General features: G+C 39.3%; 95 protein-coding genes, 6 tRNA genes, 10 rRNA genes, 1 other RNA gene, 1 pseudogene and 1 other annotated feature (1 of these 114 running past the window's edge). Of the genes and pseudogenes, 102 read left to right on the top strand and 11 right to left on the bottom strand.

From position 1 onward, the window contains the following. The 21 genes and pseudogenes from dnaA to asnB all read left to right on the top strand — a co-directional run bounded on the left by dnaA (position 1) and on the right by asnB (position 28011). Entirely contained in the window at positions 1–1350 is a 1350-nt protein-coding gene (dnaA, locus tag NYE73_RS00005) for a chromosomal replication initiator protein DnaA (RefSeq protein WP_004233307.1), read from the top strand. Positions 1351–1519: 169 nt separating this feature from the next. After that, complete coding sequence (gene dnaN, locus NYE73_RS00010; RefSeq protein ID WP_004233305.1) at positions 1520–2656, top strand: DNA polymerase III subunit beta; 1137 nt, start codon at positions 1520–1522, stop codon at positions 2654–2656. Between the two features lie 113 nt (positions 2657–2769). After that, a complete protein-coding gene (gene yaaA / locus NYE73_RS00015) occupies positions 2770–2994 on the top strand; it encodes a S4 domain-containing protein YaaA (RefSeq protein ID WP_004233303.1) in 225 nt (74 codons plus the stop codon). Positions 2995–2997: 3 nt separating this feature from the next. After that, the gene (gene recF / locus NYE73_RS00020; RefSeq protein WP_048395200.1) at positions 2998–4113 is read left to right on the top strand and encodes a DNA replication/repair protein RecF; all 1116 of its coding nucleotides are present in this window, start codon (positions 2998–3000) and stop codon (positions 4111–4113) included. A gap of 93 nt (positions 4114–4206) precedes the next feature. Continuing rightward, a complete protein-coding gene (gene gyrB / locus NYE73_RS00025; protein ID WP_048395198.1) occupies positions 4207–6141 on the top strand; it encodes a DNA topoisomerase (ATP-hydrolyzing) subunit B in 1935 nt (644 codons plus the stop codon). A 25-nt stretch (positions 6142–6166) separates the two neighbouring features. Continuing rightward, positions 6167–8632, top strand: coding sequence for a DNA gyrase subunit A (gyrA, locus tag NYE73_RS00030; protein ID WP_048395196.1), 2466 nt, complete (start codon positions 6167–6169; stop codon positions 8630–8632). A 141-nt stretch (positions 8633–8773) separates the two neighbouring features. Then, positions 8774–9856: an HD-GYP domain-containing protein gene (locus NYE73_RS00035; RefSeq protein ID WP_103117219.1), complete on the top strand. Its 1083-nt coding sequence runs from the start codon at positions 8774–8776 to the stop codon at positions 9854–9856. 393 nt (positions 9857–10249) lie between these two features. Continuing rightward, positions 10250–11801: ribosomal RNA gene (locus NYE73_RS00040) — 16S ribosomal RNA — on the top strand. A 94-nt stretch (positions 11802–11895) separates the two neighbouring features. Then, positions 11896–11972: transfer RNA gene (locus NYE73_RS00045), tRNA-Ile, on the top strand. 12 nt (positions 11973–11984) lie between these two features. Further along, positions 11985–12060: transfer RNA gene (locus NYE73_RS00050), tRNA-Ala, on the top strand. Positions 12061–12149: 89 nt separating this feature from the next. Further along, positions 12150–15077: ribosomal RNA gene (locus NYE73_RS00055) — 23S ribosomal RNA — on the top strand. A gap of 70 nt (positions 15078–15147) precedes the next feature. Further along, positions 15148–15263: ribosomal RNA gene (rrf, locus tag NYE73_RS00060) — 5S ribosomal RNA — on the top strand. The 16S, 23S and 5S rRNA genes sit together here with 2 tRNA genes alongside, the layout of an rRNA operon. 167 nt (positions 15264–15430) lie before the next feature. Next, the gene (gene tnpA, locus NYE73_RS00065) at positions 15431–15907 is read left to right on the top strand and encodes an IS200/IS605 family transposase (RefSeq protein WP_115673398.1); all 477 of its coding nucleotides are present in this window, start codon (positions 15431–15433) and stop codon (positions 15905–15907) included. 217 nt (positions 15908–16124) lie between these two features. After that, positions 16125–16223: pseudogene (locus tag NYE73_RS00070) on the top strand (IS200/IS605 family transposase); the annotation flags it as partial. A 598-nt stretch (positions 16224–16821) separates the two neighbouring features. Continuing rightward, positions 16822–17715 carry a patatin-like phospholipase family protein gene (locus NYE73_RS00075; protein ID WP_054548459.1) on the top strand — a complete coding sequence of 298 codons (894 nt, stop codon included), beginning with the start codon at positions 16822–16824 and terminating at the stop codon, positions 17713–17715. A 301-nt stretch (positions 17716–18016) separates the two neighbouring features. Continuing rightward, positions 18017–19568 (top strand): 16S ribosomal RNA (locus NYE73_RS00080). Between the two features lie 182 nt (positions 19569–19750). After that, positions 19751–22678: ribosomal RNA gene (locus tag NYE73_RS00085) — 23S ribosomal RNA — on the top strand. Between the two features lie 70 nt (positions 22679–22748). Further along, positions 22749–22864 (top strand): 5S ribosomal RNA (gene rrf, locus NYE73_RS00090). Positions 22865–23136: 272 nt separating this feature from the next. Then, the gene (gene guaB, locus NYE73_RS00095; protein WP_004233999.1) at positions 23137–24600 is read left to right on the top strand and encodes an IMP dehydrogenase; all 1464 of its coding nucleotides are present in this window, start codon (positions 23137–23139) and stop codon (positions 24598–24600) included. Between the two features lie 141 nt (positions 24601–24741). Continuing rightward, positions 24742–26073: a D-alanyl-D-alanine carboxypeptidase family protein gene (locus NYE73_RS00100; RefSeq protein ID WP_081010913.1), complete on the top strand. Its 1332-nt coding sequence runs from the start codon at positions 24742–24744 to the stop codon at positions 26071–26073. Positions 26074–26172: 99 nt separating this feature from the next. Continuing rightward, the gene (gene asnB, locus NYE73_RS00105) at positions 26173–28011 is read left to right on the top strand and encodes an asparagine synthase (glutamine-hydrolyzing) (RefSeq protein ID WP_259951286.1); all 1839 of its coding nucleotides are present in this window, start codon (positions 26173–26175) and stop codon (positions 28009–28011) included. A gap of 15 nt (positions 28012–28026) precedes the next feature. Here asnB and pdxR read toward each other — a convergent pair whose 3' ends face one another. After that, on the bottom strand, positions 28027–29445 hold the full coding sequence (gene pdxR, locus NYE73_RS00110) for a MocR-like pyridoxine biosynthesis transcription factor PdxR (protein WP_083225388.1): 1419 nt from the start codon (positions 29443–29445) through the stop codon (positions 28027–28029). Between the two features lie 102 nt (positions 29446–29547). Here pdxR and pdxS point away from each other — a divergent pair, with 102 nt between their 5' ends. From pdxS to NYE73_RS00145, 7 genes are all read left to right on the top strand, one after another. Next, the gene (pdxS, locus tag NYE73_RS00115) at positions 29548–30432 is read left to right on the top strand and encodes a pyridoxal 5'-phosphate synthase lyase subunit PdxS (RefSeq protein WP_036075157.1); all 885 of its coding nucleotides are present in this window, start codon (positions 29548–29550) and stop codon (positions 30430–30432) included. 1 nt (position 30433) lies between these two features. Beyond that, positions 30434–30997 carry a pyridoxal 5'-phosphate synthase glutaminase subunit PdxT gene (gene pdxT, locus NYE73_RS00120; RefSeq protein WP_257962306.1) on the top strand — a complete coding sequence of 188 codons (564 nt, stop codon included), beginning with the start codon at positions 30434–30436 and terminating at the stop codon, positions 30995–30997. Between the two features lie 49 nt (positions 30998–31046). After that, positions 31047–31266, top strand: a binding site (T-box leader). 75 nt (positions 31267–31341) lie between these two features. Further along, positions 31342–32622 carry a serine--tRNA ligase gene (gene serS / locus NYE73_RS00125; RefSeq protein WP_103117223.1) on the top strand — a complete coding sequence of 427 codons (1281 nt, stop codon included), beginning with the start codon at positions 31342–31344 and terminating at the stop codon, positions 32620–32622. Between the two features lie 141 nt (positions 32623–32763). After that, complete coding sequence (locus tag NYE73_RS00130) at positions 32764–33963, top strand: sigma 54-interacting transcriptional regulator (RefSeq protein WP_259951285.1); 1200 nt, start codon at positions 32764–32766, stop codon at positions 33961–33963. Further along, positions 33927–34097 carry a helix-turn-helix domain-containing protein gene (locus NYE73_RS00135; protein ID WP_225340580.1) on the top strand — a complete coding sequence of 57 codons (171 nt, stop codon included), beginning with the start codon at positions 33927–33929 and terminating at the stop codon, positions 34095–34097. Before NYE73_RS00130 ends, NYE73_RS00135 begins: the two co-directional genes overlap by 37 nt. A gap of 108 nt (positions 34098–34205) precedes the next feature. After that, positions 34206–35537: a branched-chain amino acid transport system II carrier protein gene (gene brnQ / locus NYE73_RS00140; protein WP_259951284.1), complete on the top strand. Its 1332-nt coding sequence runs from the start codon at positions 34206–34208 to the stop codon at positions 35535–35537. Beyond that, a complete protein-coding gene (locus NYE73_RS00145) occupies positions 35534–37129 on the top strand; it encodes an amidohydrolase (protein ID WP_259951283.1) in 1596 nt (531 codons plus the stop codon). The genes brnQ and NYE73_RS00145 overlap by 4 nt, the downstream gene beginning before the upstream one ends. Before the next feature lie 95 nt (positions 37130–37224). On the opposite strand, the gene tadA is transcribed toward NYE73_RS00145, so the two are convergent. Beyond that, a complete protein-coding gene (tadA, locus tag NYE73_RS00150) occupies positions 37225–37740 on the bottom strand; it encodes a tRNA adenosine(34) deaminase TadA (RefSeq protein ID WP_081010911.1) in 516 nt (171 codons plus the stop codon). Between the two features lie 223 nt (positions 37741–37963). Here tadA and NYE73_RS00155 point away from each other — a divergent pair, with 223 nt between their 5' ends. The 10 genes from NYE73_RS00155 to NYE73_RS00200 all read left to right on the top strand — a co-directional run bounded on the left by NYE73_RS00155 (position 37964) and on the right by NYE73_RS00200 (position 46289). After that, positions 37964–38299 carry an ArsR/SmtB family transcription factor gene (locus tag NYE73_RS00155; protein WP_004233978.1) on the top strand — a complete coding sequence of 112 codons (336 nt, stop codon included), beginning with the start codon at positions 37964–37966 and terminating at the stop codon, positions 38297–38299. A gap of 20 nt (positions 38300–38319) precedes the next feature. Then, complete coding sequence (locus NYE73_RS00160; RefSeq protein ID WP_259951282.1) at positions 38320–39273, top strand: cation diffusion facilitator family transporter; 954 nt, start codon at positions 38320–38322, stop codon at positions 39271–39273. A gap of 66 nt (positions 39274–39339) precedes the next feature. Next, positions 39340–39672 carry a metal-sensing transcriptional repressor gene (locus NYE73_RS00165; protein WP_004233976.1) on the top strand — a complete coding sequence of 111 codons (333 nt, stop codon included), beginning with the start codon at positions 39340–39342 and terminating at the stop codon, positions 39670–39672. Positions 39673–39703: 31 nt separating this feature from the next. Next, positions 39704–39910 carry a copper chaperone CopZ gene (gene copZ / locus NYE73_RS00170; RefSeq protein WP_036121975.1) on the top strand — a complete coding sequence of 69 codons (207 nt, stop codon included), beginning with the start codon at positions 39704–39706 and terminating at the stop codon, positions 39908–39910. Between the two features lie 81 nt (positions 39911–39991). Beyond that, a complete protein-coding gene (locus NYE73_RS00175) occupies positions 39992–42403 on the top strand; it encodes a heavy metal translocating P-type ATPase (protein WP_259951281.1) in 2412 nt (803 codons plus the stop codon). A 198-nt stretch (positions 42404–42601) separates the two neighbouring features. Continuing rightward, complete coding sequence (locus NYE73_RS00180) at positions 42602–43237, top strand: deoxynucleoside kinase (RefSeq protein ID WP_048391001.1); 636 nt, start codon at positions 42602–42604, stop codon at positions 43235–43237. Continuing rightward, positions 43237–43905 (top strand): deoxynucleoside kinase, encoded by a 669-nt coding sequence (locus tag NYE73_RS00185; protein WP_048391003.1) that lies wholly within the window; start codon positions 43237–43239, stop codon positions 43903–43905. Before NYE73_RS00180 ends, NYE73_RS00185 begins: the two co-directional genes overlap by 1 nt. 89 nt (positions 43906–43994) lie before the next feature. Next, the gene (locus tag NYE73_RS00190) at positions 43995–44522 is read left to right on the top strand and encodes an LOG family protein (RefSeq protein ID WP_054548495.1); all 528 of its coding nucleotides are present in this window, start codon (positions 43995–43997) and stop codon (positions 44520–44522) included. 138 nt (positions 44523–44660) lie between these two features. Then, positions 44661–45569 (top strand): methyl-accepting chemotaxis protein, encoded by a 909-nt coding sequence (locus NYE73_RS00195; RefSeq protein WP_016995248.1) that lies wholly within the window; start codon positions 44661–44663, stop codon positions 45567–45569. A 99-nt stretch (positions 45570–45668) separates the two neighbouring features. Beyond that, positions 45669–46289: an RraA family protein gene (locus NYE73_RS00200; protein WP_115674562.1), complete on the top strand. Its 621-nt coding sequence runs from the start codon at positions 45669–45671 to the stop codon at positions 46287–46289. A gap of 45 nt (positions 46290–46334) precedes the next feature. Here the strand turns inward: NYE73_RS00200 and NYE73_RS00205 are convergent, their stop codons facing one another. The 4 genes from NYE73_RS00205 to NYE73_RS00220 form a co-directional block, all read right to left on the bottom strand. Further along, positions 46335–47609 (bottom strand): cation:dicarboxylate symporter family transporter, encoded by a 1275-nt coding sequence (locus tag NYE73_RS00205; RefSeq protein ID WP_016995246.1) that lies wholly within the window; start codon positions 47607–47609, stop codon positions 46335–46337. Positions 47610–47701: 92 nt separating this feature from the next. Further along, positions 47702–48580 carry a response regulator gene (locus NYE73_RS00210; RefSeq protein WP_048391012.1) on the bottom strand — a complete coding sequence of 293 codons (879 nt, stop codon included), beginning with the start codon at positions 48578–48580 and terminating at the stop codon, positions 47702–47704. Beyond that, on the bottom strand, positions 48581–49840 hold the full coding sequence (locus NYE73_RS00215) for a sensor histidine kinase (RefSeq protein WP_053075680.1): 1260 nt from the start codon (positions 49838–49840) through the stop codon (positions 48581–48583). It abuts the gene before it with no gap. A 126-nt stretch (positions 49841–49966) separates the two neighbouring features. After that, a tRNA-Ser gene (locus tag NYE73_RS00220) sits at positions 49967–50059 on the bottom strand. Between the two features lie 168 nt (positions 50060–50227). Between NYE73_RS00220 and ffs the strand changes: the two genes are divergently transcribed. The 20 genes from ffs (at position 50228) to rsmI (ending at position 67388) form a co-directional block, all read left to right on the top strand. Next, positions 50228–50495: signal recognition particle sRNA large type (gene ffs / locus NYE73_RS00225), an RNA gene on the top strand. Between the two features lie 141 nt (positions 50496–50636). Then, a complete protein-coding gene (gene dnaX, locus NYE73_RS00230) occupies positions 50637–52421 on the top strand; it encodes a DNA polymerase III subunit gamma/tau (protein ID WP_259951279.1) in 1785 nt (594 codons plus the stop codon). Positions 52422–52441: 20 nt separating this feature from the next. Continuing rightward, positions 52442–52756: a YbaB/EbfC family nucleoid-associated protein gene (locus NYE73_RS00235; RefSeq protein WP_004233957.1), complete on the top strand. Its 315-nt coding sequence runs from the start codon at positions 52442–52444 to the stop codon at positions 52754–52756. An 11-nt stretch (positions 52757–52767) separates the two neighbouring features. Continuing rightward, positions 52768–53364 (top strand): recombination mediator RecR, encoded by a 597-nt coding sequence (recR, locus tag NYE73_RS00240; RefSeq protein ID WP_048391017.1) that lies wholly within the window; start codon positions 52768–52770, stop codon positions 53362–53364. A 13-nt stretch (positions 53365–53377) separates the two neighbouring features. Next, positions 53378–53593 carry a YaaL family protein gene (locus NYE73_RS00245; protein WP_004233954.1) on the top strand — a complete coding sequence of 72 codons (216 nt, stop codon included), beginning with the start codon at positions 53378–53380 and terminating at the stop codon, positions 53591–53593. A 75-nt stretch (positions 53594–53668) separates the two neighbouring features. Continuing rightward, positions 53669–53941 carry a pro-sigmaK processing inhibitor BofA family protein gene (locus tag NYE73_RS00250; protein WP_048391019.1) on the top strand — a complete coding sequence of 91 codons (273 nt, stop codon included), beginning with the start codon at positions 53669–53671 and terminating at the stop codon, positions 53939–53941. Between the two features lie 278 nt (positions 53942–54219). Further along, a 16S ribosomal RNA gene (locus NYE73_RS00255) occupies positions 54220–55771 on the top strand. A 182-nt stretch (positions 55772–55953) separates the two neighbouring features. Then, positions 55954–58881: ribosomal RNA gene (locus tag NYE73_RS00260) — 23S ribosomal RNA — on the top strand. 70 nt (positions 58882–58951) lie between these two features. Continuing rightward, a 5S ribosomal RNA gene (rrf, locus tag NYE73_RS00265) occupies positions 58952–59067 on the top strand. A 104-nt stretch (positions 59068–59171) separates the two neighbouring features. Next, positions 59172–59609: an SRPBCC domain-containing protein gene (locus NYE73_RS00270; RefSeq protein WP_259951234.1), complete on the top strand. Its 438-nt coding sequence runs from the start codon at positions 59172–59174 to the stop codon at positions 59607–59609. A 278-nt stretch (positions 59610–59887) separates the two neighbouring features. Beyond that, entirely contained in the window at positions 59888–61312 is a 1425-nt protein-coding gene (locus NYE73_RS00275; RefSeq protein ID WP_445668864.1) for an aminotransferase class I/II-fold pyridoxal phosphate-dependent enzyme, read from the top strand. Positions 61313–61329: 17 nt separating this feature from the next. Then, positions 61330–61959, top strand: coding sequence for a dTMP kinase (gene tmk, locus NYE73_RS00280; RefSeq protein WP_048395427.1), 630 nt, complete (start codon positions 61330–61332; stop codon positions 61957–61959). A 277-nt stretch (positions 61960–62236) separates the two neighbouring features. Further along, positions 62237–62566, top strand: a complete 330-nt coding sequence (locus tag NYE73_RS00285; RefSeq protein ID WP_004229230.1) for a cyclic-di-AMP receptor — start codon at positions 62237–62239, stop codon at positions 62564–62566. 109 nt (positions 62567–62675) lie between these two features. Next, entirely contained in the window at positions 62676–63116 is a 441-nt protein-coding gene (locus NYE73_RS00290; protein WP_004229228.1) for a YaaR family protein, read from the top strand. A gap of 143 nt (positions 63117–63259) precedes the next feature. Beyond that, a complete protein-coding gene (gene holB, locus NYE73_RS00295; protein WP_048395429.1) occupies positions 63260–64264 on the top strand; it encodes a DNA polymerase III subunit delta' in 1005 nt (334 codons plus the stop codon). Beyond that, positions 64257–65072, top strand: coding sequence for a PSP1 domain-containing protein (locus NYE73_RS00300; RefSeq protein WP_048395431.1), 816 nt, complete (start codon positions 64257–64259; stop codon positions 65070–65072). Before holB ends, NYE73_RS00300 begins: the two co-directional genes overlap by 8 nt. A gap of 27 nt (positions 65073–65099) precedes the next feature. Further along, the gene (gene yabA / locus NYE73_RS00305; RefSeq protein WP_004229222.1) at positions 65100–65456 is read left to right on the top strand and encodes a DNA replication initiation control protein YabA; all 357 of its coding nucleotides are present in this window, start codon (positions 65100–65102) and stop codon (positions 65454–65456) included. Positions 65457–65519: 63 nt separating this feature from the next. Further along, complete coding sequence (locus NYE73_RS00310) at positions 65520–66269, top strand: tRNA1(Val) (adenine(37)-N6)-methyltransferase (protein ID WP_054548597.1); 750 nt, start codon at positions 65520–65522, stop codon at positions 66267–66269. After that, positions 66253–66516, top strand: coding sequence for a GIY-YIG nuclease family protein (locus NYE73_RS00315; protein WP_004229219.1), 264 nt, complete (start codon positions 66253–66255; stop codon positions 66514–66516). The genes NYE73_RS00310 and NYE73_RS00315 overlap by 17 nt, the downstream gene beginning before the upstream one ends. Further along, positions 66513–67388, top strand: a complete 876-nt coding sequence (gene rsmI, locus NYE73_RS00320; protein ID WP_048395435.1) for a 16S rRNA (cytidine(1402)-2'-O)-methyltransferase — start codon at positions 66513–66515, stop codon at positions 67386–67388. Before NYE73_RS00315 ends, rsmI begins: the two co-directional genes overlap by 4 nt. A gap of 230 nt (positions 67389–67618) precedes the next feature. Here the strand turns inward: rsmI and NYE73_RS00325 are convergent, their stop codons facing one another. Beyond that, complete coding sequence (locus tag NYE73_RS00325) at positions 67619–67897, bottom strand: AbrB/MazE/SpoVT family DNA-binding domain-containing protein (protein WP_004229214.1); 279 nt, start codon at positions 67895–67897, stop codon at positions 67619–67621. Between the two features lie 334 nt (positions 67898–68231). Here NYE73_RS00325 and metG point away from each other — a divergent pair, with 334 nt between their 5' ends. From metG to NYE73_RS00450, 25 genes are all read left to right on the top strand, one after another. Continuing rightward, complete coding sequence (gene metG, locus NYE73_RS00330; protein ID WP_369823948.1) at positions 68232–70223, top strand: methionine--tRNA ligase; 1992 nt, start codon at positions 68232–68234, stop codon at positions 70221–70223. A 253-nt stretch (positions 70224–70476) separates the two neighbouring features. Further along, complete coding sequence (locus tag NYE73_RS00335; RefSeq protein WP_066038156.1) at positions 70477–71247, top strand: TatD family hydrolase; 771 nt, start codon at positions 70477–70479, stop codon at positions 71245–71247. 135 nt (positions 71248–71382) lie between these two features. Further along, complete coding sequence (locus NYE73_RS00340) at positions 71383–72594, top strand: G5 and 3D domain-containing protein (RefSeq protein WP_259951236.1); 1212 nt, start codon at positions 71383–71385, stop codon at positions 72592–72594. Positions 72595–72813: 219 nt separating this feature from the next. Next, positions 72814–73380, top strand: a complete 567-nt coding sequence (rnmV, locus tag NYE73_RS00345; protein WP_257962298.1) for a ribonuclease M5 — start codon at positions 72814–72816, stop codon at positions 73378–73380. Then, entirely contained in the window at positions 73373–74254 is an 882-nt protein-coding gene (gene rsmA / locus NYE73_RS00350) for a 16S rRNA (adenine(1518)-N(6)/adenine(1519)-N(6))-dimethyltransferase RsmA (RefSeq protein WP_048395444.1), read from the top strand. Before rnmV ends, rsmA begins: the two co-directional genes overlap by 8 nt. A 157-nt stretch (positions 74255–74411) precedes the next feature. Next, a complete protein-coding gene (gene veg, locus NYE73_RS00355; protein ID WP_004229199.1) occupies positions 74412–74672 on the top strand; it encodes a biofilm formation stimulator Veg in 261 nt (86 codons plus the stop codon). A 113-nt stretch (positions 74673–74785) separates the two neighbouring features. Beyond that, entirely contained in the window at positions 74786–74965 is a 180-nt protein-coding gene (locus NYE73_RS00360; protein ID WP_004229193.1) for a small, acid-soluble spore protein, alpha/beta type, read from the top strand. A gap of 220 nt (positions 74966–75185) precedes the next feature. Then, positions 75186–76052, top strand: a complete 867-nt coding sequence (ispE, locus tag NYE73_RS00365; protein WP_048395447.1) for a 4-(cytidine 5'-diphospho)-2-C-methyl-D-erythritol kinase — start codon at positions 75186–75188, stop codon at positions 76050–76052. 56 nt (positions 76053–76108) lie between these two features. Next, positions 76109–76942 (top strand): pur operon repressor, encoded by an 834-nt coding sequence (gene purR, locus NYE73_RS00370; protein ID WP_004229190.1) that lies wholly within the window; start codon positions 76109–76111, stop codon positions 76940–76942. After that, on the top strand, positions 76939–77313 hold the full coding sequence (locus tag NYE73_RS00375; RefSeq protein WP_004229189.1) for a RidA family protein: 375 nt from the start codon (positions 76939–76941) through the stop codon (positions 77311–77313). Before purR ends, NYE73_RS00375 begins: the two co-directional genes overlap by 4 nt. Positions 77314–77533: 220 nt before the next feature. Then, the gene (gene spoVG, locus NYE73_RS00380) at positions 77534–77836 is read left to right on the top strand and encodes a septation regulator SpoVG (protein WP_048395448.1); all 303 of its coding nucleotides are present in this window, start codon (positions 77534–77536) and stop codon (positions 77834–77836) included. 261 nt (positions 77837–78097) lie between these two features. Next, on the top strand, positions 78098–79468 hold the full coding sequence (gene glmU / locus NYE73_RS00385) for a bifunctional UDP-N-acetylglucosamine diphosphorylase/glucosamine-1-phosphate N-acetyltransferase GlmU (protein WP_103117249.1): 1371 nt from the start codon (positions 78098–78100) through the stop codon (positions 79466–79468). A 24-nt stretch (positions 79469–79492) separates the two neighbouring features. Further along, positions 79493–80452, top strand: a complete 960-nt coding sequence (locus tag NYE73_RS00390) for a ribose-phosphate diphosphokinase (protein ID WP_004229183.1) — start codon at positions 79493–79495, stop codon at positions 80450–80452. 253 nt (positions 80453–80705) lie between these two features. After that, a complete protein-coding gene (locus NYE73_RS00395) occupies positions 80706–81302 on the top strand; it encodes a 50S ribosomal protein L25/general stress protein Ctc (protein ID WP_054548595.1) in 597 nt (198 codons plus the stop codon). A 146-nt stretch (positions 81303–81448) separates the two neighbouring features. Then, on the top strand, positions 81449–82015 hold the full coding sequence (pth, locus tag NYE73_RS00400; RefSeq protein WP_016993791.1) for an aminoacyl-tRNA hydrolase: 567 nt from the start codon (positions 81449–81451) through the stop codon (positions 82013–82015). A gap of 241 nt (positions 82016–82256) precedes the next feature. Then, positions 82257–82484: an anti-sigma-F factor Fin gene (locus NYE73_RS00405; RefSeq protein WP_016993788.1), complete on the top strand. Its 228-nt coding sequence runs from the start codon at positions 82257–82259 to the stop codon at positions 82482–82484. Between the two features lie 140 nt (positions 82485–82624). After that, positions 82625–86137 carry a transcription-repair coupling factor gene (mfd, locus tag NYE73_RS00410; RefSeq protein ID WP_259951237.1) on the top strand — a complete coding sequence of 1171 codons (3513 nt, stop codon included), beginning with the start codon at positions 82625–82627 and terminating at the stop codon, positions 86135–86137. Between the two features lie 314 nt (positions 86138–86451). After that, the gene (gene spoVT, locus NYE73_RS00415) at positions 86452–86988 is read left to right on the top strand and encodes a stage V sporulation protein T (RefSeq protein WP_004229174.1); all 537 of its coding nucleotides are present in this window, start codon (positions 86452–86454) and stop codon (positions 86986–86988) included. Positions 86989–87146: 158 nt separating this feature from the next. Continuing rightward, complete coding sequence (locus tag NYE73_RS00420; RefSeq protein ID WP_066038163.1) at positions 87147–88769, top strand: putative polysaccharide biosynthesis protein; 1623 nt, start codon at positions 87147–87149, stop codon at positions 88767–88769. Between the two features lie 8 nt (positions 88770–88777). Further along, a complete protein-coding gene (gene mazG / locus NYE73_RS00425; RefSeq protein WP_054548592.1) occupies positions 88778–90238 on the top strand; it encodes a nucleoside triphosphate pyrophosphohydrolase in 1461 nt (486 codons plus the stop codon). Positions 90239–90242: 4 nt separating this feature from the next. Further along, the gene (locus NYE73_RS00430) at positions 90243–90533 is read left to right on the top strand and encodes an RNA-binding S4 domain-containing protein (RefSeq protein WP_259951238.1); all 291 of its coding nucleotides are present in this window, start codon (positions 90243–90245) and stop codon (positions 90531–90533) included. Positions 90534–90680: 147 nt separating this feature from the next. After that, entirely contained in the window at positions 90681–90980 is a 300-nt protein-coding gene (gene yabP, locus NYE73_RS00435; RefSeq protein WP_004229167.1) for a sporulation protein YabP, read from the top strand. Next, complete coding sequence (gene yabQ / locus NYE73_RS00440; RefSeq protein ID WP_048395335.1) at positions 90977–91468, top strand: spore cortex biosynthesis protein YabQ; 492 nt, start codon at positions 90977–90979, stop codon at positions 91466–91468. The genes yabP and yabQ overlap by 4 nt, the downstream gene beginning before the upstream one ends. A gap of 17 nt (positions 91469–91485) precedes the next feature. Next, positions 91486–91890: an FtsB family cell division protein gene (locus NYE73_RS00445; RefSeq protein ID WP_048395333.1), complete on the top strand. Its 405-nt coding sequence runs from the start codon at positions 91486–91488 to the stop codon at positions 91888–91890. Between the two features lie 134 nt (positions 91891–92024). Next, positions 92025–92462 carry a S1 domain-containing RNA-binding protein gene (locus tag NYE73_RS00450; RefSeq protein WP_048395331.1) on the top strand — a complete coding sequence of 146 codons (438 nt, stop codon included), beginning with the start codon at positions 92025–92027 and terminating at the stop codon, positions 92460–92462. A gap of 85 nt (positions 92463–92547) precedes the next feature. Here NYE73_RS00450 and NYE73_RS00455 read toward each other — a convergent pair whose 3' ends face one another. From NYE73_RS00455 to NYE73_RS00470, 4 genes are all read right to left on the bottom strand, one after another. Continuing rightward, positions 92548–92799, bottom strand: a complete 252-nt coding sequence (locus tag NYE73_RS00455; protein WP_048395329.1) for a hypothetical protein — start codon at positions 92797–92799, stop codon at positions 92548–92550. 165 nt (positions 92800–92964) lie between these two features. Continuing rightward, a tRNA-Glu gene (locus NYE73_RS00460) sits at positions 92965–93036 on the bottom strand. A 4-nt stretch (positions 93037–93040) separates the two neighbouring features. Beyond that, positions 93041–93117 (bottom strand) — tRNA-Met (locus NYE73_RS00465). An 11-nt stretch (positions 93118–93128) separates the two neighbouring features. Continuing rightward, positions 93129–93203, bottom strand: a tRNA-Gly gene (locus NYE73_RS00470). Positions 93204–93621: 418 nt separating this feature from the next. On the opposite strand from NYE73_RS00470, the gene NYE73_RS00475 reads away from it, so the two are divergent. The 19 genes from NYE73_RS00475 to NYE73_RS00565 form a co-directional block, all read left to right on the top strand. After that, complete coding sequence (locus NYE73_RS00475; RefSeq protein WP_004229149.1) at positions 93622–96015, top strand: SpoIIE family protein phosphatase; 2394 nt, start codon at positions 93622–93624, stop codon at positions 96013–96015. A 29-nt stretch (positions 96016–96044) separates the two neighbouring features. Beyond that, complete coding sequence (gene tilS, locus NYE73_RS00480; RefSeq protein ID WP_066038166.1) at positions 96045–97451, top strand: tRNA lysidine(34) synthetase TilS; 1407 nt, start codon at positions 96045–96047, stop codon at positions 97449–97451. A gap of 67 nt (positions 97452–97518) precedes the next feature. Further along, positions 97519–98061 (top strand): hypoxanthine phosphoribosyltransferase, encoded by a 543-nt coding sequence (hpt, locus tag NYE73_RS00485; protein ID WP_004229145.1) that lies wholly within the window; start codon positions 97519–97521, stop codon positions 98059–98061. Positions 98062–98342: 281 nt separating this feature from the next. Then, positions 98343–100370, top strand: coding sequence for an ATP-dependent zinc metalloprotease FtsH (gene ftsH, locus NYE73_RS00490; protein WP_048395325.1), 2028 nt, complete (start codon positions 98343–98345; stop codon positions 100368–100370). Positions 100371–100523: 153 nt separating this feature from the next. Beyond that, entirely contained in the window at positions 100524–101357 is an 834-nt protein-coding gene (locus NYE73_RS00495; protein ID WP_311198651.1) for an aldo/keto reductase, read from the top strand. Between the two features lie 251 nt (positions 101358–101608). Continuing rightward, the gene (locus tag NYE73_RS00500; protein WP_048395343.1) at positions 101609–102376 is read left to right on the top strand and encodes a type III pantothenate kinase; all 768 of its coding nucleotides are present in this window, start codon (positions 101609–101611) and stop codon (positions 102374–102376) included. Positions 102377–102397: 21 nt separating this feature from the next. Then, positions 102398–103279, top strand: a complete 882-nt coding sequence (gene hslO, locus NYE73_RS00505; RefSeq protein WP_259951239.1) for an Hsp33 family molecular chaperone HslO — start codon at positions 102398–102400, stop codon at positions 103277–103279. Continuing rightward, positions 103263–104234, top strand: coding sequence for a peptidyl-prolyl cis-trans isomerase (locus NYE73_RS00510; protein WP_048395323.1), 972 nt, complete (start codon positions 103263–103265; stop codon positions 104232–104234). Before hslO ends, NYE73_RS00510 begins: the two co-directional genes overlap by 17 nt. Before the next feature lie 248 nt (positions 104235–104482). Then, complete coding sequence (gene cysK / locus NYE73_RS00515) at positions 104483–105412, top strand: cysteine synthase A (RefSeq protein ID WP_259951240.1); 930 nt, start codon at positions 104483–104485, stop codon at positions 105410–105412. A gap of 149 nt (positions 105413–105561) precedes the next feature. Beyond that, positions 105562–106971 (top strand): aminodeoxychorismate synthase, component I, encoded by a 1410-nt coding sequence (gene pabB / locus NYE73_RS00520; RefSeq protein WP_066038167.1) that lies wholly within the window; start codon positions 105562–105564, stop codon positions 106969–106971. Continuing rightward, positions 106968–107549 carry an aminodeoxychorismate/anthranilate synthase component II gene (pabA, locus tag NYE73_RS00525; protein WP_048395320.1) on the top strand — a complete coding sequence of 194 codons (582 nt, stop codon included), beginning with the start codon at positions 106968–106970 and terminating at the stop codon, positions 107547–107549. Before pabB ends, pabA begins: the two co-directional genes overlap by 4 nt. After that, the gene (gene pabC, locus NYE73_RS00530) at positions 107550–108389 is read left to right on the top strand and encodes an aminodeoxychorismate lyase (RefSeq protein WP_054548587.1); all 840 of its coding nucleotides are present in this window, start codon (positions 107550–107552) and stop codon (positions 108387–108389) included. A 13-nt stretch (positions 108390–108402) separates the two neighbouring features. Next, on the top strand, positions 108403–109257 hold the full coding sequence (folP, locus tag NYE73_RS00535) for a dihydropteroate synthase (RefSeq protein WP_259951241.1): 855 nt from the start codon (positions 108403–108405) through the stop codon (positions 109255–109257). After that, complete coding sequence (folB, locus tag NYE73_RS00540; RefSeq protein WP_004229125.1) at positions 109257–109622, top strand: dihydroneopterin aldolase; 366 nt, start codon at positions 109257–109259, stop codon at positions 109620–109622. The genes folP and folB overlap by 1 nt, the downstream gene beginning before the upstream one ends. After that, positions 109622–110134 carry a 2-amino-4-hydroxy-6-hydroxymethyldihydropteridine diphosphokinase gene (gene folK, locus NYE73_RS00545; protein WP_054548584.1) on the top strand — a complete coding sequence of 171 codons (513 nt, stop codon included), beginning with the start codon at positions 109622–109624 and terminating at the stop codon, positions 110132–110134. The genes folB and folK overlap by 1 nt, the downstream gene beginning before the upstream one ends. 87 nt (positions 110135–110221) lie before the next feature. Then, entirely contained in the window at positions 110222–111262 is a 1041-nt protein-coding gene (gene dusB, locus NYE73_RS00550) for a tRNA dihydrouridine synthase DusB (RefSeq protein WP_259951242.1), read from the top strand. A 179-nt stretch (positions 111263–111441) separates the two neighbouring features. Then, positions 111442–112944, top strand: a complete 1503-nt coding sequence (gene lysS, locus NYE73_RS00555) for a lysine--tRNA ligase (RefSeq protein ID WP_259951243.1) — start codon at positions 111442–111444, stop codon at positions 112942–112944. Positions 112945–113155: 211 nt separating this feature from the next. After that, positions 113156–113437, top strand: coding sequence for a hypothetical protein (locus NYE73_RS00560; RefSeq protein ID WP_048395308.1), 282 nt, complete (start codon positions 113156–113158; stop codon positions 113435–113437). 697 nt (positions 113438–114134) lie between these two features. Continuing rightward, a 16S ribosomal RNA gene (locus tag NYE73_RS00565) occupies positions 114135–115343 on the top strand; it runs 343 nt beyond the window's last position.

The following is a 115343-nucleotide window of genomic DNA, read 5'->3' on the forward strand; positions in this document are numbered from 1 at the left end:
TTGGAACATTTAGAAGAACTATGGAACAATGTCCTGGCTCAAGTTGAACAAAAAATTTCTAAACCAAGCTTCGAAACGTGGCTAAAGTCTACGAAATTACTATCTTACAATGGTAGTGGGTCCACTGTGACAATTGCTGCGCCAAATTCGTTTGCTCGAGACTGGCTTGAAAATCATTATATTCATTTGATTACAGGTATATTAACGGAGCTAACAGGCGAAGACTTGCTTATTAAATTTGTTGTTCAAAAAAACCAGGATTCGGACGATTTTGATTTGCCAGCGCCGATTATCCAAGCAAAAAATAATGAACATCATGATATTTCACCAGGTATGTTAAACCCGAAATATACTTTTGACACGTTTGTTATTGGCTCTGGTAACCGCTTTGCACATGCAGCTTCGCTAGCTGTAGCTGAAGCACCTGCTAAAGCATACAATCCATTCTTTATTTATGGGGGAGTAGGGCTAGGTAAAACGCACTTAATGCACGCTATTGGTCATTATGTATTAGAGCATAATCCAAATGCTAAAGTAGTGTACTTATCATCCGAGAAATTTACAAATGAATTTATTAACTCAATTCGTGATAACAAAGCACTTGATTTTCGCAATAAGTACCGCAACGTGGATGTACTGCTAATTGATGATATTCAATTCCTTGCTGGAAAAGAATCAACTCAAGAAGAATTTTTCCACACTTTTAATACTTTACATGAAGAATCCAAACAAATTGTTATATCAAGTGACCGACCTCCTAAGGAGATCCCAACTTTAGAAGATCGGCTCCGTTCACGTTTCGAGTGGGGGTTAATAACAGATATTGCGCCACCCGATTTGGAAACTCGTATCGCTATTTTGCGTAAAAAAGCAAAAGCAGACGGTCTAGAGGTACCAAATGAAGTAATGCTTTATATTGCGAACCAGATTGACTCCAATATTAGGGAGCTTGAAGGTGCGCTTATTCGCGTCGTTGCCTACTCATCTCTTGTAAACAAAGATATTACAGCGACATTAGCTGCCGAGGCATTGAAGGATATCATTCCAAATTCAAAACCGCGAACAGTGACAATATTAGACATTCAAAATGCAGTAGGGGAACATTTTAGTATACGTTTGGAAGATTTCGCTGCTAAAAAACGTACTAAATTAATTGCTTTTCCACGTCAAATCGCTATGTACTTATCGCGCGAGTTGACAGATTTTTCGCTGCCCAAAATTGGCGAAGAATTTGGTGGCCGCGATCATACGACTGTCATCCATGCGCACGAAAAAATATCTTCTATGTTGAAAAATGACGTTCAACTTCAACAAGATGTTAAACAAATTCGTAGTATGCTAGGCAAGTAATTGCTGTGGACAAACTAACTATTTAAACACAAACTTATACACAGTCTATCTACATGTGGATAGACTGATTTTATTCATAAAAATATACTTATCCACAAATCCACAGGGCCTATTACTATATCTTTTTATTTTATATAAATAAATAATATAAATATGTGAGGGAAAACGAATGAAATTTGATATTTTACGTGACCGTTTATTAGAAGGTTTAAATGATGTCATGAAAGCAGTAAGTTCAAAAACAACTATTCCGATTTTAACTGGTATTAAAATTGACGTAACAGAGGAAGGGATCCGCTTAACTGGTAGTGATGCTGATATAACTATTCAAACATTTATTCCAGTAGAAGAAGATGGACAACAAATTATTCACATTACAGAAACAGGTTCAATTGTTGTACAAGCACGTATGTTTAATGAAATCGTACGTAAATTACCAACAAACGATGTTGAAATTCAAGTAACACCAGGTTTCCAAACGCATATTCGTTCAGGGAAATCGGAATTCCATTTAATTGGCTCAGATGCAGCAGAGTATCCTTTATTACCAGAGCTTACAGAAGATCAAAAATTTACTATTCCTGCTGATCTCTTAAAAACAATTATCCGTGAAACAGTATTCGCTGTTGCCACTTCAGAAAGTAGACCCGTGTTGACAGGTGTAAACTGGCAGATCAAAAATGAAACATTAATCTGTGTTGCAACAGATAGTCATCGTTTGGCAAGACGTAAAGTGCAACTCGAAAATTTACCAGAAGTTGAACATAGTGTAGTAATTCCAGGGAAAAGTTTGAATGAATTAAATAAAGTACTTGAAGATTCTACAAATCTTGTCCAAATCGTTATTACAAGTCAGCAAGTATTATTTAAAACTGGTGATGTATTATTCTTCTCTCGCTTACTGGAAGGAAATTATCCTGACACAACTCGTTTAATTCCTGAAGAGTATCAAACAAATGTAACAATTAATGGTAAATCTTTATTACAAGCTATTGACCGTGCATCACTAGTTGCACGAGGAGATCGTAATAATGTTGTCCGTTTTGAAATTTTAGATAACCAAGCAGTTGAGGTTTCTTCTAATTCTCCTGAAATCGGAAAAGTACAAGAAGAAATTCCTGTGGAAGCATTAGAAGGGGAAGGTTTGAAAATCTCATTCAGTGCAAAATATATGATGGAAGCATTAAAAGCAATAGATGGACAAGACGTAGTTATTCAATTTACTGGGGCAATGAGACCGTTTATTTTACGTTCCGTTCATGATGATGCTATTTTACAATTAATTTTACCTGTACGAACTTACTAAAGAATATAAGATCTGTTAAGATAGTCGCTCATTGTGACTATCTTTTTTTACTTATGGCGTAATTTTAGGTATGATAGAGAGATAGACAGTCTGTATTCGGAGGGGAACACACTATGCAGGACATTAAAATTGATGAGGAGTTCATCACGTTAGGGCAACTTTTAAAAATTACTGATGCCATTAGTTCAGGTGGTATGGCCAAGTGGTTTTTACAAGAACATGCTGTATATGTAAACGGAGAAGTAGACGATCGTCGAGGTCGTAAATTACGTAACGGAGATATTGTAAATATTCCTGGATGTGGTCGTTTTCAAATTATAGGACCAACTGGACAATAAATTATGTATATTGAGCAAATAAAACTTACAAATTACCGTAACTATGATGCCTTAGCTTTAAACTTCTCTCCAAAAATTAATGTTTTCATTGGTGAAAATGCACAAGGAAAAACAAATGTTATGGAGTCCATCTATGTTTTAGCAATGGCTAAGTCCCATCGAACAACGAACGATAAAGAATTGATACGTTGGGATTCAGACTATGGTAAAATAGAAGGGGCCGTTAAAAAAAGGCATGGTATTTTACCGATCGAACTTACGATTACAAAGAAAGGTAAAAAGGGCAAGATAAATCATATAGAGCAAAGTCGCCTTAGTCATTATATTGGTCAAATGAATGTCGTTATGTTTGCGCCAGAGGATTTGAACGTTGTAAAGGGAAGTCCGCAAATACGTCGGCGTTTTATTGATATGGAGATTGGGCAAATTTCGCCTGTCTATTTACATGATTTATTAACCTTTCAAAAAGTTTTAAAACAACGTAACCATTTTTTAAAAATGAACCAAGGCAAGTCCATGCCAAATGATGTGATGTATGAGGTCTACAATGAACAATATATTCACGCTGCTACCCAAATTATTCGTAAAAGATTTCAATTTATGGATTTATTGCAAGAGTGGGCGGAACCCATACACGCAGGTATATCGCAAGGTAAGGAAACACTGGTTATAAAATATCGTACGGTAGCTGGTATTGAAAAAGAACACTCTACTAGTGAAATTGAAAATACTTTACATCAAAAATTAATTGAAGCGAGAGAACGTGAATTTGATAGAGGCGTGACATTAGTTGGTCCACACCGAGATGATTTACAGTTTTTAGTGAATGGCTATGATGTTCAAACTTATGGTTCACAAGGACAGCAGCGTACTACTGCATTGTCTTTAAAGCTTGCTGAAATTGAATTAATTAAACAAGAAACAAATGAAACACCCATACTACTTTTAGATGATGTTTTATCGGAACTCGATGATTATCGCCAATCGCATTTATTAAATACCATTCAGGGTGAAGTCCAAACCTTTGTTACAACCACAAGTGTGGAAGGAATTCATCATGAAACGATGGAACAGGCTCAACTGTTCCACGTGAAACAAGGTGCGATTGAAAGAAGTTAGCCAGGGTAGTTTTTTAGATTACAAAAAGAATGGTAATAGTCAGCTCGGTTGACTGTTCATTCATTTACACACAATGATGTTATGAAGGAGTAGATGAAAGCCGTGGCTATAGAGAACGAAGGTTTACAAAACCAAGCTTATGAGGCCGATCAGATACAGGTATTAGAAGGTTTAGAAGCAGTACGTAAAAGACCAGGGATGTATATCGGTTCAACTAGCTCTAAAGGGCTTCACCATTTAGTATGGGAAATTGTTGATAATAGTATCGATGAAGCACTTGCAGGATTTTGTACAGATATCAAAGTAACAATTGAAAAAGAAAACTGGATTCGTGTAGAAGATAACGGTCGTGGTATTCCAGTTAGTATTCAAGAAAAAATGGGTAAGCCTGCTGTTGAAGTTATTATGACTGTTTTACATGCTGGTGGTAAATTTGGCGGTGGAGGCTATAAAGTTTCTGGTGGTCTTCATGGAGTTGGAGCATCAGTAGTAAATGCACTTTCTGTTGAAACAATTGTTCAAGTACATCGTGAAGGTCATATCCATGAAATAAAATTTGAACGTGGAAAAACAGTTCAAGAGTTAATGGTTATCGGTGACACAGATCATAATGGTACAACAACGCGTTTTAAAGCTGACCCAGAAATATTTAAAGAAACTACTGTTTATGAATATGATATTTTAGCTCATCGTATTAGAGAATTGGCTTATTTAAATCGTGGTATTAAGATTACGATTGCTGATGAACGTGAAGAAGAGATTCGCTCAACAACATACCATTATGAAGGTGGTATTCGTTCTTATGTTGAGCATTTAAATCAATCTAAAGAGCCAATCCATGATCCAATTGATGTTCTTGGAGAGAAGGATGGCATCACAGTAGAAATTGCTATGCAATATAATGCTGGATTCTCTTCTAATATTTTTTCATTTGCTAATAACATTAATACGTATGAGGGCGGTACACATGAGTCAGGGTTTAAAACAGCCCTTACACGCGTTATTAATGACTATGCACGAAAAAGTGGATTACTAAAAGAATCTGACGCTAATCTTACAGGTGAGGATGTACGAGAAGGGTTAACAGCTATAGTTTCTGTGAAACACCCAGATCCGCAATTTGAAGGACAAACAAAAACAAAGTTAGGGAATTCAGAAGTAAGTCAAATTACCAATTCTTTGTTCTCAGATGGCTTTGAGCGTTTTATGTTAGAAAATCCAACGGTTGCACGAAAGATTGTGGAAAAAGGATTAATGGCAGCCCGTGCTCGTGTAGCTGCGAAAAAAGCACGTGAGTTTACTCGTCGTAAAAATGCCCTCGAAGTATCTAGCTTACCGGGTAAATTAGCTGACTGTTCTTCTACTAACCCAGCTGATTGTGAAATTTATATTGTTGAGGGTGATTCTGCCGGCGGTTCGGCTAAATCTGGACGTGATCGACACTTCCAAGCAATTTTACCTTTACGTGGTAAAATCCTTAACGTTGAGAAAGCTCGTTTAGATAAAATCTTATCTAATGCGGAAATCCGTGCGATGATAACAGCATTCGGCACTGGTATTGGTGAGGAGTTTAATTTAGAGAAAGCTCGTTATCATAAAATCATTATCATGACAGATGCCGATGTCGATGGGGCACATATTCGTACATTACTTTTAACATTCTTCTTCCGTTTCCTTCGACCACTTATAGAAGCAGGCTATATTTATATTGCACAGCCACCACTTTATCAAGTGAAACAAGGTAAACATATTGAGTATTGCTATGATGAAGAGACATTAAAAGAAATTTTAGAACGGCTACCAAAAATGCCAAAGCCAAATGTGCAGCGTTATAAAGGTCTTGGAGAAATGAACGCTGAGCAGCTTTGGGAAACAACAATGGATCCTGAGTACCGCACATTATTACAAGTAGAATTAGATGATGCAATTAAAGCAAACCAAGCATTTGAACGTTTAATGGGCGATGAAGTTGAACCTCGTCGTCAATTTATCGAGGAAAATGCCGTATACGCTAATTTAGATATCTAATTTTTCTTGAGAGGAGGTCTACACTTTGTCAGAACAAGAACGCTCCGGTGTTAAAGGAGTTAATATAACAGAAGAAATTGAAACATCCTTTCTTGATTATGCAATGAGTGTAATTGTATCACGTGCATTACCTGATGTACGTGATGGATTAAAACCAGTTCATCGTCGTATTTTATATGGGATGCAGGAATTAGGTAATACAGCAGATAAAGCCTACAAAAAGTCAGCACGTATCGTTGGGGATGTAATGGGTAAGTACCATCCACATGGTGACTCTTCCATCTATGATGCAATGGTACGTATGGCACAGGATTTTAGCTATCGCTACATGCTTGTTGATGGTCACGGAAACTTCGGTTCTGTTGATGGTGATGGCGCAGCAGCCATGCGTTATACAGAATCACGTATGTCTAAAATAGCAATGGAAATGCTCCGTGATATTAATAAAGATACAATTGACTATACAGATAACTATGATGGATCAGAAAAAGAACCAATAGTTTTACCAAGTCGCTATCCAAATCTTTTAGTCAACGGTGCAGCAGGGATTGCTGTAGGTATGGCAACAAATATTCCACCACATCAATTGGGCGAAACAATTGATGCTGTTATAGCACTTTCTGAAAATCCAGCCATTACGACTGAAGAGCTAATGGAAATCATTCCTGGCCCTGATTTTCCTACTGGTGGATTAATTTTAGGACGTAGTGGTATTCGTAGAGCCTATGAAACTGGTCGAGGTTCCATTATCATCCGTGCGAAAGTGGAAATTGAGCAAAAGGCAAATGGTAAGGAAACTATTCTTATTCATGAATTGCCTTACCAAGTGAATAAGGCTAAGCTTATTGAAAAAATTGCAGAGCTTGTACGTGATAAAAAAATAGATGGAATCACAAATTTACGTGATGAATCAGACCGTCGTGGTATGCGTGTAGTGATTGAAGTTCGTAAAGATGCAAATGCTAATGTTGTACTAAATAATTTATATAAACAAACAGCTATGCAATCTAGCTTCGGTATCAATATGCTATCTTTAGTAAACGGTCAGCCTAAAGTATTAGGCTTAAAAGAAATGCTATACCATTATTTAGAACACCAAAAAGTAATTATTCGTCGTCGTACAGAGTTTGATCTTCGAAAAGCTGAAGACCGCGCTCACATTTTAGAGGGCTTACGAATCGCACTCGATCATATTGATGAAATAATCGCTATTATACGTGGTTCACGTAGTGGTGAAGAAGCAAAACCTCAATTAATGGAACGCTTTAACTTATCGGAGCGTCAGGCTCAAGCTATTTTAGATATGCGCCTCGTTCGATTAAGTGGCTTAGAACGTGAAAAAATTGAAGCAGAATATCAAGAGCTTCAAGTTCTTATAGCTGAATTAAAGGCAATCTTAGCAGATGAAGAGAAAATTGTAGATATTATTCGTACTGAAATCTTAGAGTTGAAAGAACGTTTTAATGATACACGCCGTACTGAGATTACATCAGGTGGAATTGAAATGATTGAGGATGAGGATTTAATTCCTGTTGAAAACTCAGTTGTTACTTTAACACATAATGGCTATATCAAGCGTTTAGCTGCGAATACATATCGTAGTCAAAAGCGTGGTGGTCGTGGTGTACAAGGAATGGGTACAAATGAAGACGACTTTGTAGAGCATCTAATGAATACTTCTACCCACGATACAATTTTATTCTTCACGTCTAAAGGTAAAGTATTTAGAGCAAAAGGATATGAAATTCCTGAGTTCGGTCGTACTGCTAAAGGGTTACCAATCGTAAACTTGCTTAATATAGAAAAAGGCGAAAAAGTAACAGCTATGATTCGTGTTGCGTCGTTTGATGAAGATGCTTACTTTATCTTTACCACAAAAACAGGTATTACAAAACGTACCCCTGTATCACAATTTGCTAACATCCGAACAAATGGTTTAATCGCAATCAGCTTGAGAGAAGACGACGATCTTATTTCGGTACGTCTTACAGATGGAGAGAAACAAGTGATTATTGGTACTCGCGATGGTATGCTCGTTCGTTTCCAAGAAGACGACATTCGATCTATGGGCCGTACAGCTGGTGGTGTTCGAGGCATTAAGCTACGTGATGGTGATGAAGTAGTTGGCATGGAGATTGTTGAACCAGGGCAAGAAATATTAGTAGTAACTGAAAAAGGTTACGGTAAACGTACTTCTGAAGAGGACTATCGTTTACAAAGTCGTGGTGGAGTAGGACTGAAAACTATTCAGATTACAGATAAGAATGGTCCAATGGTGGCTGTAAAAACCGTCGATGGTTCTGAGGATTTAATGCTTATAACTATTAATGGTATGCTTATCCGTATGGATGTAAATGATATTTCATTAATTGGGCGCAGTACGCAAGGTGTACGTTTAATTCGACTAGGAGATGACGAATTGGTTGCAACTGTCGCTAAAGTGGAAAAAGCAGAAGAGTCTTTTGAAGACGAAGAGGAAGTCGAAGAATAATATAATCCGATGACGACATTATTGAATGTCGTCATCGGTTTTTTTACGTAAATAATGAAAAATAAGTAATTATTTTGAATTCCATGATAAAATGATAATACCTTATTTTGAAGCAAGAAATAGTGGAGAGGTGTTCATTCTGTGGAAACTATACATGTTCCAATTTCAGAGCTAGGTGTTGGCAAGGTAATTTCTGAAGATATATTTGCTAATACACAGTATCCGATTATTTTCAAAGATACAATGATTTCTTATGTACACTTGCAAGTTTTTCATGCATTTAATATTTTCACCGTCCCCGTTTATAAAAGTGAAAATGATATGCGTGTAGAAAAGAATGAAAGTGATGTCGAAGTTATAATAGAAGAACTTCCGACTTTTAGGAAAATCTATAATCATTCTGTTGAACAGTTTAAAAAAGAATTTAAAAACTGGGAAGCGGGCGCCAAGGTAGATATTGCAAAGGCCAGAACAATTATTTTACCTTTAGTAGAGATGGTACTAGAAGATCGTACTATTATTTTTGATTTAAATGAGTATTCAAATCCAAAAGACTACCTGTATCATCATTGTGTAGCAACTGGTCTGATTGCCTCAGTTATTGCTCAAAAACTTGGTTATGATAGAGGAACCACTATTCAAGTAGCCATCGGTGGTTTATTGGCTGATTGTGGTATGGCTAAAGTACATCCTCGTATCAGGGATAAGAAGACACCATTAACAGAGCAAGAATATGATGAGATATATAAACACCCGATTTATAGCCATAATATGGTGAAAGATTTGACCATTTTAAAAGAAACGATGAAAGAAGCGATCTTCCAACATCATGAACGTTTAAATGGTAGTGGATATCCGAGGAACGAAAAGATCGCCAATATTTCTATATTTGCACAAATCATTGCTGTTGCAGATGTTTTTCATGCTATGACATGTGAACGAGTATATAGAACGAAACAATCTTCATTTAAAGTAATTGAAATGATTAATGAATCTGAGTTTGGTAAATTTGATATTAAAGTAGTACGTGCATTAATTGATATTGTTGCAGATCTTCCGATAGGTACAATTGTAGAGCTTTCTAATTTAGAACGTGGGGAAGTAATGTTTGTAAATAAATTTGCCCCAACAAGACCACTTATTAAATTAATTCATTCAGGGGAAATTTTTGATTTAGGGAAAAATCGCAGTTTTTATATTTCACGTATCATAACTAATTTATAGATAGACGGGCAAACTATATTATGTGGTTTGCCTTTTTTTATTAGGTAAGAGATGTACTCTACGCAAGTGCTAATATAATTTTTTCTTAACAAACACTTCGCAATAATAGTAATCAATTAAATAGTGAGCATTTTAACCATAATTGTTTTTTGAAACATTTATATATTGTATTAAAATATTTTTGGAGAAACTGTTGACTTTGTTTTGGAATCTTGATATTATAAATGAGTCGCCAAGAGGTGACAACGAAATAAACAAAATGAACCTTGAAAACTGAACAAGCAAAACGTAATCAATAAAGTTTTAAGTAGCTAGCTTCGGTTAGTGAACAAAACAAAAATTTTGGACATCAAACATGATGCCAGCAAAACAATTTGAGCTAATCAAATTTCTTTTATGGAGAGTTTGATCCTGGCTCAGGACGAACGCTGGCGGCGTGCCTAATACATGCAAGTCGAGCGAACAGAAAAGGAGCTTGCTCCTTTGACGTTAGCGGCGGACGGGTGAGTAACACGTGGGCAACCTACCCTATAGTTTGGGATAACTCCGGGAAACCGGGGCTAATACCGAATAATCTCTTTTGCTTCATGGTAAAAGACTGAAAGACGGTTTCGGCTGTCGCTATAGGATGGGCCCGCGGCGCATTAGCTAGTTGGTGAGGTAACGGCTCACCAAGGCGACGATGCGTAGCCGACCTGAGAGGGTGATCGGCCACACTGGGACTGAGACACGGCCCAGACTCCTACGGGAGGCAGCAGTAGGGAATCTTCCACAATGGGCGAAAGCCTGATGGAGCAACGCCGCGTGAGTGAAGAAGGTTTTCGGATCGTAAAACTCTGTTGTAAGGGAAGAACAAGTACAGTAGTAACTGGCTGTACCTTGACGGTACCTTATTAGAAAGCCACGGCTAACTACGTGCCAGCAGCCGCGGTAATACGTAGGTGGCAAGCGTTGTCCGGAATTATTGGGCGTAAAGCGCGCGCAGGCGGTCCTTTAAGTCTGATGTGAAAGCCCACGGCTCAACCGTGGAGGGTCATTGGAAACTGGGGGACTTGAGTGCAGAAGAGGAAAGTGGAATTCCAAGTGTAGCGGTGAAATGCGTAGAGATTTGGAGGAACACCAGTGGCGAAGGCGACTTTCTGGTCTGTAACTGACGCTGAGGCGCGAAAGCGTGGGGAGCAAACAGGATTAGATACCCTGGTAGTCCACGCCGTAAACGATGAGTGCTAAGTGTTAGGGGGTTTCCGCCCCTTAGTGCTGCAGCTAACGCATTAAGCACTCCGCCTGGGGAGTACGGTCGCAAGACTGAAACTCAAAGGAATTGACGGGGGCCCGCACAAGCGGTGGAGCATGTGGTTTAATTCGAAGCAACGCGAAGAACCTTACCAGGTCTTGACATCCCGTTGACCACTGTAGAGATATAGTTTCCCCTTCGGGGGCAACGGTGACAGGTGGTGCATGGTTGTCGTCAGCTCGTGTCGTGAGATGTTGGGTTAAGTCCCGCAACGAGCGCAACCCTTGATCTTAGTTGCCATCATTTAGTTGGGCACTCTAAGGTGACTGCCGGTGACAAACCGGAGGAAGGTGGGGATGACGTCAAATCATCATGCCCCTTATGACCTGGGCTACACACGTGCTACAATGGACGATACAAACGGTTGCCAACTCGCGAGAGGGAGCTAATCCGATAAAGTCGTTCTCAGTTCGGATTGTAGGCTGCAACTCGCCTACATGAAGCCGGAATCGCTAGTAATCGCGGATCAGCATGCCGCGGTGAATACGTTCCCGGGCCTTGTACACACCGCCCGTCACACCACGAGAGTTTGTAACACCCGAAGTCGGTGAGGTAACCTTTTGGAGCCAGCCGCCGAAGGTGGGATAGATGATTGGGGTGAAGTCGTAACAAGGTAGCCGTATCGGAAGGTGCGGCTGGATCACCTCCTTTCTAAGGATTATTTCGGAATACAAACCTTGGGTTTGTAAGATTACGTTTTGCGTTCAGTTTTGAAGGTTTATGAAATTTAATAAAACTTCCAAGAGGGCCTATAGCTCAGCTGGTTAGAGCGCACGCCTGATAAGCGTGAGGTCGATGGTTCGAGTCCATTTAGGCCCACCATATATACCTCTTGGGGCCTTAGCTCAGCTGGGAGAGCGCCTGCCTTGCACGCAGGAGGTCAGCGGTTCGATCCCGCTAGGCTCCACCATTTTTTTGTTCTTTGAAAACTGGATAAAACGACATTGAAATTGTAACAAACACATTTATTTTTTAAGTTTTTTATAGGCTTAATAACTTGGTTAAGTTATTAAGGGCGCACGGCGAATGCCTTGGCACTAGGAGCCGAAGAAGGACGGCACTAACACCGATATGCTTCGGGGAGCTGTAAGTGAGCTTTGATCCGGAGATTTCCGAATGGGGGAACCCACTACGTTTAATCGCGTAGTATCTTGACGTGAATACATAGCGTCTTGAAGGCAGACCCAGGGAACTGAAACATCTAAGTACCTGGAGGAAGAGAAAGAAAAATCGATTCCCTGAGTAGCGGCGAGCGAAACGGGAAGAGCCCAAACCAAGAGGCTTGCCTCTTGGGGTTGTAGGACACTCTATACGGAGTTACAAAAGAGCGAGTTAGATGAAGCGACTTGGAAAGGTCCGCCAGAGCAGGTAAAAGCCCTGTAGTCGAAAGTTCGTTCTCTCCTGAGTGGATCCTGAGTACGGCGGAACACGTGAAATTCCGTCGGAATCCGGGAGGACCATCTCCCAAGGCTAAATACTACCTAGTGACCGATAGTGAACCAGTACCGTGAGGGAAAGGTGAAAAGCACCCCGGAAGGGGAGTGAAAGAGATCCTGAAACCGTGTGCCTACAAGTAGTTAGAGCCCGTTAATGGGTGATAGCGTGCCTTTTGTAGAATGAACCGGCGAGTTACGATTACGTGCGAGGTTAAGCTTTAGAAGGCGGAGCCGCAGCGAAAGCGAGTCTGAATAGGGCGAAATAGTACGTGGTCGTAGACCCGAAACCAGGTGATCTACCCATGTCCAGGGTGAAGGTGAGGTAACACTTACTGGAGGCCCGAACCCACGCACGTTGAAAAGTGCGGGGATGAGGTGTGGGTAGCGGAGAAATTCCAATCGAACTTGGAGATAGCTGGTTCTCTCCGAAATAGCTTTAGGGCTAGCCTCGTGATGAGAATACTGGAGGTAGAGCACTGTTTGGACTAGGGGGCCATCCCGGTTTACCGAATTCAGACAAACTCCGAATGCCAGATATTTATACACGGGAGTCAGACTGCGAGTGATAAGATCCGTAGTCAAAAGGGAAACAGCCCAGACCACCAGCTAAGGTCCCAAAGTAATCGTTAAGTGGAAAAGGATGTGGCGTTGCACAGACAACCAGGATGTTGGCTTAGAAGCAGCCATCATTTAAAGAGTGCGTAATAGCTCACTGGTCGAGTGACGCTGCGCCGAAAATGTATCGGGGCTAAACGATTCACCGAAGCTGTGGATTGACATCTACGATGTCAGTGGTAGGAGAGCGTTCTAAGTGCGTTGAAGTCAGATCGGAAGGACTGGTGGAGCGCTTAGAAGTGAGAATGCCGGTATGAGTAGCGAAAGACGGGTGAGAATCCCGTCCACCGTATGACTAAGGTTTCCTGAGGAAGGCTCGTCCGCTCAGGGTTAGTCGGGACCTAAGCCGAGGCCGATAGGCGTAGGCGATGGACAACAGGTTGATATTCCTGTACCACCTCCTCACCGTTTGAGAAATGGGGGGACGCAGTAGGATAGGGTAAGCGCGCCGTTGGTTGTGCGCGTCCAAGCAGTAAGGCGTGTGTGTAGGCAAATCCGCACACTGTAACGTTGAGCTGTGATGGCGAGTCCGTATGGACGAAGTTCCTGATTTCACACTGCCAAGAAAAGCCTCTATCGAGGTGAGAGGTGCCCGTACCGCAAACCGACACAGGTAGTCGAGGAGAGAATCCTAAGGTGTGCGAGAGAACTCTCGTTAAGGAACTCGGCAAAATGACCCCGTAACTTCGGGAGAAGGGGTGCTCTTGAGCGTGCAAGCGCATGAGAGCCGCAGTGAATAGGCCCAGGCGACTGTTTAGCAAAAACACAGGTCTCTGCAAAACCGTAAGGTGACGTATAGGGGCTGACGCCTGCCCGGTGCTGGAAGGTTAAGAGGAGTGGTTAGCGCAAGCGAAGCTGCGAATTGAAGCCCCAGTAAACGGCGGCCGTAACTATAACGGTCCTAAGGTAGCGAAATTCCTTGTCGGGTAAGTTCCGACCCGCACGAAAGGCGTAACGATCTGGGCACTGTCTCAACGAGAGACTCGGTGAAATTATAGTACCTGTGAAGATGCAGGTTACCCGCGACAGGACGGAAAGACCCCGTGGAGCTTTACTGTAGCCTGATATTGAATTTTGGTACAACTTGTACAGGATAGGTAGGAGCCAGAGATCTCGGAGCGCCAGCTTCGAAGGAGGCGTCGGTGGGATACTACCCTGGTTGTATTGAAATTCTAACCCATGCCCCTTAGCGGGGCAGGAGACAGTGTCAGGCGGACAGTTTGACTGGGGCGGTCGCCTCCTAAAAGGTAACGGAGGCGCCCAAAGGTTCCCTCAGAATGGTTGGAAATCATTCGTAGAGTGTAAAGGCACAAGGGAGCTTGACTGCGAGACCTACAAGTCGAGCAGGGTCGAAAGACGGGCTTAGTGATCCGGTGGTTCCGCATGGAAGGGCCATCGCTCAACGGATAAAAGCTACCCCGGGGATAACAGGCTTATCTCCCCCAAGAGTCCACATCGACGGGGAGGTTTGGCACCTCGATGTCGGCTCATCGCATCCTGGGGCTGTAGTCGGTCCCAAGGGTTGGGCTGTTCGCCCATTAAAGCGGTACGCGAGCTGGGTTCAGAACGTCGTGAGACAGTTCGGTCCCTATCCGTCGTGGGCGTAGGAAATTTGAGAGGAGCTGTCCTTAGTACGAGAGGACCGGGATGGACACACCGCTGGTGTACCAGTTGTCTTGCCAAAGGCATCGCTGGGTAGCTATGTGTGGACGGGATAAGTGCTGAAAGCATCTAAGCATGAAGCCCCCCTCAAGATGAGATTTCCCATTACGCAAGTAAGTAAGATCCCTCAAAGACGATGAGGTAGATAGGTTCGAGGTGGAAGTGTGGTGACACATGGAGCTGACGAATACTAATCGATCGAGGACTTAACCAAAAAAGTTTGAAACATTCAATGCGCCGTTTATCCAGTTTTGAAAGAATAAATCTTTCAATTAAATACAAAGTCTAGTGATGATGGCAAAGAGGTCACACCCGTTCCCATACCGAACACGGAAGTTAAGCTCTTTAGCGCCGATGGTAGTTGGGGGCTTCCCCCTGTGAGAGTAGGACGTCGCTAGGCAACAAAACAGTCAGCGCACAGCTGACTGTTTTTTTATTTTGTATCTTTTGAAAACCCCTTGCTATGCGAGGGGTTCCAAAGAGCTTCTAGCTATGGACAAGAAAAAAACCCCAGCCGTACAATGAAATCAGGTCTGGTCAACCGACTTCGTACGAAAGGGGCTCCAAATGGATAATAAAAGTTTAGCACACACGACATGGAATTGTAAGTATCACATCGTCTTTGCGCCAAAATATAGAAGGCAGATTATTTATGGACAAATCAAAGCAGATATAGGTAGAATTCTTCGCCAGTTATGTGAAAGAAAGGGAGTAGAAATCATTGAAGCTACAGCCTGTCCTGATCATATTCATATGTTGGTGAGTATTCCACCAAAAATAAGTGTTTCATCGTTTGTAGGTTATTTGAAAGGGAAGAGTAGTTTAATGATATTCGATCGGCATGCGAACCTGAAATACAAGTATGGAAATAGGAAGTTTTGGTGTCGCGGATATTATGTAGATACAGTAGGACGAAACAGAAAAATCATACAGGAATATATAAAAAATCAATTGCAAGAGGATATTCTTGAGGATCAAATGACCATGAAAGAATTCATTGATCCATTTACAGGAGAAGAAATACAAGCAAAAAAGCGAAAATAATAAAACCACTTTAGTGGTAGCGTGAAAACGGAGTGCGGTTGGCGGACCTTTCAGTGTGTCTTTAGACATGGGCCAGTACCCCAGCGTTTCACGCGTAGAGCAAACCACCAGTTAGACTGGTGGTTCTGATTGTATATTTAAAAAACCCCTTGCTATGTGAGGGGTTCCAAAGAGCTTCTAGCTATGGACAAGAAAAAAAACAGCCGAGCAATCAGGTATGTTGGTGAGTATTCGAGCAAAAATAATTGTTTCATCTTTTGTGGTTTATTTGAAAGGGAAGAGTAGCTTAATGATATTCGATCGGCATGCCAACCTGAATACAAATATGGACCAGAACCCCAGTGTTTCACGCGAGAGCAAACCACCAGTCTAACTGGTGGTTCTGATTCATTGTAATCTTAGCGAGATATAGAAGGGGTTAGTAAGCTATTAACTAAGTCGGCTAAAATTTTCAAGCCTTCAGTGAAAGAATAAAATTAGAAGTTATGAAAACCTCAGCATTTGTGGATAGTTAAACATTCTGTAACTTTTTTTAAAATTAAATAATATCAATCACCATCAGTACGTTCTTATAAGACATAGTTAATATAGATAAGGGCTGTGATTTAAATTAAATATTGTTGGGGGCTTAGGCCCTTTATTTTTGTTGTTAAAAATATGTTCTACACTAAAAATTCCCGGAACTAAAATTATTGTTGAAACTACTTTAGCATTTAAGTAGCTCTTTACATTTCTTAGAATAACGATATTTCGCCGCATATTCTTATATGATACTGTAATCGAATTTTAGCTAGACACTTGGTTAAAGTTTGCTGCTATGTACATAAGTATCGTCAATAAAGTAGAAAATTTAGTTCTATTCGTCATTCTTCATCCTTATACTATAAAGATTACATCAAAAAGGAGAGGAAATTTTGTGGATTGATGGCGTGTTTTCTGGTGGCGGTTTGAAGGGCTTTGCATTAGTAGGGGCATATCAAGTACTAGAAGCTGAACATTTTCGATTTAAACGTGTAGCTGGTACAAGTGCGGGTGCCATTTTAGCCGCCTTTATTGCGGCAGGATATAGTGGAAAAGAGATAGAAATTATGCTAGAAGAGTTAGATGTTCCTTCATTACTTGATCCAAGAAGAACAATTTTACCTTTTCCTTTTATGAAATGGGTAAATGTTTATAATCATTTAGGTCTCTATAAAGGAAAGGCGTTAGAAAAATGGTTTTTCCAAAAGCTAGCTGCAAAAGGAGTATATACTTTTGGTGATCTGCCTAAAGATTCACTTAAATTAGTAGCTTCAGATTTAACGAATGGTAGAATGATTGTTTTACCAGACGATTTGCATAAATATCAAATTGAAGCAAAGAATTTTTCAGTAGCTTGTGCGTTACGCATGAGTTGTGGTATACCTTTTTTCTTTGAACCAGTTACATTAAAGACTGGGAAGGGTGAATCGGTTATAGTGGATGGTGGTGTTTTAAGTAATTTTCCACTATGGATATTCGATGATAAAGAAGGTCGGAAAGTACGTCCGATTTTAGGTCTGAAACTGAGTAGAAGAAGAGAAGAACAATGTCCTCAAGAAATTAAGAATGGTCTAAATTTATTTGAGGCACTATTTTCAACTATGAAAGATGCACATGATGAAAGGTATATATCAAGACGACACGAAAGAGACATTATTTTTATTCCTGTAGAAGATTATAGTGCAACCCAATTTGATTTAAATGAAGAAACAAAAGAAACTCTATTAGATATAGGAAGAAACCGTACAATTCAATTTTTACGAAATTGGCCAAGATTGAGGTTGTAATTTTTTAAAAAAATAATTATAAAACTATTGACCAATGACAAATAGGGTGTTATTATATAAAAGTTGCTGTTGAGATATGCAGCTACTAAAATATAAAATAAAATAACTGTTTGACATTAAATATAAAACATGTTATTATATAAAAGTTAACTCTTACAGAAGAGTAAACAAAATGAACCTTGAAAACTGAACAAGCAAAACGTAATCAATAAAGTTTTAAGTAGCTAGTTTTGCTAGTGAACGAAACACAATTTTGGACATCAAACATGATGCCAGCAAAATTTGAGCTAATCAAATTTCTTTTATGGAGAGTTTGATCCTGGCTCAGGACGAACGCTGGCGGCGTGCCTAATACATGCAAGTCGAGCGAACAGAAAAGGAGCTTGCTCCTTTGACGTTAGCGGCGGACGGGTGAGTAACACGTGGGCAACCTACCCTATAGTTTGGGATAACTCCGGGAAACCGGGGCTAATACCGAATAATCTCTTTTGCTTCATGGTAAAAGACTGAAAGACGGTTTCGGCTGTCGCTATAGGATGGGCCCGCGGCGCATTAGCTAGTTGGTGAGGTAACGGCTCACCAAGGCGACGATGCGTAGCCGACCTGAGAGGGTGATCGGCCACACTGGGACTGAGACACGGCCCAGACTCCTACGGGAGGCAGCAGTAGGGAATCTTCCACAATGGGCGAAAGCCTGATGGAGCAACGCCGCGTGAGTGAAGAAGGTTTTCGGATCGTAAAACTCTGTTGTAAGGGAAGAACAAGTACAGTAGTAACTGGCTGTACCTTGACGGTACCTTATTAGAAAGCCACGGCTAACTACGTGCCAGCAGCCGCGGTAATACGTAGGTGGCAAGCGTTGTCCGGAATTATTGGGCGTAAAGCGCGCGCAGGCGGTCCTTTAAGTCTGATGTGAAAGCCCACGGCTCAACCGTGGAGGGTCATTGGAAACTGGGGGACTTGAGTGCAGAAGAGGAAAGTGGAATTCCAAGTGTAGCGGTGAAATGCGTAGAGATTTGGAGGAACACCAGTGGCGAAGGCGACTTTCTGGTCTGTAACTGACGCTGAGGCGCGAAAGCGTGGGGAGCAAACAGGATTAGATACCCTGGTAGTCCACGCCGTAAACGATGAGTGCTAAGTGTTAGGGGGTTTCCGCCCCTTAGTGCTGCAGCTAACGCATTAAGCACTCCGCCTGGGGAGTACGGTCGCAAGACTGAAACTCAAAGGAATTGACGGGGGCCCGCACAAGCGGTGGAGCATGTGGTTTAATTCGAAGCAACGCGAAGAACCTTACCAGGTCTTGACATCCCGTTGACCACTGTAGAGATATAGTTTCCCCTTCGGGGGCAACGGTGACAGGTGGTGCATGGTTGTCGTCAGCTCGTGTCGTGAGATGTTGGGTTAAGTCCCGCAACGAGCGCAACCCTTGATCTTAGTTGCCATCATTTAGTTGGGCACTCTAAGGTGACTGCCGGTGACAAACCGGAGGAAGGTGGGGATGACGTCAAATCATCATGCCCCTTATGACCTGGGCTACACACGTGCTACAATGGACGATACAAACGGTTGCCAACTCGCGAGAGGGAGCTAATCCGATAAAGTCGTTCTCAGTTCGGATTGTAGGCTGCAACTCGCCTACATGAAGCCGGAATCGCTAGTAATCGCGGATCAGCATGCCGCGGTGAATACGTTCCCGGGCCTTGTACACACCGCCCGTCACACCACGAGAGTTTGTAACACCCGAAGTCGGTGAGGTAACCTTTTGGAGCCAGCCGCCGAAGGTGGGATAGATGATTGGGGTGAAGTCGTAACAAGGTAGCCGTATCGGAAGGTGCGGCTGGATCACCTCCTTTCTAAGGATTATTTCGGAATACAAACCTTGGGTTTGTAAGATTACGTTTTGCGTTCAGTTTTGAAGGTTCATTCTATCTGAATGAAACACTTCAAAACTTGTTCTTTGAAAACTGGATAAAACGACATTGAAATTGTAACAAACACATTTATTTTTTTAAGTTTTTTATAGGCTTAATAACTTGGTTAAGTTATTAAGGGCGCACGGCGAATGCCTTGGCACTAGGAGCCGAAGAAGGACGGCACTAACACCGATATGCTTCGGGGAGCTGTAAGTGAGCTTTGATCCGGAGATTTCCGAATGGGGGAACCCACTACGTTTAATCGCGTAGTATCTTGACGTGAATACATAGCGTCTTGAAGGCAGACCCAGGGAACTGAAACATCTAAGTACCTGGAGGAAGAGAAAGAAAAATCGATTCCCTGAGTAGCGGCGAGCGAAACGGGAAGAGCCCAAACCAAGAGGCTTGCCTCTTGGGGTTGTAGGACACTCTATACGGAGTTACAAAAGAGCGAGTTAGATGAAGCGACTTGGAAAGGTCCGCCAGAGCAGGTAAAAGCCCTGTAGTCGAAAGTTCGTTCTCTCCTGAGTGGATCCTGAGTACGGCGGAACACGTGAAATTCCGTCGGAATCCGGGAGGACCATCTCCCAAGGCTAAATACTACCTAGTGACCGATAGTGAACCAGTACCGTGAGGGAAAGGTGAAAAGCACCCCGGAAGGGGAGTGAAAGAGATCCTGAAACCGTGTGCCTACAAGTAGTTAGAGCCCGTTAATGGGTGATAGCGTGCCTTTTGTAGAATGAACCGGCGAGTTACGATTACGTGCAAGGTTAAGCTTTAGAAGGCGGAGCCGCAGCGAAAGCGAGTCTGAATAGGGCGAAATAGTACGTGGTCGTAGACCCGAAACCAGGTGATCTACCCATGTCCAGGGTGAAGGTGAGGTAACACTTACTGGAGGCCCGAACCCACGCACGTTGAAAAGTGCGGGGATGAGGTGTGGGTAGCGGAGAAATTCCAATCGAACTTGGAGATAGCTGGTTCTCTCCGAAATAGCTTTAGGGCTAGCCTCGTGATGAGAATACTGGAGGTAGAGCACTGTTTGGACTAGGGGGCCATCCCGGTTTACCGAATTCAGACAAACTCCGAATGCCAGATATTTATACACGGGAGTCAGACTGCGAGTGATAAGATCCGTAGTCAAAAGGGAAACAGCCCAGACCACCAGCTAAGGTCCCAAAGTAATCGTTAAGTGGAAAAGGATGTGGCGTTGCACAGACAACCAGGATGTTGGCTTAGAAGCAGCCATCATTTAAAGAGTGCGTAATAGCTCACTGGTCGAGTGACGCTGCGCCGAAAATGTATCGGGGCTAAACGATTCACCGAAGCTGTGGATTGACATCTACGATGTCAGTGGTAGGAGAGCGTTCTAAGTGCGTTGAAGTCAGATCGGAAGGACTGGTGGAGCGCTTAGAAGTGAGAATGCCGGTATGAGTAGCGAAAGACGGGTGAGAATCCCGTCCACCGTATGACTAAGGTTTCCTGAGGAAGGCTCGTCCGCTCAGGGTTAGTCGGGACCTAAGCCGAGGCCGATAGGCGTAGGCGATGGACAACAGGTTGATATTCCTGTACCACCTCCTCACCGTTTGAGAAATGGGGGGACGCAGTAGGATAGGGTAAGCGCGCCGTTGGTTGTGCGCGTCCAAGCAGTAAGGCGTGTGTGTAGGCAAATCCGCACACTGTAACGTTGAGCTGTGATGGCGAGTCCGTATGGACGAAGTTCCTGATTTCACACTGCCAAGAAAAGCCTCTATCGAGGTGAGAGGTGCCCGTACCGCAAACCGACACAGGTAGTCGAGGAGAGAATCCTAAGGTGTGCGAGAGAACTCTCGTTAAGGAACTCGGCAAAATGACCCCGTAACTTCGGGAGAAGGGGTGCTCTTGAGCGTGCAAGCGCATGAGAGCCGCAGTGAATAGGCCCAGGCGACTGTTTAGCAAAAACACAGGTCTCTGCAAAACCGTAAGGTGACGTATAGGGGCTGACGCCTGCCCGGTGCTGGAAGGTTAAGAGGAGTGGTTAGCGCAAGCGAAGCTGCGAATTGAAGCCCCAGTAAACGGCGGCCGTAACTATAACGGTCCTAAGGTAGCGAAATTCCTTGTCGGGTAAGTTCCGACCCGCACGAAAGGCGTAACGATCTGGGCACTGTCTCAACGAGAGACTCGGTGAAATTATAGTACCTGTGAAGATGCAGGTTACCCGCGACAGGACGGAAAGACCCCGTGGAGCTTTACTGTAGCCTGATATTGAATTTTGGTACAACTTGTACAGGATAGGTAGGAGCCAGAGATCTCGGAGCGCCAGCTTCGAAGGAGGCGTCGGTGGGATACTACCCTGGTTGTATTGAAATTCTAACCCATGCCCCTTAGCGGGGCAGGAGACAGTGTCAGGCGGACAGTTTGACTGGGGCGGTCGCCTCCTAAAAGGTAACGGAGGCGCCCAAAGGTTCCCTCAGAATGGTTGGAAATCATTCGTAGAGTGTAAAGGCACAAGGGAGCTTGACTGCGAGACCTACAAGTCGAGCAGGGTCGAAAGACGGGCTTAGTGATCCGGTGGTTCCGCATGGAAGGGCCATCGCTCAACGGATAAAAGCTACCCCGGGGATAACAGGCTTATCTCCCCCAAGAGTCCACATCGACGGGGAGGTTTGGCACCTCGATGTCGGCTCATCGCATCCTGGGGCTGTAGTCGGTCCCAAGGGTTGGGCTGTTCGCCCATTAAAGCGGTACGCGAGCTGGGTTCAGAACGTCGTGAGACAGTTCGGTCCCTATCCGTCGTGGGCGTAGGAAATTTGAGAGGAGCTGTCCTTAGTACGAGAGGACCGGGATGGACACACCGCTGGTGTACCAGTTGTCTTGCCAAAGGCATCGCTGGGTAGCTATGTGTGGACGGGATAAGTGCTGAAAGCATCTAAGCATGAAGCCCCCCTCAAGATGAGATTTCCCATTACGCAAGTAAGTAAGATCCCTCAAAGACGATGAGGTAGATAGGTTCGAGGTGGAAGTGTGGTGACACATGGAGCTGACGAATACTAATCGATCGAGGACTTAACCAAAAAAGTTTGAAACATTCAATGCGCCGTTTATCCAGTTTTGAAAGAGCAAATCTTTCAATTAAATACAAAGTCTAGTGATGATGGCAAAGAGGTCACACCCGTTCCCATACCGAACACGGAAGTTAAGCTCTTTAGCGCCGATGGTAGTTGGGGGCTTCCCCCTGTGAGAGTAGGACGTCGCTAGGCAAACAAAACAGTCAGCTGTATGCTGGCTGTTTTTTTACTTTCTTTTTTGATAACTTTTAACTCTACTAAAGAGATTGTTCAAATGTGTTTTTTGAATTTAAAAAATGCAAATAAATGCCTCGAAAATGTAGTTAATTATTTGTATTGTTTATCTTAATTGTTATTTGTTAAAAATCTGAATTGTCTTTCTTTTATAAGTTCCTTGACAGTAGCAGTCCACGTTGTTAATCTTACAATTAATATTCTTTTAACTATAGGAGGAAGTTACGAAAATGTGGGAGACTAAATTTGCCAAAGAAGGTTTAACTTTTGATGATGTATTATTAGTACCAGCTCATTCCGAAGTACTACCGAAAGATGTTGATTTATCTGTTCAATTAACACCAAAGATTAAATTAAACATCCCAATGGTCAGCGCAGGTATGGATACAGTTACAGAGTCTAAAATGGCGATTGCTATGGCACGTCAAGGCGGTATCGGTATTATCCATAAAAACATGGGGATTGATGAGCAAGCTGAACAAGTAGAAAAAGTAAAACGTTCTGAAAATGGTGTTATTACAAACCCATTCTTCTTAACTCCGACACATCAAGTTTTCGATGCTGAGCATCTAATGGGTAAATACCGAATCTCTGGTGTTCCTATTGTTGATAGTATGGAAAATCAAAAGCTAGTAGGGATTATTACAAACCGTGATTTACGTTTTATCTCTGACTACTCTTTAAAAATTGAAGATGTAATGACGAAAGAAGATTTGATTACAGCACCAGTGGGAACGACTTTAGAGGATGCTGAAAAAATTCTTCAACAATATAAAATCGAAAAACTTCCAATTGTAGATGAAGAAGGTAGATTAACTGGACTAATTACAATTAAGGATATCGAGAAAGTGATTGAATTCCCGAATGCTGCGAAAGATACACATGGCCGTTTATTAGTAGGCGCGGCAGTTGGTGTATCAAAAGATACGATGGTACGTATTGAGAAGCTTGTTGAAGCACAAGTTGACATTGTTGTAATCGATACGGCCCATGGTCATTCAGAAGGCGTATTACAAACAATTCGCTCAATCCGTGAGACTTACCCTGAGCTAGAAATCATCGCTGGTAATGTTGCTACAGGAGAAGGCGCACGTGCATTATTTGAAGCAGGAGCAGATGTTGTTAAAGTAGGTATCGGTCCTGGTTCTATTTGTACTACACGTGTTGTAGCAGGTGTAGGTGTACCACAAATTACAGCAGTATATGATTGTGCTACAGTAGCTCGTGAGCTAGGTAAAACAATAATTGCTGATGGTGGTATTAAATACTCTGGTGATATCGTAAAAGCTCTAGCAGCTGGAGGCAACGTTGTAATGCTTGGTTCTCTTCTAGCAGGTACATCTGAATCTCCTGGAGAAACAGAAATCTTCCAAGGCCGTCGCTTTAAAGTTTATCGTGGTATGGGTTCTATCGGCGCAATGGAAAAAGGTTCTAAAGATCGTTACTTCCAAGAGGATGCAAAAAAATTAGTACCTGAAGGTATTGAAGGCCGTCTTCCTTATAAAGGACCATTAGCTGATACAATCTACCAACTGATTGGTGGTATTCGCGCTGGAATGGGTTATTGTGGAGCTCCACATCTGGAGCACCTACGCGAGAATGCACAATTTGTTAGAATGACAGGTGCTGGTCTTCGTGAATCACATCCACATGATGTACAGATTACAAAAGAATCACCAAACTATTCCATGTAATATATTACTTGCAACTTTTATGCTTTCGCATCGTCTACAAAGATGGCGCGAGAGCATTTTTTTATGGTAGAGAGTCAACACGTTTGTTGTTATCTATGATAAAATGTCGAGGACAAGATTATTTTTTGGAGGGCTTTAAAGGTGAAAAAGAAAATGAACACCGTATTACGCTTACTCCTAATTCCTGTTTTATTATTTAGTATTTTTGCAGGTATTCCTGCAAAGGCAAATGCGGAAACAGATTTAGGATTAACAGTGGATGCTGCGATTTTAATTGATGCAGATTCAGGGAAAATTTTATTTGAACAAAATGCAGATACTTCACTAGGTATTGCAAGTATGACAAAGATGATGACTGAATACCTGTTATTGGACGCGATTGATGCAGGGAAAGTTAAATGGGATCAAGAATATCACGTAACAGATTATACGTATCGTATGTCTCAAAATCGTGCATTAAGTAATGTACCTTTACGTAGAGATGGCTCTTATACGATTCGTGAGTTATATGAGGCAATGGCAATCTATTCAGCAAATGCAGCAACCGTAGCTATTGCTGAAACGATCGCAGGTTCTGAAACTGAATTTTTAAAGTTAATGAATAAAAAAGCAGAAGAACTTGGTTTAGAGGGCTATAAATTTGTCAACTCTACTGGTCTTAATAATGCTGATTTATTTGGTATGCATCCATCAGGCACAGGCCCAGAAGATGAGAATGTGATGCCTGCAAAATCTGTAGCAAAATTAGCATATCATTTATTAAAAGATCACCCAAAGGTATTAGAAACATCTAAAATTGCAAAAAAGACATTCCGTGAAGGAACAGAAGATGCAATTAAAATGTCTAACTGGAACTTTATGTTACCGGGATTAGTGTATGAATATCAAGGTGTAGATGGATTAAAGACAGGTACAACAAACTTTGCAGGTCACTGCTTCACAGGTACTGCAGAGCGCAATGGTACTCGTTTGATTGCAGTTGTAATGAAAGCTGTTGATGCAAATGGACAAGGGTCCTATGAAGCTCGCTTTGATGCCACAGCGAAATTATTTAACTACGGCTTTTCACAATTCTCAAAGCAAGAAATTTTACCAGGGAACTATACATTCAAAGATCAAAAAACAGTTAAAGTGACAAAAGGTAAAGAAGACAAAGTATCGATTGCAGTAAAAGAACCAATTTCATTTATGATTAAGTCTTCTGATAAAGACTTATATAAACCTACATTGGTTTTAGATAAAAAGAGTTTAGAGGCAGACGTTAAAAAAGGCACTGTTGTAGGAAAGGTCGTTATTGAACGCACAGAAGGCACAGATTACGGCTTTATCGATGGCAAGGATATTTCATCCGATGTTGTCACAACAGAGGCTGTAGAGCGTGCTAGCGGTATCTCATTGTTCTTCCAAGGCGTAGGTAACTTCTTCGGTAATTTATGGGGAGGCATTACAGACTTTGTTGGTGGATTGTTTTAATATTTAAATACGAGCACATGAATGCACTTAAGCATTCATGTGCTTTTTCACATTTTTACACGCTATAGCATACGCTAATAGGCGAAAGGATGTGGCTAAATGTGTGGCATTACAGGCTGGGCTAGTTTTCAAAAGGACTTAAGAACAAGTGACACAATATTAAAATCGATGACGCAAACATTAAATAAGAGAGGGCCAGATGATGAAAATATTTGGTGTAGTGAGCATATTGCATTTGGCCATCGACGGTTGGCTGTTATTGATTTAATCGGTGGCAAACAGCCAATGAAAAAAATCCATGATGGTTTGAACTATGTCATTACATATAATGGCGAACTTTATAATACAGAGGAGCTACGTAAGGAACTTCAAAAAAGAGGGCACAGCTTTACAACACAATCGGATACTGAAGTACTATTAACTGCCTATATTGAATGGAAAGAGCAGTGTGTAGAATTTCTAAATGGTATTTTTGCCTTCGGTGTTTGGGATGAGCAAACACAGTCTTTATTTTTGTGTCGAGACCGACTAGGCGTAAAACCCTTGTATTATACAGAGCAACAAGAAGGTGTACTTTTTGCATCTGAGGTGAAGGCTCTGCTAGCACACCCCACGGTTCAAGCATGTGTAAACGTTGAAGGGTTGGCAAGTATGATGGCTGTAGGACCTTCTAGAGCGCCAGGTAAAACCCTTTTTCAAAATATTGAAGAATTACGACCTGGCTATGCTATGCGATTCTCTAGAGAAGAAGGTTTAAGAAAGTGGCCATATTGGCAACTACAAAGTCGTAGACATGAAGAAACATTGGGAGAAACAATTGAACATGTTGGTTTTTTGTTAACGGATGCTATAGAACGTCAGCTAGTTTCGGATGTACCCATTTGTACGTTTCTTTCAGGAGGACTAGATTCCAGTATTATTACAGGCATTGCAGCAAATAGATTCCAACAGCAAAACCATCAATTGCATACGTATTCAATTGATTATGAAGACAATAAGCGCTTCTTTAACCCACATTCTTTCCAGACCTCCACGGATACGTACTGGATTCAAAGAATGTCAGAAACTTTCAAGACAGCTCACCACGCAGAGGAAATCACTCAGCAACAGTTAATTGATTTATTAGTGGAATCGGTCATTGTTCGTGATTCCCCAGGTATGGCAGATGTAGATTCTTCGTTATTATGGTTTTGTCGTGAAATAAAAAGGGAATTTACTGTAGCGCTATCAGGAGAGTGTGCAGATGAAATTTTTGGTGGTTATCCATGGTTTAAAGATAGGACTACTGGTTTCCCTTGGATCCGTTCATTGTCTGAAAGAAGTGCATTACTCCAAGAGAAGTGGAACAAAAAATTAAAAATTGAAGCCTATGCACAACAACTATATTTACAAACAATAGCTGAAGTTCCTTTGCTAGATGGAGAAGGTCTGGCAGAGGCAAAGCATCGTGAAATGTCCTACTTAAATATGCTATGGTTTATGCAAACATTATTAGAGCGGAAGGATCGTATGAGTATGGGGGCAAGTTTAGAGGTACGTGTCCCTTTTGCAGATCATCGGCTTGTAGAATATGCCTGGAATATTCCGTGGGAAATGAAGAATTTAGATGGAATAGAAAAAGGATTACTTCGAAAATCAATGGCACATCTATTGCCGAATGAAGTGTTATATCGTAAAAAAAATCCCTATCCAAAAACATATCATCCTGTCTATACAGCAGGAGTGCAAAAATGGTTGAAGGAAATTCTACATGATAAAAATTCAATTTTGCATGAACTATTTGAACGACAAAAGCTTGCGGAGTTAATTGAATCGGGAGGTAGCTCTTTTAAGGTTCCGTGGTATGGGCAATTAATGGCAGGTCCCCAGCTTTTAGCTTATCTAGGGCAAATTCATACTTGGTTTGAGCATTATCAAATTCAATTAATTGAGACTTAATATAAAACGACCCATCTACGTAGATGGGTCATTTTTTTGTATACTCCAGCAATCCATCAACTGCTCAATGGATGATTCGATTGCTTGTACGGGAATCCCTCCAAAACCTAATAAAAATTGAGCTTGTGAAGATTCATAATGATCTAGTCTATAGGCTGATAATGGATAAATACCGATTTCTGCTTGAGAGGCGAGCTGTTGTAATTGTTTTTCTGAAAATGTGTGTTGAACCTCTAATAAAATATGCATACCCGCTTGTTCACCAGTAATGTTAATGGATGATGAATATTTTTCTAAAATAGAAGTGAGTTTATCATGTTTTTTACGATAAATTTTACGCATACGATTGAGATGCTTTGCAAAATGCCCATCACCCATAAAATTTGCCACAATATGCTGATCAAAACGAGGCACCGTTGATGAGTAATAATTAAAGACATCGTTATAAGTAGCAAGTAGTTTAGGTGGAAGTACAAAATAAGCTACTCGCAAGGATGGCATTAAAGATTTAGTAAAAGTACTCATGTAAATAACTTTATCGTTTCGATCTAATGCGTGTAGGGCAGGAATTGGTTTTCCAGCATAACGAAATTCCGAATCATAATCATCCTCAATAATATAACGAGAGGTGCTTTGTGCCGCCCAATTTAAAGCTTGTGCTCGTCTTGTAGCAGATAATACAGCTCCAGTTGGGAATTGATGTGAGGGTGTAATATACACAACATTAGCATTTGTTTCTTCAAGATCATGAATAATTATGCCCTCTTCATCAACTGCAATTGGATAAACTTTTCGTTTATGCTGCGAAAACATTCGATGGACGGCAGGGTATCCTGGGTTTTCTAATGCAAAGCTGGTGTCCTCACTAAAAAGACGGAGAATCATAGGGAGGAGCTGCTCCGTCCCTGAACCAATAACAATTTGTTCAGGGTGGCATACAACACCACGGGATTGATATAAATAATTAGCAATCTCTGTGCGTAAAGACAGTTCACCTTGTGGTTCCCCTGTTAATAATAGCTCCTTTGAGGTATCGTCAAAAAGCTCTTTTGCATACTTTCTCCATGTTTGAAATGGAAAAGCATCGATATCAATAGATCCTGGATTAAAATCGATTTTGTAAGACTTTTTCTTAGGATGTTCATTAATGGACGCCACAGTATCTTGTTGAATGTAGGGCAGTTCATCTATTTCTTCTACAAAATAGCCAATACGTGATTTGGACATAATATAGCCTTCAGCTAAAAGCTGAGCATAGGCAATTTCAATTGTTGTTTGGGAAATGTTTAAAAAATCAGCTAATTTTCTTTTTGAAGGCAGTTTTTCTCCTACAGTTATTTTTTTAGAAATAATAGCTTCTTTAATACCGTTATAAAGCTGATCATAAAGCGGTTTATCACTATCTCTTTCAAGCTGGAATAAAAGCATATCCATGATCTGGAACCTCCTGACCCTATAAATATTTTAAAAACTGGATATTTTGATATGGTCAATTTCTATTATACTAAACTTCATCATAAAGGTGGAGGTTAGAAAATGAAACAAACAGGTACAGAGCTAGTAAAGCGTGGAATGGCAGAAATGCAAAAAGGCGGCGTCATTATGGATGTCATTAATGCAGAGCAAGCAAAAATTGCAGAAGCTGCAGGTGCTGTAGCAGTTATGGCATTAGAAAGAGTACCGTCAGATATTCGGAAAGCAGGTGGCGTTGCACGCATGGCCGATCCTCGTATTGTTGAGGAAGTGATGGGGGCTGTAACTATTCCTGTGATGGCCAAAGCACGTATTGGTCATATTGTTGAAGCACGTGTCTTAGAAGCAATGGGTGTTGATTATATTGATGAAAGTGAAGTTTTAACACCAGCTGATGAAGAATACCATTTATTAAAAAGTGAATACACAGTACCGTTTGTGTGTGGCTGTCGTGATTTAGGAGAGGCAGCCCGTCGTATCGGGGAAGGTGCCTCGATGTTACGAACTAAAGGTGAACCAGGTACAGGGAATATTGTGGAGGCCGTTCGCCATATTCGTAAAGTAAATGCACAGGTTCGTAAAGTCGTAGGAATGACAGAGGATGAATTAATGACAGAGGCGAAATTACTAGGAGCTCCTTTCGAGTTATTAAGAGAAATTAAACGTCTTGGTCGTTTACCAGTAGTAAACTTCGCAGCAGGAGGAGTGGCAACGCCTGCTGATGCAGCCTTAATGATGGAACTTGGAGCTGATGGCGTTTTCGTTGGTTCAGGTATTTTTAAATCTGAGAACCCTGAAAAATTTGCACGTGCCATTGTAGAGGCGACTACTCATTATAAAGACTATAAGCTTATTGCGGAAATATCAAAAGAGCTCGGAGTGCCTATGAAGGGGATTGATATTGCACAGCTTGGACACAACGAGCGTATGCAAGAGCGAGGTTGGTAGCATGAAGCGAATTGGTGTATTAGCATTACAAGGAGCAGTTCGTGAGCATATACAAATGTTAGAAGCTCTTGATTGTGAAGCAATTCAAGTAAAACAAAGAAAGGATTTAGGAAACCTAGATGGACTTGTGTTACCAGGTGGAGAAAGCACAACAATGAGAAAATTGCTGGATCGATTTGATCTGCTAGAGTCAATTCGTGGACTTGCACAGCAAGGATTACCGATGCTTGGTACATGTGCGGGATTAATTTTATTAGCCAAGGATCTAATTGAAGATGAACCACATTTGGCTGTGATGGACGTGACTGTAGCAAGAAACTCATATGGACGTCAGGTGGATAGCTTCGAAGTACAACTAGATATTCCTAAAGTAGGTGTAGGGATTCCAGCAGTATTTATTCGTGCACCTCATATTGAAGCGGTAGGTAAAGGTGTTGAAATTCTTGCACAACATGAAGGGAAAATAATCTTGGCACAAGATGGCCATTTATTGGGTTGTTCGTTTCATCCCGAATTAACAGAGGATACACGAATTCTTGAATATTTTGTAACCTCTATGGTATGACTTGCAAAATTTGTTTTCATATAGTACAGTATGTTTAAATTTTAAATAACTGAACACGATGATGGGAAGTAGTAGCAAGCACGTTTTTTTTAGAGAGTCAGCGGTTGGTGGAAGCTGATAAAAGCACTTGTGAATCCGTCCTGGAGTTGCACAGTCGAAGTGAATGAAGTAGGCTGTAGCCGGCTGAAATGCCGTTATGAAATAAGTGGATTAGGCAGAAATATGTCTAGTCAATTAGGGTGGCAACGCGGGTAGCTCTCGTCCCTTTTTAGGGATGAGGGCTTTTTTGTGTTCATTTCGCTGCAACGATTTTCCATCATGAAGAAACTATTGGAGGTATGAAGATGTTAGATATTAAACGCGTCCGTGAGAATTTCACGGAAATTAAAGAGATGTTATTAACACGTAATGAAGACTTGGGAAACTTAGATGACTTTGAAGACTTAGATGCAAAACGTCGTGAATTGATTGCCAAAACAGAAGAATTAAAAGCAGAACGCAATAAAGTATCTGAACAAATCTCAGTTATGAAACGCAACAAAGAAAATGCTGATGAAGTCATTGCTCGTATGCGTCAGGTTGGCGATGAAATTAAAGAATTAGATGTACAATTAAATAATGTTGAAGAACGCTTTAAAGATATGATGATGCGTTTACCAAACATCCCACATGAATCTGTACCAGTAGGCACAACAGAGGATGACAATGTTGAAGAATATACGTGGGGTGAAATTCCGACATTTGATTTTGATATTAAAGCACACTGGGACCTTGCTACGGATTTAAAAATTGTAGACTTTGAACGCGGCGCGAAAGTAACAGGTAGCCGTTTCTTATTCTATCGTGGTCTTGGTGCTCGTTTAGAACGAGCATTAATGACATTCATGATGGATTTACATGCAGAGGAGCATGGTTACGAGGAAATGCTACCACCTGTCATTGTTAATCGAGATAGCCTAACAGGTACAGGACAACTTCCGAAATTTGAGGAAGATGTATTCAAATTAGAGGAAACAGATTATTTTATGATTCCAACTGCAGAAGTACCAGTAACGAACTTCTATCGAGATGAGATTTTACCGGCTGAAGCTTTACCACAAGGCTTTGCAGCGTATAGTGCTTGCTTCCGTTCAGAAGCGGGATCTGCAGGTCGTGATACACGTGGTTTAATTCGTCAACACCAGTTCAATAAAGTAGAATTAGTACGTTTTGTAAAACCAGAGGAGTCATACGAACAATTAGAGCTATTAACAAGTCATGCAGAAAAAGTATTACAATTACTAGGCTTACCATATCGTAAGTTAAAAATGTGTACAGCTGATTTAGGTTTTACTGCAGCGAAAAAATATGATTTAGAAGTTTGGATTCCTGCACAAAACATGTACCGTGAAATTTCTTCTTGCTCTAACTTTGAGGATTTCCAGGCACGACGAGCAAATATCCGCTTCCGTCGTGAGCCAAATGCAAAACCAGAATATGTGCATACATTAAACGGCTCAGGTCTTGCCATTGGCCGTACAGTTGCTGCTCTTCTAGAAAACTACCAACAAGCTGATGGCAGCGTAGTAATTCCTGAAGTTTTAAGACCTTATATGGGTGGTAAAGAAGTAATCGCACCAAAATAAACGACAGATAAAGCTATTTTAGACAATTCCTTTATGGATGTTCTAAAATAGCTTTTTTGTGTTGCTAAAATTGAAATCTCTCATAATTTTTGAAAATTCGTTATAATGGGTAATATTCATGGGGACAAGGGGGAGAAATTCATGGAATTGCAACAATTTGCACAGGCTTTCAGTGAATTTGATAATGTTTTAATTACAGATGATAAAGGCTGTGCAATCTTTTATGATTTAGCAGATTTAAATATATTATTGGAAATCGGCTTAACACCAGATGAATTTTTTCACAGCACAGTGACTGATAATTATCAAAATTTATCACCTGAGACAAGTACTGTTTTTCAAGTCATACAAACAGGGCAGCCAGTTTTATACTATGAACAACAACTGACAACATTGAACGGATTTAGTTATTTATCACTGAGTTCGACCTATCCCATTATGGAGCATGGAAAAGCCATTGGTGCCATTGAATTTTCAAAACATTTTTATGAAACTAAGCAAATTAAATACTTAGATAATTTCCTGGGACATAAATTATATCGAGATAATCATACAACCTATCGTTTAGAGGATTACATTACAACAAACGCCGAAATGAAAACTCAACTTGAAAAGGCACGTCGTAGTGCTCAAAAAAGTGCACCAGTTTTACTAACTGGGGAAACTGGAACTGGGAAAGATATAATCGCACAAGGCATACACAATGAAAGTGAACGCTATACAAAGCCGTTTATTACTTTGAACTGCTCAACATTAACAGAGGATAATATATTTACTCAGCTATACGGCTCGGGCAATGAAGCAAAAAGTGGAAAGTTACAGGAGGCTAATGGAGGAACGCTACTCATTGACCACCTTAATTTATTGGATATATCTTTGCAGGCGAAACTTTTACATGCGGTAGATATAAAAGTGTTAAATGGTGAGCCCTTGGATATACGGTATATTACTACTGTCAATGAAGATGTGGACAAACTATTAGCTGAAAAAAGGCTACGCGAGGACTTATTTTATCGCTTAAATGTTCTTCAAATTGATTTGCCACCGCTAAGATTAAGGAAGGAAGATATTCCACTTATCCTTGATTTTTATATACAATTTTACAATGAACATACACTACAGAAAAATGTAAGCTATTGTAATGAAGTAATTCAGTTATTTTATGCCTATCATTGGCCTGGGAATGTACGTGAACTAAAAAATGCCCTTGAATCGGCATATAATAATTTGCTTGGTGATGAAATACTTGTTGAACATGTTCCAGAGAGGATTAAAAAAATGTTCAACATTCAACTCAATCGATCATGCAAAACAACCAATCTGGACATTTACGAGATTTAACGGAAGCCTACGAGCGTCTAATTATAGCGGAAAAGTTGCGTGAAACTGATGGACGATTAGCGGAAACAGCTAGACGTTTAGGTATTTCTCGTCAATTACTAAAATATAAGTGTTTAAAATATGAATTGTTGTAAAAAAAATTTTACAAAAAGGGGATAAAAATTTATCTCCTTTTTTCGTGTTATTAAATTTTTTATTTTTTAGATAAATCTTCTGTAAACGATTATAAAGGGGTTGAGGATATGTCTAAAGTTGTGCAGCATACGATAATCGTGGGGCTAGCCTTATTTGCTATATTTTTTGGTGCTGGGAATTTAATATTTCCGCCTTCCATAGGAAATAGTGCAGGGGAATCATGGATCTCCGCTCTGATGGGCTTTAGCTTAACGGGTGTTATTTTACCTGTGCTTGCGGTGTATGCAATTTATAATACTGGGGGAACTGTGGAAGCGCTCACAAGACCAATCGGAAATTGGTTTTATAAAGCCTTTAATACGGTCATGATGGTTTGTATTGGGATGGTTGTCACAATCCCGAGGATGTCAGCGACAACTCATGAATTAGGAGTATCACAAATTATTCCGAACGTACCTTTAATTGTGTCAGTATTAGCATTTTTCGCGATTTGCTTTTACTTTGCGATGGACCAATCAAATGTGATCGATAAGATTGGCAAATGGTTGACGCCTGTTCTTGTTCTTATACTTATTATCCTCATTGGTAAAGGGGTATTAGACCCAATAGGAGCGGCAATTAATACAGGAGCAGAAAGGGTTTTTGCCAACTCCATAATAGCAGCCTATCAAACAGGAGATGTGGGAACAGGTATTCTTTGTGCGCCAATCTTTTTAGCAGCAATAGTGGGCTATGGCTATAAAGGGAAACAATCTAAAAAGGTCGCGCTTGGTGGAATGGCTATTGCTGCAATAGGGTTAATTGCAGTATATGGTGGCCTGCTCTATTTAGGGGCTACAAGTAGTGGCATCATCACAAATCCTGACAGTGATACAGAACTATTAGCGGGCATTGCCTTTAGTGTCATTGGTAATTTGGGTAAAGCGTTACTAGCTATATGTGTTGTTTTTGCCTGCTTAACATCAGCGATTGGTGTCATGGTCATATCCTCACAGTTTTTAAATGAACTAACAAAAGAGAAGCTTGGCTATAGAACGTGGGTCTTTATTATGTGTGTAGTAGGCGCAACTATTGGCTCCTTAGGTGTAGGTGCCATCGTCGAAATTACATTGCCGATTTTCTTGGTAATTTATCCAGTCATTATTGTACTTGTGCTACTGGGAGCCTTTGATCGTTTTGTCCCAAATGCAGGAGCCTATAAAGGAACTGTGCTATTTGCATTTCTAGTAAGCGTCGTTGAAACATTTGCTAGCTATGAAATTACGATACCTGGTGTGACACAGTTGGTCATGCATTTACCATTGCAGTCTAGTGGATTTGCTTGGATTATGCCATCTATTGTTGGCTTTATTATCGGTACTATTTTGCATAAGGTGCTGAAAGCAGAAGATCCTGAAAAATCTACTTTTGGTATAGAAGAAATAGGAGTTGAAAAATGATGCAAATTATTTGTAACGCAAAGATATATACAGCAGATACTATTCAGCCATCTGCAACTGCTATGGTAATCGAAGGAAGAAAGATACTTTGGATTGGACAACAGGAAGATTTACCCCCCTATCAGGGAGAAATAATAGATTTACAAGGAAAGGTCATTATTCCTGGGATTATTGACGCTCATATGCATCCGATTATGTTAGCGGATGTTATGGAACAAGTGGCTTGTTTACCTCCATATATTTATTCTATTGAGGATATAATTAATGCATTAGCAAACTATGATGCAAGTCAGCGGGGATGGCTATTAGGCTGGGGCTATGATGAAGGGAAACTAAAGGAAAAAAGAGCGCCTTTAAAAGAGGACTTAGACCGTGCCTCTACAGAGTTACCTGTCATTGTTATGCGTACATGTGGTCATATTATATCGGTTAATAGTAAAGCATTAGCAATCGCAGGTATTACGAAGGATACGCTTGATCCACAGGGTGGACAAATCGATCGGGATGAAAATGGAGAACCTACAGGCGTACTGCGTGAAAATGCACGTAATCTAGTACTACAGCATTTACCTACACCATCTGAAGAAGAGATTGTCAAAAGGCTTCTAAAGCTATCACAAACTTTGGCATCCTATGGTGTAACAAGTATTACAGAATTAATGGCCACGGTAGCACCAATTGATTATTTAGGCCTGTATCGTAAAGCCCGAGAAAAAGGTTTTAAGCAACGCGTAGCAGTTTATTATATCTGGGAAGATATTCAACGATATGAGCTGTTGACAGCAAATCCTATTGATCGTTCTGCAGGAGCCTATATCGGAGGCATTAAGCTATTTTCGGATGGCAGTGTTTCAGGCCGTACAGCACTTGTTTCTGAGCCATTTTTGGGAAGTGATGAAAAAGGCATAGCGATGACTTCGAAAGAGGAGCTGCTAGCGGCTGCTGCGGTAGCAAAAGAATATGGTATTCAATTAGTGGTTCATGCAATGGGGGACAGAGCCATTGATCTAATTGTCGACACATTTTATGAGGAAAAGGCTTGGTTAACAGATGCACCGTCTGTTCGTATTGAGCATGCAGCTATGCCATCTAAAAGTGCCTTGCAAAAAGCTGCTGAATGGGGGATAGGCTTTGTGCCACAACCCATCTTCTTATTTTGTGAAATTGAGAGTTATTTAGAGAATCTAGGGCTAGAAAAAACACAGACATTATATGGTGTACAAACATTTCTCAAGAGGGGGATTGCGACAGCGCTCTCTTCAGATGCGCCTGCTACATCATGGGCAGAAGCGGCTAATCCCTTTGTTACGATACAAGCAGCTGTTACACGAACAGCCTATGATGGAACAGATTTAGGTACCGCAGAAAAAATCTCTGTAGAGGAGGCATTACAGCTATACACAGTTGATGCCAAGACGATGATTCGTATGGAGAACGTTGGTCAGTTAAAAGAGGGCTATGAAGCTAATTTTGTTGTACTAACAGACGATTTGTTGACGCTTTCACATAACCAGCTTATGCATGTAAAACCATTCGCTACATATATCGAAGGAGAATGTGTTTTTACACAATCCACTATTCAAGCTCAATAAATTAGTTATGAAGATGGTCGCTGCTACGACATATTTCATATATATCGCCATTCCCTTAAATATTAAAGAAGGTGTCTCATTAGGAGGCACCTTCTTTAAAGACCATTTACATCGTTGGAAGCTAATCGTGCTTTTTTCTCAGCTTTTTTACGGTCTCGTAATGCCTTAAAAAAGTCTGTTAAAATTTGACCACATTCCTCGGCTAAAATCCCTTCTGTTACATCACATTCATGATTAAAGCGTTCATCATTTAATAAATGGTAAAGAGAATCTACACAGCCAGCTTTTTGATCTCTTGCCCCATAAACAACTCGGGGTACACGTGATTGGAGAATGGCTCCTGCACACATTGGACAAGGCTCCAATGTAACATAAAGAGTAGTATCCTCCAGTCGCCAACTCCCTATTTTTTTGCAGGCTTCTTGAATCACTAACAGCTCCGCATGTGTTGTTGCATTTTGCGTTGTTTCCCTTAAATTATGCGCACGTGCAATGATTTTTCCTTCATAAACAAGTACTGCACCAATTGGTACTTCCCCAAGTAATGCAGCCTGTTGAGCTTCCTCTAATGCTTGTTTCATAAATAAACGATCTGCGTCAAAAATATCCACTCATATCTCTCCTTAACAGTAGTGTAGCGTGCTGAATTGGTAATTGCTACTTTTAACTTCTTTTCGGATGTTATATTCATCTAAAATCATTGCAGCCATGCGTAAGCGATTGATATGTAATATGTCGAAGCATAAATACTTGTTGACATTCCTTATATATCCATATATATTTATATATGAACACATGCTCATATATAAATATTGGAGAATGGGGTAAACTTCTATGGATGAAAAATTAAACAGTTCAGAAATGCAAAAAAATATTGATCAGCATTTAGATGAAGAGACATTATTTGTAGTATCTCAGACTTTTAAAGCATTGAGTGATCCAACTCGAATTCGTATTTTAAACTTACTTTGTTCAGATGAACATTCTGTAAATGATATTGCAGAAATTTTAGATTTAGGCCAATCAACCGTTTCCCACCAATTACGCTTTCTTAAAAATTTACGATTGGTGAAATTTAGAAGAGAAGGAACAACCATATATTATTCTAAGGACGATGATCACATTATGAATTTATTGAAGCAGGCTATTGAGCATGCGGCTCATAACTAAAATGAAATGGGGGAATAACAATGGGACATCAACACGACCATGGCCATGATCATACACATGGTGCAAATAAAAAGGTATTATTACTGTCGTTTATTATTATTACAGGGTATATGGTAGTGGAAGCCATTGGTGGTTTTTTAACAAATAGTTTGGCTCTTTTATCAGATGCAGGGCATATGTTAAGCGACTCTATCTCTTTAGGCATAGCAATGTTAGCTTTTATGTTTGGGGAAAAAGCTGCAAGCTATAGTAAAACATACGGCTATAAACGATTTGAGATTCTAGCTGCAGTATTGAATGGCATTACATTAATAGGAATCGCATTATTTATTTTCTATGAAGCAATTGAACGATTTACAAACCCACCAGAAGTAGCTACAACTGGAATGCTTATAATTAGTATAATTGGTTTGTTCATTAACATTTTAGTTGCTTGGATTATGATGCGTGGAAGTGATACAAAGGATAATTTAAATATGCGCGGAGCATTTTTACATGTACTAAGTGATATGCTAGGGTCTGTAGGAGCTATTGTTGCGGCACTATTAATTATGTTTTTTGGCTGGGGCTGGGCAGATCCTCTTGCAAGCGTTATTGTTGCATTATTGGTCGTACGAAGTGGCTACCATGTCACAAAAGCCTCCATTCATGTCTTAATGGAAGGGACACCTTCAAATGTAGATGTTCAGGAGATTATTCAGTTAATAGAGCAGACTGATGGAATAGAAAGTATCCACGATTTACACATCTGGACAATTACTAGTGGAACGAATGCATTATCCTGTCATGCGGTTGTAAATGATCAATTGAAAATAGCTGAGAGTGAGCATATCTTGCGGAAAATTGAACATAATCTTCAACATAAGGGCATTAAGCATGTAACAATTCAATTAGAAACATCCTTACATCGACACGATAATTCCATTTTATGTAAATTAGAAAATGACCATGAACATCATCACGATGATAAATAAAATTTTTTATGACTTGCATACCCTTCTTGGGTATAGTATGATAATTACAAATAGGAGGTGTAGTGAATGGAGGAGACAGTAAAAGAGGATGCTTGTCATACAGAGGAAGCTACGTCTTGCCGAAAAAGTCATCACCCTGAGCGTGTGAAAAAGGATCTAACAACTCGCTTAAATCGAATTGAAGGTCAGATTCGTGGTATTAAGGGAATGATTGATAAAGACGTTTACTGTGATGATATTATTACGCAACTATCTGCTACACAATCTGCATTAAATAGTGTGGCAAAAATATTATTAGAAGGTCATTTAAAAGGCTGTGTTGTGGATCGTCTATCAGAGGGCGATGAAGCAGTATTAGATGAGTTAGTAATAACGATTCAAAAGTTAATGAAAAAATAGATTGAAAACATACAAAAGGAGAGATTTTATTATGCAAAACGTAACATTAAACGTACAAGGAATGTCATGTGGTCATTGTGTAAACGCGGTTGAAAAAAACGTTGGTGCTTTAGCTGGTGTTGAACAAGTAAAAGTAAATTTAGCAGAAGGTTTAGTTGATGTTGCATTTGACGATGCACAAGTATCACTTGATCAAATTAAAGAGACAATTGATGATCAAGGCTATGAAGTAAAATAAAATTTGTAGAGTGCTTCTGTGGCACTCTCTTATTTTCAAAAATATATACCCCTAGTCGGTATAAGGAGAGGTGAAAGGTAAATGAGTTCTGATCATAAGGAAGCTAATTTGCAAATTACAGGTATGACATGTGCAGCCTGTGCCACTCGAATAGAAAAAGGTTTAAATAAAATGGATGGTGTAGAACATGCAACAGTAAATTTAGCACTTGAAAAATCATCTATTAAATATGACCCAACTAAACTAAGTGAAGCAGATTTTGAAAAGAAAATAGAAGCACTTGGCTATGGTGTTGTTAAACAAAAAGCTGAACTTGATATTACAGGTATGACATGTGCAGCCTGTGCGACTCGCATTGAAAAAGGGTTAAATAAACTAAGTGGTATTTCCTCTGCTAATGTCAACTTAGCACTGGAAAAAGCGATGATTGAGTTTAATCCTTCGGAAGTATCCATCGCAGATATCATTACGAAAGTTGAGAAGCTAGGCTATGGGGCACATCAAAAGGCAGATGAGCAGGAAACAGTGGATCATCGTGAAAAAGCTATCAAACAGCAACAACATAAATTTATTTTATCGGCAATACTTTCTTTACCACTGCTTTGGACGATGGTTGGTCATTTTTCCTTTACGTCATTTTTATATGTTCCAGAATTTCTAATGAATCCATGGGTCCAAATGGTATTGGCTACGCCAGTGCAATTTATTATTGGTAAACAATTTTATGTAGGGGCATATAAAGCATTACGCAATGGTAGTGCAAATATGGATGTGCTTGTTGTGATGGGGACATCAGCGGCCTATTTCTATAGTGTCTATCAAGCGATTGTAACGATAGGATCACACCATGGTCCACATCTTTATTTTGAAACGAGTGCTGTATTAATTACACTTATTTTATTAGGTAAATTATTTGAGGCAAAGGCAAAAGGACGCTCATCTGAAGCCATAAAAAAACTAATGGGACTTCAGGCAAAGACAGCAATCGTTGTACGTGACGGTATAGAAAAGGAGGTCCCATTAGAAGAAGTTATCATTGGCGATGTTATTTTAGTGAAACCAGGTGAAAAAATTCCTGTAGATGGTGAGGTAATAGAGGGGACAACAGCTGTTGATGAATCGATGCTAACAGGAGAAAGTCTACCAGTTGATAAAAAGCAAGGTGATCTATTATTTGGCTCAACTATTAACAAAAATGGTTTTATTAAAATGACTGCAACAAAGGTTGGACGTGATACAGCATTAGCACAAATTATTAAAGTGGTCGAAGATGCTCAAGGATCGAAAGCACCTATTCAACGTTTAGCAGATCAGATTTCAGGGATTTTCGTACCTATTGTTGTTGGCATAGCCATTGTAACCTTTTTAATTTGGATTATTTGGGTCCGTCCAGGGGAATTTACACCTGCTTTAGAGGTATTAATCGCAGTTCTTGTCATTGCTTGTCCATGTGCGCTTGGGTTAGCAACACCAACTTCAATAATGGCAGGCTCTGGACGTGCAGCTGAGTTTGGTATTTTATTTAAAGGTGGAGAACATTTAGAGCAAACACAAGGCATAGATACAGTTGTTGTAGATAAAACAGGAACAGTGACACATGGTAAACCTGAGCTTACAGATGTTCTGTTAACGCCAGAGCAAGATGAAGCACGCTTTTTATCCTTAATCGGAGCAGCAGAGAAGCAGTCAGAGCATCCACTAGCTGAGGCCATTGTTCAAGGTATAGAAAAACGCGGCATAGCTTTAGGTGACGTTCAATTCTTTGAAGCAATACCGGGTTATGGTGTGCAGGCAACTGTCTCAGGTCAAGGTGTTATCATTGGCACACGTAAATTAATGCAACAATATGGTATTCATATTAATGATATTTTACCAACAATGGAGCAACTAGAACGAAATGGTAAGACAGCCATGTTAGCAGCCATTAATGGGCAATATGCAGGTTTAGTAGCTGTGGCTGATACCGTGAAAGATACATCAAAAGAAGCTATTCGTCGTTTACAGGATATGGGTATTACGGTCATCATGATGACTGGTGATAACGAGCGTACTGCTCAAGCAATTGGAACAGAGGTAGGCGTGAATCATGTTATTGCAGAAGTCTTACCAGAAGGTAAAGCTGATGAAGTGAAAAAACTTCAAGCCCAAGGGAAAAAAGTAGCGATGGTTGGTGATGGTATTAATGACGCACCTGCCTTAGCAACAGCGAATATTGGGATGGCAATTGGTACAGGGACAGATGTGGCAATGGAAGCTGCAGATATTACGCTTATTCGTGGAGATTTAAATAGTATCGCGGATGCCATTCTAATGAGTAGAAAAACAATGCGTAATATTAAACAAAATCTATTTTGGGCATTTGCTTATAATACATTAGGTATTCCAATTGCTGCACTCGGTCTGCTTGCTCCATGGGTAGCAGGCGCAGCGATGGCCTTTAGTTCAGTTTCGGTCGTATTAAATGCACTTCGTTTACAACGAGTGAAATTATAAATAAGTATAAAGGCATCGGGAAGTAGATTCTCGATGTCTTTTTTCTATGTCATCATGAGTAGAATATCCCAGGTAAATTTACTAGAACAATAGGTTGATTCTGTTTTTCATTTTCCTACTATGATAAAATGAAAGGTACTGATTCATTTTATGTAGGACACAATGATCGAATCCATAGAACAAAAGGAGGAGCTTCTGGTGACGGTTCCATTTGTTACGGTAGAAGGTCCGATTGGTGTTGGTAAAACCTCTTTATCGAAAGAGATAGCAGCGACATTTAATTACCATCTATTAAAAGAAATTGTAGACGAAAACCCTTTTTTAAATAAGTTTTATGAAAACATTGAGGAGTGGAGTTTCCAAACGGAAATGTTCTTCCTCTGTAATCGCTATAAGCAACTAACCGATATTAAAAAATTTCGTTTAGCACATGCCAAACCTGTTGTAGCAGACTATCATATTTTTAAAAATTTAATATTTGCGAAGCGTACATTGGCACCAACTGAATACGAGAAGTATGAAGAGATCTATAGAATTTTAACGAAAGACATGCCTGTTCCAAATGTAGTGGTTTATTTATATGCCAGCGTTGAGACATTAATGAAGCGTATCGCCATGCGAGGGCGAGAGTTTGAAAAGATGATTTCACGTGATTACATGGAGCAGCTTGTGGCCGACTATCATTCTTTTATCGAGCATTTTGAAAGCATGCATCCCGAAATTCCAGTTATTCGATTTAATGGAGATCAGCTTGATTTTGTAAAAAATCCCAATGATTTAAATCATGTTTTAAAAATAATTAAAGATACGTTACAACAAAGGAGTTTGCAATAATGAATTTAAGAGAGAAGTACGATATTCCACCACAAACGGTTATTACGATTGCAGGTACTGTTGGGGTAGGAAAATCGACGATGACAAAGGCTTTAGCAGAGGCACTGAACTTTCGTACCTCGTTCGAGAAAGTAGACACAAATCCATACCTTGATAAATTTTATGAGGACTTTGAAAAATGGAGCTTTCATTTACAGGTCTACTTTTTAGCAGAGCGTTTTAAAGAACAGAAGCGTATTTTTGAATATGGTGGAGGATTTGTACAAGATCGTTCTATTTATGAGGATACTGGCATTTTTGCTAAGATGCATTATGATAAAGGAACAATGAGCCCAACAGATTATGAGACTTATACAAATTTGTTTGATGCAATGGTGATGACACCTTATTTCCCACATCCAGATTTGCTTGTCTATCTTGAAGGACCTATTGATGCAGTTATTGGGCGTATTCAAGAGCGAGGACGTACAATGGAGCAACAAACACCGAATGATTATTGGATAGAAATGCATGAACGCTATGAAAATTGGATAAATAATTTTAATTCTTGTCCCGTTCTACGTTTAGATATTAATGATTATGATTTATTAAAAAATCCTGATGCCATTGAAGCAATTGTAAGCCGTATCAGTCATATGCTAAAACAAACAAGCCATTTACGAAAATAAAAGTAAAATAAATGACCAAAAAACGTGAGACAATATATAGCCGATTGTTTCACGTTTTTTGAATAGGAGGGATTATTATAAGAATCGCAGTGTATTGCGGATCCGGTTTGGGTAAAAGTCCTATTTATGCAGAGAAAGCTGCTGAGCTTGGTACAGCACTGGCAAAAAACGGTCACAGGGTTGTCTATGGTGGTTCTAAAACAGGCCTAATGGGGAAGGTAGCCGATGCTGTTTTAGCAGCTGGAGGAGAAGTGATTGGTGTGATGCCAACACATTTACAAAAGCGTGAATTGGCCCATGCCTCATTAACAGAAATTCATATTGTAGACTCTATGCATATTCGTAAAGCTAAAATGGCCGAGTTAGCCGATGCTTTTATTGCTCTGCCAGGTGGCGCAGGGACTTTAGATGAATATTTTGAGGTATTTACTTGGGCTCAGATTGGCCTTCATACAAAACCTGTCATTTTATATAATGTCCATGGATTCTATGATGCACTTCTACAGCATTTTAAAACAATGCTAGAGGAAGGCTTTATACGTGCAGAGCAAAAGAAGTTCTTACGTGTAGCGGCTACCTCTGAAGGGATTTTACGTTTATTAAAAAAACATGGATGAACATTCTCCATGTTTTTTATCTTGATGCAGCAGGTACACTAACATCTGCTGCAATTACACTGAGGCATAATTAATGTAATATAAAAGTAAAATAATTAAATTTTAAGTAAAAAATTAGTAAAGGATGGAGTGTTCTTTATGCATAGTGTAGAGGCTCAAGTAACCGATGATTTAGTAGTACAGGCTATTGAACGCAATATAGCTATTATCCGCTTCGATATGGATAGAAGAGTAGCGTATGTCAATGAACTATTTGCTCAAACATTAGGCTATACAGTGCAGGAAATGCTAGGAAAACATCATAAAGACTTTTGTTTGCCTGATTTCGTTAATAGTATGGAGTACGATAAATTTTGGCGTCACCTAACGGCAGGAAACAGCTATCAGGACAAAATAGAAAGAATTGATGCTAGAGGGAATATAATTTGGCTGGAAGCGACATATATGCCTGTCTTCGCAAATAATACAAGAAAAGTAATAGGTGTATCCAAAATAGCTACCAATATCACCGAACGCCAACATGAGATAGTTAGTGTTGCCGACAAGTTGAAGGGCATGTCTAATAAACTTTACCAGCGTTCAGAGGCGGGCATTCAAAATAGCCAAGATCTACTAGAAACCATTAAAGTGGTTTCAAAGGAATCAAATGAAAATGTAAGTAATCTTGTGCAGCTTCAGAAACAAGCAGATTCTATTAAAGGGATTGTCAAAACTATACAAGAAATTGCCTCACAAACTAATTTATTGGCATTAAATGCAGCTATTGAAGCCGCTAGGGCTGGAGAATATGGAAGAGGTTTTGATGTAGTGGCGAAAGAGGTACGTAAGCTTTCTGTAAGAGTTGAACAATCTATTTCAGAAGTGAAGGATAATGTGGAGGGCATTGAGCGAGAAATTGGTCAGGTGACTGATAGTATTACAAAAATAGCAGAAAAAATAGATAAAACAAATGAACAAATTACTGTCACAGCAAACGACTTTAGTGAAATAGCGTCTGCTGCTGAAGCCTTAGACGAGCAATCAAAGCAATTTATTGAAATTATTTAATTCTAATAATGACTACTATTTTCGTGATATATTGAAATAGGATATATTTTTTATTTACAATACTAGTGTAAGTCATTAATCATAATAGGGGTGTTATGTATGACAAAAGTGGAAGTAAGCTTTCAGCATTTACCAACAACAGCTATTTCAGATGCAACTGGTGGGCATACCAATGTGCGAAGTGATATTAAGCCGTTAGCAGACCATTTTAAAGTTGCTGGGCGAGCTGTAACTGTACGTTTACCAGATGGTGAAAATGGGGCAGTTTTGGAAGCGATTAGGGCTGCAAATGAAGGGGATATTTTAGTAATTGATGCAAAAGGAAATACAAACCGAGCTGTTGCTGGAGATTTTGTGATCTCCTTAGCAAAAGGGATAGGTGTACAAGGTTTTGTTGTGGATGGTGTAATCCGTGATATTGCAGCAATTCGCGAATTAAATTTCCCTGTATTTTCGTTGGGCACTACTGTAGCAGCAGGCAATAAAAACGGCGGTGGTCAAGTAAATGTACCGATCGCCATTGGAGGAGTTACGGTTCATCCTGGTGATTATATTATTGGGGATGTGGATGGTGTAATTGTTGTGCCACAGCAAGATGCTGAAAAAATCGTTGTAGCGGCAGAGGCTAAGCTTGAAAAAGATGAAAAACGCGCTCAAGAAGCACATGCCAATGGAAAAGAATCAATTATCGCTTATTTAGATAAAGTGTTAGCAAAATAAAAAAACCCTCACGATGCCATCCAACATCGTGAGGATTTTTTTAAATTACGCTAGATTTTCATTATCATTAAAGTAATTTTTCATCTTTTCTCGATCGAAACGGCCTTCCCATTTAGCCATTACTAATGACGCTAATGAGTTACCAATTACGTTAACAACTGTACGTCCCATATCAAGAATACGGTCAATACCAGCAATGAAGGCTAGTCCCTCAAGTGGAATACCTACAGTACCTAAAGTTGCTAGAAGTACTACGAATGATACGCCTGGTACACCTGCAATACCTTTTGATGTAACCATTAATACAAGCATTAACGTAATTTGTTCACCAATGCTTAGGTGAATACCGTACATTTGTGCAATAAATAATGCTGCAATGGCTTGATATAGTGTTGACCCATCTAAGTTAAAGGAGTAACCGGTAGGTATAACAAAAGATACAATATCCTTTGGCGCCCCTAATTTCTCCATTTTCATCATAATACGTGGTAACACAGCTTCAGAACTTGCTGTTGAGAAGGCTAAAATTAGCTCATCTTTTAATACTTTAATTAAATAGAAGATGCTGATTCCTGCGAATTTTGCCACAAGTCCAAGAACGACAAAGATAAAGAATAGCATTGTTGCATAAACAAGAATTGCTAATTTGGCAAGCGGAACCAGTGAAGCAAACCCATATTTGGAAACGGTTACACCAATTAAACCAAATACCCCTAGTGGCGCGAATTTCATTACGAGGTTTGTTACCCAGAACATAGCATCTGCTACCCCTTGGAAGAAGTCTAAGACTGGTTTCCCTCGATCTCCTACTGCAGCAACCCCTAAACCGAAAATAACTGAGAAGAAGATAATTGCTAGCATATTACCTTCAGCCATTGACTGAATAATATTTGTTGGGACAATGCCTACAATGATATCAAATGGTCCCTCATGCTGAACTTCCTCAGTTGTTGATACATACTTCGAAATATCCCCTTGAGATAATTCATTCATGTTAAGACCTGCACCAGGTTGGAAAATGTTTGCGGAAAGTAATCCAACTACGATTGCAACTGTAGTAATAATCTCAAAGTAAATTATAGATTTCCCGCCTAATCGTCCAAGTTGCTTCATATCTCCAGTACCAGCAACACCAACGATTAATGTCGAAATAATAATCGGTACAACAATCATCTTAATAAGATGTAAAAATATATCCCCTAATGGTTGTAGATATGTCTCAATTTTGGGATTTCCGTAAAAGATACCACCAACAATGATCCCTAAAATCAAACCGATTAAAATCTGAGCGGCTAAACTGACTTTAAATTTCTTTTTCAAATCCTTTGTACCTCCCCTAATATTAAATTTTTAGGACACGCCTTACTTTAATAATACGGAGGACTTATGGAATCCGACAAAATCCGAGAAAATTAATTTACTTTTGTTAAAATGTCTGAATATAACACTTGAATAAACTTCTTAATATTTACCTTTGCTTTACGATTATCGTGATCTTCAATCTGTGTCATGAGCTGACGAATTTCTTTAAAATCAAAGTAGCGAGGGGCATAGTACTCGAATTCTGAGTTTGTGTAATCAACAACCCCTAAATTAGCGAGATTAATCATGGCAGCTAATATTGTACGACGCACACGCTGCTCGATGGCTTTACTCTCTTTTAAAATTTCATCTGGCGTAGCCTTGGTCACAGCTGCAATTTCTTCATAAAGCTCTTTTAATGGAGGAAGGGGGGCAATCTTGTGCTGGTGAGCAAGTAATGTTTCTATAATGGCAATGATATCCTCACTACCAATTTCCCCGACAATCCCCATATCATTCAAAATAGATTGAATATGGTCTCGTGATGTAGCTTTATGAGTCTTTTGTTCACTTAACTCAATATTTGTAAGTGATTGACGTATCACTAATAGTGAATTTTTAAGTCGAAATTGTTCAGTTGTTTTTTTCAAAACATTTTCGACTTCAATACGATTGATTGGTTTATGAATGAAGAAATCAATTCCTTGCTCATATGCTTCGCCAACCATTTCCTTATTCACTACCTGTGAAATCATAATAAATTGTCCCTCGAAACGATTTTGCATAAGTTGTTCCACAGTTGCTATGCCATCAAGCTTAGGCATCAGTAAATCAATAAGCACAAACTCTGGCTGTGTCATTAAAATTTGTGGAATGGCATCCTCACCATTGCGAGCCTCACCAATAACTGTTCCTAACCCGCTATCTTCAATAATTTGCTTTAACATAACACGACTTGCACGATCATCATCTACAATAAAATACCTCATTTAAGTCTCTCCCGTTTGAATAGTTTGCGTAGGAATTATGATTTTAAACGTTGTGTATTGATTGTTTGATTCAACGGTTATTGAGCCTTTTAATTTTTCTACTAGTTCAGCAACATGTGAAAGCCCAATGCCAGTTGCTGCAACACCATCAACATTGAATTTAGTGGTGTATCCAGGTTCAAAAATAACAGAAATATCTGCTTGTGAAATCCCTTGTCCATTATCACATACGGTTATTACAGTATTATCCTCTTGGCGCTCAATAGCAATAGAAATGATCCCTTGCTTTTCAATAGCCTCAACAGCATTGGCTGATAAATTATTTAATAGAGCAAGGAGTGCAATATGATCTTTCGTTTGAAAATCGAAGTCTATACATGTATTAAATTGTATTTCCTTACCGAGTAATTCTGCATATTTCCTATTACCTTCTTCAATATAATGCAATAATTCTGATAATACAAAAGGGCCAAAGCTCTTTTCACCGACAATCTTTGAAATACCAGCATATATCCGTTGAGAATCCTTTTTCACTTCATGGATTTCCTGGGCAATATGAAGTGCTTGTAAACTTTCGGCTCGAAAACCTAGCGTCTTTAACTGACGATATAATTCATAACCACTACCTGTAATTGTTTCAATATGATTCATTGATTTTTTTAAATATAGTGTCTCCACATAGAGATCAGATCCAATATTCAGCATTTCTTGTACCCGTTTTTTTTGTTCAGCTATCAAAATAGAGCTGTAAATCCCTACTACAAAAAAGCTTCGTAATAATGCTACTGCTAATAGGATCAAGAGATCATGGAGAAATAAAAAAGTATATGTTTGGACAAAAAAGCGGAAAATCTGTTCAGCTAAATTACTGATAACTTCACTAAAAGCAACGAGTAAACCAAGTTTTAGTGGTTTTTCTCTGTATTGTTGAATATCTAAAATCTGCAGGCATACTGCAAACAATACATAAAATAAACCAGCTGGTAAATGGTTAAATATACTCTCGGCTATCGGAACATCATGTAATGTCGAATTAATAACCCGAAAAATAGTTGTCACAATACTGGTAGCTACACCGGCTAAAATAATTGGTGTAGGTTTAATTAATGTGCATAAAAAGAAGACAATGGTTCCTAAACCAAAACGGAAAGTTGTATTAGCAAAAGGCATAATTTTAATTTCACTACCTATTGCGGTCATAACAGCAATAATGAAAATCCAAGTAAGGGAAGCACGCGTCATAAGTAATTTCGATTGCAATTCAACAACCTCCCATCATTGATATAATAAAAAATACCACAACCGAGGCGGAAGTGGTATCTAACAAGTAATACATACAATTTGGGCAAAAAAAAACGGCTACATTCGTAGTCGGAAATTTAAAACTGGAGGAGGTAGAGGGATTCGAACCCCCGCGCGGTGTTACCCGCCTGTCGGTTTTCAAGACCGATCCCTTCAGCCAGACTTGGGTATACCTCCATGTTATATTGCTTTACTGTCTTATCGACAAAAATAAATTTATCATAACTAGAAACGAACGTCAAGATAATTTTTGAAAAAATACATAATGTTTAAATCGTCACTTAGAAATAAATAATTTGTGCATTAAGTTGCATTTTATACAAACAGTCAGTATACTAGTTATTGCCGTGCTAGGTGGGAAGGTAGCGGTGTCCTGTAACTCGCAATCCGCTCTAGCGAGACTGAATTCCTTTTTCGAGGCTGTCCGTATTGTTTGGTCTGCCTTTTGCACGTAGTGTTGACGATTGGGTCCTGCGCAATGGATACCCATGAACCATGTCAGGTCCGGAAGGAAGCAGCATTAAGTGGTCTTATTCATGTGCCGCGGGGTTGCCTAATCTGAGCTAACGACAAGAGTAACGCTTATGTGCGGCTGTCAAGGAAAGGTGCACGGCATTAAATTGCCAATTCAAAGCATCCGTCTATTATAGGCGGATGCTTTTTTATTTTAAATTTAGCATCTTCATTTTCTATATAATGCTGCAAATGCTATAATAAAACTATTCAATTAAATGGAGAAGGAGAGAGGAAATCAGTGACGTATCAAGCATTTTACCGTGTGTATCGACCACAATCTTTTCGAGAAATGTCTGGTCAAACACATGTCAAAAGAACGCTACAAAATGCTCTCCTAGCAAATAAAACAACACACGCTTACTTGTTTTCTGGGCCCCGTGGTACAGGGAAAACAAGTACTGCTAAAATCTTTGCGAAGGCCTTGAATTGTGAACATGCACCATCGAAAGAGCCTTGTAATGAATGTGATACATGCATGAGTATTACAGATGGTTCTCATCCAGATGTAATTGAATTTGATGCAGCCTCAAATTCACGTGTTGAAGAGATTAGGGATATCATAGAAAAGGTTCGTTTTGCTCCCGCAAGCAGTAGATATAAGGTGTACATCATAGACGAAGTGCATATGCTTTCTACAAGCGCTTTTAACGCTCTTTTAAAAACGTTGGAAGAACCACCTCCTCATGCTGTGTTTATTTTAGCAACTACAGAGCCTCATAAATTGCCTGCTACGATCATTTCTCGTTGTCAGCGTTTTGATTTTAAACGACTTTCTACTAATGATATTATTGAACGTATGAAGGTTGTTTTGGAAGATATTGACTTGCCATATGAAGAACAAGGTTTAAAGGTGATTGCACAATCAGCCGCAGGGGGAATGCGTGATGCTTTAAGCTTATTAGACCAAGTTGTGTCTTTTAGTGGCGAAAAATTAAAACTTGAGGATACGTTATTAGTTACAGGTTCTATTAGTCAGGATGTTTTTTATGATCTAGCGGAGGCACTTAAAGTAAAAGATGTTGCGCAAATGCTTGCCCTTTTAGAGCAACTTATAGCTGACGGTAAGGACCCTTTGCGGCTCTCAGAGGATTTAATTACATTTTTCCGCGATTTATTATTACTTCAAACAAGTGATGATTTAGCTGAACTTTTAGAGCTTGTATCTCCTGAGGAACGTGTATTCACTTTAGCACACGAATTTGCACCAAATATGCTTTATGGGTATATTGATATACTTGCAAAAACACAGCAAGAGATGCGTTTCTCTCACCATACAAAAATTTATTTAGAGACGGCTTTGCTTAAAATGGTACAGTTTTCAGGAGGTATAGCCCATCAAACGGTGACTACAAATGAAATGGGAGAAAACCCTGATCTCACTCAAAAAATTGTGGCTCTTGAACAGCTGGTTCAGCAACTATCCTTACAACTGCAAACGGGGACTCCTGTGCAAACGCCGACAGCACAAAAAGAGCAACGGCCCCGAGCTAAAAGTCCGAATGGTTATAAAGCACCTACAGGTCGTATTCAGGAAGTGCTGAAAGATGCCACAAAGCAAGATGTGCAACGCATTAAGTCCATTTGGGCGCAAGCCTTAAGTCAAATGCAAAAATCACAATCTGCTCTTTTAGCAGAAGCCGAACCTGTTGCGGCATCTTCAAGTGCTTTTGTGTTAAAATTCAAGTATGATATTCATTGTCAGATGGTTGCCGACAACCAGTCTTTAAAGGCTCACTTTACACAATTAATTGCAGGGCAAACTGGTACAATGTACGAGATGCTATGCATACCAGAAGAATCATGGTTAAAAATGCGTGAAGAGTTTATTCGTGATCATGGTCTGCAGCAAAAGAAATCACAGACTGAATCAGAGCATGGAGAAGAATTATTAGAGCCACCACCGGCAGAAATGCCAGAAGAACCATTTATCGATGATGCCCAACCTCTTGCTTCACAAGATCCACTTGTGACTGAGGCTGAAAAGCTCTTTGGTAAAGATTTTGTTGAAATTATTGAAGATTAAATTTTTAGGAGGAAACATTTATGCGTGGAATGGGAAATATGCAAGGTATGATGAAAAAAATGCAAAAAATGCAAAAGGAAATGATGGAGGCACAAGAAGCTTTAAATGCTGAGCAATTCGAAGGTGTTGCAGGCGGCGGTATGGTGAAAGTAACAGTTTCTGGTCAGCGTGAAGTAGTTTCAGTAAATCTGGATGAATCTGTAGTAGACCCAGAAGACATCGAAATGCTACAAGACCTAATTGTTATTGCAACAAATGAAGCGTTGAAAAAAGTAGAAGAAAAAACAAACTCAACTATGGGTAAATTCACGCAAGGCTTAAACCTTCCATTCTAGGAGGTATTCATATGTACTACCCAGAACCAATATCTAAATTGATCGATAGTTTTATGAAATTGCCAGGTATCGGGCCGAAAACTGCGGCTCGTCTGGCGTTTTTTGTGTTAACAATGAAGGAAGATGATGTATTATCTTTCTCTAAAGCACTGATTGATGCTAAACGAAACCTAAGCTACTGTTCTGTTTGTGGCAATATAACAGATGTAGATCCATGTCACATATGTACAGATAAGCAGCGAGATCATTCTATTATTTGTGTTGTACAAGATACAAAAGATGTGATTGCAATGGAAAAAATGCGTGACTACAACGGTATGTACCATGTACTTCAAGGAGCAATTTCACCAATGGATGGTATTGGTCCAGAAGACATTAATGTTGCTTCTTTGCTAGTGCGCTTGCAAGATGAAAGTGTCCAAGAACTTATTTTAGCTACAAATTCAACAATCGAGGGTGAGGCAACCGCTATGTACATTTCTCGCCTTGTCAAACCGTCTGGCATTCGTACAACCCGTATTGCTCATGGATTGCCAGTAGGTGGAGATCTAGAATATGCAGATGAGGTTACGCTATCAAAGGCAATGGAAGGCCGACGCGAGTTATGAGTGAGGGATTAGTATGTTCTTCCGTAGTAAAGGGAAATTAAAAAAAGAATTCGATGATAAGCTTGTGAATCTGATTAAAGAAACAAAAGAGGATTTACAACAGGCAAAGATAATAGAAGAATTAATGGATGATTATGACCTAGGTGTAATTGCTCAACGCAAAACAGCAGAAAGTATTCATTTCTATTTGTTTAAGGAAGCTAGAATTCGTAAGGTATTAATAAAATAGTTCTCTGTAAAATATTCATAGAAGCAAAACAGGAAACATAAACTTTCATAATTATTTAATTGAGGGGGCAACTATATGTCTGGGTTAGTAATTATGAGTATTTGTATTCCTGTCGGGCTTCTTTTTCTTTATGTAATAATAAGACATGCTAAATTGGGTAAGATCTTAGAAGGATTATCGGTGTTTTGGTTTAGATTTGCATTTGCTTTTCTACTATTATTCGTAATCCATTTAGGTATTGGTTATATAGGATATAATGTGCCAATCAATCTGTTTTCGGTCTTAACAATCGCTGTTTTAGGTATTCCTGGTGTCTTAGGAATAACAGCTTTAATATTTATTTTATAAAAGGCTTGCAATATAAAAAGATTATGGTATAGTTATAAAAGTCGCTAATACAACTGATTGAAACGGAAAATAATTTTAAAATTATTGTTGACACATTTTGTGGCGCGTGGTATTATATAAGAGTTGCTGCTGAAACAGCGGTGAACGATATGAACCTTGAAAACTGAACAAGCAAAACGTAATCAATAAAGTTTTAAGTAGCTAGTTTTGCTAGTGAACGAAACACAATTTTGGACATCAAACATGATGCCAGCAAAATTTGAGCTAATCAAATTTCTTTTATGGAGAGTTTGATCCTGGCTCAGGACGAACGCTGGCGGCGTGCCTAATACATGCAAGTCGAGCGAACAGAAAAGGAGCTTGCTCCTTTGACGTTAGCGGCGGACGGGTGAGTAACACGTGGGCAACCTACCCTATAGTTTGGGATAACTCCGGGAAACCGGGGCTAATACCGAATAATCTCTTTTGCTTCATGGTAAAAGACTGAAAGACGGTTTCGGCTGTCGCTATAGGATGGGCCCGCGGCGCATTAGCTAGTTGGTGAGGTAACGGCTCACCAAGGCGACGATGCGTAGCCGACCTGAGAGGGTGATCGGCCACACTGGGACTGAGACACGGCCCAGACTCCTACGGGAGGCAGCAGTAGGGAATCTTCCACAATGGGCGAAAGCCTGATGGAGCAACGCCGCGTGAGTGAAGAAGGTTTTCGGATCGTAAAACTCTGTTGTAAGGGAAGAACAAGTACAGTAGTAACTGGCTGTACCTTGACGGTACCTTATTAGAAAGCCACGGCTAACTACGTGCCAGCAGCCGCGGTAATACGTAGGTGGCAAGCGTTGTCCGGAATTATTGGGCGTAAAGCGCGCGCAGGCGGTCCTTTAAGTCTGATGTGAAAGCCCACGGCTCAACCGTGGAGGGTCATTGGAAACTGGGGGACTTGAGTGCAGAAGAGGAAAGTGGAATTCCAAGTGTAGCGGTGAAATGCGTAGAGATTTGGAGGAACACCAGTGGCGAAGGCGACTTTCTGGTCTGTAACTGACGCTGAGGCGCGAAAGCGTGGGGAGCAAACAGGATTAGATACCCTGGTAGTCCACGCCGTAAACGATGAGTGCTAAGTGTTAGGGGGTTTCCGCCCCTTAGTGCTGCAGCTAACGCATTAAGCACTCCGCCTGGGGAGTACGGTCGCAAGACTGAAACTCAAAGGAATTGACGGGGGCCCGCACAAGCGGTGGAGCATGTGGTTTAATTCGAAGCAACGCGAAGAACCTTACCAGGTCTTGACATCCCGTTGACCACTGTAGAGATATAGTTTCCCCTTCGGGGGCAACGGTGACAGGTGGTGCATGGTTGTCGTCAGCTCGTGTCGTGAGATGTTGGGTTAAGTCCCGCAACGAGCGCAACCCTTGATCTTAGTTGCCATCATTTAGTTGGGCACTCTAAGGTGACTGCCGGTGACAAACCGGAGGAAGGTGGGGATGACGTCAAATCATCATGCCCCTTATGACCTGGGCTACACACGTGCTACAATGGACGATACAAACGGTTGCCAACTCGCGAGAGGGAGCTAATCCGATAAAGTCGTTCTCAGTTCGGATTGTAGGCTGCAACTCGCCTACATGAAGCCGGAATCGCTAGTAATCGCGGATCAGCATGCCGCGGTGAATACGTTCCCGGGCCTTGTACACACCGCCCGTCACACCACGAGAGTTTGTAACACCCGAAGTCGGTGAGGTAACCTTTTGGAGCCAGCCGCCGAAGGTGGGATAGATGATTGGGGTGAAGTCGTAACAAGGTAGCCGTATCGGAAGGTGCGGCTGGATCACCTCCTTTCTAAGGATTATTTCGGAATACAAACCTTGGGTTTGTAAGATTACGTTTTGCGTTCAGTTTTGAAGGTTCATTCTATCTGAATGAAACACTTCAAAACTTGTTCTTTGAAAACTGGATAAAACGACATTGAAATTGTAACAAACACATTTATTTTTTTAAGTTTTTTATAGGCTTAATAACTTGGTTAAGTTATTAAGGGCGCACGGCGAATGCCTTGGCACTAGGAGCCGAAGAAGGACGGCACTAACACCGATATGCTTCGGGGAGCTGTAAGTGAGCTTTGATCCGGAGATTTCCGAATGGGGGAACCCACTACGTTTAATCGCGTAGTATCTTGACGTGAATACATAGCGTCTTGAAGGCAGACCCAGGGAACTGAAACATCTAAGTACCTGGAGGAAGAGAAAGAAAAATCGATTCCCTGAGTAGCGGCGAGCGAAACGGGAAGAGCCCAAACCAAGAGGCTTGCCTCTTGGGGTTGTAGGACACTCTATACGGAGTTACAAAAGAGCGAGTTAGATGAAGCGACTTGGAAAGGTCCGCCAGAGCAGGTAAAAGCCCTGTAGTCGAAAGTTCGTTCTCTCCTGAGTGGATCCTGAGTACGGCGGAACACGTGAAATTCCGTCGGAATCCGGGAGGACCATCTCCCAAGGCTAAATACTACCTAGTGACCGATAGTGAACCAGTACCGTGAGGGAAAGGTGAAAAGCACCCCGGAAGGGGAGTGAAAGAGATCCTGAAACCGTGTGCCTACAAGTAGTTAGAGCCCGTTAATGGGTGATAGCGTGCCTTTTGTAGAATGAACCGGCGAGTTACGATTACGTGCGAGGTTAAGCTTTAGAAGGCGGAGCCGCAGCGAAAGCGAGTCTGAATAGGGCGAAATAGTACGTGGTCGTAGACCCGAAACCAGGTGATCTACCCATGTCCAGGGTGAAGGTGAGGTAACACTTACTGGAGGCCCGAACCCACGCACGTTGAAAAGTGCGGGGATGAGGTGTGGGTAGCGGAGAAATTCCAATCGAACTTGGAGATAGCTGGTTCTCTCCGAAATAGCTTTAGGGCTAGCCTCGTGATGAGAATACTGGAGGTAGAGCACTGTTTGGACTAGGGGGCCATCCCGGTTTACCGAATTCAGACAAACTCCGAATGCCAGATATTTATACACGGGAGTCAGACTGCGAGTGATAAGATCCGTAGTCAAAAGGGAAACAGCCCAGACCACCAGCTAAGGTCCCAAAGTAATCGTTAAGTGGAAAAGGATGTGGCGTTGCACAGACAACCAGGATGTTGGCTTAGAAGCAGCCATCATTTAAAGAGTGCGTAATAGCTCACTGGTCGAGTGACGCTGCGCCGAAAATGTATCGGGGCTAAACGATTCACCGAAGCTGTGGATTGACATCTACGATGTCAGTGGTAGGAGAGCGTTCTAAGTGCGTTGAAGTCAGATCGGAAGGACTGGTGGAGCGCTTAGAAGTGAGAATGCCGGTATGAGTAGCGAAAGACGGGTGAGAATCCCGTCCACCGTATGACTAAGGTTTCCTGAGGAAGGCTCGTCCGCTCAGGGTTAGTCGGGACCTAAGCCGAGGCCGATAGGCGTAGGCGATGGACAACAGGTTGATATTCCTGTACCACCTCCTCACCGTTTGAGAAATGGGGGGACGCAGTAGGATAGGGTAAGCGCGCCGTTGGTTGTGCGCGTCCAAGCAGTAAGGCGTGTGTGTAGGCAAATCCGCACACTGTAACGTTGAGCTGTGATGGCGAGTCCGTATGGACGAAGTTCCTGATTTCACACTGCCAAGAAAAGCCTCTATCGAGGTGAGAGGTGCCCGTACCGCAAACCGACACAGGTAGTCGAGGAGAGAATCCTAAGGTGTGCGAGAGAACTCTCGTTAAGGAACTCGGCAAAATGACCCCGTAACTTCGGGAGAAGGGGTGCTCTTGAGCGTGCAAGCGCATGAGAGCCGCAGTGAATAGGCCCAGGCGACTGTTTAGCAAAAACACAGGTCTCTGCAAAACCGTAAGGTGACGTATAGGGGCTGACGCCTGCCCGGTGCTGGAAGGTTAAGAGGAGTGGTTAGCGCAAGCGAAGCTGCGAATTGAAGCCCCAGTAAACGGCGGCCGTAACTATAACGGTCCTAAGGTAGCGAAATTCCTTGTCGGGTAAGTTCCGACCCGCACGAAAGGCGTAACGATCTGGGCACTGTCTCAACGAGAGACTCGGTGAAATTATAGTACCTGTGAAGATGCAGGTTACCCGCGACAGGACGGAAAGACCCCGTGGAGCTTTACTGTAGCCTGATATTGAATTTTGGTACAACTTGTACAGGATAGGTAGGAGCCAGAGATCTCGGAGCGCCAGCTTCGAAGGAGGCGTCGGTGGGATACTACCCTGGTTGTATTGAAATTCTAACCCATGCCCCTTAGCGGGGCAGGAGACAGTGTCAGGCGGACAGTTTGACTGGGGCGGTCGCCTCCTAAAAGGTAACGGAGGCGCCCAAAGGTTCCCTCAGAATGGTTGGAAATCATTCGTAGAGTGTAAAGGCACAAGGGAGCTTGACTGCGAGACCTACAAGTCGAGCAGGGTCGAAAGACGGGCTTAGTGATCCGGTGGTTCCGCATGGAAGGGCCATCGCTCAACGGATAAAAGCTACCCCGGGGATAACAGGCTTATCTCCCCCAAGAGTCCACATCGACGGGGAGGTTTGGCACCTCGATGTCGGCTCATCGCATCCTGGGGCTGTAGTCGGTCCCAAGGGTTGGGCTGTTCGCCCATTAAAGCGGTACGCGAGCTGGGTTCAGAACGTCGTGAGACAGTTCGGTCCCTATCCGTCGTGGGCGTAGGAAATTTGAGAGGAGCTGTCCTTAGTACGAGAGGACCGGGATGGACACACCGCTGGTGTACCAGTTGTCTTGCCAAAGGCATCGCTGGGTAGCTATGTGTGGACGGGATAAGTGCTGAAAGCATCTAAGCATGAAGCCCCCCTCAAGATGAGATTTCCCATTACGCAAGTAAGTAAGATCCCTCAAAGACGATGAGGTAGATAGGTTCGAGGTGGAAGTGTGGTGACACATGGAGCTGACGAATACTAATCGATCGAGGACTTAACCAAAAAAGTTTAAAACATTCAATGCACCGTTTATCCAGTTTTGAAAGAACAAATCTTTCAATTAAATACAAAGTCTAGTGATGATGGCAAAGAGGTCACACCCGTTCCCATACCGAACACGGAAGTTAAGCTCTTTAGCGCCGATGGTAGTTGGGGGCTTCCCCCTGTGAGAGTAGGACGTCGCTAGGCAAAAAGTAACCACTGAGAAATCAGTGGTTTTTTTGTATGTTTTGAAATCTAGAAAATGTTAAAGTTTAATAGAGTGATCAAAATATTCAAAGGGGTGCAATGGAATGGCAACAGGACAATATAGTAAGGTAATCAATGTACAGAAAAATAAATTAGAGGGTTTTATTCATAATAAAGAACAAGGGGCTGTTTTAATACCAGGTTACTTACATCACGAATTACTAAATGAAGACGATATGATCTGGGTCTTCCAAGGAGACTTTGGTATAATTCAGAAAGCTGTTAAAGTAAAACTTAAAGTAAACAAATCAGATGCTCATCAAATACAGTTTGAATTAGAGGGTTTATCTGATCCTATAAATGGTAATGGTTCTTTTGAAATCATACAAAATCAAAATGAATCACCACAACTGACTGGTAATTTAACAATGAAAGCAAGTGGATTTTTAGCAGGAATGATGAATCCAGTATTAGATAATTTTGTACCTCGGCTGATTGAGCAATTAGTGGAAGCAATGGCCATTCAAGCATTACAAGACTAGTTATATGAAAATAAGTGGTGAACCGATTATTACAGATAACAGCAATAATCGGTTTTATTTTAATTAGCAATTCCTACTGCTACAAAAATGATGGTTTAGGTATAGATGACTCTTTTTTTGAGTGAGGCGTCAACGATAATGACATCAAGCTGTGATTAACTTTGATGAAAAGGTTTGTTACTAAATAAAAAGTGGATTACCATGCGGAGGGATAGCTTTTTTCTCTCCTTATAATTTCGTATAATTAAAGGAGAATCTAACGAAAATGGGTGTTTGTTTTGCATAAGAAAAAACCAATTATAGAAGGGTTAGAACGTTTTCGACAGCAACAAAATATTTCTTTTCATGTCCCAGGTCATAAGCATGGTGAACTGTCCCACCTTCCACAAGCATTTAAGGATGTAATGCGTTATGATGTAACTGAGTTATCAGGATTAGATGATCTACATTACCCTGAGGAAATGATATTAGAAGCCGAGAATTTATTGGCAGATACATATGGAGCAACGAAGAGTTTCTTTTTAGTAGGAGGGTCTACTGTTGGAAATTTAGCAATGATTTATGCTACTTGTAACAAAGGAGATACCATTATTGTTCAGCGTAATGCACATAAATCAATTTTCCATGCTATTGAACTTGTTGGGGCTAAGCCAATTTTTGTGTCGCCGCTATGGGATGAGCGGACAATGTCGGCGACACATGTAACTTATAGAGATTTAAAAGAAGCCGTAGAAAATTATTCAGAGGCGAAAGCAGTAGTTTTAACATATCCTACTTATTATGGGATGACTTCGAATGAAATACAGCAACAAATTGTTTATTGTCATGAGAAGGGAATACCTGTATTGGTGGATGAAGCACATGGCGCTCATTTTAATGCATGTACGCTATTTCAGCCATCCGCATTGACACTTGGTGCAGACGTTGTTGTTCAATCAGCTCATAAAACTTTACCTGCTATGACGATGGCCTCTTTTATGCATGTTAAATCGGCATTGATAGAGGCTGACAAAATACATCATTACTTACGCATGTTACAATCTAGTAGTCCATCTTACTTATTATTAGCATCATTAGATGATGCTCGCTATTATGTACAGACATATATGGAGAGTGATGGGGCATATATAATAGAAAAAAAGAATCAATGGGTAGATGCATTACGAGCAATTGGATCATTAGAAGTAATTGAAGTAGATGATCCACTTAAAGTATTGCTACGTGTTAATGGTTATAGTGGCTTTCAATTACAGGAGGCATTAGAGGCAAAGCATGTATATGGGGAACTTGCAGATGCCAATCAGGTTTTATTTGTGTTACCTTTGCTGAAGCAGGGACATACCTACCCATTTGCTGAAATCAGGGTTCGTATAAAAGAGGCCATAACAACGCTATTAAATACAGCTAAAACAGATAGCATTACGGCTTCTCAAACAGCCTATCATTTTGTACCGATTACTGAGCCTATATATACCTTTAATGAGGTTGCATCATTAAAGAAAGAATGGTTACCATATATGCGTACAATGGGGCGAATTTCAGCGAATATGATCATTCCTTATCCACCTGGTATACCATTATTAGTACCAGGTGAAAGAATAACAGTAGCTAAGTTAAGTCAATTGGAAGAGCTACTAGCAGCAGGTGCAACATTCCAGGGGAATCATTGTTTAGCAGATAAAATGATTCAGGTTATTAAATAGTTGGAGGCAATAACAGCATGAATAGCAATTTATTTATTACATTTGAAGGACCAGAGGGAGCAGGAAAAACAACGGTCATTCAAATGATAGCAGAGCGATTAACAAAAAATAATATTGAAGTTCTAGCAACAAGAGAACCAGGTGGAATTGAGATTGCAGAAAAAATAAGAACGATTATTTTGAATCCTGCACATACTGCTATGGATGAACGAACAGAAGCATTGTTATATGCTGCAGCAAGAAGTCAGCATTATTTTGAAAAAGTACGTCCTGCCTTAGATGCAGGGAAGTTAGTGATATGTGACCGTTTTATCGATTCCTCTTTAGCTTATCAAGGATATGCAAGAGGTATAGGTGTCAATGAGGTACTTTCTATTAATGAATTTGCTATTGGGAAGAAATTACCTGACGTGACCATACTATTTGATCTTGCTCCAGAGGTTGGCTTAGCGCGTATTCATGCAACTGGCAATCGGGAAGTAAACCGCTTAGATGTTGAAAGCTTGCCGTTTCATCAGAAGGTACGTGAAGGATATTTACAATTAGTAGAGCAGTACCCAGAGCGAATACGTGTAGTCAATGCAGATCAAGATATTGAAAATGTTGTTGAAGATGTATGGTTATTATTATTGGAAGCAATGCAGTAAATGCATGAAGTTGTCTACAACAATGTGATATAATGATACTATCCATTAATTTATCTTCACTAGAAGGGCAACAATTGTCGAAGTACCTATTAGGTCAGACACACCTTCGTGTAAGATACATTATGTGTTTAGGGAACCTTGTAGATGTCTCTTTTAAAACTTTCTTATAGAGTTTTTGTATCAACATGATGATGTTCCTCTAGTTCAACAGATGAACTAAGATTAAGTATAGAATTGAAATCTATCTAGGTGAATTTTATAAAAGGGGTGAGTGCGAATGAAGTTAGTCGTAGCTGTAGTGCAAGATCAGGATAGCAGCCGCTTATCAAATGCTTTAACGAAAAATCAGTTTCGCGCAACTAAATTAGCGAGCACAGGAGGATTTTTACGTTCAGGAAATACGACATTTCTTATAGGAACTGAAGACTCTCTCATACCCAAACTTTTAGATATTATTCGGGATAATTGTCGGGCAAGAGAGCAAATGGTTGCACCCGTTTCTCCGTTAGGAGGCAATGCTGATTCCTATATACCTTACCCTGTGGAGGTAGAGGTGGGAGGAGCTACCGTATTTGTTTTACCGATTGAACAATTCCATCATTTTTAAAAAGTAGCCTCCGAAGCTAAATCATTGATTATTTGTTACTATTAAACATTTTATTTAAAATTGATTATGCGTAGGAGAAATAGATGAAAATTGTGGGGGCGAAACCAGCTTGAAGATTAATCAAGATATACGTGTCGGGTTAAATACAAATCGCAAAGAGCCACTACAAAATAATAATCAAAATAACCGATTTGGAGATATGGTCGTCAAGCAAGGTAATAAGCTGCAAACAGAACAACTCACGCGTTTGTTAGGAGATATATCTACTGCAGGGGACCGAGTAGCTAGATCACGTAATTTACGAGAACTTGCTAGGTTTAAAATGCTTGTTAAACGATTTCTACAAGAGACAGTAGAACATGGTATGGAGTTAAAACAATCACATACCTGGAATCGTTTTGGTGAAGGAAGACGTCTGAAAATCATTGAAACCATTGATACACGGCTTGTCGAGCTTGCACAGGATCTCTTAGACGAAGAAAAAGAAGCAATAGATCTTCTTGATAAAATCGGTGAAATTAAAGGCTTACTAATTAATTTATATATGTAAAACCCGTGTCTCGTTCTCATTTAGGCGCGGGCTTTTTTCAAATGTTGATGTGGCTACTCGCCATAAAGTAAACAACTGTAATCTTTACAAGAGTGCAAGAAAGTATCACCTTTTGTTGTAGAGACAGGAAGGAATTTAAATGTATGGCCAAGAATGTTGAAGAGCTACTCACACTGCAACCAGTCGTAATGAAGCAGCTTCAAACAATATTTGACAAGAATAGATTAGCGCATGCATATATTTTTGATGGCGAAAAAGGGACAGGCAAGGCAGATATTATGCACTTTTTTGTCAAATTAATGTTATGTGAGCAACCAAGTGGAAATGTTCCATGTGAAACATGTCGAAATTGCAAACGTGTAGATTCGGGAAATCATCCAAATATTCATCAAATTTATCCAGATGGTCAATTCATAAAAATTGATCAGATGCGAGAACTCATCGGAGAAATGAAAATGGTGGGTGTAGAAGAAGGACGTAAGATTTATGTGCTTCATCATGCAGACCGTCTTAATACAGCCTCTGCAAATATGATACTTAAATTTTTAGAGGAGCCAGAAGGAGAAGTAACTGCCATATTACTAACTGAGCAAATGCAGTCAATTCTTCCAACTATCCGTTCTCGTTGTCAACATATCAAATTTCAAAAAATGCCACGTCATGTTTTGTTGAAGCATTTACAGGAAAATAATATTTCACATTCAATGGCCTCAACAGTAAGCATGATGACAAATGAGCTCGAAACAGCGATATTTTTAGCAAATGATGAGCAGTTTGCACTCGCTCGAAAAACAGTGTTAAAATTAGTAGAGGCCATTCGGCAAAATGTACACGAAGCATTGCTTATTGTGCATGAAGAGTGGTTGCCTCACTTTAAAGAAAAAAGCGAGATGGAGCAAGCATTGGATTTACTACTATTTGCTTACCGTGATATAGTGTCAATAAAAGCTAATCCCGAGGCAGCTTGTACTTATCCAGACATGTTACCACTATTTAAAGAAGTTGCGTTATATTCCACTTATGAAAGATTATCAAATCAGATGGAATCTATTTTACAAGCACGCGCCTCTTTACAGCGTAACATGAATAGGACGTTATTGATGGAGCAGTTAATGCTAAATCTGCAGGAGGGATATACATTTGTATAATGTAGTAGGAGTCCGCTTTAAAAAGGCGGGTAAAATATATTATTTTGATCCGGCATCATTTCTACTAGAGGATAGTCAATATGTTATTGTAGAGACAGCCCGCGGTGTAGAGTATGGAAAAGTAGTTGTCCCTCAAAAAGTTGTGGGTGATAATGATGTTGTATTACCACTAAAACAAGTACTTAGACCAGCAGATGATCGTGATCGTATACAAGTAGAGGAAAATGCAGCGGAATCAAAGCGTGCATTTGAGCTCGCTAGTACTAAAATTATAGAGCATAATTTAGAAATGAAACTTGTAGATGTTGAATATACATTTGATCGTAATAAAATTATTTTTTACTTTACAGCTGAAGGACGAGTTGATTTTAGGGATCTAGTAAAAGATTTAGCCTCGGTTTTTAGAACACGTATTGAACTTCGTCAAATTGGTGTGCGTGATGAAGCCAAGCTTTTAGGTGGTATCGGTCCATGTGGTAGAATGCTTTGTTGTTCCACATTTTTGGGTGATTTTGAGCCCGTTTCGATTAAAATGGCTAAAGATCAAAACCTATCATTAAATCCTTCAAAAATATCTGGCCTTTGTGGACGTTTAATGTGTTGCTTAAAGTATGAAAATGATGAATATGAAGAAGCAAAAGAGGGCATGCCAGATGTTGGTGAGATAACAATGACACCAGATGGCCGTGGGAAAGTAGTAGGGCTAAATGTGCTGGAAAGACTTATTCAAGTATATTTACATGAGCAGGAACGCACAGTTGAGTATACACTAGAAGAACTGCTAGCATGCGAAAAAAATCTTATTTAAGATAGAGAATTTAACGAGGTGGCTTGGGTGAAGGACCGTAATTTCTTAGATACCGTTATGGAGTTCGAACAACAGCTCGAAGCAATGCAGGAGCAATTTGGTGCATTGAAACAATTTGTAGCGTTAATGATGGAAGAGCATAAGGCGCTTGAAACAGAAAATCATCACCTACGTACACGTCTAGAAGAACTACTTTCTAATACAAACTCCGTACAAGCTGCTGAAGTAAAGAAAGAGAGTCCGCTAGATATTGGTGAGGGATATGATAACTTAGCTCGCCTCTACCAAGAGGGCTTCCATGTTTGCCATGTTCATTTTGGAAGTTCACGTAAGGGTGAGGATTGTCTGTTCTGTCTATCATTTTTAAATAAACAAAATGTGTAATAAAAGGCTGATTCCCGCTACGGTGGTGTCAGTCTTTTGTTTTGTAGCGTAGGAGGAGTAAGCATGGAAAAATGGCTAAAAGGTGACGAGCGGTTAGATTATTTGTTGGCTGAGAATTTACGTATTATTCAAAGTCCCTCTGTCTTTTCGTTCTCATTAGATGCAGTATTGCTTTCGAAATTTGTCAGTATTCCTTATCATAAGGGAAAAATCGTTGATTTATGCTCAGGAAATGGTGTGATTCCACTTTTTTTAAGTGCACGTACAAAGGGACAGATAACGGGAGTAGAAATTCAGCCACGTTTATTTGAGATGGCAGAGAGAAGTATCCGTTACAATCAGCTAGAACAGCAAATTCAAATGATTCTTGGAGATGTTAAAGAAATACCAAAACAACTTGGGATTGAAAAGTATGATGTGGTTACCTGTAATCCACCCTATTTTTTAGCACATGAAGCGAGTGATAAAAATCTTAGTGAGCATCATGCCATTGCACGCCATGAATTGTATTTAACATTGGAAGAAGCGATTCAATCCGCAAGTAAATTATTAAAGCAAGGGGGCAAGGCCGCATTTGTTCACCGACCTGGGCGATTATTAGATATTGTGACAGCTATGCGAGCAAATCGCTTAGAGCCTAAACGGATGCAGCTCATTTATCCGAAGGAAGGGAAAGAGGCTAATACATTATTAATAGAAGGAATAAAAGATGGAAAGCCTGATTTAAAAATTCTGCCGCCGTTGTATGTTTATGATGCCAATAATGAATACACGACAGAAGTGAGAGAAATTCTTTATGGAAAAGAGCAATAATCACTACTTTTATGTGTTAGAGTGTGCTGATCAAACTCTTTATGCAGGGTATACAAATAATATAGAAAAACGTGTTGCTGTACATAACGCTGGTAAAGGAGCAAAATATACAAGAGCTAGAGGTCCAGTGAAATGTATTTACAAAGAAATATTCGAGACAAAGCAAGAAGCAATGCGTGCTGAATATGCCTTTAAGCAATTAACAAGAACACAGAAAATTAATTATATAAGGAGGGGTGAATCGTGAAATCACAAAAAAGTACAATACACGATCAGACAGGTTGTTTATATCTGGTAGGAACACCTATTGGTAATTTAGAGGATATGAGTGTGCGTGCACTTCGCATTTTAAAAGAAGCAGATATTATCGCTGCAGAAGATACTAGAAACACCAAAAAGCTGTGTAACTACTTTGAGATTGACACACCACTAATCAGCTACCATGAGCATAATATAGCCGTAGGTGGAGAAAAATTATTAACATTACTACAAGAAGGAAAAACAATTGCATTAGTAAGTGATGCAGGTTTACCTTGTATTTCTGATCCAGGTGCAGATATAGTGGAAAAAGCAATTGCCCAAAACTTTTCTGTTGTACCAGTGCCAGGGCCTAATGCAGCAATTTCAGCATTAATTGCATCTGGGTTATCGCCACAGCCATTTTTCTTTTATGGATTTTTGAATCGCGGAAAAAAGGAACGTCGCCAGCAATTAGAACAATTAAAAAAACGCCAAGAAACGATTTTACTATATGAGGCACCACATCGCTTAAAGGATACATTAAAAGATATGGAAGCTATACTCGGGGAACGTCGTATTGTTTTAGCTCGAGAGCTGACAAAGAAGTTTGAAGAGTTTTTACGAGGTACTTTGTCTGAAGCTGTAGAATGGTCACAAACTGAAGAAATACGAGGAGAGTTTTGTATTGTTCTTGAAGGTAATAGCTGTGTAGAAGAGGAAGATCATGAAGAAGCCTATTGGCAAAACATGTCCATTGTTGAACATGTTGATTTCATTATCAATCAATCGAATGTATCTTCAAAAGAAGCCATTAAAGAAGTAGCTAAGTTAAGGCAAGTGGCAAAGCGAGATGTTTATAATGAATATCATAGTGAATAATAGTAAAGAGTTACCTTATTAGGTAGCTCTTTTTTATTTAGTAAATGACGCCGAAACTTATAAGTTGAAAAGTAATAATTTTGAGACACAATTTTAAATTGATAATAATTGTAAATAATAGTAACCTTAAATAGAAAGGTCTGACATGGACATTATAAGGGGTTAAGAAATTGGTTATATTAATAAACAGAAACACCTAAATCACTGTTTTGATTTAGGTGAGTAACTAATTATTTTTTTAAGTTAGATTGAATTTCTTTAACTAACATTTCTGCGCCTTCTGGACTTAAAATTAATTTGCCTCCAACTAGACGGAAGTTATCATCTGAAACTTCACCAGTAACAGCACATGTCATATTAGGCATATATTTTTTTAAGATGATTTTATCATCATCCACATAGATTTCTAAAGCGTCCTTTTCAGCAATACCTAGCGTACGGCGTAACTCGATAGGAATTACTACACGACCTAACTCATCGACTTTACGAACAATCCCTGTTGATTTCATAATAGATTTCCTCCTAATTTATAAAAGTTATATTGGTATTTCGTCAAATTTCGACATTATTTCTTTGTCTGATAGTTATCATACCAAGTAATGCCATAAACGTCAATTAATTAATGCACTAATATTATGGTTTTTAAAAAAAATTTTTGAGAAGAATGCAGGTATTTTAATTTTTTTAAAAGGTTTTTAATAAATATTTTTGTTAATAGTAAAAAAGGTTCTTATTTAAGTCATTTAATGGATTAAATATATTATTCGACAATTTTCGCGTTTAATAAACTTTCATTGAAACGAATTTCGTACTTCGTTAGAATAGAAAGTATATTGTAAAACAATGGAGGCAGTTCTTGTGAGTGAACAACAAAAAACATTCTATATAACAACACCCATTTACTATCCAAGTGGGAAATTTCATATTGGTACGGCATATACAACAGTAGCATCTGATACTATTGCACGCTATAAACGTTTAAAAGGTTATGATGTACGCTTTTTAACAGGAATGGACGAACATGGCCAAAAAATTCAAGAAAAAGCAGCAGAAGCGGGTAAACATCCTCAAGATTATGTAAATGAAATTGCCGATGCTGCGAAAAAACTTTGGGGTTTAATGGATATTTCTTATGATGACTTTATTCAAACAACACAGGATCGACATACGAAAGCTGTCGAAAAGATTTTCCAAAAGTTTTTAGATAATGGTGATATCTATAAAGGTGAATATGAAGGTTGGTACTGTACACCGTGTGAATCATTCTTTACTGAGACTCAACTAGTTGACGGGAACTGTCCAGATTGTGGTCGTCCGGTGCATAAGGTTAAAGAAGAATCGTACTTCTTTAATATGAAGAAATATGCAGATCGTTTATTAGCTTATTATGAAGAGAACCTTGAATTCATTGAGCCAGAATCACGGAAAAATGAAATGATTAACAACTTCATTAAACCAGGGCTAGAGGATTTATCGGTATCAAGAACATCCTTCGACTGGGGAATTAAAGTACCAGGAGATCCAAAGCATGTTATTTATGTATGGGTTGATGCATTAACGAATTATATTACAGCCTTAGGTTATCTATCAGAAGATGAATCATTATTCAATAAATATTGGCCAGCAGATGTACATGTAGTTGGCAAGGATATTGTTCGTTTCCACACGATTTATTGGCCAATCTTCTTAATGGCATTAGATTTGCCATTACCGAAAAAGGTATTTGCTCATGGTTTTATTATGATGAAAGACGGTAAAATGTCTAAATCAAAAGGCAATGTAATTTATCCTGAAATGTTAATCGAGCGTTATGGTCTAGATGCCACACGTTATTTCCTATTACGAGAATTACCATTTGGCTCTGATGGGGTATTTTCACCAGAATCATTTATTGAACGTACAAACTTTGATCTGGCTAATGATTTAGGGAACTTATTAAATCGTACAATTTCAATGATTAATAAATATTTTGATGGTATTATTCCGACAGAAAATCTTCAACCGACAGAATTTGATGCAGCTTTAAAAGAGCAAGCTGAGTCGGTACGTATTAAATATGAAGAAAGTATGGAAAAAATGCAATTTAGTGTCGTTCTTGCTGACTTATGGACGCTTGTTTCACGCACAAATAAGTATATAGATGAGACACAACCATGGGTGTTAGCAAAGGAAGAGTCAGACAAGCCAAAATTAGGTGCAGTTATGCGAAATTTGGCAGAAAGCTTACACCAAATCGCTGTCATGTTGCAACCATTTATGACAACAACTCCTAAACGTATGATCGATCAGTTAGGATTAGATGACAAATTCTTAGCATGGGATACAATTGCAACATTCGGCAATACTATTCCAGCAAACATTAAAGTGGTAGAAAAAGGGATACCGATTTTCCCACGCTTAGAAAATGAGGTTGAGATTACTTATATTCGTGAGGAAATGCGTGGGTCTGTGAAAACACCACAGGATGAAGAAATTAAAAAGGTAGAAAAAACTGAAGAAAATCCAGAAATTCCTGAAATTACTATTGATGATTTTATGAAAGTTGATTTGCGTGTAGCTACTGTGACTGCATGTGAAACTGTTCCGAAAGCAGATAAATTATTAAAGCTACAAGTTGATCTAGGATATGAGCAACGTCAAGTAGTTTCAGGTATTGCGAAATTCTATACACCAGATGATTTAATAGGTCAAAAAGTGATTGTCGTAGCAAATTTAAAACCAGTAAAATTACGTGGTGAAATATCACAAGGAATGATTTTAGCTGGTGAGAAAGATGGAATTTTAAAATTAGCATCAGTTGATCCTAAACTTGAAAATGGTGCAAAAGTAAAGTAATGAACTTAAGGAAGGCCTGCTGAATATGAATTATTCAGCAGGCTTTTCAAATCTGTTAGAGAAATCGGGATTAAATTATTTTGAAATAATTTATGATGCGTGAAAAACTTGGTTTTATGGGTTTAAAGAACTACTTGAGGTAATGTCGATTAAGTGGAATGTCACAATGTCGAATAGTTTGTAATGAAATTGTAATGATCACGAAAAATATGAAATAATAAATTTTAATAAAATCAATGTTAGGAGAATGAAGATGTTTATAGATACACACGTACATTTAAACGCAGATCAGTATGAGGAAGATCTTCAAGAAGTGATTGATAGAGCTCTTGAAGCTAAAGTAGAACGAATGGTAGTTATTGGTTTCGACCGTAAAACCATTGAGAGAACAATGCAATTAATAGAGCAATATGATTTTGTTTACGGTGTCATTGGCTGGCATCCAGTAGACGCTATTGATTGTACTCAACAAGATTTAGAGTGGATTGAGCAATTAGCTTCACATCCAAAAATAGTTGGCATTGGTGAAACGGGATTGGACTACTATTGGGATAAGTCTCCAAAAGACGTTCAACAGGAACTTTTTCGCAAGCAAATTCAATTAGCTCAAAAGATCAATTTACCAATCGTTATTCATAATAGGGATGCAACAGGTGATGTTGTACAAATTTTACGTGAAGAAAATGCTGCATCCGTAGGGGGTGTTATGCACTGCTTTAGTGGAAGTGTAGAAACAGCGCGTGAATGTATAGCAATGAATTTTATGATTAGTCTTGGGGGACCAGTGACATTTAAAAATGCACGTCTACCAAAGGAAGTAGCTACAGAAATAGCTCTTGAACACTTGATGATTGAAACAGACGCTCCTTATTTAGCTCCACATCCACATCGAGGTAAGCGCAATGAACCCGCTTTCGTGCCTTTAGTTGCTGAGGAAATCGCACGTTTGAAAGGGTTGACAATTGAGGAAATTGCACAAGCAACTACAACCAATGCGAAAAATTTTTTTGGGATTGACAATTAACTAGCTTAGATGCCTCCAATACAGGGTTTGTGGTTGGCAAAAAACAAGAAGTCAATTTTCAGAGAAATACTTTCGGGTTGACAGTGCCAAAACTAGTCCGTATAATCCAACCTTGTATTAAGGAGGCGTTTTTTCATGTCAAATAATTCCATGAAAAACTTGTTCTTAGGATCATTGAGGAGTAAGCAAACAGTGATAAGAATTATCTCACTTGTCCTGTTTGTGTCTGTAATCTCTTTCGTGCTTTATCAAGGTACGAAAAAATCCGTTAAGCTTGAAGCAAATGGAGAAACAATCGAAGTATCAACACATGCCAAAACTGTAGAACAATTATTACAAAATCAAAATATAGATATAGCAGAGCATGACAAAATTTCACCCTCTCTGAACACCAAAATTGTTAATGGATTAGCAATTACATGGGAACAGGCAAAAGAAGTAACTATTTCAGTTGATGGAAATCAGTCAAAAGTTTGGACAACTGAAACACTTGTGAAGGACATTTTGAAGGAAGCAAATATTAAAGTATCTGAACATGACTCTTTAGCGCAAGGTCTAGATACTGAACTAGGAGCAGAAAACAAAATCGATATTCAAAAAGCGTTTCAAGTAGCGCTTGTCGATGGCGTAACTAAAAGACAAGTATGGTCCACTTCGACTACGGTCGCTAACTTTTTAAAACAACAAGGAATTCAGCTAAATGAATTCGATCGTGTCGAAAATAACCTGGAGAACGTTATTACTCCGGAGAGTAAAATCACAGTAGTTCGCGTAGAAAAGGTTATCGATGTAGTGGAAGACTCTTTAGATTTCGCAGTTGAAAAGAAGCAGGATGCTTCATTGCAAAAGGGGAAACAAAAAGTAGTAGCAACGGGCGAGAAGGGTTCGATTTCTCGTACGTATGAGGTTGTCAAAGAAAACGGTAAGGTTGTGGCAAAAAACCTACAATCTGAGAAAGTATTAAAAGAGCCGAAGAAACAAGTGGTTGCTGTAGGCACAAAAACAATTGTTGCAAGTGCAGCAACTGTGTCACGTGGTTCAGCAGAGCCTACTAACGGAAAAGAATTTTATGTAACGGCAACAGCATATACACCATATTGCAACGGTTGTACTGGTACATCAGCAACTGGTATAAACCTACGTTCAAATTCTGGCTTGAAGGTGATCGCAGTTGACCCTTCTGTTATTAAGTTAGGATCAAAGGTTTGGGTAGAAGGCTATGGAACTGCTATAGCTGGGGATACTGGTGGGTCAATTAAGGGTAATAAGATTGACATACTTGTACAAACAGATGCCCAAGCACGTAACTGGGGACGTAAGAAAGTGCGCGTTAAAGTATTAAATTAAAAAAATTGTAAAATTAATCAAAATGTTTTTCACAAATGGAGCTTTCCTGTTTTGACTGGCGGGAAGGCTTCTTTATTATTTTTTAGCAAATGATGTTGTAGGTATGTAGAGAGTAAGTTGAATAAGATAAGCTCATCTGAACCTTGTATTCCTGTACAAATCGTATAGAGCAGTTGTAAAATGGTCAGAAGATAAGGTAGATAGAAAAGAGGAGCCTTTTTGCAAATTAAAGAAATTATTGTTGTTGAAGGAAAAGATGATACGACAGCTATTAAACGTGCTGTACAAGCAGATACTATAGAAACGAATGGATCTGCAATTTCTGAAGAAACGTTAAAGCGAATTCAGCACGCCCAAGAAAAACGTGGAGTTATTGTATTTACTGATCCAGACTATCCAGGACGTCGAATACGCGCCATTATCGAGGAGCGTGTAAAAGGGGTGAAGCATGCCTTTTTACCAAAAGCGAAAACGATTGCTAAAAACGGTAAAGGGTTAGGGATTGAGCATGCTGCTGATGAGGATATACGTGAGGCATTACAACATGTTTATACCCCTATACATGAGGTGCTAAACGAAGCGGTAATTACACTGGAAGATTTAATGACTGCTCGTTTAATTGGACATCCACAATCAAAGCAGCGTCGTGATAGACTAGGGGAAATTTTAAATATAGGTGCTACAAATGGTAAACAACTTCATAAAAGATTGAAAATGTTTCAGATTACAGAGGAGCAATTTGGTGCGGCTATCGCACAGTTAGATCAGGAGGAAAATGATGCATAAGGATATTGCTACACCAATTCGAACACAAGAAATATTAAAAAAGTATGGTTTTTCATTTAAAAAAAGTTTAGGTCAAAACTTCTTAATTGACCCGAACATTTTAAGAAATATAGTGAGTCACGCCAATTTAACTGAGAATAGTGGCGCAATTGAAGTTGGTCCTGGGATTGGGGCATTAACTGAGCATTTGGCGAGAAGCGCTAAAAAGGTAGTTTCCTTTGAAATTGACCAACGTTTATTACCTGTACTAGAAGATACGCTTAGTCCATATAATAATGTGTCTATTATTCACTCTGACATACTTAAGGCAGATGTGGAGAAAGTAATTGCAGATGAGATGCCAGGTATTGATGATATTATGGTTGTAGCAAATTTACCGTATTATGTAACGACCCCAATTTTACTGAAGTTACTCAATGACCGATTACCGATCCGTGGTTTTGTTGTGATGATGCAGAAAGAGGTAGCAGACCGTATAACAGCTAAGCCAGGGACGAAAGAATATGGTTCTTTATCAATTGCAATACAATATTACGTGAAAGCAGATATTGCGATGACAGTGCCAAAAACCGTTTTCATGCCGCAACCTAACGTCGACTCTGCAGTAATTCGCCTTATTAAGCATGAGGAACCACCAGTAAAAGTAATAGATGAGGATTTTTTATTTGTTGTAACGCGTGCTTCATTCGTACAGCGAAGAAAAACAATCTATAATAACCTGCAATCTGGTTTACCTAATGGAAAGGCACAAAAGGATCAAATTTTACAGGCATTAGAGTTAGCAAATATTGAGCCAACTCGCCGTGGAGAAACACTTTCAATTCAAGAGTTTGGGAAATTAGCTGATGCACTGCATCCTGTATTTGCAAAGTAAAAATTTTTGTTAACAATTTTTCGGATATGTAAAAAAATATATATTTTTTTATAAAAAATAAGTTGACAAGATTTATAAGAGGCTGATAAAATATTATATTTTGTTGACATTTTTGGGCCATTAGCTTATACTTGTTATTAGTGAGGTGTAAGCGAAAATGCCAAAAACTTTAGCGGACATTAAAAAGTCGTTGGATTGTCATTTGGGTAAACGTTTGCAATTAAAAGCAAACGGTGGTCGCAAGAAAACGGTTGAGTGTGCAGGGATACTACGTGAGACATATCGCGCCATCTTTGTAGTAGAGCTCGATCAAGAAGACAATACGTGCAAGCGCGTATCGTATAGCTACACAGATATTTTAACTGAAGCAGTAGAGATTACATTTTTAGACGAAGCAAAGGCTGCTGTCGCAAAATAGTTTCTAGTACTTATTTCTATATTTTAGAAACACTCATGTATATTAAAAATACATGAGTGTTTTGCGTTTTCACGGGCATACTAAATTCGTCAGTTGTTAAAGGAGGAGTTTATATGCCTAGAAAAGGTATCATGTCACCTCGTTTAAAAGAAGAGATCGCAAAAGAACTTGGATTTTATGATGTTGTGCAAAAGGAAGGCTGGGGCGGCATAAAAGCTCGTGATGCTGGTAATATGGTCAAACGCGCCATAGAAATGGCAGAACGGGCAAGTAGTGAGCAAGAGCGTAAGTAGACTGTTTTTGCTAAAATAGTCATCTTATAAAGTTTCATTCAGCAGGGATGAAAATCCTTACTGACACAACAAATACAACTGACGAGAGAGAGCCGTTACTCCGAATAGGGTAAACGGTTCTTTTTTTCCATTTTCGTATTCTCAATATGGTAAAATAAAATGAATAATCTTGCGCGAAAAAAAGAACTGTTTATACGTGTAGCTATAAGGAGGAAGAAAGATGCTTTATGTAAAGGCGCCTGCAAAAATCAATTTAACATTAGATGTACTTTATAAAAGACCGGATAATTTTCACGAAGTGGAGATGGTTATGACAACAGTCGATTTAGCTGATCGTATCAGTCTTGAATCTCGAGAAGATGGTGTTATTCAAATAATTTCAACAGATAATTTTGTACCAAATGACCATCGTAATTTTGCTTATCAGGCAGCGCGTCTCATTAAAGATACATATGGCATTAGACAAGGTGTATCCATTACGATTGAAAAGGAAATCCCTATAGCAGCAGGACTCGCAGGAGGTAGTAGTGATGCAGCTGCAACATTAAAAGGGCTAAATGAACTGTGGGATTTAGGTTTATCAATAGATGAATTAGCGGAACTTGGTGCTAAAATAGGTTCGGATGTTTCGTTTTGTGTTTACGGAGGCACGGCACTCGCTACAGGACGAGGCGAAAAAATAAAGGAATTACCAGCTCCACCTAATTGTTGGGTTGTACTAGCTAAGCCTAAAATTGGTGTGTCGACAGCAGAAGTTTATGGGGGTCTTAAGGTTGAAGGACTGCAACACCCCAATACACAGCAGATGATACAAGCTATAGAGACAAAAGATTATGAGCTATTATGTTCTTCATTAGGAAATGTTTTGGAAACTGTAACATTTAAGCTACACCCAGAAGTTGTGATGTTAAAGGAACAAATGAAGCGCTTTGGGGCAGATGCCACGCTAATGAGTGGAAGCGGTCCAACTGTATTTGGGCTAGTGGATAGTGAAGCTCGTGTCAGTCGCATTTATAATGGTTTACGTGGTTTTTGTGAGGAAGTTTATGCAGTACGAATTTTGGGTGAGCGAAATACGCTTGCTTAGAAACGCAAATTTGTGTTAATTTTACCTATAAATATTCGTGTTTAGGAGAGGGTCGCATGAAATGGAAGCGTAGTGAACGACTAGTTGATATGACGTACTACTTACTAGAACATCCACATCAGCTGATCCCGCTAACTTATTTTTCAGAACTATATCAATCTGCTAAGTCATCCATTAGTGAAGATTTAACGATTGTAAAAGAAACATTCGAAGAAAAAGGAATCGGGTTATTGATGACAGTGCCGGGTGCTGCAGGAGGAGTAAAATATATTCCGAAAATGTCCGAGGCTGAAGTACGTTTAGTGATTCAAGATTTAAAAGCAGAGCTAGAACATTCAGATCGATTGTTACCAGGTGGTTACTTATTTATGACAGACTTGCTTGGAAACCCAGATTTAATTAATCGTGTAGGAAAGGTCTTTGCTTCGGCCTTTGCAGATCAACAAATCGATGTCATAATGACAGTAGCAACTAAAGGGATATCCATCGCTCATGCCATTGCAAGACATTTAAATGTACCAGTGGTTGTTGTGAGAAGAGATAGTAAAGTAACAGAAGGTTCTACAGTAAGCATTAACTATGTATCTGGTTCTTCCAGAAGAATTCAGACAATGGTATTATCAAAAAGAAGCATGAAGAGTGGACAACGTGTATTAATTACTGACGACTTTATGAAGGTCGGCGGTACTATGAATGGCATGAAAAATCTCTTAGAGGAGTTTGACTGTCAGCTAGCAGGCATTGCAGTACTTGTGGAGGCTGAGCATGCGGACGAAACATTAGTAGATGATTATTATTCACTTGTAAAGCTTCATGAAGTTAATGAAAAAGATCGAACAATTGCATTAAGTGAAGGTAACTATTTTTCTAAAAGGGGACATGACAAATGAAAGTAGTAGCAACAACAAATGCACCAGCAGCAATCGGACCATATTCACAAGGTATTATTGTTAACGGAATGTTTTATAGCTCTGGTCAAATTCCATTAACAGCTACAGGTGATTTAGTGGAAGGCGATATAACTGTACAAACAAATCAAGTATTTGCTAATTTAAAAGCTGTTTTAGCGGAAGCTGGAACTTCTTTAGATAATGTTGTAAAAACAACGGTCTTTATGAAAGATATGAATGACTTTGTAGCGATGAATGAAGTTTATGCAAATCATTTCGGTGATCATAAACCAGCTCGTTCAGCTGTAGAGGTAGCCCGTCTTCCGAAAGATGTAAAAGTAGAAATCGAAGTAATCGCAATCGTAAAATAAATAAAACTTATTAAGCTCACTAAAGAGAATCTTTATTCTTTTTAGTGGGTTTTTTTACGCCGACAAACAATTGTCAAAAATTACGTATATAAGAAAAAATATTATTCTAATAAGTATTCAAATTTTTTAGAAAATTTGATAGACTATGAAAAGGAAAATATTCGGTAATTGAGAATATAATATTTTCATTTAGGCATCCAAGAAGAGAGGTGGTGAGAAAATGGAAGTTACTGATGTGAGATTACGTCGGGTACAGACGGATGGTCGCATGCGTGCGATTGCTTCCATTACACTTGATAATGAGTTTGTTGTTCACGATATTCGTGTCATTGATGGAAATACTGGTTTATTTGTAGCTATGCCTAGTAAACGAACACCAGATGGGGAATTTAGAGATATTGCTCATCCAATTAATTCTGATACTCGAAATAAAATTCAGGAGATCATTTTAAACGAGTATCATAACTCTAGTGAAATAGAGGAAGCTGGTAAAGAAGAAGAATTAGAGGGAATCGGTGTGTAATAAATAGTAAATAATTTACTTTTTAAGGATATGTTACAAACTTACGGTAAAAAAGATAGGAAGAACTCTTCTAGTTGGAAGGGTTCTTTTTATTTTGATAAAAAGATAATATGAGCAATTTCAGGATATACTTCATGACATTCGAGCATAAGGTGCATTGGATTTAGGAATTCATGTTTTTGTCAACTCTACATGCCTTGAAAATAGATGAATTTTGCTATATAGTCATAAGAGAAAATGAGCGTATTGGAGGACTTACAGATGAGCAATATTTTTGCTGTCATTTTGGCTGCAGGTCAAGGTACACGTATGAAGTCCAAATTATATAAAGTGCTCCATCCAGTATGTGGGAAACCAATGGTACAACATGTGGTGGATCATATTCAGACGTTAGATGTGAATCGCATTGTAACGGTTGTCGGACATGGTGCTGAAAAAGTGCAACAACAGCTTGGTGATAAAAGTGAGTATGTGCTGCAGGCTGAACAACTAGGTACAGCGCACGCTGTGCAACAAGCAGAGGCCATTTTAGGTAATGAAGAAGGTACAACATTAGTTGTATGTGGAGATACACCACTAATTCGTCCTGAAACGATGCAAGCTCTATTCGAACATCATCAAGCAAAGAATGCTAAAGCAACTATTTTAACTGCAATTGCTGAAAATCCAACTGGCTATGGCCGTATATTACGTGGCAGTAACGGACAGGTGGAGCAAATTGTTGAACAAAAGGATGCTTCAGCAGAGCAGCAATTAGTAAAAGAAATAAACACAGGCACATATTGCTTTGATAACAAATTATTATTTGAAACATTGAAGCTTGTGAAAAATGATAATGCTCAAGGTGAATATTATTTACCAGATGTCATTGAAATTTTACAAAAGCAAGGTGATATTGTTGAAGCATATGTCACTGATGATTTTGAAGAAACACTAGGTGTTAACGATCGCGTGGCTTTATCACAAGCCGAGACATTAATGCGTACAAGAATCAACGAGAAGCATATGCGGAATGGTGTAACAATTATCCATCCTGAAACAACGCATATTAGTGCAGATGCAGTTATTGGGCGTGATACGGTGATTCAACCTGGCTCAATGATTGAAGGTGCTACTGTGATCGGTGAAGATTGCATTATCGGGCCAAACACTCAAATCATAGATAGCCGCGTTGGTGATCGTACAACTATACATTCTTCAGTTGTCCGTGAAAGCGCTATTGCAGAGGATACTGCTATTGGGCCATTTGCTCATATTCGACCACTTTCAGACATAGGTAGTCATGTCAAAATTGGTAACTTTGTAGAAGTGAAGAAAAGCAAGCTAGATAACGGCTCGAAAGTTTCACATTTAAGTTATATTGGCGATGCTGAGATCGGTAGTAACGTCAATATTGGTTGTGGTTCCATTACAGTAAACTATGATGGAAAAAACAAGTTCAAAACAATTATTGAAGATGATGTATTTGTAGGATGTAATACTAACTTAGTAGCGCCAGTGAAAGTTGGAAAAGGTTCATTTATTGCAGCAGGTTCTACAATTACAAAAGAAGTTCCTGAAGATGCACTTGCCATAGCTCGTGCAAGACAAGAAAACAAACCGAATTATGTAAGCAAATTAAATTCAAAATAATTATCAACTAAACAGGAGGCCATCATGCCGTATCATTATGCAAACTCACAATTAAAAATATTTTCACTTAACTCTAATAATCCATTAGCTCAAGAAATTGCGCAGGAAATGGGCGTAGAATTAGGTAAATCTTCTGTTAAGCACTTCAGTGATGGAGAGATTCAAATTAGCATTGAAGAAAGTATTCGAGGTTGTGATGTGTTTATCGTGCAGTCTACTTCTGCACCTGTAAACGAACATTTAATGGAGCTTTTAATTATGGTAGATGCAGTTAAACGTGCATCTGCTCGTACAGTAAACGTTGTAATGCCTTATTATGGTTATGCACGCCAAGATCGTAAAGCAAAAGCGCGCGAGCCAATTACAGCTAAATTAGTGGCAAACCTACTTGAAACTGCTGGTGCAACACGTGTTATCGTATTAGATTTACACGCACCTCAAATCCAAGGGTTCTTCGATATCCTAATCGACCACTTAATGGCAGTACCATTACTATCTGATTACTTCAAATCTAAAGGTATTCCAGGAGATGAGATCGTTATTGTTTCACCAGATCATGGTGGGGTAACACGTGCTCGTAAAATGGCTGAACGATTAAAAGCACCGATTGCAATTATTGACAAACGTCGTCCGAAACCAAACGTTGCGGAAGTGATGAACATTGTTGGTAATGTTGATGGTAAAGTGGCAATCTTGATTGATGATATTATTGATACAGCAGGTACAATTACAATTGGGGCAGATGCGTTACGTGCTGCTGGTGCAAAAGAAGTTTACGCTTGCTGTTCACACCCTGTATTATCTGGTCCAGCAATTGAACGTATTGAAAACTCTGCTATTAAAGAATTAGTGGTGACAAATACAATTCAGCTTTCAGACGAGAAAAAATCTCCAAAAATTACAGAGCTTTCTGTAGCTAAATTAATGGCGGATGCTATCTCTCGCGTTTATGAAAATAAATCTGTAAGTACTCTATTTGATTAATAAAAATTGTAAGTATAAGACCAATCTACTCTTTGAGTAGATTGGTCTTTTCTATATAAATTGGACACTATTTCATCAAGACGAAGAAATAGATGAGTGTTTTATGTGTGAGCCTTCTCACAAAGGGGTATAATAATAATGTGTCTTAATAATATTTACTCTACCTTAAACAAATAGAGCTAAGTATTATCATAGCCTACAACGAATTATTGTTGAGGCGTAAATAATTTTCTTGGAAGGGGAATAAAGAAGTATGAGTACAGTATTAAGTGTTACAAAGCGCGAAACTGGGCATCGTTCAACATTAACCCAACTTAGAAAAGGGGGAGCCATTCCTGCAGTTATTTACGGCTACAAAGTAGATTCAACCCCAATTTCTATTGCTGCAAAAGATTTTAAAAAGTCCATTCAAAAAAATGGGCAAAATAGTGTGTTTTCGCTAGAGTTAGAGGGGAAAAAGGTGAATGCTGTTGTGTCAGAGATTCAGCAATGTTCATTGAAAGATGAAGTAAATCATATTGACTTTTTAGCCATTAATATGGCGGAAGAGCTAGAAGCTGATGTCCCGATTAAATTACTTGGACAGTCAGTTGGTGTGAGTGAGGGCGGTATTTTAATGCAGCCTAACTTAGAATTAAAAGTTAAAGTAAAGCCAACAGAGTTACCCGAATCAATTGATGTGGACATTTCATCGTTGAAAATTGGGGAATCCCTAACAGTAGCAGATATTCGCGATGCTACATCTGTTGAAATTATTAGTGAAGATGATTATATGTTAGTAACCATTGTGGCGCCTGTTTCTGTAGAGGAAGAGACTACAGAAAATGAAGAAGGGCAAGAGTCAGTATAAAAGTAAATACGCTTAAGGCTAATAAGAAGGCTATAGCTTTCTTGTTAGCCTTATTTTTTATGCCTTTTAACAATTGTACAAAATGCTTTCTAGGCGTGCTATATGGTAAAATAATGACTATTAGATTTGAAAGAAGAGAGGTACTTATGAAAATTATCGTTGGTTTAGGAAACCCAGGTAAACCTTATGAGCATACAAGACATAATATCGGCTTTGATGTTATTGATGCGTTAGCAGAAAAATGGGGAACACCTTTAACAAATTCAAAATTTAACGGGATGTACACAACTGTACATCGACCAGAAGGAAAGGTTCTACTTGTTAAACCATTAACATATATGAATTTATCAGGGGAATGTGTTGGTCCCCTAATGGACTATTTTGACATAGAGGTAGAAGACTTAATTGTCATTTATGATGACTTGGATTTAGAGACAGGTAAATTACGTCTGCGACAAAAAGGGAGTGCAGGTGGTCATAACGGCATTAAATCATTAATTCAACATTTAGGCACTCAGGAATTTAATCGTATTCGAGTGGGCATTAATCGTCCACCAGCGGGCATGAAGGTAGCAGACTATGTGTTAGCTAAATTTTCGAAGGAAGACCAAGTTCTTATGCAAGACGCCATTGTAAATTCTGTAAACGCTGTTGAAGCATCTCTTTCAAAGCCGTTTCTTGATGTGATGAATCACTTTAACGCAAGCAAATAGATGGAAGTAATAAAATTTATGTTAAAGTTTTTGGATAATTGGCATGGTGTAAGGTGAGTAATGAGCTGCCTTACACTATTATTACAGCTAATACTTGTAGTGAATAGTCTTAGCTACAGGTAAAAATTAATTCTCTAATTTTTAAGTTATTGCAATGAGGATGACAGTGAAAAGTGCATAATCCTTTTTATAAATGTCTATACTTTAAGTAGAAAGTTGCTTAAAGGAGGATGATTTGGAGATGTCAGTTCGCTATCGATGTCGGCATTGTGAAGTAGAAATAGGGACACTACCATTTGATGCAGATGATACAATTCGAAAGTTGCATATTTTCGAATTGGGAGAAGCGGATGATTATGTTGAGAAAGATCAACATGGTCAAACGACTGTGCACTGCATTTGTGAGCAATGTGAGGATTCGCTGAGACAATATCCAGATTATCACGCACTCAATAAATGGATTCAATAATTGGAAGGATGCTTTGACACACTTATGTGTGTTCAAGGCTTTTTCCATTTCATAAAACAGCCATTAATAGAGATATGTAAAATAACACTAGAATAATAGAAATAAAAATATAGAATTTATGCTGAAAGGAGCTTTTGACTGTGGAGGTTTTACGACAGCTTGTGTCGCAAGATAAACATATTACATCATTTTTAAAGGAAATTCAGAGCGGTCAAACTGCATCACAGCTTATTACAGGTTTAACAGGAAGCGCACGCCCCGTAATGGTCGATGTGTTATTTGAATATGTAAAGAAGCCAATCTATATTATCTCTCCTAATCTATTGCAGGCTCAAAAAATGGTTGATGAGCTTGCTGGATTGTTAGGTGAAGAACATGTTCATTATTACCCAGCAGATGAATTTATTGCAGCCGATCTTTCTGTAGCTTCACCAGAACTTCGCGCGGAGCGAATTGCGACGCTTGATTGCTTAGCTAGAGGTGAGAAAGCCATATATGTAATACCTGTGGCTGGTTTACGTAAAATAATGCAGCCTAAGGAACACTGGCTACATTATTTTTTACAAACAGCCGTAGGCGAAGATATTGAAATTGAGATGTGGTTACAAACATTAGTAGAGATGGGTTATGTACGGAATTCAATGGTGACATCACCTGGAGAGTTTGCGTTGCGTGGGGGGATTTTAGATATTTATCCACCTTATTTGGAATCACCTATTCGTATTGAATTATTTGACACAGAGGTTGATTCCATACGAACATTTTCAGCAGATGACCAACGTTCTATTGATAAATTACAAAAAATTCGTATTCTTCCTGCTTCAGAGGTCATTCTTACTAAATCAGAAAGACAGGCATTAGCAGGCCGTTTAGAAGTGGCATTAGCAGCCAGTCTAAAGAAGGTAAAAAAGCAGGAGACAAAGGAACTTCTGTATCAGCATATTCAATATGATATTGAATTGCTACAGCAAGGAAATTTACCTGATTATGTAAACAAATATGGCTCATTATTATACGATAAAACTGCCTTTTTGGGAGATTACTTTGAACATGATGGTATTGTACTTTTTGACGAGCTTGGACGTATTCAAGAGGTAATGGATGCATGGGAACGTGAAGAGGATGAATGGTTTTTATCTTTAATCGAAGAGGGAAAAATGGTTCATGATGTCAAACCCGCCTTCTCATTAAAAGAAATATTGGCGATGTTGTTACAACAAAAGCTTTCATTTTCATTATTTTCGCGAACATTTGCAGGGATTACGTTTAATAAAACAACTAACTTTTCTTGCAAACCAATGCAGCAATTTCATGGACAAATGTCCTTGCTTCAAAGTGAGGTTGAACGCTGGTTACTTGGCAAATTTACAGTTCTCATCATAGCAAGGGATAAAGAACGAGTGAAAAGAGTTCAGCGAATGCTTGAAGAATACGATATTCATACAGCGATAGGTGAGCCAACAGAACCTGGTATTTATATTGTAGATGGTGGCTTGTCGAGTGGCTTTGAATTGCCCCTACAGCGTTTAGCAATTGTAACAGAAGATGAGCTCTTTAAACAGCAGGCAAAGAAAAAAGCACGCACACAAAAAATGACCAATGCTGAACGTATTAAAAGTTATACGGAAATTAAGCCTGGTGATTATGTTGTACATGTTCATCATGGGATTGGTAAATATATTGGTGTAGAGACATTAGAGGTTAATGGTACACATAAGGATTACCTGCATATTCGATATCGTGCAGACGATAAATTATATGTCCCTGTAGAGCAAATAGACTTAATCCAAAAATATGTGGCGTCAGAGGATCGTGAACCAAAGCTACATAAATTAGGTGGAGCAGAGTGGAAAAAGGCTAAAGCGAAGGTATCCTCTGCTGTACAGGATATTGCAGATGATTTAATAAAGCTGTATGCAAAGCGTGAAGCAGAGAAAGGTCATGCTTTTACACCTGATAACGACGACCAACGTAATTTTGAAGCGATGTTCCCTTATGAGGAAACAGAGGATCAACTACGTTCAATTGTTGAAGTAAAACGAGATATGGAACGTGAACGCCCTATGGACCGTTTAGTCTGTGGCGATGTAGGCTATGGTAAGACAGAGGTAGCCATTCGTGCCGCATTTAAGGCTATTCAAGATGGAAAGCAAGTGGCATTCCTTGTCCCTACTACTATCTTGGCTCAGCAACATTATGAGACAATTCGTGAGCGCTTTCAGGATTTCGCCATTAATGTTGGATTGTTATCTCGCTTCCGTTCGAAAAAAGAGCAAACAGCCACATTAAAAGGCTTAAAAGAAGGCCGAGTCGATATAGTTATTGGAACTCACCGTATTTTATCTAAAGATTTAATTTTCCAAGACCTTGGCCTGTTAATTGTGGATGAAGAGCAACGTTTTGGTGTGACACATAAGGAAAAAATTAAACAGTTAAAGACAAATGTCGATGTCTTAACTTTAACGGCTACACCAATCCCAAGGACTCTTCATATGTCCATGGTAGGGGTCCGAGATTTATCTGTTATTGAAACGCCTCCTGCTAATCGCTTCCCAGTTCAAACATATGTGATGGAGCACAGTGGTGCATTAGTACGAGAAGCTATTGAGAGGGAAATGGCACGTGGCGGACAAGTATTTTATTTATATAATCGGGTTGAGGATATGGCTCGAAGGGTTGAGGAAATTCAAGTACTCGTCCCTGAAGCACGTATAGGCTTTGCTCATGGAAAAATGACTGAGTCAGAGCTAGAATCAGTGATTTTAGCCTTTTTAGAGGGTGATTATGATGTACTTGTCACGACAACAATTATCGAGACAGGTGTCGATATACCGAATGTAAATACGTTAATTGTCCATGATGCTGATCGTATGGGCTTAGCCCAGCTCTACCAATTACGCGGTCGCGTTGGACGTTCTAACAGAGTAGCTTATGCATATTTTATGTACCAACGCGACAAAGTTCTGACAGATGTAGCGGAGCAACGTTTACAAGCAATTAAAGAATTTACAGAGCTTGGCTCAGGCTTTAAAATTGCGATGCGAGATTTATCTATTCGAGGTGCAGGAAACTTACTTGGAGCGCAGCAACATGGCTTTATTGATTCAGTTGGCTTTGATTTATATTCACAAATGCTTCAGGATGCCATCGCGGAACGTCAAACAGGCGTGAAAAAAGAAGAAAAGCCAGATATAGAAATTTTGCTGAGTATTGATGCTTATATTCCAGACGCTTACATTCCAGATGGTTATCAAAAGATCCAAATGTATAAACGAATTAAAGCCATGGATCAGGTGGAAGAGTATGACGAAATCATGGAGGAATTAGAGGATCGATTTGGCGATCTTCCAATTGAAACAGAGCGTTTACTTCGAATAGCACGAATGAAAGTTTGGGGCTTAGGTGCGGGAGTAGTATCTGTAAAGGAGAAGCAAAAACTTATTACAATACTATTGTCAGAACAAGGGACGGCAAGTGTCGATGGCAGTAAGATTATTGAAGAATCGATGAAATTCGAGCGTGCTGTTGGTTTTGGTATGGATGGCATGCAGTTAAAATTAACAATAGATGAACGCAAGAGTGGGAAATATCAACCCTTTGATATGTTGGAAGAGCTAATGCAAATTATTGATAAAGCAAAAAAGCAGCCATAGTAGTTAAAAGGCTAATCTTATCTTTTACCGTAAAAGATAAGATTAGCCTTTTTCATGTTACTTCAGTAATCATCATCTCTAACATATTTACTCACAGGAATAATTGGTTTTTTCCAATATTTTTTATGAATTAATTATAGAAACTTATTCCTTGGGTAATCTAATAAAGAGTTGATTGATGTAATACCGTTTTTTGAAAAAAATTGATTGATGGTTGTGAAATCCTTTTTCTTCAGTTTTTGCATAGATTGCTCAAATAAAAACCATACTATCATTGAATTAAAATTTCATTGTAGCGAAAGCGAGGCATTAGAATGAAGGCAACAGGAATTGTTCGTCGTATTGATGATTTAGGGCGTGTAGTTATTCCAAAAGAAATTCGTAGGACGCTACGTATTCGTGAAGGCGACCCGCTTGAAATTTATACGGACCGTGAAGGCGAAGTCATTTTAAAGAAATATTCTCCCATCAATGATTTGGGGGAATTTGCAAGAGAATATGTTGAAACACTTTATGAAACGATGGGCACACCAGCATTTGTCACTGACCGTGATGAAGTAATCGCTGTTGCAGGGATAGGGAAAAAGGAATATATAAATCGTCGCATTACGTCCTTTGCGGAAAGCTTTATGGACGAACGCTCCACAAAAATAGAAAAAATGGAGACAACGATTGAAATTGTCCCTGGACAATATGAGCAAGTAAAATCATATTGTGCGACACCTATTATGGTGAATGGTGACCCAATAGGCTGTATTATCGTCTTGTCTAAAGTACACTTTGTTGGTGAGGTAGAAGTCAAAGTAGTGGAAACAGCTGCAAACTTCTTAGCAAAACAAATGAATAGTTAATGCATGGAAAAGTTATTGCGATGACCTTTAAGGCTGAACAATAACTTTTTTGCGTACATAAGGATGAATCATTATAGGAACAGTAGTGCCACCTTGCACGTCAAACTTTTGAGATATGCTATACTATTGGCATTGTTAAGAAGGAAAGAGGGCAATTTATGTCGCAACGTTTTGGTATGAAAAGCTACATGAAGGGTGCCGCCTTATTGACGATAGCAGCCCTTATTGTAAAAGTTCTTAGTGCCATTTACCGTGTGCCTTTTCAAAATCTAGTAGGTGATGAAGGCTTTTATATCTATCAACAGGTATATCCAGTTATTTCAATCTTCGTTGTTTGGACATCTAGTGGCTTTGCTATAGCCATTTCTAAAATGCTTGCAGACAATGATTGTATTGTTGATACAATAGAACGTGATGAAAGACGTCGCACTATAACACAGGTAGTTTTCAGGTATTTAACGGTATTATCACTACTGTTTTTTGCCATTTTATTTGGAGGTGCTGAAAAGATTGCCCATTTAATGGGAGATATTCAATTAGCACCACTTATTCGTACAGGCTCCTTAGTAGTATTGGTTATGCCGGCGCTGGCTATTTTAAAAGGTAGCTTTCAATCTAGAGCAATTATGGAGCCTATTGCTTATGCCCAAGTACTTGAACAAGCAGTGAGAGTAACTGTCATATTAGCAGGTACCTTTCTTATTATGACAACGACTAAATCTCTTTATGGTGCAGGAAAAATGGCTGTTATCGGTACAGTAATTGGAGAAATTACAGCCTTGCTATTACTTGCTTATATCTCATATAAACGATTTGGTCTACTGCAAGTTAAACAACATCTACAACGTAATCCAAGTTTACCTATCATTAAAGAGGTCACTTGGCTCAGCTTGAGTGTCAGTATGAGTGGTCTACTACTACTTGGCTATCAATTGGTCGATTCATTTACAATCTATTCTTCATTAATTGATAATGGCATGACTCCTACAATTGCAAAGGAAACGAAGGGTATTTATGATCGAGGACAACCGTTAGTTCAACTAGGTGTTGTCATTGCATCCTCATTGTCGTTGGCCATTGTGCCACTTGTCGCCCATTTGTCGAAAAAACAAGCGGGACGTAGTGCAGTACCATTCATACAATTAACATACAAAGCATCCGTCCTGTTCGGCTGGTCTGCTGCACTAGGCTTAATGCTAGTTATGCCTTATTTAAATGAAATGCTTTTTAAAACCAATTCCTTATCGGAAGTATTGATTGTCTATGTATTTCAAATTGTCCCTTTGTCGATTATCCTTACATTTACAGCGATCTTACAAGGCTATGGAAAATTAAAAAAACCAGCTTTATTTCTCATAATTGGTTTTCTAATAAAAATTATATTAAATGTACGTTTAATTGGTGGATTAGGTGTACTAGGAGCTGCCATCGCAAATGATATAGGATTATTATTAACAGCAACCTTGCTAATTATTTATTTAAAAACATTGACTGGCATTCAATTAGCTTCAGGCGCATTTTATAAAAAAGTAGGTATAGCCTCCTTCAGTATGACAATCGTCGTTCTTATATGGTTACAGCTAGTATCGTCCTTGTTAAACCATTTGATGTCTTCACGTATGATAGCTATGGTGGCGGGTTTGACAGCAGTATCTATTGGGGCGTTTGTTATGCTAACAATTATTGCAAAGAAAAGAGTACTAATAGAAAAAGAATGGTATTTACTGCCGTTTGGACGTAGAATGGCTGTTTACCAACTTTGGCTAAATTCAAGGAAGTAGGTGTAATATTGAATACATTAACAATTATTGGTTTAGGTGCAGGTGACTTTAATCAGCTGCAAATGGGTGTTTATAAAAAATTAAAGGCTGCTAAAAAATTATATGTACGAACAGTGGATCATCCGGTTTTAGAGGAATTAGCAGCAGAGGGTGTGGGATTTGAAAGTTTTGACGACGTTTATGAAAAACACGATACATTTCAACCTGTGTATGCAGAAATAGCTGATTCTCTTATAGAAGCTACCGCTGTTGAGGATGTTATGTATGCTGTGCCAGGGCATCCACTAGTTGCAGAGCAAACAGTGCAATTACTTATTGCAGCCGCAAATGAAGGGAAAATTGAGCTAGTCATTGAGGGTGGTCAGAGTTTCTTAGATCCCATTTTTGGTGCGTTAAAAATAGATCCAATTGAAGGCTTTCAATTACTTGATGGTACTAGCTTTTCAATGCATGACATTAACATGCGTCAGCATATCTTGATCGCTCAAGTATACGATACATTCAGTGCATCAGAAGTGAAGCTAACGTTGATGGAGAAATATGATGATGAGTATCCTGTGACAGTTGTGACAGCGGCTGGATCTTCACAGGAACAGATTGTCACAGTGCCACTCTATGAACTCGATCAAAGTGTAGAAGTAAATAATTTAACAACAGTCTATGTACCACCTGTAAAATCACAGGAGGAGTCATTAAGAGATTGGACAACATTCCGTCAAATCATTGCAACGCTGAGAGGTCCAAATGGCTGTCCTTGGGATCAAAAGCAAACACATGAGTCGTTGAAAAAATATTTACTTGAGGAAGCACATGAATACTTGGCTGCGGTCGATGCTGAGGATGATTTTGCTATGATTGAGGAACTTGGTGATGTGTTGTTACAAGTATTTTTGCATGCACAAATTGGAGAAGATCAAGGTTATTTTACACTTGAAGATGTGTTAGCTTCGATTAGTAAAAAAATGATTCGCCGCCATCCGCACGTTTTTGGGGATGTTGCAGTAGAAGATGCAGATGATGTCGTGGCTAATTGGGAGGCTATTAAAGCTGAGGAAAAAGAAACTAGCGACAAACCTTTATTAGACGAAGAATATAGAGCATCTTCGGCATTACAGACAGCCTACAATTATCAAAAAAGAGCTGCAAAAGTGGGCTTTGATTGGCCAGATGTGGAGGGAGCATGGGATAAATTTACCGAGGAATGGCAGGAATTTCGCCATGAGGTGACGAAAGGCTCTAATGCGTCCCGTCTTGATGAATTTGGCGATGTATTGTTCACATTAGTAAACTTAGCACGTTTCTATAAATTATCACCAGAAGAAGCCATGCTACATGCAAATGAGAAATTTGCAAGACGTTTCGGCTATGTTGAGCAACAGGTAAAAGCAAGTGGAAAACCATTTTCCGATTTTACATTAGAACAATTAGATGCATTTTGGAATGAAGCAAAGCAACTAGAAAAGGAGTAAGATTATGAGATTAGATAAGTTTTTAAAAGTATCCCGTTTAATAAAACGCCGTACTTTAGCCAAAGAAGTGGCCGATCAAGGACGTATTACAATCAATAAAAAGATTGCAAAAGCAAGTAGTACAGTGAAAGCTGGTGATGAGCTTGCTATCCGTTTTGGTCAAAAAATAGTAACGGCACGTGTAGAAGAAATACGTGATACTGTGAAAAAAGAAGATGCAGCAAAAATGTTTACCATTTTGAAAGAAGAACGACTTGAAAAGATTGAGCCTGAATTTATTGATGATGAGGATTAAAGCTAAATTTATTTTCTAGCCCTCCTATTGTTGTCCCGCCTTTCTTTTTGTAGGTGAAAGTATGATACAACTTAAATAAAGTTGTCATGCTTTGAAGGTTGTCCGCATAAAGTGAACAGAAGCTAGGACGACTAAAGGAGGAAAAAAATGACGCTACATCAAGAAAGTAATCGTTACACAATTCCATCTGGAGAGCATATTTTAACGATTCGTAATCGTAAAAGAATGGACATGACTTCTGTAAAATCAATTGAACGCTTTGATCAGGAAGAGTTTTTCATTAAGACGTCCCAAGGGCACTTGTTAATCCGTGGAGAGGAACTGCATATCGTTCATTTAGATGTTGACAAAGGATTATTGACACTTGAAGGAACTGTAAAAACCTTACAGTACGACGAGGAGGAAAGTGGCTTCTCGAAAGGTTTCCTTCATAAGTTATTTGGATGATTGTCAGTGAACAATTTTATCAATTAATTGTCATGGTTTTGAGCGGTATAGCAGTTGGTTTCATAATTGATAGTATAAGGCTTATTGTTTTTTCAACTCCAAAAAGGTCAAGCCTTCGAAAGTGGATGATGGTTGTTGAGTTAATAACTTGGATTCTACTTGGAGGGTTGACATACTATTTATTATTTTGGCTAAAAGATGGCGCTTGGCGGGCTTACGACCCGCTAGCGCAAATAGCCGGAATTTTTTTGTATCAATCATTTTTTCAAACCTTTTTACGTTTCGTTGCTAGAATTTTGGTGAATATAACATGGAGACCCTTTTGGTTCATTGTGCGTTTCATAATTACGGTTATTCGACAAATTTTGCAATTATTAATAAATATTGTTATGTTTGTTATAAGACCTTTTGTCAAAATTTATTCGTATTTGTCCTACACTTTTTTTAAAAAATTACGATATTTGAAGTATAATAAAAAGCAACAATAATTATCGGAGGTGCGGACATGACTAGACGTCATTCATCAAATGATGAATCCCAAAACTTCACTAAGCTTGATAATGACTATGTCCGTAACACGGATAGAGCTATAAATCGCAAACAACAGGCTCGAAAACGTAAGATGCGTCGTATTGTCTTTTTTGCGATTGTACCAGTCATTATTATTGCTCTTCTCTTAAATGTGCTGTCACATCAGAATGAAACATTAGCAGCAAAAGAGAAATCCAAAGAAGAAGCGAATCGGCATCTCACTGAATTGAAAGAAGAACAAGATACATTAAATCTTAAAATCAAACAATTGCAGGATGATGAATATATCGCGAAGCTATTAAGAAAAGAGTACTATTTATCGGAAAAAGGTGAGATTATTTTCATCATTCCAGATAAGGAAGATAAAAAAGACGACTGAAAAGCTATGTATTGTTGACACTCTTTTATTGTTATATATAATGAAAAGAGAAGCTTATTGCAGTAAAAAGTTTGATTAAATTGATTACATGGCTCAAAAGAGTCGCTTAATTTTTAAGGAGGAGCATTTTTTTTATGTCAATTGAAGTAGGCAGCAAGGTACAAGGTAAAGTAACAGGAATCACAAATTTTGGAGCATTCGTTGAGCTGCCAGATGGCAAAACAGGCTTAGTTCACATTAGTGAAGTTGCTGACAATTATGTAAAAGATATCAATGAGCATCTAAAAGTTGGAGATGAAGTTGAAGTAAAAGTGATGAATGTTGAAGCGGACGGAAAGATTGGTCTTTCAATCCGTAAAGCAAAGCCTCAAGCTGAAAGACCAGAGCGACCAGAGCGTCCAGCACGTCCACGTCGTGATAATCGTTCCAATGATCGCAACGAACGCCACCAGCCAAAAGAAAATTTTGAGCAAAAAATGGCACGCTTCTTAAAAGATAGTGATGAACGTCTAGCAACACTTAAACGTGCTACAGAATCAAAACGCGGAGGTCGCGGAGCTAGAAGAGGGTAGTTTGCTGACTGTTTTAATCGTAGAAAAAGTGTATGAAATAGAGTTGGGAGTGGCTTTTTAAAAGCTACTCCCTTTTTTAATATACCTATAAAGTAGAAGATGGTCTCTTTTTCTTTTTTGTGGGTGTTATCGTTTTTTCATCGGTAAGACCAATGGATTCTTTCTTCACAGGATGGATAACCATTTTGACAAGTAAAGCAACACCATAAACACTCACAGCTAGTCCACCAAGCAATAAGATTATTTGAACAAAAAACGGTAAGTTTATTAGAATTGAAATAAGAATAATCATTGAGCCACTTCCACAAATTAAAGCAGCTTTTGTTAATGCACTCAAGGGAATTAAACCTCCTAAAAACGTTGTTTTTACTAGTATGCCATACTTTTATATTCTGTCACATAGCTTTACTTAAGCGGACGGATAGAATTTGCAAAGAAGTAGATAGATGGATAAATTAAAAATAGGTATCTCAGAATCTAGTTCTGAGATACCTATTTGAGATGACCCGTACGGGATTCGAACCCGTGTTACCGCCGTGAAAGGGCGGTGTCTTAACCACTTGACCAACGGGCCTATATGGTGGCGGCCGAGGGGATCGAACCCCCGACCTTACGGGTATGAACCGTACGCTCTAGCCAGCTGAGCTAGGCCGCCAAATTTAGAAATGGAGCGGAAGACGAGGTTCGAACTCGCGACCCCCACCTTGGCAAGGTGGTGTTCTACCACTGAACTACTTCCGCATGTCGTTTAAGCAACAAGTTAAATAATACAAGCCAATCGTGCTAGTGTCAAGTAGGTTTGAAAAAATATTTAAAGATATTTCAGGACATTTAACTATAGAAGAATATTTTAGCGGATTTTTTGTTCTTACGTAGAAATATATCCTAGAGAATAGTTGTATCAAACCATTAATAGTACGTGAAATCCCTTCAAATTAGGCTTTAAGATGAATAGTAAATAATTATTATATTGATTCAATAATTGAATTTTCCAATATTTCTATTGATCAAAAGCCTTTTACTATAGAAATTGTTGCCAATTCTCGTATTTATGAATAGCTATTAGTCGAAATATTTATATTTTTTTCTGTCAACGTCAGACAATCTTTCCACACATAATTTTTTATAATAACCAAAAGTGCGGAAAGGGGATAGTTAAATGACAAGTATTGAATGGTATAATACAACGAATGTAGATGACCAAAAAATAGGTTTGAAAAAGAAGCAGATCCTAATAGGCTCTCTCTTTTTTTTAACCGCCTTTTTCTTGGCTCAATCTGTTGTATTTGAAGCGGCTGTACCGTTCTCAGTTCCTTTTTGGGCCATTATTCGAACAAAATATAGGGAGTATGCTAAATTCGTATTATTTGGGAGTTTAGCGGGTTGCTTTTTCCTAGGCTTTGGACAAGTCCTAATTCTCGCTTTACAAATTATCCTGTATGAATGTATTATGCGTTTTCGTTACTGGCAACTGCCCCAAAGTATTGCGGTGTCTTTAGCTGTATTACTAGTACAAATAATGTGGCAAGGGGTGATGTATCAAGGCTTACCACCAGTGCTTGTACAATTTTATGTGGGTTGTGAAGCAGCTTTAGCTCTTATTATGACATTGTTTATGCAAGTATTATTTGTTAATTCGTATGAATGGTTTACGACGCATTGGACATATGAAAAGCTAGGTTCAGGATTAGTCGTCTTTGCAGCCATGCTTACTGGAATGCAAACGGTTGTAATAAGCTATTTTTCACTCCCTATTTTTTTACTGCAGCTCTTTATCTGTTTTGGCGCATTGGTTGGAAGTGTTCCTTTAGCAACTGTCATTGGAGCAGTGTTAGGAACGCTTATAGGTGTGGCCAAGCTTTCGTTTACCGGTATGCTTTCGGTGGCTACCTTAACTGGATTATGTGCGGGTATGGGAGCGAAAGGTGGTAGATTTGGCGTTGCTATTGGTAGTATTTTACCTAGTGTATTTTTTTTATTTTATGACGCCACATTGCCCTTGGATAGTGTTTATTTCACCTCAATTGCCATTGGTAGTATTTTATTTCTAACCATTCCAAAGAAATATTCGGATAGGGTAAGGGACAAGCTCTTTCCACAACGAGAAGAGGTTTTACTAGCCCGACAGAATTGGTTAACAGAACATGTAACGTATAAATTAGAGCACTTTCAGCATTTTGTGCAATTCATGAAGGAACTTGTGTTTGATCGCTTTATGACAGCACCAGTTGAAGCGGCAAAGGAAGTAGCACCAATGAATACTTGTTTAAGTTGTTTCCGTTATGATCATTGCTGGGGTGCGCAAAATAATGGTATGGACAAGCTGATGACAGATTGGTTTCATATGAAAGGAGTAGGCAAGGAATCAGCTATTCATCGTGTTGAAGAACAAATACGCTATAAATGTGTGAAATCCACGAAAATCTTTGAGGAATTAGATACAGAACTTTATAGAGAACGAATTAACGGGCAATATTTCCATGGTAAAAAAATGATTGCCCTTCAACTGCGAGATATGAGCAATCATTTAAATCAGTTAATTGCTGAGATGAAGGAAGATACAATTTCTTTTGTAAGTGTTGAGAAGGACATTGTTGAGCGCTTAAAGGAAGCCAATATTGAATGTTTTCAACTTGATGTCTTAAGTAATAAGCCTGGGGCAAGAAAGATTGTTTGTGCCTTAGCACCAGCACGTGTCAACTGGGAGAAAGATACGACATTAGCTGAACGTATGATTTTGCCGATTCTTTATGAAATTTTTGATGAACCTTTTGAAATTGAAAAAGTAGTAGCCTGCGAAATACCATTTCGTCATGTTCAAATTTGCTTTAGATCAGCTATTAGCTTTGAAGTAGAGTATGATATATATAGCATGTCTAAAGATGCAACACTATATTCCGGTGATTCTCATGCCCTTTTCCAATTGCATCCAGGATTATTTGCGATATTGCTGTCTGATGGTATGGGGCAAAGTAAAGAAGCACAACATGAAAGTAGAAAATTGATTCATTTAATGAGAGAGTGTCTAAATTACAATATGAATCCCGAAACTGCGATGCATACGCTCCATTATGTCATGGCATTAAAGCAGCAAGATGATATGTATGCAACCCTTGATTTTGCACTTGTCGATTTACAGCACGGAGATTTGTGGTCGTGGAAAGCGGGTGGAATGTCAACCTACATTTTGCGTGGAAAAGAGGTACTGAAAGTAGAAAGTAATGCAGCACCTGTAGGATTCTTATCTATTTCAGCGGTCGAAGCTGAAAAAAGAAAACTGAAGGCAGGTGATGTTATTTTAATGCATTCAGATGGACTGTTCTCAAGTGTAGCTGATTGGGATGAACAGGAGGAAACATTTTTAGCTTTCGCACAGCAGGTAGCAAGTACAAATAAAACGATTCAAGAAAAGCTAACAACCATTATGCAATCATTCCAAGGATATTTTGAAATAGAGGATGATTGTACAGTATTAATGTTAGAGGTGACACATGTTGTACCGACATGGGCTGTCTTTAGACCAGCTCAGTATTCAATGAGTAAATCATCTTAAACTAACAACGAAAAGGGGAGGAGAAGCGTTTGTCATTTGAATTAAAGGTCAAAACATTTATAGAAGAAGAGCAATTATTACAGCAAGGCGACCATCTTCTCATCGCCGTTTCGGGTGGGATAGACTCTATGGCTTTACTTCATTACTTTATTCAAACACAGGAGCATTGGAACATTCAGGTGGAAGCCGTACATGTTGATCATATGTTGAGAGGAGAAGCTTCTGCTGAGGATAGGGCTTTTGTTCAAAAATATTGTGACGCTAATGATGTTTACTTACATGCCAAGGAAATTCCAATACCTACAATATTGGCACAGGAAAATGGTAATACACAGTTAATATGTCGTAGGGAAAGGTATCAATTTTTCAAAGAAGTTCTGCAAAAAACAAATGCTAATAAGCTTGTAACTGCACATCATGCGGATGACCAACTGGAGTCAGTATTAATGGCCCTTACAAAAAATGCAACAATGAATAGCATGCAGGGCATACGTCCTCAAAGAATTTTTGGAGGAAAATCATTAATTCGTCCGTTTTTAACGGTTACAAAGTCTGAAATAGGGGAATATTTACTTAGAAAAGGTTTAGATTATCGAGAAGATGCTAGCAATTCTAAAGATACCTATGTACGTAATCGTTTTAGACATCATGTGGTGCCTTTATTGGAGGCAGAGAATCCGCGAGTGACTGAACAGGTGACCCATTTCACAAAGCAATTGCAAGAAGACGATACCTTTTTAATGACATTGGCCCAAGATGTATTTTCCCAAATCATCATAAGAAATAATGAAAATACATATCGCATGGAAATTGAGGCATTTCAATTGGTACCACTTGCTTTACAAAGGAGGCTCATTTTAATACTATTAAACTATCTTTACAAAGATTCAAATACGATACAAAGTTATGCCTTATTGACTTCAATTTTAAAGCTTTGTGATACAACAGCAGGGTATGCTGAAATTCACTTACCTGAAGATTTTCTAGCAGTTCGCCGTTATGGAAATTTAACGATTCAGAAAAAGGAGCCGTTAGAAGGCCTAGCTTCTCCTGAGAAACAGGTTATTTCGACTGCTAATGGCTGGACAACACTGACAAATGGTGAGCGCTTACGCGTAGTCAATTTGCATGATTTATCGTCTGAATTGCTGACGGATACTGCACAACTTTTTTATTTTAACGCTAGCAAACTCCACCTACCGTTTTATGTTCGGGCACGCAGGGATGGAGATAGAATGCTGTTAAAAGGAATGGATCAGCCAAAACGCTTATCTCGCCTTTTTATAGATGAAAAGATTCCTTTAAATGAGCGAAATAGCTGGCCGTTACTGATTTCTCAATCTGATGAGGTGGTAGCGGTAATTGGTGTGCGTATGGGAATATTTTTTTCAACCACTCCGCAACCAAACGATGATACAGTGCTCATCGTAGACTAAGGTCTTTGTAAAATATTTCACCGAAATAGGGTGAAGATTTTTTGATACATCACGAGGAGGAATCGATATGTTACAAAACGACATCGAAAAAATTATGATTACAGAAGAACAATTGCAAGAAAGAATTGCAGACTTAGGCGCGCAATTAACAGAGGAATACAAAGATGCATTTCCATTAGCTGTTGGCGTACTTAAAGGGGCAATGCCATTTATGACAGACCTAATGAAACGTTTCGATTCTTTCATCGAACTTGATTTTATGGATGTGTCTAGCTATGGTAATGCTACTGTGTCATCTGGTGAAGTGAAGATTTTAAAGGATTTGAATACAAGCGTTGAGGGACGTGACGTATTAATTATCGAGGACATTATTGATAGTGGTTTAACTTTAAGTTATCTAGTAGATTTATTTAAATATCGCAAAGCAAAGTCCATTAAAATTGTTACATTACTTGATAAACCATCAGGTCGAAAAGTAAATTTATCTGCTGACTATGTTGGTTTCGAAGTGCCAGATGGCTTTGTTGTAGGATATGGCTTAGATTACGCTGAAAAATATCGTAATTTACCTTATATTGGTATTTTAAAGCCTGAGGTATATTCTTTCTAAGAACAAAAGACCAGCTATAAAAAGTAAAGGTCTCCAGCGCAAGTCACGTATTTTTAGTTATGTTTAACATAATTCAAAATCTTGACACAATGTTTAGCTATATCGAGCCCGAGGAACAGGTACAATTACGCTGGGACATATAAAGATGGCCTAAAAACTGTTGTGATAACGGCAATAAGTGAACGAAACATTTTTTAAGTAGGGCTTTTCGTTGTATGATGAAATCATGATATGTTAAGATTTTACTTATAATTTTTCTGTTTGTAATGAGGAGGCTGGAGATGAATCGAATATTTCGATATACCATATTCTATCTACTGATTTTCCTAGTGATTATCGGTATTTTTGGTACTTTCAATGGTGGAAATTCACCAACGAAAGAATTAACTTATCATGAGTTTCAAGAAGCTCTAGATAAGAAAGAAATAACAAGTGCTACAATTCAACCTGATAAATCAGTTTACGTCGTTGAAGGAACACTGAAGGGGTATGAAAAAGGGGAAAGTTTTACTACAAACATCCCTCGTGAAAACCAATCTTTAATGGACCGCATCGATGAGGCTGCTAAGGATAAAAATAGTAATATTAGTTTTTTAGCAGCACCAGAAACAAGTGGATGGATTCAATTCTTTACAGGAATTATTCCTTTCATTATCATCATTTTCTTATTCTTCTTCCTAATGAGTCAATCTCAGGGTGGCGGTAATAAAGTGATGAGCTTTGGTAAAAGTAAAGCTAAACTGTATGATGATCAAAAGAAAAAAGTGCGTTTTACAGATGTAGCAGGTGCTGATGAAGAGAAAGCAGAACTTGTTGAAGTGGTAGAATTCTTAAAAGACCACCGCAAATTCACTGAAATTGGTGCCCGTATTCCAAAGGGTATCTTACTTGTAGGTCCTCCAGGTACAGGTAAAACATTACTTGCACGAGCAGTAGCAGGTGAAGCGGGTGTTCCATTCTTCTCTATCTCAGGTTCTGACTTCGTTGAAATGTTTGTCGGTGTTGGTGCTTCTCGTGTCCGAGATCTATTTGAAAATGCTAAGAAAAATGCTCCATGTATCATCTTTATCGATGAGATTGATGCAGTAGGTCGTCAACGTGGTGCTGGTCTCGGTGGAGGCCATGATGAGCGTGAACAAACATTAAACCAGTTATTAGTTGAAATGGATGGTTTTGGTGCCAATGAAGGGATTATTATCATTGCCGCAACAAACCGCCCGGATATTTTAGATAAAGCATTATTACGTCCAGGTCGTTTTGACCGTCAAATTACAGTAGGTCATCCTGATGTAAAAGGACGTGAGGCAATTCTTAAAGTACATGCACGTAATAAGCCTTTAGCAGATACAGTTGATTTAGCAGCTGTTGCTCAACGTACGCCAGGTTTCTCAGGTGCGGATTTAGAAAATCTACTAAACGAAGCAGCGCTTGTAGCGGCTCGAAAAAGTAAGCGCACTATAAATATGGCAGATATTGATGAAGCATCAGACCGAGTAATCGCTGGTCCTGCAAAAGCCAGTCGCGTATATTCTGCGAAAGAGAAGAAACTGGTATCCTTCCATGAAGCCGGCCACGTAGTCGTTGGTCTTGAGCTAGATGAGGCTGATACAGTACACAAAGTAACAATTGTTCCTCGTGGGCAAGCGGGTGGATATGCGATTATGTTACCGAAGGAAGAGCGCTTCTTTACGACAAAGCAAGAGCTTTTAGATCGTATTGCAGGTCTTCTGGGTGGTCGTGTAGCTGAAGAAATTGTTCTTGGTGAAGTTTCTACTGGAGCACATAACGATTTCCAAAAGGTTACAAGCATTGCCCGTGCTATGGTTACTGAATACGGAATGAGTGAGAATCTTGGAGCTATGCAATTTGGTTCAAGTCAAGGTGGTAATGTATTCCTTGGCCGCGACTTTAATTCTGACCAGAACTATTCTGATTCAATAGCCTATGAAATTGATAAAGAAATGCAAAAAATAATTGATACACAATATGAGCGTACTAAGCGTATCCTTACGGAAAAACGTCACCTGCTTGATTTAATTGCCAATACACTAATGGAAAAAGAAACATTAAATGCACAAGAAATTGAGCATTTACGTGATCACGGTGTGTTACCGGAACCAGAGGCTGCAGAAAAAATTGAGGAGAACACTCCAAAGATTGAAGCAAAGCCTACATTAGATACTATTGGCGAACCAGTTGTTGAAAAAGAGCTACTAAGTAAAGAGTCAAATCCAACAACTTTGGATTTAGCAAAAGAACGTAAAGAACCGAATGATGCACCTAAGGGTATCGATGAAAAACGTGATTAAAAATAGGGAAGACTGTTTACTAGTTCAGTAAGCAGTCTTTTTCTTTGCCTTTTCTTACTAATAAGCATTAGGATAGAGTAGTAAAAAAGACAAGCTGCATGCAACTCTGCCATTTAGAGAGATGTTAGCCAAAAAAGATAGGAGTGTATATGCGTGGGAAATGTTGTATTGAATAATGGTCTTAAAATGCCAATGGTTGGATATGGTGTCTTTCGAGTACCCGAAGGAGATGACCTAGCTGAAGCAGTCAAAACAGCTATAGCAAAAGGCTATCGTAGTATTGATACAGCACAAGTATATCGAAACGAAGAAAGTGTTGGACGAGGAATACGAGCAGCCATTGAAGAAGGCTTGGTAACTCGTGAAGAATTATTTATCACATCAAAAGTTTGGAACGATGGACTTTCCTATGAAGAAACACTTGCGGCATATGACAGCAGTCTAGAAAAAATAGGATTAGACTATTTAGATTTATATTTAGTACATTGGCCTGGAATAGACCAAAATTATATTGAAGTTTATAAAGCACTAGAAAAGATTTATCAAGATGGTCGAGTACGTTCAATTGGTGTTAGTAATTTCCATGTACACCATTTGGAAAGCCTTTTGAAGGAAACGACTGTCGTCCCTGTTATAAATCAAATTGAATTCCATCCGCATTTAATACAGGAGGAAGTACGTGCCTACTGTAAGGATAAGGGCATACAGGTAGAGGCATGGTCTCCGTTGATGAATGGTTCTCTACTGGAAGAGGCATTGATTCAAGAGCTAGCATCTAAATATGGCAAAACGCCTGCACAGATTGTATTACGCTATGATGTGCAACATGATGTTGTCACGATTCCAAAAACGATGACACCTGCACGTATGACTGAAAACCTAGCTGTTTTTGATTTTACGTTAACTGAGCAAGAAATGACACAGTTAGATGCAATGAACGATGGACTACGTTGTGGTCCAGATCCAGAAAAATTTAATTTCAAATGATTGTAAGAGAGGCTACCATATTTAGGGGGCCTCTTTTTAAAGAAGGATGATAACATGTATAGGTATTTATCTCCACCTGTAGTAGAAGGTGATGTACCTAAGACTATCCCTACAGTACAAACAACATCTGCTGAATCAAGATAAAAAGTATGGTATCATTTTCTAAAGTGTTTTATCCTCATTCCAGTTAGAGAGAATATTGTAATATGGGGATTGTGAAAGTTACAATGACGACATGGGAGGTGTCATTCTTGATTTTGGTTTTAGATGCAGGGAATTCCAATATTGTATTAGGTGTCTATGATGACAACGATCAATTAGCCTTCCATTGGCGTATGGTGACGGATCTTCATAAAACAGAAGATGAATATGCCATGCAAGTTCTTTCATTTTTTAATCATGCAGGCATTTCATTTGAACAAATAACAGGCATTATTATATCCTCAGTTGTGCCACCAATTATGTTTTCACTAGAGGCGATGTGCCAGAAGTATTTTCGAAAAAAGCCATTGATAGTAGGGCCAGGTGTGAAAACAGGTTTAAATATTAAATACGAAAATCCTCGTGAGGTTGGGTCTGATCGCATAGTGAATGCCATAGCAGCTCTAGATTTATATAAGGCCCCTTGTATCATAGTTGATTTTGGGACAGCAACAACCTATTGTTATTTGAACGAAAAGGGCGATTACATGGGTGGAGCTATTGCGCCAGGCATCACTATTTCTACAGAGGCTCTTTATACACAGGCTGCAAGATTGCCGCGTATTGAAATCGTTCGACCTACACATATCGTGGGGAAAACGACCGTTTCTGCCATGCAGGCGGGAATTTTTTATGGCTTTGTCGGGCAAGTTGAGGGCATTGTTAATCGTATAAAAGCACAAAGTAAAGAGGAGCCATTAGTTATTGCTACAGGTGGATTAGCAAATCTAATAGCAGGGGAGACACAAATTATAGATGTTGTAGATCCATTTTTAACGTTAAAGGGTTTATATAAGCTCTATAAACGTAACCAATAGGAAATGAGGGACATTCCATTTATGAGTGATTATTTAGTAAGAGGTTTAGGATTTAATGGACAAGTTCGTGTGTTTGCAGCACGTACAACAGCCACAGTAGGAGAAGTGCAACGCCGTCACGATACATGGCCAATTGTATCAGCAGCTTTAGGTCGTTCAATGACAGCGGCAGTTATGATGGGAGCCATGCTAAAAGGTGAAGAGAAAATCACTATTAAAATTGAGGGCAACGGTCCAATTGGCCCAATGGTAATTGATAGTAATGCACATGGAGAAGTGCGTGGATTTGTGACAAACCCTCATGTACACTTTGATTTAAACGAGCAAGGTAAGCTAGATGTTCGAGCAGGTGTTGGAACAGAAGGTGCTCTTACAATTGTTAAAGACCTTGGTTTAAGAGATATGTTTTCAGGACAAACACCAATTGTTTCAGGCGAAATTGCTGAAGATTTTACTTATTATTTTGCTACATCTGAGCAAGTACCATCATCTGTAGGTTTAGGCGTATTAGTTAATCCAGACAACACTATTCTTGCAGCTGGCGGATTTATACTTCAATTAATGCCAGGTTGTGAGGAAGAAACGATAACTGAAATTGAGCAACACCTTGCTACAATAGAGCCTGTTTCCAAAATGATTGAAAAAGGCTTTACACCAGAGCAAATTTTAGAAGCTGTATTAGGAAATGGACAGCTACAAATTTTAGATTCCATGCCAGTTGAATTTAAATGTCAATGTTCAAAAGAGCGGTTTGGTGCGGCAATTTTAGGTCTAGGAACAGCAGAGATTAGAGAAATGATTGATGAGGACGGCGGTGCAGAGGCACAATGTCACTTCTGCTTAGAGACATATAGCTTTTCTAAAGATGAGCTAGAAGGGTTTATCGATGAGCTCAACGCGTAATCGGCGACCTTCAACCAATGTAACACCAAACCAAACTCCTTTATTGCAACGTCGTTTAAAGACAAAGCCTGCTTTAGCTGTCATAGCCGTTTTGTTATTAGGAAATGTATTATGGTTCATTAGTTGGTTGATCCCGAACAAAGGTCAGGAAATTGGTAGCGACGAACAAGTCGCTGCCATTGACGGGGATGTTATCACACGCCAAGAGTGGATGATTGCTATGGAAGAACGATATGGTAAAGAAACACTCCAAAATTTAGTAAATGAAACGGTAATGGAAAAGGCCGCAAAAACATATAAAATTAAAGTTACTGATAAAGAAATTGATCTTGAATTAGCGTTAATGCGATCTGCTCAAGATAAGTATGATACAGCCATGCAAAATCTTTCGGCAGAGCAACTACGCCAAAAGATTCGATCACAGCTTATATTGGATAAGGTACTCACTAAAGATGTAGTGATAGAGGAAGAAAACGTTGAAAAGTATTATGAGGAAAATCAAGGCTTATATAATACAAAAACAAGCTATCGTACGAATTTTATTGAGGTCGATTCAAAAAAAGCTGCTGATGAGGCACTGGGTGAATTAAAAAATGGCTCTGATTTTACAGTGCTGGCACGAGAAATTTCTGTTGATAGTGCTTCAGCGAGTTTAGGAGGGGATATTGGTTTCCTTACAGAAAATCAGGAAAATGTAGACCCTGCAATTATTAATACTGTAAAATCACTAAAGGCAGATGAGGTAAGTAAAGCCTTTAAGTTAGATAATGGTCATTATGGCATTGTTCAAGTACAAGAGATATTAGAAGGACAATCCTTTACATATGACGATGTGAAAGAACATATTGAGCGAGAATTAGCTTTAGAGCAATTACCGCAATCTGTTACGCCAGAAGCATTTTGGTCGGAATTTAATGCTACTTGGTATTATGGAGAGACTAAAAAAGAAAAATAATACATGAAGAGAGTCTGCAGGTTTTGCGGGGTAAAATGAGTCTGATCAAACTTACAGGCATTCGTAGTGAATTACCCAATAAATGCAGGTTCTTTTTCTTTAGTGAGGATAAGATTTTTCCTTTTCATAGCAATGATAAATATTCTGAAAATATTAGTTTTATTTATTGACAATCGAATGGAAAAATTGATAAAATACAAAATAAGTAAAACCTATAAAAATAGTAGGGATTGGGAGTGGATTAGTAAATGAGTAGATTAGCAAACTCGGTAGCTGAATTAGTTGGTAAAACACCAATTGTAAAATTAAATCATGCAACAAGTGAAAATGAAGGTACTGTGTATGTAAAATTAGAATATTTTAATCCGGGAAGCTCGGTGAAAGACCGTCTAGCTTTAGCTATGATTGAAGCTGCGGAAAAAGACGGGACATTAAAACCTGGTGGTACGATTATTGAGCCGACATCTGGTAATACAGGTATTGGTCTTGCAATGATTGCAGCTGCTAAAGGTTATAAAGCCATTCTAGTTATGCCAGAAACTATGAGCTTAGAGCGTCGTAATTTATTACGTGCTTATGGTGCAGAGCTTGTATTAACACCTGGTCCAGCAGGTATGAAAGGTGCAATTGCTAAAGCAGAAGAACTATCTGAAGAACATGGCTACTTCCTACCACAACAATTTACAAATCCTGCGAACGCGGTAATTCACCGTTTAACAACAGGCCCAGAAATTGTAGAAGCATTTGATGGCCTGGCACTCGATGCTTTTGTAGCTGGTGTCGGCACTGGTGGTACAATTACTGGTGCTGGTGCGGTCTTAAAAGAAAAGTATCCAAACATTGAAATCATTGCAGTTGAACCAAAGGATTCACCAGTTCTTTCTGGTGGTCAACCAGGGCCTCATAAAATTCAAGGAATTGGCGCTGGATTTGTACCAGCAGTTTTAGATACAGAAGTCTATTCTTCAGTATTCCCTGTTGAGAATGAGGTTGCTTTTGAAGTAGCACGTAAAGTAGCACGTGAAGAAGGAATCCTATGTGGTATTTCATCTGGTGCTGCAATCTATGCTGCAATTGAAGCGGCAAAACGTTTAGGTAAGGGTTCGAATGTCCTTGCTATTGTGCCTTCTAATGGTGAACGTTATCTATCAACACCTTTATATCAATTTGAAGACTAATTCAATTTTTTTATGTAAGGGCTCCTTTATAAAGGGGCCCTTTTTTAGTGTGAAAACTAGGGCACTATGAAAATTATAAAAACATTCGCTTCTATGTAATAATCAAGTTAAGATGGAATCACATCATATGTTTAAAGGGGAAAAATAACTTGAAAACAATACTTACAAAAACATTAACGATGGATGCAGATTCATTTTTTTATAGCTATAAAAGGCAGACAGAGACGCAGCAAGCGCATGTGTTTTTAGAGAGTGGACGTGGTGGACATTTTTCAATAGCTGCGTGGAATCCATTAGCTACCGCACGATCAGTAGAGGGTGGGCTTTTCGTAAATTGGAGAAATGGCAGACAGGAAGTTTTACAAGGGGAGTCCCTCGACTTACTGGAAGAGCTTGTGGCAGAATATCAGGTTTCTTATAATGCAGAGCTACCTGTTTTTCAGGGAGGGGCTATTGGATTTGTGTCGTATGATTATGCTCGTAAAATCGAGGAGCTTCCTAATACGGCAACAGATGATTTACAAGTGCCTGATATCTATTATTATATCTTTGATTGCTGGGCCGTACATGATGTGAAAACGAATACAGTGACACTTATGAAGTTAGAAGAGAATGAGGTTAACTTGGAAGAATGGGCTAACATCTGGCAGGTTGCTGCACAGGCTGGGTTAGACGCGCGCAAATTTGAGAAAACAACTGCTATAGAAGTTAAGAATGATGAAAATGAGTTGCTTGTTTCATTTGCAGGAGGCGATTTCGAGGCAGCAGTTAAAAAAATCCAAACGTATATCGCACAAGGCGATGTCTTTCAGGTGAATTTATCTGTTCGTCAGTCTAAGAAACTCAATGCAAATGCACTAGATGTCTATGAGGCACTACGAGCTTTTAATCCGTCGCCATATATGGCTTATATTGAAGCACCTGATTTTTCTGTTGTTTCTGGATCGCCAGAGTTACTAGTCAAGCGTCAAGGCAATGAGTTGTCGACGAGACCAATCGCTGGCACTCGACCAAGAGGGAAGTCTGAAGAGGAAGATTTAGCGTTGGCTCAAGAATTAATTGATAATGATAAAGAGCGTGCTGAGCATGTGATGTTAGTGGATTTAGAGCGCAATGATTTAGGTCGTGTATCCACCTATGGAACAGTGGAAGTGGATGAGTTTATGGTCATTGAGCGCTATTCACATGTTATGCATATCGTTTCGAATGTGCGTGGAGAAATAGCAGAAGGTAAAACGAATGCAGATGTTATTCGTGCGATGTTCCCAGGTGGGACAATTACAGGAGCGCCTAAAATCCGCACTATGGAAATTATTGAAGAATTGGAGCCTGTACGACGTGGTTTATATACAGGCTCAATCGGCTGGCTAGGCTTTACAGGTGATATGGAATTTAATATTGTAATCCGTACAGCGTTTGTAAAAGATGGGGTTGCGCATATTCAAGCTGGAGCAGGCATTGTCATTGACTCTGTTCCGGAAAGAGAGTATCAGGAATCATTAAATAAAGCGAAAGCAATGTGGCAGGCAAAGGCAATGGCAGAGGAGCGAGTAATATGATTTTGATGATCGATAACTATGATTCATTTATTTATAACATCGTCCAATATTTGGGTGAATTTGGTCATGACATAGTAGTAAAACGTAATGATGTTATTACAGTAGAAGAAATAGAACAACTTTCGCCAGATATGATTGTTATTTCTCCAGGGCCATGTAGTCCAAATGAGGCGGGGGAAAGCCTGAACATTATTAAATATTTCGCGGGAAATATTCCGATTTTAGGAGTTTGTCTTGGACATCAGGCGCTTGCACAAGTGTTTGGTGGTCATGTCATACAAGCGGAACGTTTAATGCATGGGAAGACATCACCCGTGCTGCATGCTGAAGTGGGTTTGCATAAAGGCATGCCAAATCCATTCCAAGCAACTCGCTATCATTCTCTTATTGTAGAAAAGGAGACATTACCAGCGTGTCTAGAAGTAACAGCTTGGACAGAAGAAGGAGAAATTATGGGTTTACGTCATAAGGAATATCCTATTGAGGGTGTACAATATCATCCGGAATCCATTATGACAGAGCAAGGGAAACAACTTCTTCGCCAATTTATAGAAATGTATATAGAAGGAGTGAAATAGATGCAGTGCTGGATGAACGGAAACTATATGGCGGCCCAGGATCTGAGAATTTCGCCATTTGATCATGGATTTTTATATGGATTAGGATTTTTTGAAACGTTCCGAACATATGGTGGTCAGGTATTTTACTGGGAAGCACATATGGAAAGATTACAGCATGCTTTATCACAATATCACATTCATTTAAACTATCCTGAAAGTGTATTACTTGAGGCTGTGCAACAACTAAATCAACTAGCTGGCGGTCAGGATGGTTACTTCCGTTTAAATGTATCTGCGGGTGAACATAATATTGGATTACAGCCAACAGAATATAGACAACCTAATATCATCATTTTTCGCAAGGAACTTCAAGACACACCGCGTGGTACTGAAAAGTTTGCACAATGGCTTACCATACCACGCAATACACCTGAACAAGCATTTCGTGTTAAATCGCACCATTACGGCAATAACGTGCTTGGTCGCTTTGAAATGCCATCATTGGCTCAACAAGAAGGTTTCTTTTTAACAGAATCAGGCTATGTAGCTGAAGGTGTGACATCAAATATATTTTGGATAAAAAATGATATACTATATACGCCTTCTTTGGAGACAGGTATTTTACCAGGAATTATTCGTGCATGGGTTATAGAAAAGGCTAGTGCGCTAAACCTTGATGTACAGGAAGGCTTTTATACAAAAGAGGATTTACTACAAAGTACGGAATGCTTCATTACCAATTCAGTACAAGAACTTGTGCCTATTAGTAGCTTGGCGAACCAGCGATTTTTAGGCAATAAAGGACCTATTTATTCCATTTTGCATAGCGCATTTGTTCAAGAAGTGGAACGAGGATAGAAGGAGCGTTTACATGCTAGAAAAATATACGAAACCATTAACGATTAATGGTATTACATTAGACTATAGACAAGAAACATTTGTTATGGGGATTCTAAATGTTACACCGGACTCTTTCTCTGATGGAGGAAAGTATAACAATGTGGAGGCTGCAGTTACTCAAGCAAAAAAAATGGTGGCTGAAGGAGCAAAAATTATCGATGTAGGTGGAGAATCTACACGTCCTGGGTACGAACGAATTTCAGATGAAGATGAAATTGCACGCATCGTGCCTGTTATTCGAGCGTTAGCACAAGAAGTAAAGGTCATTATTTCAGTTGATACGTATAAAGCAAGTGTGGCGCGTGCCGCAATTGAAGCCGGCGCACATATCATCAATGATATTTGGGGAGCAAAGGCAGAACCAAAAATTGCTCAGGTTGCTGCAGACTTACATGTTCCAATCATTTTAATGCATAACCGTGAAAATATGGATTATGGTGTTGATTTTTGGACGACTGCAAAGGCAGATTTAGAAAAAAGTATTGCCATTGCACAGCAAGCGGGAGTTCCCGATCATCATATCATCTTAGACCCAGGTATCGGCTTTGCTAAAAATACTGCACAAAATATAGCTATGATGCAACACTTATCGGATTTAGTGGCTATGGGCTATCCCGTATTATTAGCAACATCACGTAAATCAATGATTGGTAATGTCTTGAACTTACCTGTTGAGGAGCGTCTTGAAGGGACAAGCGCCACAGTGGTTTATGGAATTGAAAAGGGTTGTCATATGATAAGAGTTCATGATGTAAAGGAAATGGCGCGGGCAACGTATATGACGGATGTATTAGTGGGTAAACGTTTGTTTAAGGAGGAAGCGTGATGGATTATATTCATTTAAAGGACATGCAGTTTTATGGTTATCATGGTGTATTAGCAGCTGAAACCACTCTAGGCCAACGCTTTCGAGCAAATGTTTCGCTTGCAGTAGACATGACAAAAGCCGGTGAAACGGATGATCTTTCTTATACCGTAAATTATGCAGAGGTATATGCGTTATGTCGGGATATTGTAGAGGGTGAACCGTTTAAGCTTATTGAGGCTCTTGTTGTGAAAATAGCAAATGTGATTTTAGCAACCTATCCTGATAAAGTAAAAGGAGTTCGTGTAGAGCTTATTAAACCAGACCCACCTATTCATGGTTATTATAAAGAAGTCTCTGTTGAGGTTACGAGGGGGGATTTCTAATGAAGGATGTCTATTTATCTATCGGAACAAATATGGGGGAGAGATATGAGAATCTTCAGCATGCAGTAGACCTTTTAAAAGAAAAGAAGGAACTAGAGTTGATTCGTGTTTCATCTGTTTTTGAAACAGCTGCTGTAGGTTATACGGATCAGGCAGATTTTTTAAATATAGCTGTTCATCTAAAAACAGCTATATCGTCTGTTGAGATGTTGAATATTTGCCAAGAAATCGAACGGGAATTAGGGCGTGTAAGAGAATTCCGCTGGGGCCCAAGAGTTATTGATCTTGACATTTTACTTTACAATCAAGAGAATATTGAAACGGAGAACTTAATTGTTCCTCATCCAAGAATGTACGAGCGAGCGTTCGTCCTAGTACCACTTGTAGAGATCACGCCATCACCTTTCGATGAACAGCTACAACAAGCGCATGATCTGTTACAGCAAATGGATTGTGAAAAGGAAGGCGTAATCTTCTGGAACCACTTTAATGAGCCGTCAGCGGTGAATTAAGTATTTGTATAGGAATGAATTATCAGCGTATAGCATTAACGATAGATAGAGAAAATAGGTAAAGCCTATAGAGGAGGAAGAAAAACGTTGGGTCAGTCAACAGAGAAGCCATTTCAAATTGGCGATATTGTCATGGACAACCGAGTAGTATTAGCGCCAATGGCTGGGATTTGTAACTCTGCTTTCCGATTAACGGTTAAGGAGTTTGGGGCAGGTCTCGTATACGCTGAAATGATTAGTGATAAGGGCATTGTCCAAAAAAATGAAAAAACATTAGGTATGCTTTATATCGATGAACATGAAAATCCTCTTTCACTGCAAATCTTTGGTGGAGATAAAGAAACCTTAGTGGAAGCAGCGAAATATGTGGATGAAAATACGACTGCTGATATTATTGATATCAACATGGGGTGTCCTGTTAATAAAATTATAAAATGTGAAGCGGGAGCACGTTTACTACTTGATCCTAATAAAGTATATGAGATGGTAGCGGCTGTTGTGGATGCTGTTAAAAAGCCTGTTAGCGTAAAAATGCGTATTGGTTGGGATGAAGAACATATCTTTGCGATTGAAAATGCTCAAGCTGTTGAGCGGGCAGGTGCAGCTGCAGTAGCAGTTCATGGTCGTACACGTGTACAAATGTATGAGGGTAAAGCGAACTGGGATTATATTCGTCAAGTAAAGGAAAATGTCAGCATCCCTGTGCTGGGTAACGGTGACGTGGAAACACCCCAAGATGCTAAACGTATGCTGGAAACTACAGGTGTAGATGCAGTAATGATTGGACGTGCTGCTTTAGGTAATCCATGGATGATCTATCGTACGGTTCAATACCTAGCAACTGGTGAATTAAAAGAAGAGCCAAGTGTACGAGAAAAAATGGACGTGTGTTTACTGCACTTTGAACGACTTCTTCAATTAAAAGGAGAAGGAATTGCAGTACGGGAAATGCGTAAGCATGCATCATGGTATTTAAAAGGAATCCGAGGTAATGGTAAGGCCCGCAACGCTATTAACCAAACAGAAACTGCGGCAGAACTGCGGGTACTATTAAATAGTCTTGTACAGGAGTATGAAGAAAGCGAATCTAAATTGATTGTTCCAGAAGTTAAAGAATTAATGATATAGTTATTATTATGGGCGTCTCTATAATTTGATAGAGGCGCCTTTTCAGCAGCACCTTTAATTTTTAGAATTATTAATTATTTTGTATTGGATTGAAAATAAATTGAAACAGATGATTACAGCACTAAAATTGTGTACAATAGAAATATTATGGACGTAAACGCGGACAATTTACTTAAGGAGTGAAACAAGTGTCAAATATAGAAGAATTAAATGATCAACTATTGGTGAGACGCCAAAAGATGACAACGATACTAGAAAATGGACAAGACCCATTTGGAAGCCGTTTTGAGCGTACACATTTATCAACAGAAGTACGTGATCAATTTGCAGATCAAACAAAAGAACAGCTTGAGGAAAACCTTCAAGAGGTAATTATTGCGGGCCGTATTATGACGAAACGTGGTAAAGGAAAAGCTGGCTTTGCACATATTCAAGATTTAAATGGTCAAATTCAAATTTATGTTCGTCAAGATCATGTAGGCGAAGAAGCGTATGAATTATTTAAACAAGCTGATTTAGGAGATATCGTGGGTGTGCGTGGTAACGTGTTCCGTACACAAGTAGGAGAACTTTCTGTAAAGGCTGAGGAATTCACATTCCTTACAAAAGCGCTACGTCCTATGCCAGAGAAATTCCACGGCTTACAGGATGTTGAGCAACGTTATCGCCAACGTTATCTAGATTTAATGACAAACGAAGATAGCAAAAAGACATTTATCACGCGTTCGAAAATTATTCGTGCAATCCGAAATTATTTAGATAATGCTGGATACTTAGAAGTAGAAACACCAATGCTTCACACAATTGCAGGTGGCGCAGCAGCTCGTCCTTTTATTACGCATCACAATGCCCTTGATATGGAATTATATATGCGAATTGCCATCGAATTGCATTTAAAACGTTTAATAGTTGGTGGTTTAGAGAAAGTTTACGAGATCGGACGTGTGTTCCGTAATGAAGGAATTTCTACACGCCACAACCCTGAATTTACAATGATTGAACTATATGAAGCATATGCTGATTATCAAGATATCATGTCTCTAACTGAAAACCTTATTGCACATGTTGCCCAAGAAGTTCTCGGTACAACTTCCGTTCAATATGGTGAAGATGAAATCAACCTTGCTGTAGGCTGGAAACGAGTTCATATGGTTGAAGCTGTAAAAGAGGCTACAGGTGTAGACTTCTGGCAGCCGATGACAAAAGAACAAGCACAAGCACTTGCTAAAGAGCATGGAGTTGAAGTGAAGGATGTTCACGAAGTAGGTCATATTATCAATGAATTCTTCGAACAGAAAGTAGAAGAGACGCTTGTACAGCCTACATTTGTATATGGTCACCCTGTAGAAATCTCACCTCTTGCGAAGAAAAATCCAGAGGACGAGCGTTTTACAGATCGCTTTGAGTTATTTATCGTTCGTCGTGAGCACGCCAATGCCTTCACAGAGTTAAATGACCCTATCGACCAACGCCAACGCTTTGAAGCACAATTAGCAGAAAAAGAAGCAGGTAATGATGAGGCACATGAAATGGACAATGATTTCATTGAAGCATTAGAATACGGTATGCCTCCAACAGGTGGTTTAGGTATAGGTATTGACCGTTTAATTATGCTACTAACAAATTCACCATCAATTCGTGATGTATTATTGTTCCCAACAATGCGTCATATTACAAAATAAATTACTGCGTAGGCTCTTTATAGAGCTGCTAAAGAGCATTCAATGAATTAAGAGGAGAATTCACAGGATAGGTGAGTTCTCTTCTTTTTGCTCAATGAAAAAAATTAAGTTGTTTAAACGTAGATTATATTTAGGTTATACTTTTATAGTTCTATGTTTTTCAAATCAAATACAATAAGTATAAAAAGAAGTATTTTATTGGGGGCTTATAATGAATTACAAAATTATTAACAAACAAGTATTTGAACAGGCACAATTACGTTCTGTTTCTGATGTTCCATTTACGGAGGAAGAGCTCGAGCATGGTATGAAATTAGTCGTTGCTAAAAAAGACGAGAATCTTACTTTATATTTAGTAGAAATAGATGGCCATAAGAAATTTGATGTTCGTTGGGACGATTCTTCTGAAATCTTTAGTGGCTGGTATTCTGCATGGGATAACTTCTTGTGGTGCTTAAATATAGTTGACCCTCAAGGTAATGAAATAAAATAGGGACTATTAGAAATAAGCAGGCGCTAAAGTACTTCTACTTTAGCGCCTGCTTATTTTCATAATGCAATTTTTAAAAACCTTCTTTGACCTAAACAACTAATTAGATTTGTAGTTTTATGTAGGAAGTAATTTTACACTAAGTTTTATGAGCTATATTTAACTTGAAAAGTAAGTAGTATTTTAATTTAAGATATTGAGATTTAATAGAAAGAGATGTATAGTAAAACAAATAATAAATAAGGAAAGATACTATGATTTACGATTCTCGTAAATACACAAATTTGCTTATTAAAGCAAGTTTGTTAAATTAAATTAGATTTTGTACAAAAAACACTTGCGAAGTTTTTTCTAACGTGATAAATTATTACTTGTCGTTAAGACGATGCAATCAACAACATTGAACTTCAAAAACAATTTGAAAAAAAGATGTTGACATGAATAATTGATTATAATATAATTTAAAAGTTGTCTCCGATGATTTGAAAAAACATTTTAAAAAAGTGTTGACAACGAAGTGAAGAAATGTTATAATTTAAAAGTTGCTGTCGAGAGATGGTTGCTAAATGAACCTTGAAAACTGAACAAGCAAAACGTAATCAATAAAGTTTTAAGTAGCTAGCTTCGGTTAGTTAACAAAACAAAAATTTTGGACATCAAACATGATGCCAGCAAAACAATTTGAGCTAATCAAATTTCTTTTATGGAGAGTTTGATCCTGGCTCAGGACGAACGCTGGCGGCGTGCCTAATACATGCAAGTCGAGCGAACAGAAAAGGAGCTTGCTCCTTTGACGTTAGCGGCGGACGGGTGAGTAACACGTGGGCAACCTACCCTATAGTTTGGGATAACTCCGGGAAACCGGGGCTAATACCGAATAATCTCTTTTGCTTCATGGTAAAAGACTGAAAGACGGTTTCGGCTGTCGCTATAGGATGGGCCCGCGGCGCATTAGCTAGTTGGTGAGGTAACGGCTCACCAAGGCGACGATGCGTAGCCGACCTGAGAGGGTGATCGGCCACACTGGGACTGAGACACGGCCCAGACTCCTACGGGAGGCAGCAGTAGGGAATCTTCCACAATGGGCGAAAGCCTGATGGAGCAACGCCGCGTGAGTGAAGAAGGTTTTCGGATCGTAAAACTCTGTTGTAAGGGAAGAACAAGTACAGTAGTAACTGGCTGTACCTTGACGGTACCTTATTAGAAAGCCACGGCTAACTACGTGCCAGCAGCCGCGGTAATACGTAGGTGGCAAGCGTTGTCCGGAATTATTGGGCGTAAAGCGCGCGCAGGCGGTCCTTTAAGTCTGATGTGAAAGCCCACGGCTCAACCGTGGAGGGTCATTGGAAACTGGGGGACTTGAGTGCAGAAGAGGAAAGTGGAATTCCAAGTGTAGCGGTGAAATGCGTAGAGATTTGGAGGAACACCAGTGGCGAAGGCGACTTTCTGGTCTGTAACTGACGCTGAGGCGCGAAAGCGTGGGGAGCAAACAGGATTAGATACCCTGGTAGTCCACGCCGTAAACGATGAGTGCTAAGTGTTAGGGGGTTTCCGCCCCTTAGTGCTGCAGCTAACGCATTAAGCACTCCGCCTGGGGAGTACGGTCGCAAGACTGAAACTCAAAGGAATTGACGGGGGCCCGCACAAGCGGTGGAGCATGTGGTTTAATTCGAAGCAACGCGAAGAACCTTACCAGGTCTTGACATCCCGTTGACCACTGTAGAGATATAGTTTCCCCTTCGGGGGCAACGGTGACAGGTGGTGCATGGTTGTCGTCAGCTCGTGTCGTGAGATGTTGGGTTAAGTCCCGCAACGAGCGCAACCCTTGATCTTAGTTGCCATCATTTAGTTGGGCACTCTAAGGTGACTGCCGGTGACAAACCGGAGGAAGGTGGGGATGACGTCAAAT

Source organism: Lysinibacillus sp. FSL K6-0102, from assembly GCF_038003545.1.
Taxonomy (GTDB): Bacteria; Bacillota; Bacilli; order Bacillales_A; family Planococcaceae; genus Lysinibacillus; species Lysinibacillus capsici.

Coding starts and splice junctions, on each gene's coding strand:
- NYE73_RS00135 (WP_225340580.1), top strand. CDS start 33,927: ATGCAAAACAACCAATCTGGACATTTACGAGATTTAACGGAAGCCTAC.
- tmk (WP_048395427.1), top strand. CDS start 61,330: ATGAATAGCAATTTATTTATTACATTTGAAGGACCAGAGGGAGCAGGA.
- folK (WP_054548584.1), top strand. CDS start 109,622: ATGAAGGATGTCTATTTATCTATCGGAACAAATATGGGGGAGAGATAT.
- NYE73_RS00390 (WP_004229183.1), top strand. CDS start 79,493: ATGCCGTATCATTATGCAAACTCACAATTAAAAATATTTTCACTTAAC.
- dnaN (WP_004233305.1), top strand. CDS start 1,520: ATGAAATTTGATATTTTACGTGACCGTTTATTAGAAGGTTTAAATGAT.
- cysK (WP_259951240.1), top strand. CDS start 104,483: ATGAGTAGATTAGCAAACTCGGTAGCTGAATTAGTTGGTAAAACACCA.
- folB (WP_004229125.1), top strand. CDS start 109,257: ATGGATTATATTCATTTAAAGGACATGCAGTTTTATGGTTATCATGGT.
- NYE73_RS00210 (WP_048391012.1), bottom strand. CDS start 48,580: ATGAGGTATTTTATTGTAGATGATGATCGTGCAAGTCGTGTTATGTTA.
- NYE73_RS00405 (WP_016993788.1), top strand. CDS start 82,257: ATGTCAGTTCGCTATCGATGTCGGCATTGTGAAGTAGAAATAGGGACA.
- NYE73_RS00235 (WP_004233957.1), top strand. CDS start 52,442: ATGCGTGGAATGGGAAATATGCAAGGTATGATGAAAAAAATGCAAAAA.
- hslO (WP_259951239.1), top strand. CDS start 102,398: ATGAGTGATTATTTAGTAAGAGGTTTAGGATTTAATGGACAAGTTCGT.
- NYE73_RS00315 (WP_004229219.1), top strand. CDS start 66,253: ATGGAAAAGAGCAATAATCACTACTTTTATGTGTTAGAGTGTGCTGAT.
- glmU (WP_103117249.1), top strand. CDS start 78,098: ATGAGCAATATTTTTGCTGTCATTTTGGCTGCAGGTCAAGGTACACGT.
- NYE73_RS00445 (WP_048395333.1), top strand. CDS start 91,486: ATGACTAGACGTCATTCATCAAATGATGAATCCCAAAACTTCACTAAG.
- pdxT (WP_257962306.1), top strand. CDS start 30,434: ATGAAGCGAATTGGTGTATTAGCATTACAAGGAGCAGTTCGTGAGCAT.
- serS (WP_103117223.1), top strand. CDS start 31,342: ATGTTAGATATTAAACGCGTCCGTGAGAATTTCACGGAAATTAAAGAG.
- NYE73_RS00145 (WP_259951283.1), top strand. CDS start 35,534: ATGATGCAAATTATTTGTAACGCAAAGATATATACAGCAGATACTATT.
- pdxR (WP_083225388.1), bottom strand. CDS start 29,445: ATGGATATGCTTTTATTCCAGCTTGAAAGAGATAGTGATAAACCGCTT.
- recR (WP_048391017.1), top strand. CDS start 52,768: ATGTACTACCCAGAACCAATATCTAAATTGATCGATAGTTTTATGAAA.
- purR (WP_004229190.1), top strand. CDS start 76,109: ATGAAATGGAAGCGTAGTGAACGACTAGTTGATATGACGTACTACTTA.
- recF (WP_048395200.1), top strand. CDS start 2,998: ATGTATATTGAGCAAATAAAACTTACAAATTACCGTAACTATGATGCC.
- NYE73_RS00325 (WP_004229214.1), bottom strand. CDS start 67,897: ATGAAATCAACAGGGATTGTTCGTAAAGTCGATGAGTTAGGTCGTGTA.
- pabC (WP_054548587.1), top strand. CDS start 107,550: ATGCAGTGCTGGATGAACGGAAACTATATGGCGGCCCAGGATCTGAGA.
- pabA (WP_048395320.1), top strand. CDS start 106,968: ATGATTTTGATGATCGATAACTATGATTCATTTATTTATAACATCGTC.
- spoVG (WP_048395448.1), top strand. CDS start 77,534: ATGGAAGTTACTGATGTGAGATTACGTCGGGTACAGACGGATGGTCGC.
- yabQ (WP_048395335.1), top strand. CDS start 90,977: ATGATTGTCAGTGAACAATTTTATCAATTAATTGTCATGGTTTTGAGC.
- folP (WP_259951241.1), top strand. CDS start 108,403: ATGCTAGAAAAATATACGAAACCATTAACGATTAATGGTATTACATTA.
- holB (WP_048395429.1), top strand. CDS start 63,260: ATGGCCAAGAATGTTGAAGAGCTACTCACACTGCAACCAGTCGTAATG.
- copZ (WP_036121975.1), top strand. CDS start 39,704: ATGCAAAACGTAACATTAAACGTACAAGGAATGTCATGTGGTCATTGT.
- gyrB (WP_048395198.1), top strand. CDS start 4,207: ATGAAAGCCGTGGCTATAGAGAACGAAGGTTTACAAAACCAAGCTTAT.
- guaB (WP_004233999.1), top strand. CDS start 23,137: ATGTGGGAGACTAAATTTGCCAAAGAAGGTTTAACTTTTGATGATGTA.
- NYE73_RS00195 (WP_016995248.1), top strand. CDS start 44,661: ATGCATAGTGTAGAGGCTCAAGTAACCGATGATTTAGTAGTACAGGCT.
- NYE73_RS00185 (WP_048391003.1), top strand. CDS start 43,237: ATGAATTTAAGAGAGAAGTACGATATTCCACCACAAACGGTTATTACG.
- NYE73_RS00335 (WP_066038156.1), top strand. CDS start 70,477: ATGTTTATAGATACACACGTACATTTAAACGCAGATCAGTATGAGGAA.
- NYE73_RS00340 (WP_259951236.1), top strand. CDS start 71,383: ATGTCAAATAATTCCATGAAAAACTTGTTCTTAGGATCATTGAGGAGT.
- NYE73_RS00475 (WP_004229149.1), top strand. CDS start 93,622: ATGACAAGTATTGAATGGTATAATACAACGAATGTAGATGACCAAAAA.
- NYE73_RS00250 (WP_048391019.1), top strand. CDS start 53,669: ATGTCTGGGTTAGTAATTATGAGTATTTGTATTCCTGTCGGGCTTCTT.
- NYE73_RS00270 (WP_259951234.1), top strand. CDS start 59,172: ATGGCAACAGGACAATATAGTAAGGTAATCAATGTACAGAAAAATAAA.
- veg (WP_004229199.1), top strand. CDS start 74,412: ATGCCAAAAACTTTAGCGGACATTAAAAAGTCGTTGGATTGTCATTTG.
- asnB (WP_259951286.1), top strand. CDS start 26,173: ATGTGTGGCATTACAGGCTGGGCTAGTTTTCAAAAGGACTTAAGAACA.
- NYE73_RS00130 (WP_259951285.1), top strand. CDS start 32,764: ATGGAATTGCAACAATTTGCACAGGCTTTCAGTGAATTTGATAATGTT.
- pth (WP_016993791.1), top strand. CDS start 81,449: ATGAAAATTATCGTTGGTTTAGGAAACCCAGGTAAACCTTATGAGCAT.
- NYE73_RS00430 (WP_259951238.1), top strand. CDS start 90,243: ATGAGATTAGATAAGTTTTTAAAAGTATCCCGTTTAATAAAACGCCGT.
- NYE73_RS00245 (WP_004233954.1), top strand. CDS start 53,378: ATGTTCTTCCGTAGTAAAGGGAAATTAAAAAAAGAATTCGATGATAAG.
- yabP (WP_004229167.1), top strand. CDS start 90,681: ATGACGCTACATCAAGAAAGTAATCGTTACACAATTCCATCTGGAGAG.
- spoVT (WP_004229174.1), top strand. CDS start 86,452: ATGAAGGCAACAGGAATTGTTCGTCGTATTGATGATTTAGGGCGTGTA.
- NYE73_RS00175 (WP_259951281.1), top strand. CDS start 39,992: ATGAGTTCTGATCATAAGGAAGCTAATTTGCAAATTACAGGTATGACA.
- NYE73_RS00160 (WP_259951282.1), top strand. CDS start 38,320: ATGGGACATCAACACGACCATGGCCATGATCATACACATGGTGCAAAT.
- NYE73_RS00450 (WP_048395331.1), top strand. CDS start 92,025: ATGTCAATTGAAGTAGGCAGCAAGGTACAAGGTAAAGTAACAGGAATC.
- NYE73_RS00420 (WP_066038163.1), top strand. CDS start 87,147: ATGTCGCAACGTTTTGGTATGAAAAGCTACATGAAGGGTGCCGCCTTA.
- brnQ (WP_259951284.1), top strand. CDS start 34,206: ATGTCTAAAGTTGTGCAGCATACGATAATCGTGGGGCTAGCCTTATTT.
- pdxS (WP_036075157.1), top strand. CDS start 29,548: ATGAAACAAACAGGTACAGAGCTAGTAAAGCGTGGAATGGCAGAAATG.
- yaaA (WP_004233303.1), top strand. CDS start 2,770: ATGCAGGACATTAAAATTGATGAGGAGTTCATCACGTTAGGGCAACTT.
- NYE73_RS00155 (WP_004233978.1), top strand. CDS start 37,964: ATGGATGAAAAATTAAACAGTTCAGAAATGCAAAAAAATATTGATCAG.
- metG (WP_369823948.1), top strand. CDS start 68,232: ATGGAGGCAGTTCTTGTGAGTGAACAACAAAAAACATTCTATATAACA.
- NYE73_RS00165 (WP_004233976.1), top strand. CDS start 39,340: ATGGAGGAGACAGTAAAAGAGGATGCTTGTCATACAGAGGAAGCTACG.
- NYE73_RS00200 (WP_115674562.1), top strand. CDS start 45,669: ATGACAAAAGTGGAAGTAAGCTTTCAGCATTTACCAACAACAGCTATT.
- NYE73_RS00375 (WP_004229189.1), top strand. CDS start 76,939: ATGAAAGTAGTAGCAACAACAAATGCACCAGCAGCAATCGGACCATAT.
- NYE73_RS00310 (WP_054548597.1), top strand. CDS start 65,520: ATGGAAAAATGGCTAAAAGGTGACGAGCGGTTAGATTATTTGTTGGCT.
- ispE (WP_048395447.1), top strand. CDS start 75,186: ATGCTTTATGTAAAGGCGCCTGCAAAAATCAATTTAACATTAGATGTA.
- tnpA (WP_115673398.1), top strand. CDS start 15,431: ATGGATAATAAAAGTTTAGCACACACGACATGGAATTGTAAGTATCAC.
- NYE73_RS00560 (WP_048395308.1), top strand. CDS start 113,156: ATGAATTACAAAATTATTAACAAACAAGTATTTGAACAGGCACAATTA.
- NYE73_RS00285 (WP_004229230.1), top strand. CDS start 62,237: ATGAAGTTAGTCGTAGCTGTAGTGCAAGATCAGGATAGCAGCCGCTTA.
- NYE73_RS00395 (WP_054548595.1), top strand. CDS start 80,706: ATGAGTACAGTATTAAGTGTTACAAAGCGCGAAACTGGGCATCGTTCA.
- NYE73_RS00510 (WP_048395323.1), top strand. CDS start 103,263: ATGAGCTCAACGCGTAATCGGCGACCTTCAACCAATGTAACACCAAAC.
- rsmA (WP_048395444.1), top strand. CDS start 73,373: ATGCATAAGGATATTGCTACACCAATTCGAACACAAGAAATATTAAAA.
- ftsH (WP_048395325.1), top strand. CDS start 98,343: ATGAATCGAATATTTCGATATACCATATTCTATCTACTGATTTTCCTA.
- NYE73_RS00360 (WP_004229193.1), top strand. CDS start 74,786: ATGCCTAGAAAAGGTATCATGTCACCTCGTTTAAAAGAAGAGATCGCA.
- hpt (WP_004229145.1), top strand. CDS start 97,519: ATGTTACAAAACGACATCGAAAAAATTATGATTACAGAAGAACAATTG.